This window comes from Streptomyces sp. NPDC048389, assembly GCF_040706335.1.
Classification (GTDB): domain Bacteria; phylum Actinomycetota; class Actinomycetes; order Streptomycetales; family Streptomycetaceae; genus Streptomyces.
Map to the genome: position 1 here is coordinate 55,746 of NZ_JBEZKP010000012.1, position 95,307 is coordinate 151,052.

General features: G+C 71.1%; 96 protein-coding genes and 7 pseudogenes (1 of these 103 cut by a window edge). 63 read left to right on the top strand and 40 right to left on the bottom strand.

The window, feature by feature from the left end:
• Positions 1-576: the 3' portion of a putative protein N(5)-glutamine methyltransferase gene (locus AB0903_RS11800; RefSeq protein WP_366701558.1), read on the top strand. Its footprint begins 222 nt before the window's first position; only the last 576 of its 798 coding nucleotides appear in the window; the start codon falls outside the window, past its left edge; it ends in the stop codon at positions 574-576.
• A gap of 168 nt (positions 577-744) precedes the next feature.
• Here the strand turns inward: AB0903_RS11800 and AB0903_RS11805 are convergent, their stop codons facing one another.
• Together AB0903_RS11805 and AB0903_RS11810 are read right to left on the bottom strand one after the other, a co-directional pair.
• The gene (locus tag AB0903_RS11805; protein WP_366701560.1) at positions 745-978 is read right to left on the bottom strand and encodes a chaplin; all 234 of its coding nucleotides are present in this window, start codon (positions 976-978) and stop codon (positions 745-747) included.
• A 334-nt stretch (positions 979-1,312) separates the two neighbouring features.
• Positions 1,313-1,723: a rodlin gene (locus AB0903_RS11810; protein ID WP_366701562.1), complete on the bottom strand. Its 411-nt coding sequence runs from the start codon at positions 1,721-1,723 to the stop codon at positions 1,313-1,315.
• 166 nt (positions 1,724-1,889) lie between these two features.
• Between AB0903_RS11810 and AB0903_RS11815 the strand changes: the two genes are divergently transcribed.
• Positions 1,890-2,522 (top strand): vitamin K epoxide reductase family protein, encoded by a 633-nt coding sequence (locus AB0903_RS11815; RefSeq protein WP_366701564.1) that lies wholly within the window; start codon positions 1,890-1,892, stop codon positions 2,520-2,522.
• Positions 2,523-2,606: 84 nt separating this feature from the next.
• Here the strand turns inward: AB0903_RS11815 and AB0903_RS11820 are convergent, their stop codons facing one another.
• Positions 2,607-3,017 carry a rodlin gene (locus AB0903_RS11820; RefSeq protein ID WP_366701566.1) on the bottom strand — a complete coding sequence of 137 codons (411 nt, stop codon included), beginning with the start codon at positions 3,015-3,017 and terminating at the stop codon, positions 2,607-2,609.
• Between the two features lie 202 nt (positions 3,018-3,219).
• Positions 3,220-3,516, bottom strand: coding sequence for a hypothetical protein (locus AB0903_RS11825; RefSeq protein ID WP_366701568.1), 297 nt, complete (start codon positions 3,514-3,516; stop codon positions 3,220-3,222).
• A 351-nt stretch (positions 3,517-3,867) separates the two neighbouring features.
• Here AB0903_RS11825 and AB0903_RS11830 point away from each other — a divergent pair, with 351 nt between their 5' ends.
• Genes AB0903_RS11830 through AB0903_RS11870 form a run of 9 tightly spaced genes read left to right on the top strand, consistent with a single transcriptional unit; the run spans position 3,868 to position 14,749 of the window.
• On the top strand, positions 3,868-4,986 hold the full coding sequence (locus tag AB0903_RS11830; protein WP_366701570.1) for a DUF3344 domain-containing protein: 1,119 nt from the start codon (positions 3,868-3,870) through the stop codon (positions 4,984-4,986).
• A gap of 48 nt (positions 4,987-5,034) precedes the next feature.
• A complete protein-coding gene (locus tag AB0903_RS11835) occupies positions 5,035-6,216 on the top strand; it encodes a glycosyltransferase family 4 protein (protein ID WP_366701572.1) in 1,182 nt (393 codons plus the stop codon).
• Positions 6,213-7,688: an exopolysaccharide biosynthesis polyprenyl glycosylphosphotransferase gene (locus AB0903_RS11840; protein ID WP_366701574.1), complete on the top strand. Its 1,476-nt coding sequence runs from the start codon at positions 6,213-6,215 to the stop codon at positions 7,686-7,688. The genes AB0903_RS11835 and AB0903_RS11840 overlap by 4 nt, the downstream gene beginning before the upstream one ends.
• 2 nt (positions 7,689-7,690) lie before the next feature.
• Positions 7,691-9,022, top strand: coding sequence for an O-antigen ligase family protein (locus AB0903_RS11845; RefSeq protein ID WP_366701576.1), 1,332 nt, complete (start codon positions 7,691-7,693; stop codon positions 9,020-9,022).
• Positions 9,019-11,019 (top strand): lipid II flippase MurJ, encoded by a 2,001-nt coding sequence (locus tag AB0903_RS11850; RefSeq protein WP_366701578.1) that lies wholly within the window; start codon positions 9,019-9,021, stop codon positions 11,017-11,019. Before AB0903_RS11845 ends, AB0903_RS11850 begins: the two co-directional genes overlap by 4 nt.
• Positions 11,009-11,791, top strand: coding sequence for a polysaccharide deacetylase family protein (locus AB0903_RS11855; RefSeq protein ID WP_366701580.1), 783 nt, complete (start codon positions 11,009-11,011; stop codon positions 11,789-11,791). Before AB0903_RS11850 ends, AB0903_RS11855 begins: the two co-directional genes overlap by 11 nt.
• Positions 11,788-12,930 carry a glycosyltransferase gene (locus tag AB0903_RS11860; protein ID WP_366701582.1) on the top strand — a complete coding sequence of 381 codons (1,143 nt, stop codon included), beginning with the start codon at positions 11,788-11,790 and terminating at the stop codon, positions 12,928-12,930. Before AB0903_RS11855 ends, AB0903_RS11860 begins: the two co-directional genes overlap by 4 nt.
• Positions 12,927-13,598: a lipopolysaccharide biosynthesis protein gene (locus tag AB0903_RS11865; RefSeq protein ID WP_366701584.1), complete on the top strand. Its 672-nt coding sequence runs from the start codon at positions 12,927-12,929 to the stop codon at positions 13,596-13,598. The genes AB0903_RS11860 and AB0903_RS11865 overlap by 4 nt, the downstream gene beginning before the upstream one ends.
• Positions 13,595-14,749, top strand: coding sequence for a GNAT family N-acetyltransferase (locus AB0903_RS11870; RefSeq protein WP_366701586.1), 1,155 nt, complete (start codon positions 13,595-13,597; stop codon positions 14,747-14,749). The genes AB0903_RS11865 and AB0903_RS11870 overlap by 4 nt, the downstream gene beginning before the upstream one ends.
• A 50-nt stretch (positions 14,750-14,799) precedes the next feature.
• On the opposite strand, the gene AB0903_RS11875 is transcribed toward AB0903_RS11870, so the two are convergent.
• A complete protein-coding gene (locus AB0903_RS11875) occupies positions 14,800-16,083 on the bottom strand; it encodes a glycosyl hydrolase (RefSeq protein ID WP_366701588.1) in 1,284 nt (427 codons plus the stop codon).
• Positions 16,084-16,220: 137 nt separating this feature from the next.
• On the opposite strand from AB0903_RS11875, the gene AB0903_RS11880 reads away from it, so the two are divergent.
• Positions 16,221-17,525 (top strand): ATP-grasp domain-containing protein, encoded by a 1,305-nt coding sequence (locus AB0903_RS11880; protein ID WP_366701590.1) that lies wholly within the window; start codon positions 16,221-16,223, stop codon positions 17,523-17,525.
• Complete coding sequence (locus AB0903_RS11885) at positions 17,507-18,706, top strand: NAD(P)-binding domain-containing protein (protein WP_366701592.1); 1,200 nt, start codon at positions 17,507-17,509, stop codon at positions 18,704-18,706. Before AB0903_RS11880 ends, AB0903_RS11885 begins: the two co-directional genes overlap by 19 nt.
• 13 nt (positions 18,707-18,719) lie before the next feature.
• Here the strand turns inward: AB0903_RS11885 and AB0903_RS11890 are convergent, their stop codons facing one another.
• On the bottom strand, positions 18,720-18,986 hold the full coding sequence (locus AB0903_RS11890; protein WP_366701594.1) for a hypothetical protein: 267 nt from the start codon (positions 18,984-18,986) through the stop codon (positions 18,720-18,722).
• A 197-nt stretch (positions 18,987-19,183) separates the two neighbouring features.
• Here AB0903_RS11890 and AB0903_RS11895 point away from each other — a divergent pair, with 197 nt between their 5' ends.
• Both AB0903_RS11895 and AB0903_RS11900 read left to right on the top strand, forming a co-directional pair.
• Positions 19,184-19,699: a DUF4352 domain-containing protein gene (locus AB0903_RS11895; protein ID WP_366701596.1), complete on the top strand. Its 516-nt coding sequence runs from the start codon at positions 19,184-19,186 to the stop codon at positions 19,697-19,699.
• A 112-nt stretch (positions 19,700-19,811) separates the two neighbouring features.
• Entirely contained in the window at positions 19,812-20,312 is a 501-nt protein-coding gene (locus AB0903_RS11900) for a DUF5949 family protein (RefSeq protein WP_366701598.1), read from the top strand.
• A 4-nt stretch (positions 20,313-20,316) separates the two neighbouring features.
• On the opposite strand, the gene AB0903_RS11905 is transcribed toward AB0903_RS11900, so the two are convergent.
• Positions 20,317-21,594, bottom strand: coding sequence for a cytochrome P450 (locus AB0903_RS11905; RefSeq protein ID WP_366701600.1), 1,278 nt, complete (start codon positions 21,592-21,594; stop codon positions 20,317-20,319).
• A gap of 194 nt (positions 21,595-21,788) precedes the next feature.
• Here AB0903_RS11905 and AB0903_RS11910 point away from each other — a divergent pair, with 194 nt between their 5' ends.
• Genes AB0903_RS11910 through AB0903_RS11920 form a run of 3 tightly spaced genes read left to right on the top strand, consistent with a single transcriptional unit; the run spans position 21,789 to position 23,797 of the window.
• Positions 21,789-22,340: a hypothetical protein gene (locus AB0903_RS11910; RefSeq protein ID WP_366701602.1), complete on the top strand. Its 552-nt coding sequence runs from the start codon at positions 21,789-21,791 to the stop codon at positions 22,338-22,340.
• Entirely contained in the window at positions 22,337-22,918 is a 582-nt protein-coding gene (locus AB0903_RS11915; protein ID WP_366701604.1) for a tyrosinase family oxidase copper chaperone, read from the top strand. The genes AB0903_RS11910 and AB0903_RS11915 overlap by 4 nt, the downstream gene beginning before the upstream one ends.
• Before the next feature lie 18 nt (positions 22,919-22,936).
• Positions 22,937-23,797, top strand: coding sequence for a tyrosinase family protein (locus AB0903_RS11920; RefSeq protein ID WP_366701606.1), 861 nt, complete (start codon positions 22,937-22,939; stop codon positions 23,795-23,797).
• Positions 23,798-23,963: 166 nt separating this feature from the next.
• On the opposite strand, the gene AB0903_RS11925 is transcribed toward AB0903_RS11920, so the two are convergent.
• The gene (locus AB0903_RS11925) at positions 23,964-24,224 is read right to left on the bottom strand and encodes a chaplin (protein WP_366701608.1); all 261 of its coding nucleotides are present in this window, start codon (positions 24,222-24,224) and stop codon (positions 23,964-23,966) included.
• 257 nt (positions 24,225-24,481) lie between these two features.
• Here AB0903_RS11925 and AB0903_RS11930 point away from each other — a divergent pair, with 257 nt between their 5' ends.
• Positions 24,482-25,111: an alpha-ketoglutarate-dependent dioxygenase AlkB gene (locus AB0903_RS11930; protein WP_366701610.1), complete on the top strand. Its 630-nt coding sequence runs from the start codon at positions 24,482-24,484 to the stop codon at positions 25,109-25,111.
• Positions 25,112-25,117: 6 nt separating this feature from the next.
• On the opposite strand, the gene AB0903_RS11935 is transcribed toward AB0903_RS11930, so the two are convergent.
• Together AB0903_RS11935 and AB0903_RS11940 are read right to left on the bottom strand one after the other, a co-directional pair.
• Positions 25,118-26,953 carry a D-aminoacylase gene (locus tag AB0903_RS11935; RefSeq protein WP_366701612.1) on the bottom strand — a complete coding sequence of 612 codons (1,836 nt, stop codon included), beginning with the start codon at positions 26,951-26,953 and terminating at the stop codon, positions 25,118-25,120.
• Positions 26,954-26,980: 27 nt separating this feature from the next.
• Positions 26,981-28,255, bottom strand: coding sequence for an amino acid deaminase (locus AB0903_RS11940; protein WP_366701614.1), 1,275 nt, complete (start codon positions 28,253-28,255; stop codon positions 26,981-26,983).
• 127 nt (positions 28,256-28,382) lie between these two features.
• On the opposite strand from AB0903_RS11940, the gene AB0903_RS11945 reads away from it, so the two are divergent.
• Genes AB0903_RS11945 through AB0903_RS11955 form a run of 3 tightly spaced genes read left to right on the top strand, consistent with a single transcriptional unit; the run spans position 28,383 to position 30,633 of the window.
• Positions 28,383-29,471 carry a sugar kinase gene (locus AB0903_RS11945; protein WP_366701616.1) on the top strand — a complete coding sequence of 363 codons (1,089 nt, stop codon included), beginning with the start codon at positions 28,383-28,385 and terminating at the stop codon, positions 29,469-29,471.
• Positions 29,468-30,232 (top strand): IclR family transcriptional regulator, encoded by a 765-nt coding sequence (locus AB0903_RS11950; RefSeq protein WP_366701618.1) that lies wholly within the window; start codon positions 29,468-29,470, stop codon positions 30,230-30,232. Before AB0903_RS11945 ends, AB0903_RS11950 begins: the two co-directional genes overlap by 4 nt.
• Positions 30,229-30,633 (top strand): RidA family protein, encoded by a 405-nt coding sequence (locus tag AB0903_RS11955; protein ID WP_366701620.1) that lies wholly within the window; start codon positions 30,229-30,231, stop codon positions 30,631-30,633. The genes AB0903_RS11950 and AB0903_RS11955 overlap by 4 nt, the downstream gene beginning before the upstream one ends.
• Before the next feature lie 106 nt (positions 30,634-30,739).
• Here AB0903_RS11955 and AB0903_RS11960 read toward each other — a convergent pair whose 3' ends face one another.
• Positions 30,740-32,083, bottom strand: coding sequence for a M14 family metallopeptidase (locus AB0903_RS11960; RefSeq protein WP_366701622.1), 1,344 nt, complete (start codon positions 32,081-32,083; stop codon positions 30,740-30,742).
• Between the two features lie 233 nt (positions 32,084-32,316).
• On the opposite strand from AB0903_RS11960, the gene AB0903_RS11965 reads away from it, so the two are divergent.
• The gene (locus tag AB0903_RS11965) at positions 32,317-33,624 is read left to right on the top strand and encodes an Nramp family divalent metal transporter (protein ID WP_366701624.1); all 1,308 of its coding nucleotides are present in this window, start codon (positions 32,317-32,319) and stop codon (positions 33,622-33,624) included.
• A gap of 90 nt (positions 33,625-33,714) precedes the next feature.
• Here the strand turns inward: AB0903_RS11965 and AB0903_RS11970 are convergent, their stop codons facing one another.
• Complete coding sequence (locus AB0903_RS11970) at positions 33,715-35,421, bottom strand: glycoside hydrolase family 18 protein (RefSeq protein ID WP_366701626.1); 1,707 nt, start codon at positions 35,419-35,421, stop codon at positions 33,715-33,717.
• A 257-nt stretch (positions 35,422-35,678) separates the two neighbouring features.
• On the opposite strand from AB0903_RS11970, the gene AB0903_RS11975 reads away from it, so the two are divergent.
• The 12 genes and pseudogenes from AB0903_RS11975 to AB0903_RS12030 all read left to right on the top strand — a co-directional run bounded on the left by AB0903_RS11975 (position 35,679) and on the right by AB0903_RS12030 (position 45,509).
• Complete coding sequence (locus AB0903_RS11975; RefSeq protein WP_366701628.1) at positions 35,679-36,539, top strand: hypothetical protein; 861 nt, start codon at positions 35,679-35,681, stop codon at positions 36,537-36,539.
• 329 nt (positions 36,540-36,868) lie between these two features.
• On the top strand, positions 36,869-37,582 hold the full coding sequence (gene cpaB, locus AB0903_RS11980; protein WP_366701630.1) for a Flp pilus assembly protein CpaB: 714 nt from the start codon (positions 36,869-36,871) through the stop codon (positions 37,580-37,582).
• Between the two features lie 7 nt (positions 37,583-37,589).
• On the top strand, positions 37,590-38,828 hold the full coding sequence (locus AB0903_RS11985) for an AAA family ATPase (RefSeq protein ID WP_366701632.1): 1,239 nt from the start codon (positions 37,590-37,592) through the stop codon (positions 38,826-38,828).
• Entirely contained in the window at positions 38,825-39,202 is a 378-nt protein-coding gene (locus tag AB0903_RS11990) for a pilus assembly protein (protein WP_366701634.1), read from the top strand. Before AB0903_RS11985 ends, AB0903_RS11990 begins: the two co-directional genes overlap by 4 nt.
• A 239-nt stretch (positions 39,203-39,441) precedes the next feature.
• Complete coding sequence (locus AB0903_RS11995; RefSeq protein WP_366701636.1) at positions 39,442-39,798, top strand: TadE/TadG family type IV pilus assembly protein; 357 nt, start codon at positions 39,442-39,444, stop codon at positions 39,796-39,798.
• A pseudogene (locus tag AB0903_RS12000) lies at positions 39,795-41,123 on the top strand (CpaF family protein); the annotation flags it as partial. The gene AB0903_RS11995 and the pseudogene AB0903_RS12000, both read left to right, overlap by 4 nt.
• Before the next feature lie 269 nt (positions 41,124-41,392).
• Positions 41,393-42,331 (top strand): type II secretion system F family protein, encoded by a 939-nt coding sequence (locus tag AB0903_RS12005; protein ID WP_366701637.1) that lies wholly within the window; start codon positions 41,393-41,395, stop codon positions 42,329-42,331.
• A gap of 30 nt (positions 42,332-42,361) precedes the next feature.
• The gene (locus AB0903_RS12010) at positions 42,362-43,252 is read left to right on the top strand and encodes a DUF5936 domain-containing protein (protein WP_366701638.1); all 891 of its coding nucleotides are present in this window, start codon (positions 42,362-42,364) and stop codon (positions 43,250-43,252) included.
• Positions 43,253-43,425: 173 nt separating this feature from the next.
• A complete protein-coding gene (locus AB0903_RS12015) occupies positions 43,426-43,647 on the top strand; it encodes a hypothetical protein (RefSeq protein WP_366701743.1) in 222 nt (73 codons plus the stop codon).
• Entirely contained in the window at positions 43,644-44,285 is a 642-nt protein-coding gene (locus AB0903_RS12020; RefSeq protein WP_366701745.1) for a pilus assembly protein TadG-related protein, read from the top strand. The genes AB0903_RS12015 and AB0903_RS12020 overlap by 4 nt, the downstream gene beginning before the upstream one ends.
• 16 nt (positions 44,286-44,301) lie before the next feature.
• A complete protein-coding gene (locus tag AB0903_RS12025; RefSeq protein WP_366701640.1) occupies positions 44,302-44,898 on the top strand; it encodes a hypothetical protein in 597 nt (198 codons plus the stop codon).
• Positions 44,895-45,509, top strand: coding sequence for an OmpA family protein (locus tag AB0903_RS12030; protein ID WP_366701642.1), 615 nt, complete (start codon positions 44,895-44,897; stop codon positions 45,507-45,509). The genes AB0903_RS12025 and AB0903_RS12030 overlap by 4 nt, the downstream gene beginning before the upstream one ends.
• Positions 45,510-46,208: 699 nt before the next feature.
• Here the strand turns inward: AB0903_RS12030 and AB0903_RS12035 are convergent.
• Both AB0903_RS12035 and AB0903_RS12040 read right to left on the bottom strand, forming a co-directional pair.
• On the bottom strand, positions 46,209-46,934 hold the full coding sequence (locus AB0903_RS12035; RefSeq protein ID WP_366701644.1) for a hypothetical protein: 726 nt from the start codon (positions 46,932-46,934) through the stop codon (positions 46,209-46,211).
• A 63-nt stretch (positions 46,935-46,997) separates the two neighbouring features.
• Positions 46,998-47,396, bottom strand: a complete 399-nt coding sequence (locus AB0903_RS12040; protein ID WP_366701645.1) for a DUF192 domain-containing protein — start codon at positions 47,394-47,396, stop codon at positions 46,998-47,000.
• Between the two features lie 39 nt (positions 47,397-47,435).
• Here AB0903_RS12040 and AB0903_RS12045 point away from each other — a divergent pair, with 39 nt between their 5' ends.
• Complete coding sequence (locus tag AB0903_RS12045; RefSeq protein WP_366701647.1) at positions 47,436-48,149, top strand: A24 family peptidase; 714 nt, start codon at positions 47,436-47,438, stop codon at positions 48,147-48,149.
• Between the two features lie 18 nt (positions 48,150-48,167).
• Here AB0903_RS12045 and AB0903_RS12050 read toward each other — a convergent pair whose 3' ends face one another.
• Entirely contained in the window at positions 48,168-49,352 is a 1,185-nt protein-coding gene (locus tag AB0903_RS12050) for a winged helix DNA-binding domain-containing protein (protein ID WP_366701649.1), read from the bottom strand.
• A gap of 484 nt (positions 49,353-49,836) precedes the next feature.
• Positions 49,837-50,874, bottom strand: coding sequence for an L-glyceraldehyde 3-phosphate reductase (gene mgrA, locus AB0903_RS12055; RefSeq protein WP_366701651.1), 1,038 nt, complete (start codon positions 50,872-50,874; stop codon positions 49,837-49,839).
• A 108-nt stretch (positions 50,875-50,982) separates the two neighbouring features.
• Here mgrA and AB0903_RS12060 point away from each other — a divergent pair, with 108 nt between their 5' ends.
• From AB0903_RS12060 to AB0903_RS12080, 5 genes are all read left to right on the top strand, one after another.
• On the top strand, positions 50,983-51,744 hold the full coding sequence (locus AB0903_RS12060; protein ID WP_366701653.1) for an isoprenyl transferase: 762 nt from the start codon (positions 50,983-50,985) through the stop codon (positions 51,742-51,744).
• Between the two features lie 693 nt (positions 51,745-52,437).
• A complete protein-coding gene (locus tag AB0903_RS12065; protein ID WP_366701655.1) occupies positions 52,438-53,760 on the top strand; it encodes a PhoH family protein in 1,323 nt (440 codons plus the stop codon).
• Positions 53,761-54,178: 418 nt separating this feature from the next.
• A complete protein-coding gene (locus tag AB0903_RS12070; protein WP_366701657.1) occupies positions 54,179-54,871 on the top strand; it encodes a transglycosylase SLT domain-containing protein in 693 nt (230 codons plus the stop codon).
• A 161-nt stretch (positions 54,872-55,032) separates the two neighbouring features.
• Complete coding sequence (locus tag AB0903_RS12075) at positions 55,033-56,394, top strand: AI-2E family transporter (RefSeq protein ID WP_366701659.1); 1,362 nt, start codon at positions 55,033-55,035, stop codon at positions 56,392-56,394.
• A complete protein-coding gene (locus AB0903_RS12080; RefSeq protein ID WP_366701661.1) occupies positions 56,391-57,203 on the top strand; it encodes a hypothetical protein in 813 nt (270 codons plus the stop codon). The genes AB0903_RS12075 and AB0903_RS12080 overlap by 4 nt, the downstream gene beginning before the upstream one ends.
• A gap of 118 nt (positions 57,204-57,321) precedes the next feature.
• Here the strand turns inward: AB0903_RS12080 and AB0903_RS12085 are convergent, their stop codons facing one another.
• Both AB0903_RS12085 and AB0903_RS12090 read right to left on the bottom strand, forming a co-directional pair.
• Positions 57,322-57,855: an alkyl hydroperoxide reductase gene (locus tag AB0903_RS12085; protein ID WP_366701663.1), complete on the bottom strand. Its 534-nt coding sequence runs from the start codon at positions 57,853-57,855 to the stop codon at positions 57,322-57,324.
• A gap of 6 nt (positions 57,856-57,861) precedes the next feature.
• Positions 57,862-58,416, bottom strand: a complete 555-nt coding sequence (locus AB0903_RS12090; RefSeq protein WP_366701665.1) for a peroxiredoxin — start codon at positions 58,414-58,416, stop codon at positions 57,862-57,864.
• A 132-nt stretch (positions 58,417-58,548) separates the two neighbouring features.
• Between AB0903_RS12090 and AB0903_RS12095 the strand changes: the two genes are divergently transcribed.
• The 3 genes and pseudogenes from AB0903_RS12095 to AB0903_RS12105 all read left to right on the top strand — a co-directional run.
• Positions 58,549-59,496: a LysR substrate-binding domain-containing protein gene (locus tag AB0903_RS12095; RefSeq protein WP_366701667.1), complete on the top strand. Its 948-nt coding sequence runs from the start codon at positions 58,549-58,551 to the stop codon at positions 59,494-59,496.
• Positions 59,497-59,823: 327 nt separating this feature from the next.
• Complete coding sequence (locus AB0903_RS12100) at positions 59,824-60,348, top strand: PadR family transcriptional regulator (protein WP_366701669.1); 525 nt, start codon at positions 59,824-59,826, stop codon at positions 60,346-60,348.
• Positions 60,345-60,485, top strand: a pseudogene (locus AB0903_RS12105) (ABC transporter ATP-binding protein); the annotation flags it as partial. The gene AB0903_RS12100 and the pseudogene AB0903_RS12105, both read left to right, overlap by 4 nt.
• 595 nt (positions 60,486-61,080) lie before the next feature.
• On the opposite strand, the gene AB0903_RS12110 reads toward AB0903_RS12105, so the two are convergent.
• Both AB0903_RS12110 and AB0903_RS12115 read right to left on the bottom strand, forming a co-directional pair.
• A complete protein-coding gene (locus AB0903_RS12110; protein WP_366701671.1) occupies positions 61,081-61,326 on the bottom strand; it encodes a hypothetical protein in 246 nt (81 codons plus the stop codon).
• Positions 61,323-62,273, bottom strand: coding sequence for an SPFH domain-containing protein (locus tag AB0903_RS12115; protein ID WP_366701673.1), 951 nt, complete (start codon positions 62,271-62,273; stop codon positions 61,323-61,325). Before AB0903_RS12115 ends, AB0903_RS12110 begins: the two co-directional genes overlap by 4 nt.
• 262 nt (positions 62,274-62,535) lie before the next feature.
• Here AB0903_RS12115 and AB0903_RS12120 point away from each other — a divergent pair, with 262 nt between their 5' ends.
• Positions 62,536-64,776 carry a transglycosylase domain-containing protein gene (locus tag AB0903_RS12120; protein WP_366701675.1) on the top strand — a complete coding sequence of 747 codons (2,241 nt, stop codon included), beginning with the start codon at positions 62,536-62,538 and terminating at the stop codon, positions 64,774-64,776.
• A 121-nt stretch (positions 64,777-64,897) separates the two neighbouring features.
• Here the strand turns inward: AB0903_RS12120 and AB0903_RS12125 are convergent, their stop codons facing one another.
• The 3 genes from AB0903_RS12125 to AB0903_RS12135 form a co-directional block, all read right to left on the bottom strand.
• Positions 64,898-66,802: a SpoIIE family protein phosphatase gene (locus AB0903_RS12125; protein WP_366701677.1), complete on the bottom strand. Its 1,905-nt coding sequence runs from the start codon at positions 66,800-66,802 to the stop codon at positions 64,898-64,900.
• Between the two features lie 348 nt (positions 66,803-67,150).
• Positions 67,151-67,879: a DUF402 domain-containing protein gene (locus AB0903_RS12130; RefSeq protein WP_366701679.1), complete on the bottom strand. Its 729-nt coding sequence runs from the start codon at positions 67,877-67,879 to the stop codon at positions 67,151-67,153.
• 81 nt (positions 67,880-67,960) lie between these two features.
• Complete coding sequence (locus AB0903_RS12135) at positions 67,961-69,355, bottom strand: class II fumarate hydratase (protein ID WP_366701681.1); 1,395 nt, start codon at positions 69,353-69,355, stop codon at positions 67,961-67,963.
• A gap of 106 nt (positions 69,356-69,461) precedes the next feature.
• Between AB0903_RS12135 and AB0903_RS12140 the strand changes: the two genes are divergently transcribed.
• Positions 69,462-70,991 carry a ricin-type beta-trefoil lectin domain protein gene (locus AB0903_RS12140; RefSeq protein ID WP_366701683.1) on the top strand — a complete coding sequence of 510 codons (1,530 nt, stop codon included), beginning with the start codon at positions 69,462-69,464 and terminating at the stop codon, positions 70,989-70,991.
• Positions 70,992-71,019: 28 nt separating this feature from the next.
• On the opposite strand, the gene AB0903_RS12145 is transcribed toward AB0903_RS12140, so the two are convergent.
• Positions 71,020-71,283, bottom strand: coding sequence for a winged helix-turn-helix domain-containing protein (locus tag AB0903_RS12145; RefSeq protein ID WP_366701685.1), 264 nt, complete (start codon positions 71,281-71,283; stop codon positions 71,020-71,022).
• Positions 71,284-71,446: 163 nt separating this feature from the next.
• Here AB0903_RS12145 and AB0903_RS12150 point away from each other — a divergent pair, with 163 nt between their 5' ends.
• Both AB0903_RS12150 and AB0903_RS12155 read left to right on the top strand, forming a co-directional pair.
• The gene (locus AB0903_RS12150; protein WP_366701687.1) at positions 71,447-71,788 is read left to right on the top strand and encodes a hypothetical protein; all 342 of its coding nucleotides are present in this window, start codon (positions 71,447-71,449) and stop codon (positions 71,786-71,788) included.
• Positions 71,789-71,796: 8 nt separating this feature from the next.
• Positions 71,797-72,024 carry a hypothetical protein gene (locus AB0903_RS12155; RefSeq protein ID WP_366701689.1) on the top strand — a complete coding sequence of 76 codons (228 nt, stop codon included), beginning with the start codon at positions 71,797-71,799 and terminating at the stop codon, positions 72,022-72,024.
• Positions 72,025-72,245: 221 nt separating this feature from the next.
• Here the strand turns inward: AB0903_RS12155 and AB0903_RS12160 are convergent, their stop codons facing one another.
• Positions 72,246-73,922, bottom strand: a complete 1,677-nt coding sequence (locus tag AB0903_RS12160) for a fumarate hydratase (protein ID WP_366701691.1) — start codon at positions 73,920-73,922, stop codon at positions 72,246-72,248.
• Positions 73,923-74,103: 181 nt separating this feature from the next.
• On the opposite strand from AB0903_RS12160, the gene AB0903_RS12165 reads away from it, so the two are divergent.
• Together AB0903_RS12165 and AB0903_RS12170 are read left to right on the top strand one after the other, a co-directional pair.
• Positions 74,104-74,787 (top strand): DUF1707 domain-containing protein, encoded by a 684-nt coding sequence (locus tag AB0903_RS12165; RefSeq protein ID WP_366701693.1) that lies wholly within the window; start codon positions 74,104-74,106, stop codon positions 74,785-74,787.
• Between the two features lie 177 nt (positions 74,788-74,964).
• Positions 74,965-75,324 carry a WhiB family transcriptional regulator gene (locus tag AB0903_RS12170; protein WP_366701695.1) on the top strand — a complete coding sequence of 120 codons (360 nt, stop codon included), beginning with the start codon at positions 74,965-74,967 and terminating at the stop codon, positions 75,322-75,324.
• Between the two features lie 163 nt (positions 75,325-75,487).
• Here AB0903_RS12170 and glpX read toward each other — a convergent pair whose 3' ends face one another.
• Complete coding sequence (gene glpX, locus AB0903_RS12175) at positions 75,488-76,519, bottom strand: class II fructose-bisphosphatase (protein WP_366701697.1); 1,032 nt, start codon at positions 76,517-76,519, stop codon at positions 75,488-75,490.
• A gap of 135 nt (positions 76,520-76,654) precedes the next feature.
• Between glpX and AB0903_RS12180 the strand changes: the two genes are divergently transcribed.
• The gene (locus tag AB0903_RS12180) at positions 76,655-77,230 is read left to right on the top strand and encodes a DUF4245 domain-containing protein (RefSeq protein WP_366701747.1); all 576 of its coding nucleotides are present in this window, start codon (positions 76,655-76,657) and stop codon (positions 77,228-77,230) included.
• A gap of 382 nt (positions 77,231-77,612) precedes the next feature.
• Here AB0903_RS12180 and AB0903_RS12185 read toward each other — a convergent pair whose 3' ends face one another.
• The 4 genes and pseudogenes from AB0903_RS12185 to AB0903_RS12200 form a co-directional block, all read right to left on the bottom strand.
• Positions 77,613-78,203, bottom strand: a complete 591-nt coding sequence (locus tag AB0903_RS12185; protein ID WP_366701699.1) for a malonic semialdehyde reductase — start codon at positions 78,201-78,203, stop codon at positions 77,613-77,615.
• A gap of 135 nt (positions 78,204-78,338) precedes the next feature.
• Positions 78,339-78,587 carry an exodeoxyribonuclease VII small subunit gene (locus AB0903_RS12190; RefSeq protein ID WP_366701701.1) on the bottom strand — a complete coding sequence of 83 codons (249 nt, stop codon included), beginning with the start codon at positions 78,585-78,587 and terminating at the stop codon, positions 78,339-78,341.
• Between the two features lie 57 nt (positions 78,588-78,644).
• Positions 78,645-79,853, bottom strand: coding sequence for an exodeoxyribonuclease VII large subunit (gene xseA / locus AB0903_RS12195; protein ID WP_366701703.1), 1,209 nt, complete (start codon positions 79,851-79,853; stop codon positions 78,645-78,647).
• Positions 79,854-80,057: 204 nt separating this feature from the next.
• Positions 80,058-80,966: pseudogene (locus AB0903_RS12200) on the bottom strand (hypothetical protein).
• Between the two features lie 176 nt (positions 80,967-81,142).
• Between AB0903_RS12200 and AB0903_RS12205 the strand changes: the two are divergent.
• Both AB0903_RS12205 and ppgK read left to right on the top strand, forming a co-directional pair.
• A complete protein-coding gene (locus tag AB0903_RS12205) occupies positions 81,143-82,138 on the top strand; it encodes a 4-hydroxy-3-methylbut-2-enyl diphosphate reductase (protein ID WP_366701705.1) in 996 nt (331 codons plus the stop codon).
• 30 nt (positions 82,139-82,168) lie between these two features.
• A complete protein-coding gene (gene ppgK / locus AB0903_RS12210; RefSeq protein WP_366701707.1) occupies positions 82,169-82,909 on the top strand; it encodes a polyphosphate--glucose phosphotransferase in 741 nt (246 codons plus the stop codon).
• 295 nt (positions 82,910-83,204) lie between these two features.
• Here ppgK and AB0903_RS12215 read toward each other — a convergent pair whose 3' ends face one another.
• Entirely contained in the window at positions 83,205-83,765 is a 561-nt protein-coding gene (locus tag AB0903_RS12215; RefSeq protein ID WP_366701709.1) for a DUF6542 domain-containing protein, read from the bottom strand.
• Between the two features lie 206 nt (positions 83,766-83,971).
• Here AB0903_RS12215 and ychF point away from each other — a divergent pair, with 206 nt between their 5' ends.
• On the top strand, positions 83,972-85,060 hold the full coding sequence (ychF, locus tag AB0903_RS12220) for a redox-regulated ATPase YchF (RefSeq protein ID WP_366701711.1): 1,089 nt from the start codon (positions 83,972-83,974) through the stop codon (positions 85,058-85,060).
• A 133-nt stretch (positions 85,061-85,193) separates the two neighbouring features.
• Here the strand turns inward: ychF and AB0903_RS12225 are convergent, their stop codons facing one another.
• The gene (locus tag AB0903_RS12225) at positions 85,194-85,586 is read right to left on the bottom strand and encodes a DNA-binding protein (RefSeq protein WP_366701713.1); all 393 of its coding nucleotides are present in this window, start codon (positions 85,584-85,586) and stop codon (positions 85,194-85,196) included.
• Positions 85,586-85,837: a hypothetical protein gene (locus AB0903_RS12230; protein WP_366701715.1), complete on the bottom strand. Its 252-nt coding sequence runs from the start codon at positions 85,835-85,837 to the stop codon at positions 85,586-85,588. Before AB0903_RS12230 ends, AB0903_RS12225 begins: the two co-directional genes overlap by 1 nt.
• A gap of 577 nt (positions 85,838-86,414) precedes the next feature.
• On the opposite strand from AB0903_RS12230, the pseudogene AB0903_RS12235 reads away from it, so the two are divergent.
• The 5 genes and pseudogenes from AB0903_RS12235 to AB0903_RS12255 form a co-directional block, all read left to right on the top strand.
• Positions 86,415-86,528 (top strand): annotated as a pseudogene (locus tag AB0903_RS12235) (VapC toxin family PIN domain ribonuclease); the annotation flags it as partial.
• 130 nt (positions 86,529-86,658) lie between these two features.
• Entirely contained in the window at positions 86,659-86,943 is a 285-nt protein-coding gene (locus AB0903_RS12240) for a type II toxin-antitoxin system prevent-host-death family antitoxin (RefSeq protein ID WP_366701717.1), read from the top strand.
• A complete protein-coding gene (locus tag AB0903_RS12245) occupies positions 86,940-87,194 on the top strand; it encodes a Txe/YoeB family addiction module toxin (RefSeq protein WP_366701719.1) in 255 nt (84 codons plus the stop codon). Before AB0903_RS12240 ends, AB0903_RS12245 begins: the two co-directional genes overlap by 4 nt.
• Positions 87,195-87,462: 268 nt before the next feature.
• Positions 87,463-87,612 (top strand): hypothetical protein, encoded by a 150-nt coding sequence (locus tag AB0903_RS12250; RefSeq protein WP_366701749.1) that lies wholly within the window; start codon positions 87,463-87,465, stop codon positions 87,610-87,612.
• Positions 87,594-87,941 (top strand): annotated as a pseudogene (locus AB0903_RS12255) (DNA-binding protein); the annotation flags it as partial. The gene AB0903_RS12250 and the pseudogene AB0903_RS12255, both read left to right, overlap by 19 nt.
• 168 nt (positions 87,942-88,109) lie before the next feature.
• Here AB0903_RS12255 and AB0903_RS12260 read toward each other — a convergent pair.
• From AB0903_RS12260 to AB0903_RS12290, 7 genes and pseudogenes are all read right to left on the bottom strand, one after another.
• Positions 88,110-88,393, bottom strand: a pseudogene (locus AB0903_RS12260) (NAD(P)H-binding protein); the annotation flags it as partial.
• A gap of 62 nt (positions 88,394-88,455) precedes the next feature.
• Positions 88,456-88,929: a hypothetical protein gene (locus tag AB0903_RS12265; RefSeq protein ID WP_366701721.1), complete on the bottom strand. Its 474-nt coding sequence runs from the start codon at positions 88,927-88,929 to the stop codon at positions 88,456-88,458.
• Positions 88,930-88,957: 28 nt separating this feature from the next.
• Positions 88,958-89,194, bottom strand: a complete 237-nt coding sequence (locus tag AB0903_RS12270) for a hypothetical protein (protein WP_366701723.1) — start codon at positions 89,192-89,194, stop codon at positions 88,958-88,960.
• The gene (locus AB0903_RS12275; RefSeq protein ID WP_366701725.1) at positions 89,175-90,707 is read right to left on the bottom strand and encodes a hypothetical protein; all 1,533 of its coding nucleotides are present in this window, start codon (positions 90,705-90,707) and stop codon (positions 89,175-89,177) included. Before AB0903_RS12275 ends, AB0903_RS12270 begins: the two co-directional genes overlap by 20 nt.
• Positions 90,704-91,420, bottom strand: coding sequence for an ABC transporter ATP-binding protein (locus AB0903_RS12280; protein WP_366701727.1), 717 nt, complete (start codon positions 91,418-91,420; stop codon positions 90,704-90,706). The genes AB0903_RS12275 and AB0903_RS12280 overlap by 4 nt, the downstream gene beginning before the upstream one ends.
• A 108-nt stretch (positions 91,421-91,528) precedes the next feature.
• Complete coding sequence (locus AB0903_RS12285; protein WP_366701729.1) at positions 91,529-91,861, bottom strand: hypothetical protein; 333 nt, start codon at positions 91,859-91,861, stop codon at positions 91,529-91,531.
• 58 nt (positions 91,862-91,919) lie between these two features.
• Entirely contained in the window at positions 91,920-92,150 is a 231-nt protein-coding gene (locus AB0903_RS12290; protein ID WP_366701731.1) for a LuxR C-terminal-related transcriptional regulator, read from the bottom strand.
• Positions 92,151-92,585: 435 nt separating this feature from the next.
• On the opposite strand from AB0903_RS12290, the gene AB0903_RS12295 reads away from it, so the two are divergent.
• The 4 genes and pseudogenes from AB0903_RS12295 to AB0903_RS12310 all read left to right on the top strand — a co-directional run.
• On the top strand, positions 92,586-92,888 hold the full coding sequence (locus AB0903_RS12295; RefSeq protein ID WP_366701733.1) for a hypothetical protein: 303 nt from the start codon (positions 92,586-92,588) through the stop codon (positions 92,886-92,888).
• 111 nt (positions 92,889-92,999) lie between these two features.
• Positions 93,000-93,542, top strand: a complete 543-nt coding sequence (locus AB0903_RS12300) for a hypothetical protein (RefSeq protein WP_366701735.1) — start codon at positions 93,000-93,002, stop codon at positions 93,540-93,542.
• A gap of 84 nt (positions 93,543-93,626) precedes the next feature.
• Positions 93,627-94,871, top strand: a complete 1,245-nt coding sequence (gene nhaA / locus AB0903_RS12305; RefSeq protein ID WP_366701737.1) for a Na+/H+ antiporter NhaA — start codon at positions 93,627-93,629, stop codon at positions 94,869-94,871.
• Positions 94,872-95,070: 199 nt separating this feature from the next.
• Positions 95,071-95,184: pseudogene (locus AB0903_RS12310) on the top strand (transposase); the annotation flags it as partial.
• Between the last annotated feature and the right edge of the window lie 123 nt (positions 95,185-95,307).

Genomic DNA, 95,307 nt, shown 5'->3' on the forward strand with positions numbered 1-95,307 from the left:
GTCTTCGTACCCCGCCGCCGCAGCGAGTTCCTCGTCGACCGGGCCCTGGCGCTCGCCCCGCCCCGCCCCGTCGTCGTCGACCTGTGCTGCGGTTCAGGAGCGCTGGGCGCGGCGGTGCTCCACACCCTCGGGGCCGGTGAACTGCACGCCGCCGACATCGAGCCGGCCGCCGTGCGCTGCGCCCGCCGCAACGTCGAGCCGGTCGGCGGGCGGGTCTACGAGGGGGACCTCTACGCGCCGCTGCCCGGCCGGCTGGCCGGCCGCGTCGACGTGCTCATCGCCAACGCCCCGTACGTACCGAGCGGCGAGATCGGGCTGCTGCCCCCCGAGGCCCGCGACCACGAGCCGCTGGTGGCCCTGGACGGCGGTGCGGACGGGCTCGACATCCAGCGGCGGGTGACCGCGCAGGCCCGGCGTTGGCTCGCGCCCGGCGGTGCGCTGCTCATCGAGACGAGCGGGCGGCAGGCGCCGCGGACCGAGGCCGCGTTCACCGGCCACGGCCTCGGTGCCCGGGTGGCCGTCTGCGAGGAGCGGGACGCGACCGTCGTGATCGGGACGAGGCCGGACGACGGCTGAACAGCGGGGCCGCGTGATCCCGTTGAGCCGCGATCCCCGCGCGTCCTGTGCCGCGATCCCCGCGCGTCCTGTGCCGCGAATCCCGCGCGTCGCCGTCTGCGCGGCGCACGCACGCATGGAAGGGCCCCGGGAGCGAGCGAGTCGCTCTCCGGGGCCCTTCCGGACCGATCAGGCGTTGACGCAGGCGTTGCCCGCCGCCGGGTTGAGCAGACCGATGACGTTGATGGAGTTGCCACAGACGTTGACCGGGACGTGGACCGGGACCTGGATGACGTTCCCGGACAGGACGCCCGGGGAGCCGACGGCGGCACCGTTGGCACCCGCGTCGGCCATGGCAGGCGCGGCGCTGCCCAGGGCCATGACGATGCCTGCCGCAACGGCTGCGGCCTTCATGTGCTTCATTTCGATCCTTTCAGCAGTGGCGCCATGCGCAGACACGACCTTCGCGCTACGCCGCCGGACGATTTCCGGGCATGCCCCTCTGCGGAACGAGTGACGAGATGATTCCCGCCGGGAACCCGTTCGGAGACGGGCAGTTCGAAAAGTCACTCGTATGCCTCACGAGTCATTCTTCGAACCGTGGTGCGGATTGCGTGGAAGAATTCCATTGTCTGACTGCCGATTTGCATTTCCGCGCCGACATGCCGCCGCGCACGCGCCGACACGCCCCGCGCACGACGCCGCCCCCGGGCGCGGGATGCGCTCGGGGGCGGGGCCGGGGAGGGCGCGACGACGGCTAGTCGATGGCGGAGCCGTTGCCCGACAGGACCGGGATGTCGCTGAGGATGTGCGACAGCGGCTCGTCACCCTTGGCCTGGGTGGAGTTCTCGACGCACTGCTGGTTCTGCGGGGCCGACAGGATCGGGATGTCCTGGACGCCGATGTTCAGGAGGCCGACGACGCTCTGGACGTTGGCCTTGGCCGGGAGGCCGATGCAGGGCTTGTTCAGCGAGCCCTGGATGAGGCTCATCTGCGGGCTCATGTCGCCGTAGGTGGCGGAGTTGCCGTACTCCTGCGAGGCGAAGTTGCCGCTCGCGGAGTTGGTGCCGCCGTCGTTGCCGAGAGCCAGAGCCTGGGGGGCCATCATCGCACCCGCGCCCGCCATCGATGCGGTGACCATGGCCGTCGTCAGAATCTTCTTGATCACTTACTTGTCCCTTTTCGCTATGAACGCTCGAACGCGGAGCAGCCTGATCAACTGCGCAGGCCCAGTTTGGTTCCGGTCGTTCACCCGAATGCCGTAACGGGTGGCCGGCTGGTGCACAATTGGCGACCCTGTAAGCCAATCGATCGGTGAATTCAATATGACAATTATGGCGACCGGGTCGGTGTCCGCCGAGGAGAAGGGCCGGCGACAGGCCGTCAGGGAGGGGGTCGGCGGCAGCCGGTCCCTCGCATGGCTGCTCGTGGTCACGGGTGCGGCGGGACTGCTGTCGGCGTGGGTGATCACCCTCGACAAGATCAAGCTGGCGGAGGATCCGGGATTCAAACCTGGCTGCAGCCTCAACCCCGTGGTGTCGTGCGGCAGCGTCATGGAGAGCGCCCAGGCGGCGGCCTTCGGCTTCCCCAACCCGATGCTCGGCCTGGCGACGTACCCGGTGGTGATCGGCATCGGCACGGCTCTGCTGTCCGGCGCCCGCTTCGGACGGGCGTACTGGCTCGGCCTGAACGCCGGCTGTCTCTTCGGCGTGGGCTTCTGCACCTGGCTGCAGTACCAGTCGCTGTACGAGATCAACGCGCTGTGCCTGTGGTGCTCGCTGGCCTGGGTCGCCACGATCTTCATGTTCTGGTACGTGACCTCGCACAACGTCCGCCAGGGTCTGCTGCCCGCCCCGGCCTGGCTGCGCGGCTTCCTCGACGAGTTCACCTGGGTGCCGCCCGTGCTGCACACCGGTGTGATCGGCATGCTGATCCTGACCCGCTGGTGGGACTTCTGGACGGCGTGACCCGGCCGGAGGGTGAGACCCGGAGGGCGAAACGGAGGACCCCGGCGGCCGATGGCCGCCGGGGTCCTTGACGTGCGGGCGCGACTAGTCGATCGCCGAGCCGTTGCCCGACAGGATCGGGATGTCGTTGAGGATGTGCGACAGCGGCTCGTCGCCCTTGGCCTGGGTGGAGTTCTCGACGCACTGCTGGTTCTGCGGGGCCGACAGGACCGGGATGTCCTGGACGCCGATGTTGACGAGGCCGACGATGCTCTGGACGTTGCCCTTGATCGGCAGGCCGATGCAGGGCTTGTTGAGCGAGCCCTGGACCAGGCTCATCTGCGGGCTCATGTCGCCGTGCGTGGCGGAGTTGCCGTAGCTCTGCGTGGCGCCGTTGCCGCTCAGCGAGTTGGTGCCGCCGTCGTTGCCGAGGGCCATAGCCTGCGGCGCCATGGCCGCGCCGGCGGCCGCCACGGAGAGCGCCAGCGCTGCCGTGGCCGTAACCTTCTTCAGCATTTTCTGTCCTTCTGTTGCATGGATGCCCGCCGTTGGAGCTCCCTGGACAACCGCCCGCCTCGGGGTTTGGTTCTCCCGGTTCACTCCAACGGCCCTGTCCCGGAAGCACCGGTTGCCGTGGCCGGGGGACGGCATGCGGGGCGGCCCCGCCGCAGGTCGCCGACGGGGCTGCCCCGGTCTGCCGCCGCTGCCGTCCGGCCGGTCAGCCGCCCAGCGAGAGGCCGCCCAGCATCGGCGTCAGCGAACCGGCCGTCTTCAGCACCTTCTCCGGTGCGTTGCCCCGCAGGTTGTTCAGCTCGACCGCGCTGCCCGCCACCTCGTTCACCGCGGAGCCCGCCTCGGCCGAATCCATCTGCGGGAGCGAAGACGCCACTTCGGCGATGCCGGCGGTGAGGCTCATGGGCGGCATGTTCGCCGAGTCGGCGGCGAAGGCGGGAGAAGTCGCCCCCAGCGCCGCCACGGAGCCCGCAACGATCGCAGCAGCCTTCGAGTACTTCATCTTTTCGAATCCCTTTCCCCGGCGGTGTTCTCCGCCGTCGACAGGAGTAACGAGCCGTCGTCGTCGGGGAAACCCCGGATCCCCGCCTTTCTCCGTCAGGCCGGGCGACGCCAAGCCGGGCCGCCGGTGGGCTCTCAACGAGCGAGCGGCGAAAGGGTTTTGCTGAATCACTCGATGGATTGTTCCCGTTCTCTTCGCTCTTACTGTCGCGCCAGCGTGAAAGGGTCGTATGCAAGGCAAATGAGATGGCCTCCAGATGGCTCCATGTGCGCGTCCTGCGTGATTTCCAGCTAGCTTTCTGACAAAGTGCACTCCTGTTTTGTCGACTTGATCGCAAATGGAGAGCCACCCATGCCGAAGTCGCCGGGCTTCGCTGCGCGAGGCGTCCTGGCAGCACTGCTCTGCACGGCGTTTTCGGCAGCTTCTCTCATGGCCGCGGCGGCCCCGGCCCCCACGCCCCCGGAAGCACCTCGGATCCCGTTCACCGAGCGCTATCACGCGGTGCACCACGGCGGAATCGTCCGGGCCGCGAACTCCGCCGTCACCTGCCGTACGCCGGAGACCTCCACCGCCACTCCCTGTTCCGCGGTCCGGCGGGGCGCACAAGGCGTCAACGGCGACTACGACATGTTCTACGTCGACCTCGACGACGACCCCAACACCTACAACTCGAGCCGAGCGCTGCTCGCCCTCCCCGCCGACTCCCGCGTGCGCTACGCCCGCCTGTACTGGGGCGGCAACCTCCGGGTCGGGGAGCAGAAACCCCCGAAGGACAACGGCCGCATCCTGGTCGCGGAACCGGGCGGCGAGTACAAGGAGGTGGTGGCGGACACCCGGATCGCGCACCGCGACACGGACGGCAGCGACGCCTACCAGGCATCCGCCGACCTCACACCCCTGGTGCGCCGCAGCGGCTCCGGATACTGGACCGTCGCCCAGATCAACGTGGCGAGGGGCCACTCCGAAGCAGGCGCCTGGGGCGGCTGGACACTGGTCGTCGCGTACGAGAAGGACGACGAACCGCTGCGCGAACTCTCCATCAGAGACGGCTTCGAGACCCTCGGTCCCGGCCGTCCGGACCACTCGCTGACACTCACCGGCCTGCGGATCCGGCCGGGCGCCTCCGGGTACGCCGGGCTCGTCGCCTACAACGGCGACCGCGCCGCACACGGCGACGGCGCCGCACACGGCGACTCGGCCGGTGTACGGGCCGGCGGCGGAAAACCCCTCGCACTCACCGACTCCGCCAATCCGGCGGACGACGTGATGAATTCGACCATCACCGACCTCGGCACGACAGTGAGCGGACGGCGGCCCGCCCACGTCAACACCCTCGGCTACGACTCCGACCTGTTCGACATCGGCCCCGCACTGGCGGGCGGAGCCGATTCCCTGACCTTCCGGTTCGGCGCCGGGAAACGCGGTCATTTCCTCGGGGTCCTCTTTCTCCAGGCCGACGCGCGCCGCTGATCGCCGATTTACGCATCTACAGTCCACCGCGCTCGAAGAAGGCCGCACGTGCTGCAAAGAAACCGGACTGAGAAGAGCCGACTCACGGTGTTCCACCTGGTTCAGCCGGTGGACGGCGGAGTCGCACGAGTCGTCACCGACCTTGTCACGCAACAGGTCCGGGCGGGCATCCGCCCCGTCGTCGCGTGCCCCCCGCAGGGCCGGCTGCCGGGCCTTGCGGCACAGGCCGGTGCCGTCGTGCACCCCTGGCCGGCCGACCGGGCGCCAGGGCCGCGGCTCGCCGCGGAGGTACGTACCGCGGCCCGGCTGATCCGCGACAGCGGACCGCACGTCGTGCACGCGCACAGCGCCAAGGCCGGTCTCGCCGGACGGCTCGCGGTACGCGGCCGGGTGCCGACGGTCTTCCAGCCGCACGCCTGGTCGTTCGACGCCGTAAAGGGCAGCACCGCCGAACTGGCCCTGACCTGGGAGCGGTACGGCACCCGCTGGAGCACCCGCACCCTGTGCGTCAGCGAGAGCGAGCGCCGCGCCGGGGAGGCGGCCGGCATCCGGGCCCACTGGTCGGTGATCCGCAACGGCATCGACCTCGCCCACTTCACCGCCCCCACCGGCGGCGGCCGGGCCGCGGCCCGCTCGTCGCTGCCCGAGCCGTTCCGCGTACCGGCGGACACGCCCCTCGCCGTCTGCGTCGGCAGGCTCTGCCGGCAGAAGGGCCAGGACGTGCTCCTGCGGGCCTGGCCCGCCGTGACGGCAGCGGTCCCCGGCGCCCGGCTGGTGCTGGTCGGCGACGGGCCGGACGGGACGGAGCTGCGGCGCGGCGCACCGCCGGGCGTGCTCTTCGCCGGCGACCGCGCGGACACCCGGCCGTGGCTGCACGCCGCGGACGCGGCCGTGCTCCCGTCGCGCTGGGAAGGCATGGCGCTCGCCCCGCTCGAGGCGATGGCCTGCGGGCTGCCCGTCGTGGTCAGCGACGTCAGCGGTGCCAGGGAGAGCCTGCCGCCCGGCCAGGAGCCTTACGCGCTGGTCCCGCCGGAGGACCCGCACGCGCTCGCCGCTGCGCTCGTCCGGCTGCTCACGCGGCCGGAGCTCCGCCGCGACCTGGGCCGCCGGGCCGAGGAACACATCCGGGCCACATCCGACGTGCGCGGCACCGCGGCGGCCGTTCTCGGCCTCTACCAGGAACTGCTCAGCACGTACCGACCCATGACGAGGAAGCGCACCGAACGATGACGACGGACAGTGCTCCTGCGCCCCGCACCGCCCAGGCGACGGTCACCCGCCGCTCTGCTCCCTCGATCCACCCGCCCCGCCGGGTGTCCGGCCGTCGCCCCGCGGCGGGCGCGCACCGCGCCGCCGCACGGCGCGAGCGTGCCACCGTACTGTTCGCGGCCGACGCCCTCGCCGCGGTCGGCACCGTCCTCGCCGCACCCGCCGTGCTGTGGTCACAGGCCCCACCGCCGCTGATCGCCGTAGTGCCGCTCGTGCTGCTCCAGGCCGTTCTGCACACCCGGTGCGGCCTCTACCGGCGCCGGCTGTCGCCCTCCGCCCTCGCCGAACTCCCGACGCTCTACGGGCTCCTGCTGCTCCAGTGGTACGCCGTCGCCGAGGCCCTCGTCGCCCTCGACGGCCGTTACGCGGCAGGCCCGGCAGCCCCGGCCCTCGCGGCCGCGGGGCACGCGCTGCTCGCCTGCGCCGGGCGGGCGGCCGTCCACCGCGGCCGGCGCCTCGCGGCCGCGCGCCGACCGCGTTCGGCGCTGGTCGTGGGCCACGGGCCGCTCGCCCAGCAGGTCACCGCGGCCCTGTACGACCACCCCGAGTACGGGATGCGGCCCGTGGGACAGGTCGACCCGGACCGTCGGGCCGAAACGGTACCGGCTGCGCTGCCCGTGCTCACCGGGACGCACGACGTCAGCCGCGCGGTCATCCAGAACGCCGTGAACCACGCCGTCCTCACCCAGCCGCCCGAGCCCGGCCCGGAGGGCGCAGCGCTGCTCGAACTGTTCGAGCGGCACGGCTGCCGCGTCTGGCTGGTCGACGCCACACCGGCCGCGCGCGCCGCGCGTCGCGGCGGCGACCACCTGTGGGGCTTCTCCGTACGCCACCTCGATGCTGCACGCACCCCGATCGCCCTCGCCGGGAAGCGGGCCATGGACCTCTGCCTCGCCGCCCTCGCCCTCGTCGCCGCCGCGCCTCTTCTGGCGGCCTGCGCGCTCGCCGTCCGGATCTGCGACGGGCCCGGTGTCATCTTCCGGCAGGAACGCGTCGGCCTCGACGGACGGCCGTTCGTCCTGCTGAAGTTCCGCACTGTCAGCCCCGCCGACGAGCATGAGTCCGCGACCCGCTGGAGCGTGGCCATGGACCGGCGGATGAGCATCACCGGCAGCCTGCTGCGCCGCACGTCGCTCGACGAACTTCCGCAGCTGTGGAACGTGCTGCGCGGCGACATGAGCCTCGTCGGTCCGAGACCCGAACGGCCCTACTTCGTCGCCAAGTTCAGCCACGAACACCCCGGCTACCAGGACCGGCACCGGATGCCCGCCGGCATCACCGGGCTGGCCCAGATCCACGGTCTGCGCGGGGACACCTCCATCGAGGAACGCGCCCGCTTCGACAACCACTACATCGAGACCTGGTCGCTGTGGCAGGACGTGTGCATCCTGGCGCGCACCGCCGCCTCACTGTTCAGGCTGGGGGGCAGCTGAGCATGACCGCCGCCACCTGGACCGCCACGCCGGGCCGGCGTGTGCCGACGCTGCGCCTGCTGCGCCTGCTGCCCCTCGTCGCGACCGTGCTGCTGCCGGCCGCGCCGCTGCCTGCGGCGAGCGGCGACACCGGCACCGTCGCCTGGGCGGACATCGCCTCCGCGGTCCTGGTGGTCTGGTGCACCGCGGAGGTACTGCGCCGCGGGTCCCGGCCGTTGACGCCCGCCGCCGCGGTCGTCTTCGGCCTGCCCGTCGTCGGCTTCGCGGTCGCCACGCTCACCGCCGCCGACCCGCAGGGCGCGGTGCCCGGCTTCGTGCGCTACCTCCAGGTCTTCGTCCTGGTGCCGGTCGCCGTCGTGCTGCTCCTGCGCGACGCCCGCGACTTCCGGGTCGTCGCGGGCTGGCTCGTCCTGCTCGCCCTCGCTCAGGGCGCGATCGGCACCTACCAGTACGCCACCGGCACCGGCGCGTCGTACATGGGCGAGGACATCCGCGCCGTCGGGACGTTCGGCCCGACGGACGTCATGGGGATGGCGACCGTCGTCTCGTACGGGCTGCTCGCCGCGCTCGCGCTCGCCCTGCGGACCCCGCCCGACGCGCCCGTCTGGCTGAAGCCGTGCGCGGCCGCCGCGGCGGCCGCGCTCGTCGTGCCGCTGGCCCTCTCGTTCAGCCGCGGCTCGTGGATCGCCACGTCGCTCGCCGCCGTCGCGGTGACGGCCCTGACCGGACTGCGGCGGGCGGTCCGGGTCCTGGCCGCCGTGGCGGCACTCGGTGTCGTGCTCGTCGGCGGTCTCGGTATCGGCTCCGAGATGATCTCCGAGCGGGTCGGCAGCATCACCCGGGTCACCCACGCGCCGGACCGGTCGGTCGGCGACCGGTACGCCATGTGGGCCGCGGCGGCCGGGATGTGGCGCGAGGAGCCGGCCGCGGGGGTCGGCCTCAAGGGCTTCCCCGCGCACCGCGACGGTCACGCGTCGATCGGGCTCTCGTCCGGCAGCGACACGGCGGGTGCGGGCCGGGCGTTCGAGAAGCAGCCGCTGCTGTCCCCGCACAACATGTATCTGCTGGTCCTGGGCGAACAGGGCCTGATCGGCCTGACCGCGTTCGCCGGCAGCCTGGCCGCGCTCCTGGTCCTGGGGGTGCGCCGCCTCGTCCGCGCGGGCGGCGCCGGCGGCGCGGAGCGCGCCGTGGACTGCGGGCTCGTGGCCGTCGGCCTGATGCTCTGGCAGACCGTCGACTTCCTCTACGCGGACATCGGCGGCCCGTCGACCGTGCTGACCGGGGTGGTGATCGGCCTGACGGCGTGGTGGGCGCTCGGCAGGAAGGTCGCGTGACTGGCGCCGGAGGGGGCCGTGCCCGGCACGTGGACCGGGGCCCCGGGTGGATCGCGGCGCTCCGGGCCGGCCTCCACGCGCTGCGCCGCCACGCCGCCATGCCCAAACACCGGGGTCGGCACGCGGCCGTGACGTCCCCCCGCTCGCCGGACGCCCCCGCCCCGGCCGGGCGTGCCACCCCCCGCGCGCGGCACGCCGCCCCGGCGACCGCCCAGGCCGTGCGGCATGCCGCTTCGGCGTACGCCGGTGGTCGGGAGGCGCCCGCGGTGCGTGCCGGAACGTCCCGGTCGGCGGTGGACACCGCAGGTCCCGGTCCGGCCGCCGTGGTCGACGGGCGGCACGCCGACTCTGCGGCGGGCCGCCCCCCGGCCCCCGGCCCCGGTCCGGCCGTCCCGGTCGGGTCCTCCGCGCGGCACGCGGCCCCCGCGCAGGTCGCGCACACACCCCCCCGGCTCGGACGGTTTCTCGTCAGGGCCGCCGCCGTCACTGCGGGGTTGACCGTGGCCGGGGCGGTGCTCGGGCTGGTGCGGGACCAGACGATCGCGCATCTCTTCGGGGCGGGGGTCGAGAGCGACGCGTTCCTCATCGCCTGGACCGTTCCGGAGATGGCCTCCACGCTCCTCATCGAGGACGCGATGGCCCTGCTGCTCGTACCCGCCTTCAGCCTCGCCCTCGCGCGGCGGGCGGCGGGCGGGGAGGAAGGCGCCGGCGATCCCGTATGGGAGCTGATGTCCGCCACCTTCCCACGGCTCTTCGCCGTGCTCACCTGCGTGGCCGGGGCGCTGCTGATCGGCGCGCCGCTCGTCGTGCGGGTCCTCGCGCCCGGGTTCGGCGATCCGCAGCTCGCCGTGGACTGCACCCGGCTGACCGCGCTGACCGTCCTCACCTTCGGCGTCACCGGCTACTTCAGCGCGGGCCTGCGCGCCCACGGCAGCTTCGTCCGCCCGGCGAGCGTCTACGCCGCCTACAACACCGGCATCATCGGCACGACCCTCGCCCTGCACTCCGCGTGGGGCGTGCGCGCCGCCGCCGCCGGTGTCGCCGTCGGCGGGCTGCTCATGGTCGCCGTCCAACTCCCGGCGGTCGCACGCCGCATGACGCTGCTTCCGCTCGTACGCCGACCGCTTTCGAAGCCGCCACTGCTCGGCGCGGCGGTCCTCGCCCCGGTCGTGCTCTTCGCGGTCGGCCGTCAGTCCCAGGTCCTGGTCGAACGCTTCCTCGCCGCCCCGCTCCCCGCCGGAGCGATCTCCCATCTCAACTACGCGCAGAAGGTCGCGCAGATGCCGATGGTGCTGTCGCTGATGGTCTGCACGGTGACGTTCCCCGTCGTCGCCACGGCCATGGCGGAGGGTGACCGGGAGCGCGCCCGCCGCCGGGTCGAGCAGGACCTCGCACTGGCCGGGGCGACGGTGCTGCTCGGCACCGCGATCGTCATCGGCTACGCGCCGCAGATCATCGAAGTGCTGTTCCAGCGTGGCGCGTTCGACGCGCAGGACACCGTGACCACTGCCGCGGTCATGCGTGTGTACGCGGCCGGGCTCCTCGGCCACTGCCTCGTCAGCGCGCTGGGCCGGCCGTTCTTCTCCTCCGGCCGGCCCACCTGGTTCCCCGCGGCCGCCATGGCCGCGGGGCTCGCGGTCACCACCGCGGCCGGCGCGGCCGCCGTCGGCCCGTGGGGAGTGCACGGCATCGCGGCCGCGAACGCCGCCGGTATCAGCACCACCGCGCTGCTCCTGCTGCGCGGCCTCGGGTCCCGGATCGTCGCCATCCAGGTGCGTTCCGTCGTCATCCGCATCGGGCGGCTCGTGGTGGCCGCCGCCGCCGCGACGGCCGCCGGGCTGCTCGCCGGGCCGACGACCGGGGGGCCGGCGCAGAGCCTGGCGGCGGGCTGCCTGCTCGTACCCGCCGTCTTCCTGCTCACCGCCCGCGCCCTGCGTGCCCCCGAAGCCGTCCATCTGCTGGCTCTCGCCCGACGGAGGTTGCGTCATGTCCACTGATACCGCAATGCCACCGGTCGCCGGGGAGTTCACCCTGCCGTGGATCTGGATGTACCACGCCGTGGGCGACCCCTCCGACGATCCGTACGGCATCACCGTCGGGCCCGACCGGCTCGACCTGCACCTCGGCTGGCTGCGCGCGCGGGGGCTGCGGGGCGTCGGCGTGGCCCGCCTGCTGCGGGCCCAGGCCGAGGGCCGGGCCGCCGGGCTGGTGGGCCTGACCTTCGACGACGGCTACGCCGACTTCACCGAAGCCGCCCTCCCGGTCCTGCGCCGGCACGGCTGCTCGGCCACCCTGTTCGTGCTTCCCGGCCAGCTCGGCGGCAGCAACGAGTGGGACCCGAAGGGGCCACGGCGTCCACTGCTCACCGCCCGGCAGATCCGGGCCGCGGCGCACGCCGGCACGGAGATCGCCTCGCACGGCCTGCTCCACCGCGACCTGGTCGGCCGCCCCGACGACGTACTGCACGAGGAGACGGTCCGCAGCCGCGAACTGCTGGGCGAGCTGACGGGCAGTGCCCCCGTCGGGTTCTGCTACCCGTACGGCACCTTCGACCGGCGCGCCGCCGACGCCGTGCGTCGCGCCGGATACGCGTACGCCTGCGCCATCGCCCCCGGTGCGCGGGCCGGCTCGTACGCCCTGCCCCGCACCCACATCAGCCACGCCGACCGGGGCGCGCGGCTGTGGGTGAAGCGGCTGCGGCACCGGGCGCGGCGCCATCCGGCTCTGGCGCCCGTGTCCGCCGTCGGCGTCGGAGGCGATGCCCGATGAAGGTGCTGCACGTCATCACCGGTCTCGGCGTCGGCGGCGCGGAGCAGCAACTGCGCCTGCTGCTGAGGCACCTGCCCGCCCGGTGCGACGTGCTGACGCTGACCGCGCCCGGTCCGGTCGCCGAGGGGCTGCGCGCCGACGGGGTGCCCGTCACCCACCTCGGCATGCGCGGCAACACGGACGTCACCGCTCTGCCGCGCCTGGTCCGCTTCATCCGGCGCGGCCGCTACGACCTGGTCCACACGCACCTCTACCGTGCCTGCGTCTACGGGCGGACCGCCGCGCGACTGGCCGGGGTGCCGGTGGCCGTCGCCACGGAGCACTCGCTGGGCGCCGACGAGATCGAGGGGCGGCCGCTCACCCCGTGGACCCGCGCGCTGTACCTGGCCACGGAACGGCTCGGCGCCGCGACCGTCGCCGTCTCGGACACCGTGGCCGGGCGGCTGCGGGCCTGGGGCGTCCCCGGCCCCCGCATCCACGTCGTGCCGAACGGCATCGAGGCGGCCCGGTTCCGGTTCGACCCGGCCGCCCGCCGGGCCACCCGCGCCCGGCTGGGCGTCCCCGACGGTGCGTTCGTCGTGGGCGGCGTGGGCCGGTTCGTCCCCGGCAAACGCTTCGGCGTCCTCGTCGAGGCGGTCGCCGCGCTGCCCGGTGCCCGGCTGCTGCTCGCCGGCGACGGCCCGGAGCGGGCAGCGCTGTGCGCCCTGGCGAAGCGGCTCGGGGCGGCCGACCGCGTCCGGCTGCTCGGCGAGTGCGACCGGGACGGCGTCGCGGCGCTGCTGTCCGCGCTGGACGTCTTCGTGTCGGCCTCCCGCGACGAGGCGTTCGGGCTCGCCGTCGTGGAGGCGCTCGCGGCCGGGCTGCCCGTACTGCACAGCACCTGCCCCGCCGTCGACGACCTGCCCCCCGACGACGCGCCGGGCGCCACCCGGCTGCACGACGGTGGCGCGCCCGAACTCGCCGCCGCCCTGCGCTCCGCGGCGGCCTCGGGCACGCACCGGCTGCCGCCGCCCCGCGCCGTCGGGCACTACGACATCGCGCGCAGCGGCCGCCTCCTCATGGACGTCTACGCGCACGCCCTCGACACCACCCGGCCGCCGTCCGTCCCCGCCCACCCCACCCGGAGAACACTTCCATGACCGAGTCGCCCGCACAGAAGCCCGCCGCCCCCGGCCGGTTCCGCCTCCTCCTCACCAGGACCAGCCGCCTGCCCGTCTGGTGGCCGCTGCCGCTCTGCGCCCTGCTCGGCACGGTCTGCGGCGTCTCCTACGGGCTGCTCAAGGCGCCCGAGTACGCGGCCACCAGCTACGTCGTCGCCGTGCCCGCCAAGGACTCCGACCCGGCCGCGGCGCTCGGCTTCGCCCAGGCGTACGGCCGGATCGCGACCAGCGACTCGACCCTCTCGTACGCGCGGGTCGCGGCCGGCGTACCGGCACGTGAACTGCGCACCCGGGTCGAGACGGAGACCTCGCCCGACTCGCCCATGATCGCGATCACCGGCACGTCGAGCCGGCCCGCGGAGGCCGCCGACATCGCCAACGCGGTCGCCGACGCCGTCTTCGTGAGCAGCAACCAGGTGTCCAAGGACACGGGTGTCTCACTGACCCTCTTCTCCCAGGCCATCACCCCGGACGAGCCGGTGTCCCTGCCCGCCGCGCTGAGCGCCGCCGTCGGCGGCTGCGCCGGCGGGCTGCTCGGCGGGCTGGTGCTGCTCGTACGGCCGCGCCGCACGAACGACGTCACCCCGGGCGGCGTACCCGCACCCGCGCGGCACCCCGAGCCGGCGGGCGAACGGGAGTTGGTGTGACGTCCACGGAGAGGAGAGGCGTCCGCGTCACGCTCTGCCGCGACCCGGAGCTCTTCGCCGCCCTGGGCCCGGAGTGGAACCGGCTGCACGGCGACTGCGCCACCGCCACCCCGTTCCAGAGCCATGCCTGGCTCCACTCGTGGTGGCGGTCCTACGGGACGCGGGGCCGGCTGCGCGTCGTACTCGTACGCCTCGACGGCCGGCTGATCGCCGCCGCGCCGCTGATGCTGGCGCACGGCCCCATGCCGCTGCTCGTCCCCGTCGGCTGCGGCATCTCCGACTACGGTGACGTCCTGGTCGACGGCGGCCATCCGCGCACGGCGGTCTCCGCGTTGGAACGCGGCCTCGCCAGGGCCGCGCGCCATGCGGTCGTCGACCTGCGCGAGGTACGGCCGGGAGCGGCGGCGGAGCGGCTCTACGAGACCTGGAAGGGAGCCCGCGCCCGCCTCACCGACTCGGTCTGCATGGAGCTGCCGGCCGCGCCGGTCGAGGAGCTCGCCAAGCGGATGGCCCGGGCACGGGCGCAGCGCGTGCGGGCCAAGCTGCGCAAGATCGACGCTTTGAGGATCGAGGCGCACACCGTGCCGGAGCCCGAAGTGGCCGATGCCGTGGCCCATCTGCTGCGGCTGCACGAGCTGCAGTGGCGCGGGCGCGGGGTCAACCCGGAGCACCTCAGACCCCGGTTCGCCGCTCATCTCGTGCGCGCCACCAAGGCGATGGCCCGCCGCGGCGAGGCCGCGTTGACCGTGTACCGGATGGACGGGGAGGTCGTCGCGGCCGCTCTGACCCTGTGCTCCCCTCACCTGGCGGGCGGCTACCTGTACGGGGCCGACCCCGGGTTGAGGGAGCGGAAGGTCGATGTGGTGGCCATGCTGATGCGGCAGGACGCGCGGCGGGCCGCCGACGCAGGCCGCGGTGTGCTGAGCCTGCTGCGCGGGGCGGAGCCGTACAAGAACCACTGGCGCCCGGAAACCGTCACCAACCAGCGGCTGCTGATGTCCCATCCCGCGCTGGAACCGCTGCTGCGGCTCCACGAGGCGCGCGCCCGGCTGCGCGACCGGGCCGCGGAGACCGTACGGGAGCGGCTGCCGGCCGCACGTGAGTGGCGGGACCGGCTGAACGGGCGGCGGGCGGCCGCCGCGAGGCCCTGACGGGCTCCCGGGCGACCGTGCGCCCCGCCGCTTTGGCCCGCTGTCCGCGCTCAGAACCCCGGCAGGCCCGCCGGCCAGGGGAACCGGACGCAGGTCTGCTGGTCGCCGACCCACTGGGTGACCCAGTCGCCGAGATTCATGGGGACGCACCACTCGACGTCGTTCATCAGCACGTCGCCGGGCAGCGGGGACGGGGGAGGCACCGGCGGGTCGGTGCCGGCCGGCGGCTCGGGCTGCGCCGGCGCCGGCTCCGAAGGGCTCGGCTCGATCGGGTCCGGCGCCGTGGGGCCGAGGTCGGTCGGGTCCGGCGCCGTCGGGTCGGGTTGTGCCGGGTCCGGCTTCGCGAACATTTTCGAGCGGAACACTTTCGAGGACTCCGGGTTGTCCTCGCACTGCCACACCCCGTGCGGGCAGTAGTCTGTGATCGTCTGGTAGAGCGGCTGGTGACGGTCGATCCACTCGAGCATGCGGCGCATGTACTCGGGATTGTCACCGTTCCGGAAAAGCCCCCATTCCGGATACGAGATCGCCTTGTCGTGAGCCGCGGCGAACTCGACCTGCGCCCGCAATCCGTACGGAGCATTCACCTGTTCGTCGAACGTCCCGCCCGGAGGCTGGTCGTACGAGTCCATCCCGATGATGTCCACCACGTCGTCGCCGGGATAGCACTCGGTCCAGGGAATGGCGTCCAGACCGCGATTCGGAGCGAAGTCGAATCGGAACTCCTGCCCCGGGACGGAACGCATGGCCGTGACGATACGGTTCCAGTACTCTTTCCACGCCTCGGGGTCCGGCGCGCAACGGTGCGTGTACGTCGTGCCGTTCATCTCCCAGCCGAGGACGATCACCGTGTCGGTGGCGCCGAGATCGACCAGGCGCTGCGCCAGAGTCCTGAAGTGCTTGTCGAAACCGCCCTCGGCGCCGGCGCGCAGCAGCGCCCGGACCGCCGCGTCGGGCAACCGCGCCTCGCTGCGCTCCAGCATCGGGACGTTGAGCACGAACAGCCGGTCGGCCGCCCCGCGCCGCCAGTCGGCCCACGGGCGCAGGAAGTCGACCTGGCCCTCGATGTTGGCCCACCGGTCACCGGGGAGATACGTGTGAGCGACCCTCAGCTCCCGGCCCCCCAGCCAGCGGGAGAGCTCGGCCATGCGCTCGACTCCGGGCGGGCCGTAGTGGAGATACGCACCGACGGCGACTGACGAGTCGCCCGGAGCGTCGGGACTGTCGTTGTCGGCGGGTGCCGCACCCGCCGTTCCGGACATCGCGCCGGCGACAAGGAGACCGGCAGTAACCGACCCGATGCCCGCGCGGATGAAACGATGCCGTGGTGGCATGAATTCCTCCTCTGTACGGCCCGTTCAGGGATGGCTCGACCGTAGGCAGAAAGTCCTACGAATGGTCGGCCTGAGGAGGCGTCAGTGGGCCATTAGCGAATTGATGCGCTCCAGTCAGGACCATCCAGGTGAAAGAAATGACTCGAATGCCGACCACCGGTCCGGACGTACCCGCCGTGGTGCTCCGGCTGGACCGGAACCCGTTTCACCACGGCACGTTGGGCGCCGTCAGATCGCTGGGGCGGGCGGGGGTGGAGGTCCACGCCGTCGTCGAATCGGCCCGCAGTCCGGTGACCCGGTCCCGCTACCTGCACCGGGCCCACGTCCGGCCACCCGGCGACCTCTGCCCCGACGCCTTCGTCGAGTTGCTGCTCGGCGTCTCGGAGCGGATCGGCAGACGCGCCGTACTGATCGCGATGGACGACCTCAGCGCCCTCAGCATCGCCGCCCAAGCACCGCGCCTCGCCTCCCGCTTCGTCTTCCCCGAGCAGGCCGCCGACGCCACGGCCGCCCTCGCCGACAAGGAAGAACTGGTGCGGCTGTGCGCCAGAGCCGGTATCGCGCACCCCGAGACGATCGTGCCCGGCAGCGCCGCAGAGGCGGCCGCGGCGGTACGGCGGCTCGGGCTGCCGCTGATCGCCAAGTGGAGCAGGCCGTGGCTGCTGGACCCGCGGACGGGGCTGCGCAGTACCAGCCTGGTGACCTCACCGGCAGAGGCGGAGCGGCTGTTCCGGCGCAGCGGAGAGGCCGGCAGCCGGTTGCTGCTCCAGCGGCATCTGCCCGACGGGCCGCACTCCGACTGGTTCTTCCACGGCTACTTCTCCCGTGCCTCGCTCTGTCTGCTCGGCGGCACCGGCCGCAAGGAGCTCGCCTGGCCACCGGAGGCCGGGCTGACCGCGAAGGGCCGCTGGCAGCACAACGACGAGGTGCGGGGCGCTGCCCTGAGGCTGGTCGCGCAGTCCGGCTACCGGGGCGTCCTCGACCTGGACTTCCGGCGGGACCCGGCAGGCGGCGCGTACCGCCTCCTCGACGTCAACCCGCGGCCGGGCGCGCAGTTCCGGCTGTTCACCGACGAGTGCGGGCTCGACGTCGTGCGGTCCCTCTACCTGGACCTCACCGGCCGGCCGGTGCCGTCGGCTCCCGGTCGGCCGGGACGGGTCTTCGTCGCGGAGAACTACGCGCTGCTGTCGGCGCTCGCCGGCCCCCGGAGGCCGCCGCAGAGGCGGTCCCGCGCCGCCCGGCGCGGCGTCGAGACCGCCTGGTTCGCGGGCGACGACGTCCTGCCGTTCCTGGCCATGACCGCCGCCTGGCTGCGGCGCGGACTGGTCAAGGGCACCGACCGGGTGCGACCGCTGCCACGGCGGCGGCCCGCGCCTCCACCGGCCGCACCGGAGGCCGACACAGAGGGAGCGAGAACCGCGTCATGTACGACTTGGCAGTGATCGGCGCCGGCCCGTACGGGCTGTCCGTCGCGGCCCATGCCGCAGCGGCCGGGATGAGCCTGCGGGTGTACGGCAGAACCATGGCGTCCTGGCGGGACCACATGCCCGAGGGCATGTACCTGAAGTCGGAGCCGTGGGCCTCCGACCTGTCCGACCCCGCGGCCAAGTACACCCTCGGCGACTACGCGGCCGTCCGCGGGTTCGAGGCGGCGCACGGCCGGCCCCTCCCGATCGGCACCTTCGCCGAGTACGGGATGTGGTTCGCCGAGCACGCGGCTCCGCCCGTCCACGAACAGACCGTCACCCGCGTGAGCCCGGCCGCCGGCTGCTTCCGCGTAGAGACCGCGGAGGGCGACGGCATCGAGGCCCGTGCCGTGGCGCTCGCCGTGGGTGTCATGCCCTTCCGGCGCATCCCCGGGCCGCTCGCGGGACTGCCCCCCGAGCTCTGCTCGCACAGTAGCGGCGACCGGGACCCGGGCGGATTCGGCGACCTGGACGTCACCGTGATCGGCGCCGGCCAGGCCGCCCTGGAGACGGCGACGCTGCTCGCCGAGCACGGGGCGAGACCGCGACTGGTGGCCCGTGCGGACCGGCTCAGGTGGAACACCGTGCCTGTGCCCCAGCAGCGCGGGGGGCTCAGCGCACTGCGCACCCCGCTCAGCGGGCTGGGCAGCGGCTGGACCACCTGGGCGTGGTCGCGGTTGCCCGGCGCGGTCGGCCGGCTCCCGGCGGGCCTGCGTGAACGCCTCACCGACGGCGCCCTCGGACCGGCCGGCGCGTGGTGGCTGCGGGAGCGCTACGAGCAGCGGGTCCCCGAACTGCTCGGCCACAGCCTGCACGGCGCCTCCGTGCGCCCGGACGGCCGGGTCCGGCTGGAGCTGGACACACCCGACGGCGGCACCCGCACCCTCGACACCGGCCATGTCGTCGCGGCGACCGGCTTCACTCCCGACCTGGACCGGCTGCGCCTGCTCGAGCCCGGCGTCAGACAGGCGCTCAGGAGGACCGGCACCAGCCGGGCGCCGGCGCTGACCGCGTGCCTCGAGTCCAGCTGTCCGGGCCTGTTCTTCGCGGGGCTGCTGACCGCCCCGTCGTTCGGCCCCGCCATGCGGTTCGTGTACGGGACGGGGTTCGCCGCCGCGCGGCTCGTCGACGGGGTGCGGCGGCGGCTGCGCCGGTGACGCGCCGGGGACCTCAGACCGAGTGCCGGTCGTAGAGCCAGCCCCGCCGGGGAGACGCGGGCCGTCCGGCCGCGCCCCCGGCGCCCGGTGGGGGAGGCGGGGACGGGAAGAGGCTCAGCCGGGTCCACTCCCCGTCCGGCCGGCCCGGCATGGTCCGGCCCGCGGCCGCCCACTCGCGCGCCAACTGGTCGTAGATGGGGCTGCACCCGGGGGGTGCGGCCGCCGGGTCCGTGCTCGTCTGGACGCGCTGCCACCGGGCGGGCGCGGAGATTCCTGCCATACGATCGCCAACGCGCGCCGGGGACCGGAAGTCACTGCCGGGGAGCGGCGGTGGGGGACGGAAGGAACGGCCTTTCGAGCCGGTCACCCGCGGCGGTGAGATTCACCCGTACGGCATGGGGCGTGCCGCGGCCCGCCGACCGCCGCCGACCCGAAAATACGCATCAACGGGTGCGGAAAAGAGGATCAATGCGACACATGGCGACCGTACTGCTGCCGGCCCTGCTCATGAGCCTCACCGCGTGCCAGGGCACCACGCCCGGCCCGGAGCCGGTGTCCGGTCCGCGCGGCACGGCCCGCGCCCCCGCCGCGCCGGCCGGCTACGGGGACGGCGCCGACATCGGCGGCCCCCGGCTCGGCGAGCATCTGCGGATCACCCTGCACGGCTTCGTCGACCCCGCCGTGGCCGTCGAAGCCACGCCGCGGCCGGCGGCCGGCCACCGGTGGGTCGGCGCCGAGGTCACCCTCGCCAACATCGGGGGCACCGCCCACACCTCCCCGCTGACCGAGGCATGGGTCGTCGACGACGGAGGCGGGCGTCACCCGGCAGTCCGCTCGGGGGAGATCACCACCGGCCTTTCCCTGGCGGCGGAAGGAACGCTCCCGGTCGGCGAACACAGCACCGGCTGGCTGGTCTTCGAGGTGCCGTTCGGTGCCCGTGCCGTACGGCTGCACTGCACGGTCGGCACGGAGGAACGCAGCTGGCGGCTCTGAACCCCCCGCTGCCGGGCCGCCGCGCACCCGCGGCGGCAGTTTGCGGCCCGGTTCCCCCGTCCAGGTGAACGAGGCACGGGGGCAGGCCGGAGCGCCACTAGGGTGCCGAGCCATGACCACAGCGAACACCCCCCAAGCCGCCGCGAACCGGAGCCGGCTGGGCACCCTCTCCCTGCTTGCCTGGACCGGCGACCCCGCACAGGGGCACGACACCCCCTACCTGCTCACCTACTCCCTCGGCGACGGCAGCGAAGGCCCTGAGGCGGGGGAGGAGGCCGCCCTCGCGATGATCGATGAGCTCGGACTCACCGTCGGCGACGAGATGCACGACCACACCCGCGACGGCGCGCACCCCATCCAGCTGCTGGTCGAGGCCGGCCAGGCCGTCGTCAACATGCCCTACCTCAACGCCCAGTGCCCCGCGCCGCCCGAGTGGCTGGCCGCCGTGGAGAAGCGCGGCCATGCGCACTTCATGATCGCCAGCCGCCCGTGGCCCGAGGGCAAGCCGGGCGAGCCCGTCACCGACGAGGCGTTCCAGTCCTTCCTCGGTGACGAGACGACGCTCACCACCTCCGCCCACGTCCTGCTGCCGGTGTCGCAGCTGCGCCGCTGAGTCCTCAGGGGGCCTTGAAGGCGAAGCGCAGTGACCGGACCCGGTTGTCGAAGCTGGAGTCCACCAGGTCCGGCGGGCCCACCGCACGAAGATCCCCGGACCTGCTGAGCAGTTCACGGAACAGGGCCTTCATCTCCTGCCGCGCCAGGTGGGCGCCCAGGCAGTGGTGCGGCCCGCCGCCGCCGTACCCCAGATGCGGGTTGGGGTCACGGGTGATGTCGAAGACGTCCGGGTCCTCGAAGACGGCCTCGTCGCGGTTGGCCGACGCGTAGAACAGCACCACCTTCTCGCCGGGACGGAAGACGTGGCCGCCGAGCTCGCACTCGGTGGCCACGGTGCGGCGGAACTGGATGATCGGCGTCGAGTGGCGGACGATCTCCTCCACCGCCCCGTCCGCGTACGTGTCGAAGTCCGCCTCCAGCAGCGCCCGCTGGTCCGGATGCTCGCTCAGCAGCGTCAGCCCGTGGGCGATCGCGTTGCGCGTCGTCTCGACGCCCGCGACCAGCAGCAGCGAGAAGAACGCCCCCAGCTGCCGGGAGTTCAGCGCCTGCCCGTCCACGTCCGCGCACACCAGGGCCGAGACCAGGTCGCCCCTGGGGCTGCGGCGTCGCTCCCGGGCCAGTCGCGCCATCACCAGCTGCATGTGGGCCAGGGCGCGCAGCCCGCGTCCCGGCATCCGCAGCCGGTGCCGCAGCCCGCGCTCCACGCCCACGTTCTCGGAAGCCGCGTCGATACGGGCGCCGATCTCGGCCCGGTCGTCGTCCGGGACGCCCATCAGGTCGCAGATCACCTCGAACGGCATACGCGAGGCGACCGAGGGGACGAAGTCCTCCGGCCGACGCTCCAGCATCTCGTCCACGATACGCCGGGCGACTTCGCGCACGTTCTCCTCTGCCGCGGCGAGCAGCCTCGGCGTGAACGAACGCGCCACGATCCGGCGCAGGCCGGCGTGTTCCGCACCGTCCATGTTGACCATGGAGTTCCCGAAGACCGCCTTCGCCCAGCCGGCCGGTTCCGGCGTCGTGACGCCCGGCGCGCTGGCGAAGTCACGCGGCCGCCGGCTGGCCTGCGTCACATCGGCGTGCCGGACCAGCGCGTAGAACCCCGGCCGCTGCCCGCACAGCACAGGGGCGTCGCGTCTGCGCAGTTCGGCGAAGGCCGCGAGCCGGGCGGGACGCGGCAGCCGCCAGAACGACGGGTCGGACGGATCTGGGTCGGACGGGTGCGCTGCGGGCCGTGCAGCGGACCGGCCGGGATTTCCCGTGACCACGGCAACCTCCAAGGGTCCAAAGTCACATGGTGGCCCATCGCGCGTCAGCTGCCGTCCCGCCATTGCTGCGGACGGGGGAAATCTGCGCGGATCGGCGCCTTCGGATCTTTGTCCAACAAGCGACGGAAGGCCCGTTCAGTACAAGAGGGGACGTACCCACGATGAAGTCGACCACCCGGCAAGCGCCGGCGGCGGCACTCGCATGCATGGCTTCGGCGGTGGCGGCCGCGCCCGCCGTCGCCGACACCGTGCTGGTCCACGTGCCCCTGGAGAGCCTGGAGACGGCAGTGCCGGTCGAGGCGCCGGAGCTGCGCACCGGTGTGCCGCTGCTGATGCCCGGTGTGCCCGAGGGGCCGCGCCACGTCACGGGGACCCTCCTGCCGGAGGGCATCCTGCCGGCGGTGCCGATCAGCAGCGAACTGCCGCACACGCTGCTCGGACTCCCGGTGGAGAACCCGCTCGGCGAGGGCAACCTCGACGTCGCGCACGCCCTGACCGAGGAGTCGGACATGGAACTGAAGACCCCCGGGGCATCGCTCGGGGCACCGTTGACCGCGCCTTCGGAGGGCGCCTTCGGTCTGCCCGGCCTGGCACTGCCCAGGGCCGGGCTTGACGCACCGGTGCTGCGTGCGGCCCCGGTCTGCTGCTGCGCTGATACCCGAGCGGAGGAGCAACCCTTCGGCGGCGGCCTCGTTGTCAGCACAGGAGCAGCAACGGCAGGTCGCGCGAGGCACCGACGGGAGGGGGCCACGATATGAGCACGCCGGCTGTGAAAGGCGGAAAGGCGGCGGAGGGCGGGTTCGTCCGTCGCCAGGTGTTGCGTGCCCTCTTCACGGTGACCGTGGTCGCGGGCACCGCCGGTGCGCTCGTACCGGTCCTCACCCGACGGGCTCAGGGCGTGCGGGACGCCGCCGGCCCGAACGGGCCGGCGGCGACGCGGCCGTTGGAGCGTTTCGCCGAGATGTACCGGGGGCGGCACATCCAGGGCAGTGCGACCGTGATGGTCCCCGCCGACGGCGGCGACCGGGAAGGCGGGACCACCGCGGACACCGCAGACACCACGGGCACCGCGGGCGGCATCGGCGAGGGCGTTGCCGACGGCACCGCCGGGGACCGGGTCGCGACGGTCCGGCCGGCCGGCGGCGCGCGACTCGTGCCCAGCGTGGAGGTCCGCATCGACGGCCGCCCGCTCCATGTCATGCGACGCGCCGACGGCACGTATCTGAGCCTGGTGAACCACTACGAGTCGTTCCCGACCCTGCGTGACGTGGCCCGTGCCGCCGTCGACGAACTGGGCGACGCCCAACTGTCGCTGACCCCCATGCACAGCGTCTGATCCGGGAGGGCCGTACCCGTGTACACCCGCAAGAACCAGCGGAACCTGACCTCTTCGGAGAAGCGGCGGCTGGTCGGAGCTCTGCTCGGCCTCAAGCGCTCCGGCCGCTACGACGAGTTCGTCAGGATGCACGGCGAGTACTACGTCACCGACGCGGAGGACAGGCCGCGGGCGGCCCATATGACGCCGTCGTTCTTCCCCTGGCACCGCCGGTTCCTGCTGGAGTTCGAACGGGCGCTGCAGAAGATCGACGACGGTGTGTCCGTCCCGTACTGGGACTGGACGACGGACAACTCGCCCACGTCCTCCCTCTGGGCCGACGATCTGATGGGCGGCACCGGCCGCCGCAGCGACCGGCAGGTCATGACCGGGCCCTTCGCCTACGCGGGCGGCCAGTGGCGCATCAACGCCCGTGTCTCCGAGGGCGACTACCTCACCCGCGACCTGGGCCGGCCGCGCGACCCGGTGTCGCTGCCGACGAAGAGCGAAGTGGCGGAGGCGCTGGACGACCCTGCTTACGACGCGCCGCCGTGGGACTCCACGGCGGCCACCGGTCTCCGCAACCGGATGGAGGGCTGGAGCGCCGGGGGCCCGGAACGCTGGCGCCTCCACAACAAGGTCCACCGCTGGGTCGGGGGCCTGATGACGGGCGCCACCTCGCCGGACGACCCGGTCTTCTGGCTCCACCACGCGTACGTGGACCTGCTGTGGACGCGCTGGCAGCAGACGCACCCCGCGTCCGGCTATCTGCCGCGCAAGCGGCTCCCGGAGTCCGATCCGCAGTACGGGCGGGTGTTCGCCGCCGACGATCCGATGCCGCCGTGGGACGTGAAGCCGTCGGCACTGTTCGACCACACCCGCTGGTACCACTACGCCTGACGTAGGCCCCCTGCATCGCCATGCCTGCGCCCTGACGTAGGCCTGCACCGCCAGGCCCGCACCGCGCTGCGCCCCGACGCGCGTGTGCCGGTGTCCGCGTGCCAGGACACGGCCGCGGCCTCCTCCGCACGGGGCGGAGGAGGCCGCAGTCATGTCCGGCGTGGGGTCAGAGGCCGTAGGCGCCTCCGTCGGCGTTGACGCACGTGTTGCCGAACGTCGGGTTGAGCAGGGCGATCACGTTCACGGTGTTGCCGCAGACGTTGACCGGCACGTGCACGGGCACCTGGGCCATGTTGCCGGACAGGACGCCGGGGGAGCCCACAGCGGCACCGTGCGCTCCGGCGTCGGCGGCAGCCAGGCCGGTGCCGCCGGCCAGGATGGCACCCGCGCCGGCGACTACGGCGGCTGCCTTCGCGATACGCGACATCAACTTCTCCTTGCAGAACAGGAGAGCGGCCGCAGGATTGCGGCCAGCACGTACCGTTCAACGCCGGAAGCGATGGGGCGGTAACGGATCAAATGCAAACTTGTCCCGGCAGCCTCTCAGGCACCTGTGGTCCGGCGCTCGCGTCGTAGGACGCGCAGGGCCCCGTTGGTCGTCCGTGAAGGGCGGTCCGATCCGTCTCTGCGGTCACAGTCAGGCTTCATCGATCGTTTGTTCGGTTCCGGCGGTACCGTGAAGACATGGCAGCACATCTCCAGCGATCCCTCTTCGACCAGACCGACGAGATCCGGCTCGGTCCGCTCGACGCCGTCCACCGCACGGTGCTCGGCGACGGGGCCTGGATCGACACGCTGCCCGGCTGGCTCACCGGCGCCGACGCGCTCTTCGACGAGCTCGTCGGCCGGGTGCCGTGGCGGGCCGAGCGCCGGCAGATGTACGAGCGGGTGGTCGACGTGCCACGACTGCTCGCCCACTACGGCGAGGACGACCCCCTCCCGCATCCCGTCCTCCACCAGGGACGCGACGCCCTCTCACGGCACTACGCGCAAGAGCTGGGCGAACCGTTCCGCACCGCCGGGCTCTGCTACTACCGGGACGGCCGGGACAGCGTCGCCTGGCACGGCGACACCATCGGCCGCGGCTCGCGGGAGGACACCATGGTCGCCATCCTGTCCGTCGGCGCCCCGCGCGAGCTGGCGCTCCGGCCGCGGCGGGGCACCGCCGCACCCGTGCGCAAGGCACTCGGCCACGGCGACCTGATCGTGATGGGCGGCACGTGCCAGCGGACCTGGGAGCATGCCGTCCTCAAGACGGCGCGCCCCGTCGGCCCGCGCATCAGTATCCAGTTCCGCCCGCGGGGGGTCCGTTAGGCCCGTTCAGGGGGTGCGGCGTACGGCCCGGCCCGCGAGCACGTCCGTGCGGGTCCCGTCCTCGACGACGAACCGGCCGTCGATCAGCACGTACGGAATGCCGACCGGCGGCGTGCGGGGCTCCTCGAAGGTCGAGCCCGCCGCCACCGTCTCCGGGTCGAAGAGCACCAGATCGGCTCGGTACCCCTCGCGGACCAGCCCGCGGTCGGGCAGCCGCAGCCGGGCAGCGGGCCGCGAGGTCAGATGCGCCACGGTCTCCTCCAGCGACAGGATGCCCAGCTCGCGCGCGTACCTGCCCAGATAGTGGGGGAACGTGCCGTACGCCCGGGGATGCGGCTTGTCGCCCTGGAGGATGCCGTCGCTGCCGCCGGTGTGGACCCGGTGGCGCATGATCTGCCGCACGTTCTCCTCATGGCCGACGTGCTGCAGGATCGTCGAAGCGAGCCGGTCCTCGATCAGCAGCCGCCGTGCCGTCACCCAGGGCGCCTCGCCGCGTTCGTCGGCCGACTGCCGGATCGTCCGGCCCACATGGCCGGCGACGGCGGGGTTGACGACGCCGGAGATCTCGACGCTGTCCCACTCGATCGGGACCCCGTGGCAGCCGTCGGAGCCCACCACCTCGAGGTGGTGCCGGATCCGCTCCGCCGTCCCCTCGTCCCGCAGCCGCGCCAGCACCGCGTCCGGCCCGCCCTCACCCGCCCAGCTCGGGAGCATCGCCGCGAGCGTGGTGCAGCCGGGGGTGTACGGATAGGTGTCCAGACTGATGTCCGCGCCGCCGTCCAGCGCGGCGTCCAGCAGTGCGAGCAGATCGGGCGCCCGGCCCTTGTTCACACCGAAGTTCATGGTGGCGTGCGCGAGATGCAGGGCGCAGCCGGCTTTGCGGGTGAGCTCGACCATCTCCTCGTACGCCTGGAGCGCCCCGGCGCCGTACGAACGGTGGTGAGGGCAGTAGTAACCGCCATACTCCGCGACGACACGGCACAGCCCGGCGAGCTCGGAGTCCTTCGCGTACATGCCCGGGGTGTACGTCAGCCCCGACGACATGCCGACCGCGCCCTGTGCCATGCCCTCGGCCACCAGTCGCTTCATCCGGGCCAGCTCGGTGTCGGTGGGCGGCCGGTCCTGCCAGCCCATCACGTGCATACGGACGGTGCCCTGCGGGATCAGATACGCGGCGTTGACCGCGATGCCCCGGCCGCCGAAATTCCGGTCGAGACGGTCCAGGTACTCGCCGACCGTGCGCCAGTCGAAGTCGATGTCCGACCCGTCGCCGTTCCACCCCGTGATCGCCTCGCGCACGGCGGCGAGCGTCGTGTCGTCGACGGGCGCGTACGACAGTCCGTCCTGCCCGAGCACTTCGAGCGTCACGCCCTGCGCGGCCTTCGCGGTGTGCTCCGGGTCGCGGAGCAGGGCGAGATCGGAGTGGGCGTGCATGTCGATGAAGCCCGGGGAGAGGGCGAGTCCGTGGGCGTCGAGCGTCCGGGCGCCCGACAGGGCCGGCCGGCCGGGGCGGCGTATCTCGGCGACACGGCCGTCCCGGACGCCGACGTCGGCACGGTAGGAGGCGCCGCCGGTGCCGTCGACGACGCGGGCGTCTCGGATGACGAGGTCCATGAGGGCCTTTCGGAGCCGGTGCGGGTGCGTTGTGTCGCGGGCGGTGCCTGCGGCGGGCTGTTTCCCATCCCGCCCCGCCCCATCCCGCCCCGCCCCTCCCCGGGCCGGGGCTCGCCCGGACCCGTACCGCGCCGGGCGCGGTGTCCTCGGTCTCCTCCTACGGCCTGGCGGCCGTGGGAGGTACCCCCGGGCCGGGCTGCACAGCAGCCTCGCCGGCGTGTGAGTCACGGGGGTCCGGGCTCGGAGCCCGGCAGGTCAGAAGAACGTGCGGACGAAGTCGGCCACCGTGCCGTCCGACTCCACCACCGGGATCAGCTGCCACTTGTCGAACGACGTGCACGGATGCGACAGCCCCATCCCCACCCAGTCGCCCACCTCCAACTCCGTGTCCGGCGCCGTGCGGAGCCAGCCGTGCTGGTCGGAGAGGGCGGTCACCGTGATGCCGGCGGCCGGGCGTGTGACGCCCGTGCGGGCGGAGCGGACGACCTGCGCCTCGGGGAGATCGAGATCGTACGCGGCGTCCCGCTTGCCCGCGTTGACGAACGCCTGCTCGGCGGTGGGACGTGAGACGACCTGGGCCCACAGCCGGAAGGCCGGCTGGAGCGTGCCCTCCTGCGGGACCCGGTTGAAGGGCGAGAGGTGTTGGTAGTGGCCGTCGTCGTGCGACACGTACGCGCCGGAGCGGAGCAGCTTCAGGACCGGGGCGGAGAGTTCCGGGATGTCCTCGAAGACCTCCGCGACGGCGTCGAACCACGCGCTGCCGCCCGCGCTGACCACGATCTCGTCCGCCGCGCCGAAGCGCCCGGCCTTGTCGAAGTCCGCTGCCAGTGCGACGAGCCGGCGCAGCCAGTCGCGCACCCGGTCGCCGTCGGCCTGCGGTACCTCGCCCTCGTAGCCCGCGACGCCGACCAGGCGCAGCGTCGTCGACGCGGCGACCGCGTCGGCGACGGCGGCGCAGTCGGCCTCCGTGCGGGCCCCTGTGCGGGCACCGTCACCCGCGCCCAGCTCGACGACGACGTCCAGCGGGCGGGACACGCCGCGCAGGGCCTCTTCCATCAGCTCGACACCGCGGACGGAGTCGACGTAGCAGATGAGCCGGAACCGCGGGTCTGCGTCGAGTTCTCCGGCGATCCAGCGCAGGGCGGCCGCGTCGACGACCTCGTTGGCGAGGAAGATCCGCCGGATCCCGTACGCGCGGTAGACGCGGACCTGGTGGGGGACGGCCGCGGTGATGCCCCAGGCGCCGTGCTCCAGCTGGCGCACGAAGAGCTGCGGCGACATCGACGTCTTGCCGTGCGGGGCGAACGCGAGGCCGTGGCGCTGCGAGTAGGTCTCGAGCAGGGCCAGGTTGTGCTCGACGGACTCGGCCGACAGCGCCAGGACGGGGGTGGTGAATCCGCCGGTGAAGAGATTGCGCCGGGAGGCCGCGAGTTCGCCGACGGTGAGGCCGGTTGCGTCGGGCGGGAGCGCCTTGAAGCGGTGGTCCACCGGTTCGTCGGCGAGCCGTGAGACGGCGTTGTCGGCTGCCATGGAAGCCCTCCTCTATGGCGTTGCAGTACGCGCAACATCCATTGCGTATTTCGCTCGCTGCTGTCTAACATCCGAGCCGAGCAGGGTCAATGGGCCCGGCGACCGATCAGCGAGGGGCCACGCGATCATGACCGCGAGCGTGCACGGACCGGTGGACGTCGTCTGCCTCGGCGAGTCCATGGTCGCGTTCCTGCCCACCCGCGCGGGCCGCCTCGCCGATGTGCCGTCGTACCTGCGCGGCATCGGCGGCGCGGAGTCCAATGTGGCCTGTGCGCTCGCGGCCGCGGGCCATCGCACCCGCTGGGTGGGCCGGGTCGGCGCGGACGGCTTCGGCCGGCACCTGGTGGAGGCCATCGGCGCGTACGGGGTCGACACGTCGGCCGTGGCACGTGACCCGCACCGTCCGACGGGGGTCTACTTCCGTACGGCGACCGACCGGGCGACGGACGCGCACGAGGTCGTCTACTACCGCGCCGGTTCCGCGGCGTCGGCGATGTCCCTTGCGACCGTGCCGTACGACGCCCTGTGGTCGGGCCGGGTGCTGCACCTCTCCGGCATCACGGCCGCGCTGTCGCCGGACTGCCTCGCCCTGCTGCACGACCTCACGGCCCGGCGGGAGAACCGCCCCCTGGTCTCGTTCGACGTGAACCACCGCCCCGCGCTGTGGCGTGATTCCGAAAGGGCCCGGGTCCTGCTGGACCTGGCGCGCGGCGCGGACGTCGTGTTCGTCGGGGAGGACGAGGCGGAGGAGGCATGGGGCCTGCGGGGCCCGGACGCGGTCCGGGCGGCGCTGCCGGACCCGGCGGTACTGGTCGTGAAGCAGGGCGCGGCGGGCGCGGTGGCGTTCACCCGCGGCGCTCCCCCCTCCCCGCGCGGCGGACACGCACCCGCGACCAGCTCCGGCACCGGCACCCCCGACACCGTCGTCCACGCCCCCGCCCCCCGTGTCGCCGTCACCGCCCCCGTCGGCGCCGGTGACGCCTTCGCCGCCGGGTTCCTCGCCGCGACGCTGCGCGGTCTGGACGGGCGAAAGCGGCTGCGGCACGGGCATCTGTGGGCCGCCGCCGCGCTCACCGTCCCCGGGGACCTGGCACCGCCGCCGCGTGCCGCGCACGCCGACCGGCTCGTCGCACTGGACGACGACGCCTGGGGGAGACTGCACCTCGGCCCCGGGTGGACGGCGGACGGGGACGACCAGGAGGTACGTACGCCATGAGCCAGACCGTCGACCGCGCGCTGAGCATCCTTCCGCTGCTCGCGGAGGGGCCGGCCGACCTCGGGAAGGTCGCCGACCGTCTCGGTGTCCACAAGTCCACCGCGCTGCGGCTGCTGCGCACCCTGCACGAGCACGGCCTCGTCCACCGCCAGCAGGACCAGCGCTACCGCCTCGGCGCCCGGCTGTTCGCGCTGGCGCAGGAGGCCGTCGAGAACCTCGACGTGCGCGAGATCGCCCACCCCCATCTCGTCTCCCTCAACGAGCAGATCGGGCACACCGTCCATCTCGCCGTGTACGAGGAGAACGAGGTGCTCTACATCGACAAGGTCGAGAGCCGCTACCCGGTGCGGATGTACTCCCGTATCGGCAAGCCCGTCGCGATCACCGTCGCGGCCGTGGCGAAGCTGCTGCTCGCCGATCTGCCGGAGGCCGAGCGGCGCGCACTCGCCGAGAGGCTCGACTTCCCCATGTACACGCCCCGTTCGATCCCGAACGCCGCCGCGTTCCTCAAGGAACTGGCGTCCGTGCGCGAACAGGGCTGGGCCACCGACCTGGGTGGCCACGAGGAGTCCATCAACTGCGTCGGGGCCCCGATCCGCGGTGCGGACGGCCGCGTCGTCGCCGCCATGTCGGTGTCCGCACCGAACGTCGTCGTCACGGCCGACGAGCTTCTCGCCCTCCTCCCGCTGGTGCGCCGCACCGCCGACGCCATCACCCGGGAGTACTCAGGACAGACCCCCCGACAGGAAGCACGCGCATGACCGAGAAGACCGCCCTCACCCCGAGCACCCACTCCGCGCCGCCCGCCAGGTTCTCCCACGGTGTCCGCAAGGGCAGCATCCTCCAGGTCGCCGGACAGGTCGGGTTCCTGCCCGCCGTGGCGGGCCGGGCGCCCACCCCGGCCGGACCGACCCTGCGCGAGCAGACCCTCCAGACCTTCGCCAACGTCCAGGCGATCCTCGAGGAGGGCGGCGCGAGCTGGGACGACGTGGTGATGATCCGCGTCTACCTCACGGACACCGACCACTTCGCCGAGATGAACGAGATCTACGACGAGTACTTCGCCGGTCTGACGGTGGAGCCCGCCGCCCGTACGACCGTCTACGTCGGCCTCCCGGCCGGCCTGCTCATCGAGATCGACGCCCTGGCGGTCCTGGACTGATCCCGCTGCGCCGGCAGTCGCCCGCTCCCGGAGAAGACCGTGCGGCGGTTCCCTCGCGAGGGGACCGCCGCACGACCCTTTCGAGAGCGGGCGGGCCGGGGCCGGGTCAGGAGCAGTACTGCTGTTCCTTGCCGATGGACCGGTACATGCAGTCGGAGTTCTCCAGCAGTTGCAGCACCGCGTCGCGGTTGCGGGCGGTCTCGCGCTCGATCACCTCGTCGGGCGGGTAGAAACCGCCGCCGCCCCAGCCCGACGGGTACATCTCGAAGGTGTAGCCGAAGATCCGCTGGTCCCCCCACAGCCAGTCGTCGATCGAGCCGTCGGTGATGTACAGGTCGCTCGCCTGCTCGGCCGTGTATCCGTTGCTCGCGGCCATCTTCCGCCCGACGGCGGCGAAGGCGTCCCGGTCGTCCTGGGTCATACCGGGCGCGGTGTCCGAGTAGGTCCAGCCGTACGGCCAGAGCACCAGCTCGCTGTAGGTGTGGAAGTCGATGCCCGTGGCGATCTGCTGCTTCCCGCCGACGACGCGGCTGCGGACGAAGTCGGCGACGACCTTCACCTCGGGCGCGGACTCGGCGACGCGGCCGCGGTACGTGTCGGAGCTCGGGGAGCCTGAGGAGCCGCCGCAGCAGCCCCACTTGTAGTCCCAGTTGCGGTTCATGTCGGTGCCGACGTACGAGGAGCCGGAGTTGGGCTGCCGGTTCTTGCGCCAGCTGCGGTAGCGGCCGGTGGCGATGTCGTACTCGCCGCCGTCCGGGTTGAGGTCCGGGATGATCCAGATCTCGCGGCCGTCGACGGCGTCGGTGATCCGCCGGTCGCTGCCGTAGTCCTCGCCGAACTCGCGCAGCAGGTAGAGCGCCATCTCTACGGTGAGGTGCTCGCGGGCGTGCTGGTGATGGGTGAAGAGGACCTCGGGTTCGTTCTCGTCGGCCGCCACGTTGTCGCTGATCTTGATGGCGACGATGTCGCGGCCCTGGTAGCTCCTGCCGATGACCCGCTTGCTCATGATGCTCGGGTACTGCGCCACCCGCTGGTCGATCTCCGCGGTCATCTCCGCGTAGTTGTGGTAGCGGGAGTCGGCGGACGGGAAGTCGAACGGCTTCACGTCCGCCGCCGCGCCGTGCCGGTGAGGCGGCGCGGGCAGCGCCTCCAGCGTGTGTCCGAGGGCGCGCAGCCGCTTGGCCTGCGCGGTGTCGGCGCTGACGACGACTGTGTGGTCGTCGGCCTCGTCGATCGACACACCGGTGCGGGCGATGGCGGTCCGGTCGGCGACCGTGTCGGGTCCGTGGATCAGATACTGCCTGGTCTGCTGGTTCTCCTCGGCGGTGGCCGGGGCCGGCCGGTCCGCGGGAGGCGACGCGTTGGCGCTGATGGGCGCCGCCACGGCGAGCGCGAGGACGGCCGCGAGGGTGGCGGCCTTCCCGCGGTTCGCCCGTATGCGAAGTCGCATGCTGTCTCCTGGGTGGGGAGTTGTGGGGGTGTGCCAGTAGCGACGTGCGGATGGGGCGTGTTCGCGCTCATCGTCGATCGATGGCATGCACTCGTCAAGTACAAGTTCGGTCAATCGCGCGACGAATGCCCCGGTCCGGTGTGACGGGCGACGGACGCACCCCTTGCGCGATCACCCGCGCACCGCTTTGGTGACACCGGTCACACACGGGACGAGTGGGAAGGCGGCAGGCCATGACAGGCACCACCGAGCACAGCGCGGACGGGGCGCTCTCCGTACCGCGCAAGTCCAGTTGGAAGTACATCGGGCCGGGGATCGTCGTGGCGGCGACCGGGGTAGGCGCCGGAGACCTGGTCGCGACCCTCATCGCGGGCAGCAAGTTCGGGTACACCCTGATGTGGGCGGCGGTCATCGGCTGCATCGTCAAGATCTCGCTCGCCGAGGCGTGCGGACGCTGGCACCTGGCCACCGGGCGCACCCTCTTCGAGGGCTGGCGCTCGCTCGGCAAGTGGACGGGCGTCTACTTCGCGATCTACGTCGTCGTCTGGGGCTTCGTCTACGGCGCGACCGCGATGTCCTCCAGCGCCCTGCCGATCGTGGCGCTCTGGCCCGACGGGCCGGACCTCAAGTTCTGGGCCGTCGTCACCGGACTGATCGGCCTGGTCTTCGTCTGGTTCAACCGGTACGCCGTCTTCGAGAAGGTCATGACCGTGCTCGTCGGCGTGATGTTCGTGGTCGTCGTGTACGTCGCGATCCGCGTCACACCCGACATCGGCGCGTCCTTCGCGGGCCTCGTACCCGTGCTGCCCGACGGATCGCTGCTGTACACGCTGGGCCTCGTGGGCGGCGTCGGCGGCACCATCACCATGGCGGCCTACGGGTACTGGGTGAACGCCAAGGGCTGGACCGACACCGGCTGGATGAAGGTCATGCGCCTCGACAACCGGGTCGCCTACCTCACCACCGGCGTCTTCGTCGTCGCGATGCTGATCGTCGGAGCCGAACTGCTGCACGCGTCGAACCTCGCCCTCACCCGGGGCGACCGGGGCCTGATCGACCTCGGCGCCGTCCTCGAGGACAAGTACGGCGCCACGACCGCCAAGCTGTTCCTGATCGGCTTCCTCGCCACCTCGTTCTCGTCGCTGATCGGCGTGTGGCACGGCGTGAGCCTCATGTTCGCCGACTTCGTCGAGCGGCTCCGGCTCGACCGCAAGGGCGTGCCGGCCGACGAGGGCACGGTCGAAGAGGTGGCAGCCGGCAAGAAGGAGCGCTCGCTGCCCTTCCGCGCGTATCTGCTCTGGCTGACGTTCCCGCCCATGCTGCTGCTCTTCCTGGACCGGCCGTTCGGCCTCGTCATCGCCTACGGCGTGCTGGGAGCGTTCTTCATGCCGTTCCTGGCGCTCACCCTGATCTGGCTGCTCAACTCCTCGCGCACCCCCGCCGAATGGCGCAACGGCGCCCTGAGCAATGTGATGCTCGCGGCGGCGGGGCTGCTCTTCGTCGTGCTGTGTGTGCAGCAGGTGCGCGAACTGCCCTGGTAGCCCGACCGTTACGGCCCCCGGGCCGGGCCTGCACCGGCGGGAGAGCGGCGGCGCGGGCCCGGCCCAGGGGGTCGGGGGAGCTGCGGGGGGCTACGGCAGGTTGTGGACGTGCGGTCCGACCGCGTTCGACCAGGCGTTGCCGGCCGTCGCGTCCCAGTTGGTGGACCAGGTCATGGCGCCCCGCAGGCCCGGGTAGGTCTTCGAGGGCTTGAAGGAGCCGCAGTTCGTGCCGCGGGTCAGGCAGTCCAGGGCGCTGTTCACGATGGTCGGGCTGACATAGCCGCTGCCCGCGCCGCGGGTGGAGGCGGGGACACCGAGGCCGACCTGGGAGGGGTCGAGGCCGCCTTCGAGCTGGATGCAGGCGAGCGCGGTCAGGAAGTCGACCGAGCCCTGCGAGTACACCTTGCCGTCACATCCCAGCATCGAACCGCTGTTGTAGTACTGCATGTTGACCACGGTGAGGATGTCCTTCACGGCCAGCGCCGTCTTGAAGTACTCCGTGCCCGTGTTCTGCATGTCGATGGTCTGCGGCGCCATCGTCAGCACCAGCGAGGAGCCCGCCTTCTGCGACAGCTGACGCAGTGCCTTCGTCAGGTACGTCGAGTTGATGCCGTGCTCCAGGTCGATGTCGACACCGCTGAAGCCGTACTCCCGCATCAGGGCGTAGGTGCTGTCCGCGAACGCCGTGGCGGACGCGTCGCTGTTGATGGTGACATTGCCCTTCTCGCCGCCCACCGAGATGATCACGGACTTGCCGGCGGCCTTCTTCGCGGCGATGTCGGCCTTGAAGTCGGCGACGGAGGCGTACCCGACGGCCGGGTCGAGGTTGAAGACGATCCGGCCCGGGGTGGCCGTCGAGTCGGCGAACGACACGGCGATGATGTCGTAGTGCGACTGCACGTCCCGCAGCTTCTGCACGGTGGCGCCGTTGTCGAAGTTCTGCCAGTAGCCGGTCAGCGCGTGCCGGGGCACCGACGGGTTCGGGTCCGGGTCGCCCCCGCCCTCACTCGTACGGCCCGTGACGGCAGCCGACCTGGCCGACTCGCCCGCCGCGTTCGTGGCGGTGACCTGGAACTGGTAGGCGGTGTCCGCGGTCAGGCCCGTCACCGTCGCCGAGGTGCCGGAGGCCGACTGGACCTTGGCGCCGTCGCGGTACACGTTGTAGCCGGTCGCGCCGGAGACCGCGCCCCAGCTCAGGGCGACGGAGGTGGAGGTCACGGCGCCGACCGAGGGTGCGCCGGGCGCCGCGGGGACCACCGGGTCCGGGTCGGTGCCCCCGCCGCCGTCCGGACCGAAGACGCTGATGTCGTCCGCGTGGTAGGCGGCCTGTCCGTACCAGCCGTGCGTGTAGACGGTCACGGAAGTGGTGCTCGCGCCGGTGGTGAACGAGGTGGCGAGCTTCGTCCAGCCGCTGCCGCCGGGCGTCCAGGTGGACACGTCGGTCGTCCCGGTCCCGCTCGCGCCCAGGTAGACGTAAGCACCCTGAACCCATGCGCTGAGCGAGTACGTCGAGTTCGGCTTCACCGCCACGGTCTGGGAGCACTTGGCGTTGTCCTGGCCGGCCGGCGTGGCCTTCAGGGCGGACGCCCCGCCGTGCACCGGGGAGGAGACCGCGGCGCCACTGCCGCCGGAACAGGTCCAGTTGGCGAGACCCGACTCGAAACCGGCGTTCTTGGCGACATTGACGTCCGCCGCCTGCGCGGTTCCTGCCGTGCCCATGAGCGTGAGCCCGGTACCGACGGCCAGCGCCAGGCCGGCGCCCAGCCATCTCCGTGAGCGTGTCGTCGTGCGGTCCACTTGCGGCCTCCGGTGGGGGGTTGGGGGCGGGATCTCGTACGGTGGCCACCGTTCGGCGTAAAGCTGGTCCAGACCAATCGGGTTGTCAAGGCCTCGGGCAGCGATTGGTGTCCCTTTCGGTGTTCTCTGCCTGCGCCCTCGTCGCTAGAGTGCTCATGCAGAAACACGGAGTAGCGGACACGGAGCAGCAGGAGCACGGAGCATAGGGACCTGCGGCCGCCGGAAACCCCGGTGTCCGGAGCCGAACGGGGAACAGCGTGCCGACCGCAATAGCAGTCACCAGCACCGACCTGGTGCTACCGCCCACCGATCACCAGACACCCACCGCAGCCCTGCTCCACGCCCCGGACGACCAGCCGCTCGACGCCGCGGTCACCGACATGGGCGTGCTGCTCGAACAGCACGGCTACGTCGTCGCCCTCTACCCGGCCTCGCTCCCCGCCGCCCACGAACGCCGGCTGCACACGATCCGCGCCGTGCTCGAGAGCGACCGCATCGCTCTCCTCAAACTCGATCTGCCGCCGCTCGGGGTCGCCGTACTGGCCCGCCAGCTTCGGCAGCTGTCGATCTGCGACTTCAGCGCCGGGATCGTGGCCTCCGCCGCGCGGCTGCTCTCCCATTACGTCCACGCCGGGGCCGTGCTCGGGTCCGTCGCCCGGCTCGACCGGATACCCGTGAGCCTGAAGACCCACGCCAAGTCCTGGATGCCGGGCACCCAGTTCGGCGTCCTCGCCCACCCCAGGCCGCAGCTGATCCGCGCCGGCAACGGCGAACTCGCCGGCCCCGAGTACGCCACCCAGCTCGTCCTCGCCCGGGGCCGGCTGCAGTCCGAGTGGGTGACCGGCACCCTCGCACCCGCCTGGCACGTCCAGCACATCCATGAGGCGCCGCTGCCCGCCGACTCCGCCCGCTGGTGGGGCACCGCCCGGCTGGTCGAGTTCGCCGCCTTCCTGCCGGACGTCTCCGTCCTGTACCAACTGGTCTCTTCCGTCCGGCGAGAGGTGTGCACATGGTGCGGCATTGAACTGATCGGTGACCGCTGCGGCTTCTGCTCCGGGCCTCTCACCGCCCCCTCCGGCCGCACGGGCACGCCCAGAGCCCTGACCGCCGGCCCCTGACGCCAGGCCCGCCCTCAGCCGCACCCGTCTCCTCCCGCTCGCCTGCCCTCAGCCGTCCGACCCTCGGCCGTCCGACTCTTGCCCGTCCGGCTCTTGCCTGTCCGACCCTGCCCCGTCCCGTCTCCCGTCCTTGTCTTCTGCCCGCCCCGCCCCGACCGGTCCGCCCGCACCTGCCCGCCCCGCCCCGACCGGTCCGCCCGCACCTGCCCGCCCCGACCCTGTCCGCCCCGACCCTGTCCGCCCGCACCCGCCCCGCTCTGTTCGCCTCTCAGCTCATCCGTCCGCCCCACTCGTCCCAGCCCACGCCATCGAACGAGGTCGCCCCACCCATGAATTCACGGCAGCGCCGCGGCGTACTCCTGATTCTGCTCTCGGTCGTCTGCGGTATCGCCGCGTTCGCCGGCGTGCTCACCGTGATCGCCGACGTGAACTCCAAGGTCGGACCGGAGACCACCGCGTACCGCGTCAAGGCCGACATCGCCCCGTACACGCCGCTCGACGCCGCCCAGTTCGAGAAGGTCTCCATACCCGAACGCTGGCTGTCCGACAGCGCGGTCACCGACCTCGGCGTACTGCGCGGCAAGATCGCCGTCACCCGGCTCCGCAGCGGATCGCTCCTCCAGAGCGACATGATCGTGCAGAAGCCGCAGTTGGAGAGCGGCCAGCAGGAGATCGCCATCATGATCGACGCGGCGACCGGAGTGGCCGGAAAGATCCGCCCCGGCAACCTGGTCAACATCTTCGCCACCTTCGCCGCGCAGAACGACGCCGGCACCGACCAGTCCCGGCTCATCGTCGTGGGCGCCAAGGTCATCGACGTCGGCGAACTCACCGCCCTCGAACGCAGGAGCGGCGACCGGGCGAACGGCTCCCGGGAGGCCGTCCCCATCACCTTCGCCCTGGACACCGCCGACGCCCAGCGCGTCGCCTACGCCGAGTCCTTCGCCGAACACGTACGCCTCGCCCTGCTGCCCGACGGGAGCACCACCACCCTGCGGCCCGGCGACGGCAGCTACGACCTCTCAGAAGACAAGAACAAGTGAGGGCCGGATGACGACGCGTATCCTCCCCGCCGTCGGAGACCCCGACGCCGCCCGGTCCATCAGCAGCCTGCTCGGCCGGCTCCCCGACGCGGAACCGGCCGCCCCGGTCGCGGACTCGACCTCGCTCGTCGACACGCTGGCAGCGCTCGCCGCCGAGTCGCTCGACGAACTGCCCGAGGTCGTCCTCGTCCACGAACGCATCGGCCCGCTGCCCGCGCTCGAACTGATCAGGGACGTCGCCCTGCGCTTCCCGGCCGTCGGCGTCGTACTCGTCACCGCCGACACCAGCCCCGGCCTGTACTCGGCGGCGATGGACTCCGGCGCCCGCGGCCTCGTCTCGCTGCCCCTGACGTACGACGAACTGGCGCAGCGCGTCCAGGGCGCGGCCGGTTGGGCCGCAGGTGTACGCCGCCACCTCGGCCGCGGACCGGAATCCGGCTTCGGGGGTCCGGGCGGCACCGTCGTCACCGTCAGCGGCGCCAAGGGCGGCGTCGGCACGACGGTCACCGCGATCCAGCTCGCCCTGGCGTCGGCGGCCTCCGGCCGCTCCACCGCCCTCGTCGACCTCGACCTCCAGGGCGGCGACGTCGCCTCCTACCTGGACGTCCGGTTCCGGCGCTGCATCGTGGACCTCGCCGCCATCCAGGACATCGGCGCACGCGTGCTGGCCGACGCGGTCTTCAACCACGAGACGGGCGTCGCCCTGCTCCTCGCCCCGGCCGAGGGCGAACGGGCGGAGGACGTCAGCGACCGGCTCGTACGGCAGACCCTCGGCGCGCTGAAGCAGCGGTACGAGACCGTCGTCGTCGACTGCGGCACGCATGTGACCACCGCCAACGCCGCCGCGATCGAAACGGCCGACACGACGCTGCTGCTCACCACCCCGGACGTGGTGACCGTGCGGGCCACCAAGCGGATGGTGAGACTCTGGGACCGGCTCCAGATCCGCAAGGCCGAGGAGACCGTCACGGTCGTCAACCGCCATACGCGCGGCAGCGAGATCCAGCCCCCGCTCGTCTCGAAGATCACCGCGACCCGGGTGGCCCGGTCGGCGATCCCCGCGAACTTCCGCGAACTCCAGGGCGCCGTCGACGCCGGCCGGATGCAGGACCTGGACGCCAAGTCCGCCGTCAAACAGGCCATGTGGGCCCTCGCGGGCGAACTGGGGCTCGTGAAGGACGCCCAGGCGGACACCGGGCACAGCGGCCTCTTCGGCGGCGGGCGACGGCACGGGCGCGCGAAATGACCCGCCGGGCGTACGGGGACCGGGGCCAGTCGGTCATCGAGTTCACCGGGATGGTGCCGATCATCCTGGTGACCCTGGCGGTGCTGTGGCAGTCCGCACTCGTCGGCTACACCTTCGTCCTGGCCGGGAACGCGGCCGACAAGGCGGTGGCCGCGGGAGCAAGGGCCGACGGCGGCGGCGCGGCGGCGTGCGCGCGGGCTGCCCGGGAGGACGTCACGGGAGGCTGGTCGGTGGATGTGACCTGCGGAGAGAACGGGGACCTCTATACGGCCGAGGTCGCCCTCGACGTGCCTCTGCTCCTCCCCGGCGTCAACCTCCCCCTCACGGTCACGGGCCGGGCGGGCGCGGCGACCGAGCGGAGGGCCGCGCCATGAGGCGGCCCGGGGTGCGGGGCGGCGGGGCGCCGGTGCGGTGGAGTGGTGGCGGGGAGGCGTCCGTGCGAGGCGTGGTGCGGTGGGGTGCGGTGCGGGGCGGCGGGGAGGCGTCCGCGCGCGGCGGAGCGGTGCGGGGCGGCGGCGCTCCGTCGGGGCGTGGTGTGCGGCGGGACGCTGTGCGAGGCGGTGCGGTGTGCGGTGGTCCGGCGTCGTCGGGGTGTGGTTCGCGGTGGCGTGCGGTGCGCGGTGACCGCGGGCAGAGCGCGATCGAGTACGGCGGCTGGCTGTTCCTGCTCCTCTTCGTCATGATGGTCGCCGTCCAGGTCGGCCTCGCCGTGTACGCGGCCCAGCAGGCCGGAACGGCCGCCCGCGCGGCGGCGCGCGTGGCGTCCCAGCCGGACGGTACGACCACCGGGAAGAGCGCCGGACAACAGGCACTCAGCTCCTGGCTGGACGCCCGCGTGGTGACCCGTGAGGGCGGCGACGCCGTCACCGCCGACGTCACCGTCGTCATCCCGCAGGTCGTGCCCGGCGTCAGCTTCGGCACCGTCACCAAGAGCGCCACGATGCCCCTCGACGAGGAGTCGACACGATGAGCCTGCGCGCCCGTATCCAGCGCATGGACGACGCGACCGGTCCGGCGAACGGCCAGAGCGAGGAGAGCCGACTCGTCGGCGTCTACCGCGCCAAGCTCCTCGAGGAGATCGACCTCGCCGAGATGTCGACCCTCGCCGCCGCCGAACGGCGTGAACGGCTGGAGCGCGTACTCGGGCACATCATCAGCCGCGAGGGCCCGGTCCTGTCCGGCGGCGAGCGCTCGCACCTCGTCCGCCGCGTCGTCGACGAGGCGCTCGGCCTCGGCATCCTCGAACCGCTCCTCGAGGACGCGTCCATCAGCGAGATCATGGTGAACGGCCCCGAACAGGTCTTCGTCGAGCGCGGCGGCCGGCTCGAGCAGCTGCCGCTGCGGTTCTCCTCCACCGATCAGCTGATGCAGACCATCGAGCGCATCGTCTCCACCGTCAACCGCCGGGTCGACGAGGCGAACCCGATGGTCGACGCCCGGCTGCCCACCGGCGAGCGCGTCAACGTCATCATCCCGCCGCTCTCCCTGACCGGCCCCGTCCTCACGATCCGCCGCTTCCCCCGTGCCTACACGCTCCAGGAGATGATCGGCCTCGGCTCGCTCGACGAGCACATCCTGATGCTGCTCGCGGGACTCGTACGCGCCAAGTTCAACGTGATCGTGTCCGGCGCCACCGGCACCGGGAAGACCACCCTTCTCAACGCCCTCTCCGGACTCATCCCGGACGGCGAACGCATCGTCACCATCGAGGACTCGGCCGAGCTGCGGCTCCAGCAGACCCATGTGGTCACCCTCGAGTCCCGCCCGGCCAACGTCGAGGGCAAGGGCCGCATCACCATCCGCGACCTCGTACGCAACTCCCTGCGCATGCGTCCCGACCGCATCATCGTCGGCGAGGTCCGCGGCGGCGAGACCCTCGACATGCTCCAGGCCATGTCGACCGGCCACGACGGCTCCCTCGCCACTGTCCACGCCAACAGCGCGGAGGACGCGCTGATGCGGCTCCAGACGCTGAGTTCCATGAGCGAGGTCGAGCTGCCGTTCGTGGCCATCCACGACCAGATCAACAGCGCCGTCGACATCATCGTCCAGCTCACCCGGCACGCCGACGGGGCACGCAAGATCACCGAGATCGCCGTCGTCGATTCGTACGGCCGTGAGGACTACCGCTTCGTGACCGTCTGCCGCTTCGACGCCGAGCCGCCGGCGGGCGACGGGCGCGTGCACGGCCGCTTCCGGTACTTCCCGCTGCCGCGGCGGGTCGCGGAACGCCTCTACATGGCGGGCGAGGCGATCCCGCCGGCCTTCGGGGTCGGGGACACGCCGCTCGAACTGACGACCCGGGTACCGCCGGGCCTGAGCCCGGTACCGGACCCGCGCGTGGGACCGGGCGCCGAGCCGGGGCCGGTCTCATCGGAGGGCGGCACTGGGCCGGGGCCGGAGTGGGGGCCGGCGGCACCGCAGGGCGGCACTGGGCCGGGGCCGGGTCCTGTGCCCCCGGGCGCGCCCAGGGCGGGCCGAGGCGGGGGCCAAGCCCCGCACGGGGGCCCGGTGCCGCCGGGCGCACCCTGGGCGGGCCGGTCACCGGAAGGCAACCAGCCGCGATGAACCTTCCGCTCCTCACGCTCGGCGTCACACTGCTCGGCTGCGTACTCGCCGTCCTCGGCGTGCGCACCTGGTCGGCCGGGCAGGCACAGCACCAGGCGCTCGTGGACCGCATGTCACAGACCGGCCCGCCCGCGATCGGAGGCGGCCGCCGGCGCCGCTTCGCACGGCTCGACCGCAGGCTGCGCCGTACCCGCCCCGGCCGGCGCATCGAACGGTCCCTCGCCGCCACCGGCCTCGACCTGACCACCGGCGAGTACGCCGTCTACGCCACCGCAGCGCTGCTCGCCCTGTACTTCGTCGTCGGGTCGGTCTTCGCGCCCTTCTTCGGCCTGCTCGCCGTACTGATCGGCCTCTGGGGGGCGCAAGGCTTCCTCAACTGGCAACGCGCCAAACGCACCGAGGCGTTCATCAACCAGCTGCCCGAACTCACCCGCGTACTCGCCAACGCCACCCAGGCCGGGCTCGCCCTGCGCACCGCCATCGGCATGGCGGTGGAGGAGCTCGACGACCCCGCCCGCGAGGAACTGCGCCGCGTCGCCGACCAGCTCGCCCTCGGCCGCTCCCTCGACGACGCCCTCGGCGACCTCGTCGCACGCCTCCCCTCGCGCGAACTGACCGTGCTCGTCTCCACCCTCATCCTCTCCAACCGGGCGGGCGGCACCATCGTCACCTCACTGCGCAACCTCACCGAGACCCTGGAGGAGCGCAAGGAGACCCGGCGCGAGGTCACCACCCTGCTGTCCCAGATCAAGGTGACGGCGGTGGCCGTGCCCGTGCTCGGCCTGGGCTTCCTCCTCGTCATCAACGGCATGAGGGACGGCGCACTCGACGACATGACCGGCGCGCTCGGCGGCCGGCTCGCCGTGCTCGCCGCCGCCGGGCTGTACGCACTCGGCTTCGTCCTCATCAACCGACTCACCCGCGTCCGCATCTGACGCCCGACCTGAACCTGGAGGGAGGCACACATGCTCGGACTCGCCCTGGCCGCCGTACTCGGTCTGGCCGTCCTCGGCGTCTTCCACGGCATCCGCATGTACCGGGCGGAGGCCAAGCTCCCCGGCGACCTCGCCGTGGCCCTCGAGATCGGCGCCACCCGCACCAGCTACCCGGGCATGGCCATCGACCGCCTCGGCATGCGATGGGCCCCGTCCGTGCTGCGGCTCATGGGGCCCCGCCAGGTCGACCGCGTCCGCCGCAGACTCGACATGGCCGGCAACCCCGGCGGCCTGACGGTGGACCGCTACGCGGCCCGGCGCGCCGTGTACGGCTTCCTCGGCACGCTCGTCGCCTTCGGGATGCTGATGAACGGCCACGCCGTCTTCGCGGTTCTCTTCCTCCTCTACGGCCTGTTCTGGACGGAAGTCCTGATCCGCGCCGCCATCGCCCGCCGCCGCGACGACATCGAACGCACCCTGCCGGACTTCCTCGACGTGCTCGCCGTCGTCGTCTCCGCCGGCCTCGGCTTCCGCCAGGCCCTGGAACGCGTCGCCGAGAAGTACGACGGCCCGTGGTCCGACGAACTGCGCATCACCCTGCGCCAGATGGACATGGGCATGGGCCGCCGCGAGGCGTTCGAACATCTGCGGCTCCGCAACGAGTCGGACCAGGTCTCGATGTTCGTCTCCGCACTCCAGCAGGGCGAGGAACTGGGCGCACCCATCGTCGACACCCTGATCCAGATCGCCAACGACATGCGCCGCACCGACGCCCAGAACGCCCGCCGCAAGGCCGCGAAAGCGGTCCCGAAGGCGACGCTGATCGTCACGAGTTTCATGCTCCCCGGGACGATGATCCTGATCGTGGCCGGGTTCTACTACGCGGCGGACGTCGACTTCGGCGCCGTCTTCGGGGGGTGACGGGGTGTTGACTTGGGGATGATTGGCCCAAGTGTCTTCGCTCACGCAAGCGAATGTGGGAGATTTCCTCCGGGGCACCGGTGTAGCCGGGAGACTCCATGGAGTGATCGGCGGCGAGGGAGGCCGGACCGGCATGAACGTACGGTCCGTCAAAGGGGAACGAGGGGTAAGCCATGAAGGACTTCGGCCTGCGCGGGGTCACGGCTGCTGCGACGGGACTCCGCAGACACCTGCGTGGGGATCGAGGGCAGGGGTCGATCGAGTACGTGGGGATCACGATCCTGGTGGTGGCGATCGTGGTGCTGCTGCTCAATACGAACATGGGCAGCGAGATCGCGAATACGTTCACTCAGAAAATCAACTCCGTCCTCAACGGCGGGGGCGGCGGAGGCTGAGCCACTCGCCTGCCGGAGACAGCGGTCAGGTAACACCGCTCTACATGGCTGCCGTGGTCGGTCTGCTCTTCCTCGTCCTCGTGTACCTCGCCTTCGGGCAGGCCGATGTGACCCGCAACGGCACGCAGACGGCGGCGGACGCAGCAGCTCTGGCAGCGGCCAAGCAGTCGAGGGACGAACTGAACCTCGTGGACGTTCTCGACGACCTGGAAGCGGTCTTCGACGGCCGGACGCCGGTCGACACTCCGGACGGCTGCGGGCGGGCCGTGGATTTCGCGGCAAGGAACGACGCGGTGGCCGGCTATCACGACTGCCTGCCGCTGAGCGACGGCCGCTGGGGCTTCACCGTCAACGTGAGGTCCCGGGAATCGATGGGCGACAGCGTCATCGAGGGAACGGGGAGCAAGCATGCCACGGCGACTGCCACCGCCGTGATCGAACCACGCTGCACGTTCACACCCGAGGAGAGCGAAGCGCCGGAGCCGGACGAGGGAGCCGAGGACGACAACGAGAAGCCCTCGCCCGGCAAGCTGCTTTGTGACTCCGAGTACTGGGTCATCGACCCTGACAACATGGAACTACTGCCGCACATGGCAGACCTCTTCACCGTCCGACTGGCCGAGGACCGTGCCCGATGAGCGCTAAGGAACAGGAATGATGACCATGCGGCACATGATGCGCCGGGCAGGTGTGGCAGCCGTGCTGTCGTCCACCCTGATCCTCGTTGTGTCGGCGTGCGGGGGTGGCGGCGAGAAGAAGGACTCGAGCAGTCCCTCCTCAACACCTGCCGGATCCACGGCCGATGACAAGGCGGTCGGCTCTGCCGAGGAGAGCGCACCCAGTTCACCGAACGAGCCCATTGCCATGGTCAAGGGAGACGGTGGGGTGGAGATGTCCGTGCTCTCGGCAAGAAGGGACGAAGGCGGATTCCTCACGGTGGACGGGGAGATCAAGAACACCGGATCCGAAGGATTCACCGCTCCCGTCCAGTGGAGCGGCACGGAGCAGTCCGTGGCCGCCACCGGCCGCTCGTTCGCCGGGATGACCCTCGTGGACTCCAAGGGCAAGAAGCGGTATTACGTGCTGCGCGACACCGACAACCGGCCGCTCACCACCTACGCCTACAGCAGCTTCATCAAGGCGGGCGACTCCCTCCCCTTCTTCGCCCAGTTCCCCGCGCCGCCGGCCGGCACCACCCAGGTCGCCCTTCAGTTCCCCGGCTTCCCCAGCACCTCGATCGAGCTGTCATGACGCCCTCCGCGACCCGACGGACCGCCACTGCCGCCGTTCTCGCAGGCGTGCTCTCCCTCGGCCTCCTCGGCACCGGTGACGCGTTCGCCGACGACGGCCCGTACGCGGCGCCGCCCGCCGAGGCACCGGTCAAGATCGACGCCAGGGACTCGGACCTCAAGCTCCCGGAGGGTGCGACGCTCGCCGAGCCGAAGGTCATCGACATCAAGTCCGTCGTCGAGGACATCAGCGGCGAGGAGCGCCGCGAGGAGACCAACTCGGACATCAAGTTCGCGCTTCAGGCCGAGGTGCTGTTCGGCAAGAACAGCGCGAAACTCTCGGGCGAGGCCGCGTCCCGTATCGCTGCCATCGCCGCCGAGATCAAGACGCAGAGCGCCAAGAAGATCCGCGTCTTCGGTTTCACCGACGACCTCGGCACCGAGGCGCACGGCGACAAGCTGTCCAAGGAGCGCGCGGACGCGGTGCACAGCGTGCTCTCGCAGCAGCTGAGCGGCGCGGGCATCACGTACGAGATCCGCGGCTACGGCGAGGACTACCCGATCGCCAGCAACGCCACGGAGGAGGGCCGCCGCAAGAACCGACGCGTGGAGGTGTCGTTCCCCCGGGAGTGACAAGCCCGTTACGACTGCTACAGCAGGTGGTCCGCCTTGCGCACTCCTGGAGATCGTTTGCGATGGATCGGATGTACTCGCGCGAGCAGTCCGGGCCGAGCGCTGTCGAAGCTGTCAGCGGTTACGGATACCCTGACGCCCGATGTGGGCAGCATGGATGTCCGTAACCGCCCACAACCTGAACAAAGCCGCCCCCGACTCCGACCACGCACCACCTGAACCGGCGCCCGCCTGGCCGCCCGCCCGCCCGGGGAGCAGAGCGGACACCGCCGACAACAACCACACGTGACTCGGCGGGGCCGGCGCCGCAGCCGGTGCGCCTGACCTCAAGAGCGGTTCGGCAGGCCAGAAGGCAGTTGTCCGTGCGTCGGTCGAGACCATCGGGCCCGCCCTGAACAGGGCAGGCGTCCACGCCAAGGACATGTTCGGAGGAGCCCTGGTGCTCGCGGAATCTCTGTCGCGTCGCGGGCGTGGCAGCCCCACGCGTCCCGGGCGTACGGCCCGGACGGTGAGGACGCGAAAGTCGGCGTCCGGGCAGGCCACGTCGATGGTTCGGAGGCGGCGACGCCGGCTGGGTCCGGGGCCTGAGCGACCACGGGAAACGGCACTGTCGAGGACCTGAGCGGCCCTCGGCGAGCGCTCGCTCGCCCTGGGTCTCTGTCAGCGAGACCCAGGGCGCTCGGCGCGGTAGCCGCAGTGTCAGCCCGCGCCGATCGCCGTGCGGAACTCGGCCATCGTCATCGTCTTGTCCTCCGCAGGCATGGAGATGGTCATCTCCATGCCGAAGTCGGTGTACGTCGTCGTGCTCGTCCTGCCGTCCCGAGACGCTTCCTGCTTGAGCAGGTGGTCGGGGGCCTCGGCGCTGATGAAGTAGGTGTCGTTCGCCGGTCCCGACGCCACCTCGATGGCCACGGCCTTCCTGCCGTCGACCGTCGTGTCCTTGGCCGGTGCGTATTCGCCCGTGGGGGAGAGGGCGAAGAAGGCGGCGCAGTCCCCGCCGGTCTCACTGGACACGTAGACGTCGAAGAGCCGCTCCGGAACGGTGATCTGCTGGCCCTTCTGCGCCAGCATGGCGGCGAACAAGGGCGCGCTGGTGTAGCTCGTGCCGTCCTTGCAGTACATCTCGCCGCCGTCTGGCTGCGGCGCGCCGCTGACCTCCATGCGGAAGCCCTGCTCCGGGTCCCATGAGGTCTTCTGCGTTGCGCCTTCGAAGGCGGTCGTCGTGCCCGTGGAGCTGAACGAGGTCTCCCGCATGGTCTTGTTGACCGCCTCGATGCGGGCCGCGGCCGATGCCTGAGTGCCGCCGGCCCCGCGGTCCGTGTCGGAACCGTTGCCGGCCCCGTCTCCGCAGCCGACCGCGGCACCGGCGAGTATCACGGCGAAGGCCAGGGGGCGGAGGACGGACGTGGATCGTCGGACGAGCACGGGTTTCCTTTCGGCGGAACAACAGAAGGCAATCGGGACGATCTTCGCATGGACCCGTACGGCTCACTTCGGGGTGCGCGGGCCCCGGGACGGAGAGGCGTCGGTGCCGGAGGGGACCGTCAGTTCGGCGCCCCGGCGAACGCCCCACGCCGCCATCCTCCCCGCCTCCGCCTCCAGCACCAGCCGTGCCCGCAGGCGTGGGATCCCGAGGCGCCCCGGGCGCATGGTCCTGACGGTGAGGACGCGCAACTGCCCGTCCAGGTAGGCCACGTCGATCGGGAAGCGCATGCCGATCGTGTGGACGCTGTTGCACGGGGCGAGGAGCATCGCACCTTTGATGCCGTCCCGGCCGAGGAGGCCCCGGCGGCGGGTCCGGTAGGTGGCGGCGATCTCCACGGGGGCGACGGGGCGGCCGTCGACCGTCAACGTCCCGGTGCCGTCGCGCCATTGCTGCCGTCTCATGGCGTTCACGCTACGCCTGGTCGGCCTAGGGTCAGGGGGGTGGACGCAGTGTTGGTGGTCGTCGCCGCCCTGTGGGGCGCCGGGACCGGGTGGTTGTGCCCCCGCGTGGTGTACCGGCTGTCCGTGCAGCCGGGGGAGGCGTGGCGCGTGGCCTGCCCGGCCGGGCATCCGTACGGCGGGTGGGTGGGTGGGGCCTGCTGCCCCGCACCGCTGCCGGGGCGGTTCGTCGCGCCGGTCGTCACCGCGCTCGTCTGCGCGGCCCTCGCCGCGGCGGCCGGTACGCGGCCGGAGCTGGCGGTCTGGATGGTGCTGGCACCCTTCGCGGTACTGCTCGCGTTCGTGGACGTGCAGGTGCGTCGGCTGCCGGACCGGCTGACGCTGCCTCTGGCGGCCGGGGCGGTGATCCTGCTCGGCGTCACCACCCTCGCGGCGGGCGCGGCGGGATCGTGGACGACCGCACTGCTCGGCGGGCCGGCGCTCGGAGCCGCGTACTTCGTGCTGTTCCTGATCAACCCCGGCGGCATGGGCTTCGGGGACGTGAAGCTCGCGCTGTCGCTGGGCGTCGTCCTCGGCTGGTACGGCTGGGCCGTGCTGTTCGCGGGGGCCTTCGCCGGCTTCCTGCTCGGAGCGGTGTACGGGCTCGGGCTGATCGCCCTGCGCCGCGCCGGGCGCAGGAGCACGATCCCCTTCGGGCCGTTCATGCTGGCGGGTGCCTGGCTGGGCCTGCTGCTCGGGGCACTCGGCGTGCGGTGACGGCGGGCCCCTGGCCCGTCAGGCGTGCGGGCCCACCGTCACCCGGTCCACGGTGAGCTCGGCACGGCCCTCGAGCACTTCGGCGACCCGTTCCGCCTGGGCGTCCAGCGCTGTCCGGGTCCGGGCCGTTCGAAGGGCGGTGCCGATCGGTTCGACCGTCACCACGATGCGGTTGCCGGAGCGGCGCTGGTGCCAGACGCCGGCCACGGTCCCGTTCACCAGCATCACCGGGTAGTTTCCCGCCTGGCCGCCTCCCAGTGCCCGGCCGAAGGCCGCGCCCGGGAAGAGCCGCTCGCGGGGCTGGCAGGCGATGACGTACGCGTCGAAGTAGGGGAGAAGGCGTACGCCGAGCGGCGGGGCGGTGTCGGGGAAGGCGGTGTCGCCGGTGACGACCCACGCCCGCTCGTCTTCGAGGGTGACCTGCTCGATGCGCCCCTCGGCCGCCAGGCCGTCGAACACGTCGCCCGCCCACCGCTTCGGCGCAGCCAGCCACCGGGCGAAGTGAGCTGGCGTGGCCGGGCCGTATGCGTGCAGGTAGTGCTGTACCAGCGCCTCCATGGCGGCCTGTCCGTCCATCGGTGTGACGCCGGGTCCGGTGTACGTGACCTTGCGGCCGCGGTTCGGTCCGAAGGCGAGGGCCCCGCGGTGGGCGGCCGTGTGGGCGGCCTGCCGCCAGCGCGGCCACTTGTCCTGGAACGCCTCCATGACACGGTCGCCGGCCCACGGACCCGTACGGTCGACGATCGCGTCCGTCAGTTCGTCGACCGTGAGCGGCTCGCCCGCCAGCGCGTCGCGGACCGCCGCGACGACCTCGTCCGTCTGGCCGGGAGTCATCCGTACGCCGTCCGGCCACGGGTTCGGTCCGGCCGGGATCGCGGACAGCGCGCCCGTCCACATCGGAAGGTCCGCCGTGGGCAGCAGGTGGACGGTGCCGCGGGGGCCGTACGTCTTCGTCAGCGTCCGGTCCGTCCACAGCGCGCGGCGTACGTCCGCCCGGGTCGCACCGGAAGGCAGCCGCAGGGCGATCGACAGTTCCGCGGCGGAGAGCACCTGTGCGTGTGCGCCGAGCATCGCGCCGGCGATTCGGGCGGGGCGGTCGGCTGCCGGGTCCTCCGGGTTCTCCGAGTTCTCCGGGTCCGACAGACCCTGGCGGGCCAGTCGCCGGGCGTTCGCCTGGGGCCAGGTCACGTGGGTGGTCGTCATGGGGAGACCGTAGAAGCGATATAGGTCAGAAACCGTCCGCCATGGCCCAATGGGCCACATCGATCGGGCACTTGACGGAGGGTCACTGCGTTCGTCAACGCGGCGCCTCGTCGCCGGGGTCCCCCGTCGGAGGTATGGCTCCGGGATATCGGGCCGGTGTCGCACCGCCTCTGCGCCATCTCCGCACCGCCTCCTCGCTGTCGTGCGCACCGCTCAGCCGACCACTTGGCGAATTCGGTGCGGACTTCCGGCATGGCGTGGCACTCGACACCACTTACGAAGGGTTATGGTGGAAACCCCCCCTCGGGCCGGTCCGTATCCCCCCCCACGGACCGGCCCGTTTTCATGTCCCGCCGGCCTCGCCCGGTGAAAGGGCCCCGGCCGCCTCACCCGGGACACGGGCCCCCGGCCTCGCCCCATGAACGGCCCCGGCCACCTCGCCCCGGGACTGGGGCACCGGGCCACCTCGCCCCGGGGGAAGAGGTCAGTTGCGGCCGGCCCAGATGTTGGTGCCCTGCGTGTCCACGGCGAAGGTGTCGATCTCGGCCAGCTCCGCGTCGGTGAGCGGCGCGCCGGCCAGGGCTGCGACGTTCTCCTCCAGCTGCTGCACGCTCGACGCGCCGATCAGGGCGGACGTCATCCGCGGGTCGCGCAGCACCCAGGAGATCGCCAGCTGGGCCAGCGACTGGCCGCGGCGCGTGGCGATGTCGTTCAGCCCGTGCAGCCGGCGCAGGACCTCGTCGGAGAGCAGGTTCGGGTCGAGCGACTTGCCCTGGGTGGCGCGCGAGCCCTCCGGGATGCCCTTCAGGTACTTGTCCGTGAGCAGGCCCTGTGCGAGCGGTACGAAGGAGATGCAGCCCATGCCGGCGTTCTCCAGCGTGTCGAGAAGGCCGTCGTTCTCGATCCAGCGGTTGATCATCGAGTAGGAGGGCTGGTGGATGAGGGCGGGGACGCCCATCTCCTTCAGGAGCCGGGCAGCCTGCTCGGTCTGCTCCGCGTTGTAGGAGGACACGCCGACGTACAGCGCCTTGCCCTGCTGGACGGCGGAGGCGAGCGCTCCCATCGTCTCCTCGAGCGGGGTGTGGGGGTCGAAGCGGTGCGAGTAGAAGATGTCGACGTAGTCGAGCCCCATCCGCTTCAGCGACGCGTCCAGCGAGGAAAGCAGGTACTTCCGCGAGCCCCACTCGCCGTACGGGCCGGGGTGCATCAGATAGCCGGCCTTCGTGGAGACGATCAGCTCGTCCCGGTACGCGGCGAAGTCCTGCGCGAAGATCTTGCCGAAGTTCAACTCGGCGGATCCGGGCGGCGGTCCGTAGTTGTTCGCAAGGTCGAAGTGGGTCACACCCAGATCGAAGGCGCGGCGCAGGATCGCCCGCTGCGAGACGAGGCTCCGGTCGTCGCCGAAGTTGTGCCAGAGGCCGAGCGAGAGGGCCGGCAGCTTGAGGCCGGAGCGGCCGGAGCGGCGGTACTCCATGGCCTCGTAGCGGTCGGCGGCAGCCAGATAGTAAGGGGTATCAGTCACGCCTCTCTCCTTATCACGGACTTGTGACACACCGGGTTGGGCCGCCGTGACCGGGCCGCAGTAATGTTGCGGCTTCGGGGGACCGCCGCACGGAGGGGTGTAAGAACTGTGAACCTGCGCGACCTGGTGTACGGGCTCTACGCACGCCGGGTGGAGGGCCGCCTCGACCATGCCCAGGTGCCCAAGCACATCGGTGTGATCCTCGACGGCAACCGCCGCTGGGCCAAGGCATCGGGTGGCACGGCCGCACAGGGACACCAGGCCGGTGCCGACAAGATCTCCGAGCTGCTGGGCTGGTGCGCGGAGACGGATGTCGAGGTCGTCACTCTCTGGCTCCTCTCCACTGACAACTTCGACCGCCCGGCGGAGGAGCTCACCCCGCTCCTCGGCATCATCGAGAACACCGTGCGCAATCTGGCGTCCGACGGGCGCTGGCGGGTGCACCACGTGGGCACGCTCGACCTGCTGCCCGCCCACACGCAGACCGTACTGAAGGAAGCCGAGCAGGCCACGGCGGACGTGCCCGGAATACTCGTCAACGTCGCCGTCGGCTACGGCGGCCGTCAGGAGATCGCCGACGCGGTGCGGTCGCTGCTGCTGGAGCACGCGGAGAAGGGCACGAGCTTCGAGGAGCTCGCGGAGACCATCGACGTCGAGCACATCTCGGAGCACCTGTACACGCGGGGGCAGCCCGACCCGGACCTGGTGATCCGTACGAGCGGGGAGCAGCGGCTGTCGGGGTTCATGCTCTGGCAGAGCGCGCACTCCGAGTACTACTTCTGCGAGGTCTTCTGGCCGGCGTTCCGGAAGGTGGACTTCCTGCGGGCGCTGCGGGATTACGCGGCGAGGCATCGGCGCTACGGCGCCTGACCGCGGCGCGCCGCCCGTGGCGGTGTTCCCGCCCCTTCCCGCCCCACCCCGCCCCTTCCCGAACCGGTGCGAGCCCCGGCCCCCGTACGCGCTCCGCGCGCCCCCGAGCCCGCACCCCCGGCCCCGTACGCGCTCCGCGCGCCCCCGGACCCCGAGCCCCGGCCCCACGGACGGGCGGAACGAGTGGGACGGCCCCCGGTCGCGGGCCCGGCCTGTCCGCGACACGCGGGCGTGTGCCGGCTTCGCCCGGGGCTCCGTCCGCGCTCCGCCGGGCGTTCCGTGCTCTGCCCGGAGCCTGCCGCATCCGGGGTGCTTCGGGCTCCGCCCCGGCCCGGTGCCGCGCTTCGCGCCCTCACACGAACGGCCCCCGCTCCGTCGCCCCCACCCCCCCCGTCACCTCCTGTTCATCGAGGCGACCGGCCACCCCTGGCATGGCGGTACTTGTTCGAGGGCATACCCCAAGCAGGTCGACGTCCGATCCACGAACGTCGTATCTCAGTGAGCGGCCGACACCGCTCACCCGGGAGGCCCTTTGCACACGAAGGACTGCACCAGCGGTGCGGACCACGCGGAGGGCCGGCGCTCGGCCCGCGCATCGTGGCCTGAGCCCGGCCCGTCGCCCGCTTCGGCGGGTGGACCCATGGCCCGCGACGCCGTCGCACCCCGACCTCGTCCGAGGGGGTACGTCCTTCCGTGGTGAACAGCACAAAGCGCCGTATGAACGACAGGCGCACCTATGTTCTCGACACCAGCGTCCTGCTGGCGGATCCGAACGCCATGAGCCGCTTCGACGAGCACGAGGTCGTGCTCCCCGTCGTCGTGGTCACCGAGCTGGAGGCCAAGAGGCACCATCCGGAGCTCGGCTACTTCGCCCGCCAGGCGCTGCGCCTGCTGGACGACTTCCGCGTCCGGTTCGGCCGTCTCGACGCGCCGCTGCCGATCGGCGACCTCGGTGGCACGCTCCGCGTCGAGCTCAACCACTCGGATCCCGGCGTGCTGCCGGCCGGCTTCAGGCTGGGGGACAACGACTCACGGATTCTGGCGGTCGCGCGCAATCTGCAGGCCGAGGGGTACGACGTGACGGTCGTGTCCAAGGACCTGCCGCTGCGTATCAAGGCGTCCTCGGTCGGCCTGCTCGCAGAGGAGTATCGCGCGGAGCTCGCCATCACCGACACCGGCTGGACCGGTATGTCCGAACTGCCCTTGTCTGCCGAGCAGGTCGACCTGCTGTACGGGGAGGAGGCGCTGTACGTGCCGGAGGCGGCCGAGCTTCCCGTGCACACCGGTCTGGTGCTTCAGTCGGAGCGCGGCAAGGCACTGGGCCGTGTCACCGCGGAGGGCAACGTCCGTCTGGTGCGTGGCGACCGTGAGGTGTTCGGCATCCACGGCCGCAGCGCCGAGCAGCGCATCGCGCTCGATCTGCTCCTGGACCAGGAGGTCGGCATCGTCTCGCTGGGCGGCCGGGCGGGTACCGGAAAGTCGGCGCTGGCGCTGTGCGCGGGCCTGGAGGCGGTCCTCGAGCGCAGGCAGCATCAGAAGGTGATGGTCTTCCGGCCGCTGTACGCGGTGGGCGGGCAGGATCTCGGCTATCTGCCGGGCACCGAGGCCGAGAAGATGAGCCCGTGGGCGCAGGCGGTCTTCGACACGCTGTCCGCGGTGGCGGGCCGTGAGGTCATCGAGGAGGTCCTGAACCGCGGCATGCTGGAGGTCCTGCCGCTCACCCACATCCGGGGCCGCTCCCTGCACGACGCGTTCGTCATCGTCGACGAGGCCCAGTCGCTGGAACGGAACGTGCTGCTCACGGTGCTGTCCCGGGTCGGGGCGAATTCCCGGGTCGTCCTCACCCATGACGTCGCACAGCGGGACAATCTGCGCGTCGGCCGGTACGACGGAGTGGTCGCCGTCGTCGAGAAGCTGAAGGGGCATCCGCTCTTCGCGCATGTCACCCTCACGCGCTCCGAGCGTTCCCAGATCGCCGCACTGGTGACCGAAATGCTGGAGGACGGGCACATTTGATGCGACAGGACCAGTGAGCCTATCCGGCAAATGGGGCAAGCCGGTTGGCGCCGCCCGGCAAAGCGCACGAGCCTAGCCGGGCGGCGTCGTGCTGTCCGCCGTTTCCCCCGAAACTCCTGGTGTGAACGCGGTGTGAGCTTTCACACGCAACGAAGAATTGCCTTGCGGCGTCGGCTTCCGGCAGAGTCTTGCTTCCGTCAGGCCCCGCATGCGACACATCCGCACCACAACCGGTGCACAGCACCACACAACTCAAGACTTGTCCGTCGTATGCCGCCCGCGAGTACAACGCGGCAGCTCCCTCGTGGAGTTGCCCGCCGGGTCCGCGCCTCCCGTGACCCAAGCAGTGGGAGGCCAGCGCCAGGGGCACGATTGCGCTCGCGAGGTCACCTAAGCGGGCATGCTGGAAGGAAACCGTGTGAGCCGGATCTCGGTCCGGGGATTCGCAGTCGCCTCGGCGACTGCGGTCACCACCGTCGGCGCCGTCGTCGGCGTCGCGTCGGGCAGCACTCAGCCCTCGGGTGACAGCCTCGAGGCGACCGCTGCCGACACGACGCTCCTCGCGGACATTCCCATGGGCGAGCAGGCCCAGATCCAGGTGTCGTCCCTGGCGCTGCAGGCCGACGCCCAGGCAGCCGCCGCGGACGCGGCCGCGCAGAAGGCCGCCGAGGAGTCGGCGCGTCTTCAGGCCGCGAAGACCGCGGAGGCCAAGAAGGCGGCCGCCGAGGAGCGCGCGGAGAAGGCGCGCGAGGAGGCGGAGGCGCGGGCCAACCGCAACGCCGTCCGTGACGTGTCCAGCTTCTCGGCCCAGGCGTCCTACACGGTCGCCGAGGTGCAGGCGATGGCGCGGCAGATGATCCCCGCCGACCAGTTCCAGTGCTTCAGCAACATCGTGCAGCGCGAGTCCACCTGGAACTACCGTGCGCAGAACCCCTCTTCGGGCGCGTACGGCCTGGTCCAGGCCCTGCCCGGCTCCAAGATGTCGTCGGCCGGCGCCGACTGGCAGACCAACCCGGCCACTCAGATCAAGTGGGGCCTGAACTACATGGACAGCCGCTACGGCAGCCCGTGCGGCGCCTGGTCGTTCTGGCAGGCGAACCACTGGTACTAGTCGGGTGCCGGTCCGCCGGCACTCAACTTTCCGGAGCCCCTCACCGTCCTACGGTGAGGGGCTCCGTGCGTGTACGGTCGGGATCCGATGATCCCGGGTGGGTGCCGCGCCGCCCCGCGCCCCCGGCGCAGGGGGAGAGTCGTGGGGGAAGAGGAAGCAACATGTCGAAGGTTCCAGGATGGTTCGGCCGCGTCGGCGCCGAGCTGACCCGGATGGGCGAGCGCCTGGAAGAGCGCCGCTCGGAGGCCGCGTCGGACCTGGAAGACGCGTCGGACACCAAGGGTGAGCCGCCCGGCGCCGTAGCGCCCCGGGAGAGTGTTCCGCCGCCGCCTTCGTACGCCCCCGCCGTGGCGGCAAAGCCCGACCCGGCAGCCGTGGTCCCTTGGGGCATGCGGGTCGCGGCGGAGGCCGGCTGGCGGCTGCTCGTCCTGGCGGGCACCCTCTGGGTGCTGATGAGGGTCATCAGCGCCGTGCAGCTGGTGGTTCTGGCGTTCGCGGCGGCCCTGCTGGTCACCGCGATGCTCCAGCCGACCGTGGCCCGGCTGCGCAGGCGCGGCCTGCCGCGGGGACTCGCCACCGCCGTGACGGCGGCCCTCGGCTTCGTCATCATGGGGCTGGTCGGCTGGTTCGTCGTCTGGCAGGTCCTGGACAACCTCGACAACCTCTCCGACCGGGTCAGGGACGGGATCGACGAGTTCAAACGCTGGCTGCTCGACAGCCCGTTCCATGTGACAGAGAGTCAGATCAACGACATCGCGGAGAACCTCAGCGACACGATCGGCACCAACACGGAGGAGATCACCTCCGCCGGTCTGCAGGGCGTGACCGTGATGGTCGAGGTGCTCACCGGGATACTGCTGGCGATGTTCTCCACGCTGTTCCTGCTGTACGACGGCAAGCGGGTGTGGCAGTGGGTGCTCAAGCTCGTCCCGGCTCAGGCCCGGCCGGGCGTCGCGGGCGCCGGCCCGCGCGCCTGGCGGACCCTGACGGCGTACGTGCGGGGCACGGTGATAGTCGCGCTCATCGACGCGATCTTCATCGGCCTCGGGCTCTACTTCCTCGACGTGCCGCTGGCCGTGCCGCTGGCCGTGTTCATCTTCCTCTTCGCCTTCATCCCGCTCGTCGGCGCCGTGGTCTCCGGCGCGCTCGCGGTCGTCGTCGCCCTGGTCGCCCAGGGCGTGTTCACCGCGCTGATGGTGGTGATCGTGGTCCTGGCCGTACAGCAGATCGAGGGCCATGTGCTGCAGCCGTTCATCCTGGGCCGTGCGGTGCGGGTGCACCCGCTCGCCGTGGTCCTCGCCGTCGCCTCCGGTGGCCTGGTCGCCGGCATCGGCGGTGCGGTGGTCGCGGTGCCGCTGGTGGCCGTGACCAACACGGTGGTCGGCTATCTCAACGTGTACGGAAGGGAGCAGGCGCTGGGTCACTCGCCACCGCCGCACGGCTCGACATCACTCGACGCAGCTGCAGCGCCCGCGTCGCCGGACGCGCCCGAGCAGCCCGAGGCGAGGGAGGAGCAGCAGTGATCTCAGAACCGGAGATGGTGCCCGAGGGGCATTTCGGCGCCGCCGAGCTGCCCGAGCAGCGGCCGTCGTCCGACGACGTGGTGGCGGACGGCGACGGCACCGCCGCCCCGCGCCCGTCGCGCCCCGGCTGGCTGTGGGCCCTCGGCGGCGCGCTCGTCGCATCGGCGGTGTGGGCGGCGGGACTGTACGCGTACGGATTCGGTGACCCGGGCCTCGGTGGCTACCGGACGAGCAAGGACCTCTGCGCCGACGCCGAGTTGAAGGGCCTGACGGCGGTGCTGGGCGAGCGCGTGGGCGGGGACTCAGGAGGATGGGGGAGCGAGCACGAGAGCCTCCACGAATCCTGGTGCTACACCGACCTGAGGCCGCCCGGTCACGTGGTGGAGACGGACGAAGACGGCAGCGAGCTGACCTCTTTTCCTCACGCCTCCTTGAGCTACACGCTGCACATGAAGACCGATCCCGGGCCCGAGTTCGAGGGCTGGGTCGTCGCCCGCAGCGCTACCGGTGACGACGAGCCCGTCCCTCTGCGGCGGGTCGACGGCCTGGGGGAGCGGGCCTTCATCGTCGACGAGGAGGTCGGCGGCACGTCCACGCTGCATGTGCTGGACGGCCAGGCGGTGCTCACCTTGAGCGTCAGCAGCGACTGGGACGCCGAGACCGGAGGGCCGCTGACCGATGTGTCCGAGCTCGAGCCGATCATGGTCGAGGACATGACGGCACTGATGGCGAAGCTGAAGAGCGGAGAAGCCGGAGAAGGCGAAGAAGGCGGAGAAGCCGGAGAAGGTGGGGAAGCGCAGGAGAGCTGACGGGGTATGCGGGGCCGACGAGCCTACGGGCCGACGTACTCCTCGCACCGCGACCGGAAGGGGCCCGCCGATCCGTTCCGGGATCGGCGGGCCCCTTCCGGTCGCCCTGTGCGGGGTACTACTCCGCCATGACGGCCTCGGCGTCCAGCGTGGTGCCCACGGCCTGGATCACCGCGGCGATCTTCACGGCTTCCTGGATCGTCTCGCGGTCCACACCGGCCTTGCGCAGCACCTGCTCGTGCGAGTCGAGGCACTGGCCGCAGCCGTTGATGGCGGAGACGGCGAGCGACCACAGCTCGAAGTCGACCTTCTCCACGCCCGGGTTGCCGATGACGTTCATCCGCAGACCGGCGCGCAGCGTCCCGTACTCCGGGTCCGACAGCAGGTGCCGGGTCCGGTAGAAGACGTTGTTCATCGCCATGACCGCGGCGGCGGACTTGGCGGCGGTGTACGCCTCCGGCTTGAGGTTGGCCTTCGCCTCAGGCTCCAGCTCACGCAGCACCCGCGGCGAACGCGAGGCGATCGCGCAGGCCAGTACGGTGCCCCACAGCTGCTGCTGCGGAAGGTCGCTGTTGCCGATGACCGAGCCCAGGTTCAGCTTCAGGTCCTTGGCGTAGTCCGGTACGGCTGCCTTGAGTTCGTCGAGAGCCATCTCGGATCACTCGCCCGACAGCAGCGCGACGGGGTCCAGGGTGTTCTCGCCCTTGGTCCAGTTGCACGGGCACAGCTCGTCGGTCTGCAGGGCGTCCAGCACCCGCAGGACCTCCTTGGGGTTACGGCCGACGGAGCCGGCGGTCACCATGGTGAACTGGATCTCGTTGTTCGGGTCGACGATGAAGACGGCGCGCTGCGCGAAGCCGTCCTCGCCCTCGATGCCGAGGTCCCGCATCAGCTCGTGCTTCGAGTCGGCCATCATCGGGAAGGGCAGGTCACGCAGGTCGGCGTGGTCCTTGCGCCAGGCGTGGTGGACGAACTCGGAGTCGCCGGAGAAGCCGAGGACCTGGGCGTCGCGGTCGGCGAACTCGTCGTTCAGCTTGCCGAACGCGGCGATCTCGGTCGGGCAGACGAAGGTGAAGTCCTTGGGCCACGCGAACACGACCTTCCACTTGCCCTCGTAGGACTTGTGGGTGATCTGCTCGAACTCCTTGCCGCTCTCCAGCGAGACGCAGGCAGTCAGCTCGAACGTGGGGAACTGGTCACCGACAGTGAGCACGCGCTCTCCTTGCAAAACAGGATTTCCTTTTTGGGGTCATCCGGTGGGGTTGGACGGATCTTGATGGTGGCACACGGCGCATTGATCGCGGAAATAGCTAGACTCGGTCATCGCGATCGGAGGTACCTATCAGTGGCCGCGATAAACAGGGTCAAACAGCCGAGCCTCGCACAGTTGCGCGCCTTCGCCGCTGTGGCCGAGCATCTGCACTTCCGGGACGCGGCCGCCGCGATCGGTATGAGTCAGCCCGCGCTCTCCGGTGCGGTCTCGGCGCTCGAGGAGGCGCTGGGTGTCCAGCTCCTCGAGCGTACGACCCGCAGGGTGCTCCTCTCGCCGGCGGGTGAACGGCTGGCGGTACGGGCCAAGGCCGTCCTCGACGCGGTCGGTCTGCTGATGGAGGAGGCGGAGGCGGTACGGGCCCCGTTCACGGGCGTACTCCGGCTCGGGGTGATCCCGACGGTCGCGCCGTACCTGCTGCCGACGGTGCTGAGGCTGGTGCACGAGCGGTATCCGGAGCTGGACCTCCAGGTCCACGAGGAGCAGACCTCATCCTTGCTGGAGGGGCTGTCCGCGGGGCGGCTCGACCTGCTGCTGCTCGCGGTGCCGCTGGGTGTGCCGGGCGTCACCGAGTTGCCGCTCTTCGACGAGGACTTCGTCCTCGTCACACCCGAGGACCACTGGCTCGGCGGCCGTCACGACATCCCGCGCGAGGCGCTGCGCGAACTGCATCTACTGCTGCTCGACGAGGGGCACTGCCTGCGGGACCAGGCGCTCGACATCTGCCGGGAGGCGGGCCGTACGGAAGGCGGCCCCGTGACGACGACGGCCGCCGGTCTGGCGACGCTGGTCCAGCTGGTCGCGGGTGGCCTCGGCGTCACGCTCCTCCCGCGTACCGCGGTCGACGTGGAGACGGGCCGTGCGGGCAGCCTCCACACCGGCTGGTTCGCCGACCCGGCCCCGTCGCGCCGCATCGCCCTCGCGATGCGGTCGGGGTCGGCGCGGGGTGGTGAGTTCGAGCAGCTCGCGGATGCGCTGCGCGAGGAGATGCGGAGGCTGCCGGTTCGCGTGGCGGAGGCGTGAGGGCAGGGTGCGGGGGTGGGGCGCGGACGCGTTTCGCGCCGGGGCGCGTGCTGTGGCCGTATGGCGCCTGCTGCGGGCTGTCCCCTGCCCCGCCCCTTCCCGAACCGGGGCTCCGCCCCCGGACTCTCGCGCCTCGAACGCCGCGGGGCTGACACGGTCGGCCCGTCCGGCGATTGAGGACACCGTGCGGAAGCGCGGTACGGGTCCGGGCGCAGCCCGGTTACGGGTAGGGGCGGGCAGGGGAGAGGCTCCGCGAGCAGCGGTCTCGACGGAAACCGCGGAAACCGCTATACGTGGCATGTATACACCGCATGTACAGTGCGGGCCATGTCCATCGGTCACACCCTCCTCGGCCTCCTCGAATCAGGCCCCCGCCACGGCTACGACCTCAAGCGCGCCTTCGACGAGAGATTCGGACAGGACCGGCCGCTCCACTACGGGCAGGTCTACTCGACCATGTCCCGCCTCCTCAAGAACGGTCTCGTCGAGGTCGAAGGGGTCGAGGCCGGCGCCGGGCCGGAGCGGAAGCGGTACGCCATCACGGAGGCCGGGATCACCGATGTCTCGCAGTGGCTCGCGCACCCCGAGAAGCCGGAGCCGTACCTGCAGTCGACGCTCTACACCAAGGTCGTCCTCGCGCTGCTCACCGGCCGCCGTGCCGCCGACATGCTCGACACGCAGCGCGCGGAGCATCTGCGGCTGATGCGGGTCCTCACCGACCGCAAGCGCCGCGGTGACCTCGCCGACCAGCTCATCTGCGACCACGCCCTGTTCCATCTCGAAGCCGACCTGCGCTGGCTGGAACTGACCGCCGCCCGGCTCGACCGGCTCGCCGCCGAGGTGCTCGCGTGATCCCCTCCGGCTCCCTGTTCGTCACCGAGGATCTGCGCAAGTCCTTCGGTGCGACCGCCGCGCTCGACGGGACGTCGTTCTCCGTCCACCCCGGCGAGGTCGTCGCCGTCACGGGGCCGTCCGGGTCCGGCCCCACTCCGGGTCTGTGTACCCAATTCTCTCACGGAGGCGTAACCCTGCGTAACCGGCGCAGGTGGGGGGGGTAGACGCCCAGGTCGGGCCACACAGCACAAAACCCCCCAACTGCCCACGGAGCGAGGCAGTTGAGGGGTGCAGGGGGGCAGCGATGGTGAGCCGGCGGAAGCGCCTGGAAGTTGTGTACCGGGCAGGCGCACATATCCGGCGCACGGTACGATTGAGAGCGAGACAGCCGAACACGCCACGATCCGTAAGCCTGACGGCAAATACGTTCTCATCCCTCAACAGGGCATTGCTGTAAGGCGCCTGCCGTAGAACGCAATAAGGCCCCGATACCGTCCCGCAAATGCGAGATGGTACCGGGGCCTTGTGCATGCCTGTCACAGCGCCGCGCTTCGCGCGGTGGCCTCAAACGCCGGCCGGGCTGGATTTCGCTCCGTGAAGTCAGCCTCGCTGGGGGCACTCCCCCTACGCCTGGCGGCGTGGGAGGTACTCCCACCCACGGCCGCCAGGCCGTAGGGGGGAGATTGAGGCGCAGGGGCCCAGGGGCACTGCCCCCGGTTACGGGAAGGGGCGGGTAGGGGGAACAGGCCCCTACGGTGGCGCGCCCCCCGGCGGCTCCGGCGGCTCCGCCGCCCCCCGCGGCCGCCCCCGCCCCGGGATCGGCCGCACGCCCCCCGGCAGCCGTCCCGCGTCCGCCAGGGCCCGCCGCAGCAGGAACTCGATCTGCGCGTTCGCGCTGCGCAGTTCGTCCCCGGCCCATCTGGCCAGCGCCTCGTACACCGCCGGGTCCAGCCGCAGCAGTACCTGCTTGCGCTCGGAGGGGGGTGGCGGTGTCACTGGTAGAGGGATCCCGTGTTGAGAACCGGCTGTGCCGCGCGGTCGCCGCACAGCACCACCATCAGGTTGGACACCATCGCGGCCTTGCGCTCCGGGTCCAGCTCGACGATGTCCTGCTCGGCGATCCGGCTGAGGGCCGCCTCGACCATGCCCACCGCGCCGTCGACGATCTGGCGCCGCGCGGCCACGACCGCGCCCGCCTGCTGTCGCTGCAGCATCGCGGAGGCGATCTCGGGCGCGTACGCGAGGTGGGTGAAGCGGGACTCGATGATGTGGACGCCGGCCGCCTCGACCCGCGCGTGGAGTTCGACGGCGAGCTTCTCGGTGATCTCCTCCGCGTTGCCCCGCAGCGACAGGCCCTCCTCGTCGTGGGCGTCGTAGGGGTACTCGATGGCGATGTGCCGGACCGCGGCCTCCGTCTGTGTGGAGACGAACTCGAGGAAGTCGTCCACCTCGAACATCGCCTGGGCGGTGTCCTCGACCTTCCACACGACCACCGCGGCCAGCTCGATGGGGTTGCCGTACGCGTCGTTGACCTTCAGTACGGCCGTCTCGTGGTTGCGCACCCGGGTCGAGATCTTGGCCCGCGAGGTGAGCGGGTTGACCCAGCGGAGGCCGTCCGTGCGGATGGTGCCCCGGTAGCGGCCGAAGAGCTGGACGACGCGGGCCTCGCCGGGCGCGACCATGTTCAGGCCGCACATGGCGAGGAACGCGGCGATGCCGACCAGGATGCCGCCGGTGATCAGTACGGCCTTGGTGCCGGCGGAGTCGAACGCCGTCGCGGTGATGACCAGCACCGCCCCGGCGGCCAGTCCGAGGAGGCCGAGGAGCAGGGCGAGGCCGCCGCCGATGCTGTGTGCGGCGAACTCCCGGACCTGGGGCCGTGGCATCTCCGGTGTGTCGGCCGTTCGGCCCTTCTCGTGGTCGATGGTGCTGGTGGCAGACATGGGCATCCCCGTTCCGGTCGTCCTGCGAGCGCTTCCGCGACTCTAGCAAAGTGATAACACTTTATCGTACTTCGCAACCCTGGGGGCCCCTCGTGAGTCGGTTCCCTTGAGGCAGGGTGCTGATTCTCACGTCCGTAAAAGGGGGGATCGGTGCCTCTTTGTCTGTCCGCCCGGTGTTAGCTTGCTGAGCTGATTCCGGGCGGTTTCCGGCACCGATGCCGACGGACAGACACCACAGCCGAGAGAGCGGAGCGACGAAGCGATGGGTCGAGCGGACGCGCGACAGGCCCGGCAGCGCGGTGCGCGCCGGGCGACGAGAGCCGGCGGGCCCACGGGCATACGCCGCTTCTTCACGTTCCGGAAGATCCTCGGCACGTTCTTCGGCCTGTGCCTGCTGGCCATGGGTGCGTTCTTCGTGGCCTACATGATCGTCCCGATCCCCGAGGCCAACGCAGAGGCCAAGCTGCAGAGCAACATCTACAAGTACAGCGACGGCAAGATCCTCGCCCGGACCGGTGAGGTCAACCGCGAGATCGTCGGCCTGGAGAAGATCCCCAAGGACGTCCAGTACGCCTTCATCGCGGCCGAGAACAAGACCTTCTTCGAGGACTCCGGCGTCGACGTCAAGGGCACGCTGCGCGGTCTGAAGAACACCGTCACCGGTCAGGGCAAGCAGGGTGGTTCGACCATCACCCAGCAGTACGTGAAGAACTACTACCTGACCCAGGACCGCACCGTCACCCGCAAGCTCAAGGAGCTGGTGATCTCGCTCAAGGTGGACCGGAACAAGGAGAAGAGCGAGATCCTCGCCGGCTACCTCAACACCAGCTACTTCGGCCGCGGCGCGTACGGCATCCAGGCCGCCGCACAGGCGTACTACGGCGTCGACGCCGAGAAGCTGAACGTCTCCCAGGGCGCCTATCTCGCGGCTCTCGTCCAGGCCCCCAGCAGCTACGACTGGGCCGTCGCCTCCGACGAGACCAAGGAGGCGGTGACCAATCGCTGGAACTACGTGCTGAACAACATGGTCGAGGAGAGCTGGCTCGACAAGGGCACCCGCGACGCCATGAAGTTCCCCGTCCCCAAGGCGCCCAAGGCCCCGGCGGGTCTCAGCGGCCAGGCCGGCTACATCGTGGACGCGGCCGCGAAGGAGCTGGCGCGCCAGGGCGTCGAGAAGGCCGACCTCGACGCCGGCGGCTGGACGATCACCCTCAACATCGACTCCAAGCGCCAGAAGGAGCTGGAGAAGGCGGTCCACGAGCAGCTGGAGAGCAAGCTCGACCGCGAGGGCAGCAAGGTCGACGCCACCGTGCAGGCCGGTGCCACGTCCGTCGACCCCAAGACCGGGAAGGTCGTGGCCCTGTACGGCGGGGTGAGCGCCACCGAGCACTGGCTGTCGAACGCCACCCGCCGCGACTACCAGCCCGCCTCCACCTTCAAGCCGGTCGTGTTCGCCTCCGCGCTGGAGAACGGGTCCGAGACCCAGGACGGTGTCCCGATCGGCCTCAACACGGTCTACGACGGCACCAGCAAGCGCCCGGTCGAGGGCATCGACGGCCACTACGCGCCGCAGAACGACCTCAACAGGAGCTACGGGGACGTCACCGTCCAGACATCCCTCAACAGGTCCATCAACTCCTCGTTCGCGCAGATGGCTGTCGACGTCGGCCTGGAGAACGTGAAGGAGACGGCGCTCGACCTGGGCGTCCCGGACGAGAACTTCCCGGTGCGGCCGTCGGTGGCGCTGGGCACCATGGGCGCGTCCACCTGGGACATGGCGGGCGTCTACGCCACCCTCGACAACCACGGCAAGAAGGTCACGCCGACGATCGTCGCCAAGGCCGAGCACAAGGACCGCAAGGTCGAGCTCCAGGACCCGATCGGTGACCAGGTGATCAGCCGTGAGGCGGCCGACACGGTCACCGCCGGTCTGACCGGCGTGGTGAAGAACGGCTCCGGCGTCAACGCGAAGTCGAGCGCCTACGAGGCCGCCGGCAAGACCGGCACCTCGGAGAACAACAAGTCCGCCTGGTTCGCCGGTTACACCCCCGAACTCGCCACGGTGGTCGCCCTGTTCGGCGAGGCACCCCCGGACCAGGGCGGCCGCCAAGTCTCCCTCACGGGCACGGCCGAGGCCGGCCGCGCCAACGGCGGTGGCTTCCCCGCCATGATCTGGTCCGACTACACGACGGGCGCCCTGAACGGCGGCTCCGACGCCGAGTTCGACCTCGACGTGGCGGAGATCGCGGTCCCCGACCCGACGCCGACCCCGACGGAGACGGAGTCCGAGGACCCCACCCCGACCCCGACAAAGACGGAATCCGAGGACCCGACCCCGACCCCGACGGACACCGAGACGGTGGACCCGACCCCGACGGACGAGACACCCGTCACCCCGACCTTCACGCCGCCGACGGGGACCTTCACTCCACCGGTCGAGACGGGCGACGGCGACGGCGAGGCGAACCGGGACGAGGAGCGCCGCCCGCTGCTGACACCCTGAGCGGCCCCAGGAGCACACACGGCGGCGCCCGCACCCGGGACCCGGGTGCGGGCGCCGCCGTTGACGTCCCCGGTGCCCCCGCGCGGGCCCGGTGGGCGGGCCCGTACGCGCGGGCCCCGGTCTACGCGCGGGTGGGGATCTCGAACCAGACGACCTTGCCGGTGGACAGCCGTGTCGCGCCCCACCGCCTGGCGAGTCGGTTGACCAGGAACAGGCCCCGCCCGCCCTCGTCCGTGTCGCGCGCCCGGCGCTGTCTGGGCAGTTGGGGCGAGTCGTCGCCCACCTCGCAGCGCAGTACGTCGGTGCGCAGCAGCCGCAGCGTCACCGGCCGCTCCGCGTACCGCACGGCGTTGGTGACGACCTCGCTGACCAGCAGTTCGACCGAGTCGGACAGCTCCTCCAGCCCCCAGCGGGCCAGTGCCCGCCGGGCGAGGCGGCGGGCGCGGCCCGGTGCGGCGTCCTCCGGTTCCAGGAACCAGTAGGCGACGTCGCTCGGCGCGATGCCGTCGAAGCGGGCCGCGAGGAGGGCGATGTCGTCGTCGCGGTCGCCGGGACCCAGCATGTCGAGCACGTCGTCGCAGAGGGCCTCCAGCGGCGGCGAGTGGTCGGGGCCGGTGAGCTGCGCGGTGTCGGCGAGCCGTTCCCGTAGCTGCTCGATGCCCGTCCACACGTCGCGCAGCCGCGACTCGACCAGCCCGTCCGTGTAGAGCAGCAGCGTCGCTCCGGCCGGGGCGTCGAGCTCGACGGCCTCGAAGTCGACGCCGCCGACGCCGATGGGCGCGCCGGGCGGTACCCGCAGCACCTCGGCCCGCCCGCCCAGGTGCAGCAGGATGGGCGGTGGGTGTCCGGCGTTGGCGATGGTGATCCGGTGCGAGACCGGGTCGTAGACCGCGTAGAGGCAGGTGGCCATGCGGTCCGTGCCGAGCCGCTGGGCCTGCTCGTCCAGGTGGTGCAGGACCTCCTGCGGCGGCAGGTCGAGGCCGGCCAGGGTCTGGGCCGTGGTCCGCAGCTGGCCCATGATCGCGGCGGAGGTCATGGAGTGACCCATGACGTCCCCGACGACGAGCGCGACCCGGCTGCCGGGCAGCGGGATCGCGTCGTACCAGTCGCCGCCGACGCGGGCCGTCTCCGCCGCAGGGAGGTAGCGGGAGGCGAGCCGTACGCCGGTCGGCTGCGGCAGGGAGTCGGGCAGCATGGTGCGCTGCAGCTCGTCGGCGATGTACGCCTCGCGGCCGTAGAGCACCGCCTTGTCGATACCGAGCGCCGTGTGCGTGGCCAGCTGGGCCGCGACCAGGAGGTCGTTGGGCTCGAACGCGGGCCGGTCGGGGCGGCGCAGGAACACCGCGGCGCCGATGACCCGCCGACGGCCCCGCAGCGGCGCGAGTATCGCGCGGTGGCCGCTCGGCACGGAACGTCCGTCGCCGAGCAGCTCGGGCAGGGCGGCGCGCGCCGCCGCGGAGTCACCGAAGACCGGCCGCACCCCGCGCAGCACCTCGGAGAGCGCCCCTCCGGAGTGCACTTCGCACAGCTCGGCGGCCGGGACGGTGTCGCTCCCCGCGTCCAGCAGTGGCAGGGCACCGGCGACGGCCTGGTCCCCGTCGTCGGCGTTCAAACGCAGGCGGTCGGTACGGCGCAGGCGCAGCACGAAGGGGGAGACGGGCCGCTCGTCGCCCACCGGCAGCGGGTCCCGCAGGTAGACCAGGATCGCGTCGGAGAACGTCGGCACGGTGGCCCGGCACAGGCCGAGGACGATCTCGTCGAGGTCGATGCCCCGGGCGATCCGCCGCGTGGCCGCCCCCACGAACCGCAGGCGGTCGCCCTCGCGTCTCGCGGTCCCCGCGATGTCCTGGGCCTGCAACTGCGCCGGGTGCACCTGGGCCTGGGCCTGCGGCTGTGGCTGCGGCTTCGGCGGCGGGCCTGCGGGCGCGGGGGAGGCCCCGGCCGCCTGCGCCCGCGGCCGGGTGCGTTCCTGGGACCGGGCAGCCAGGGGCTGTCGGCCTTCGTGGGAGGTGGGATGCTCCGTCACGCGTGGGATTCCGTCCATCCGGGCCGGGGGTGCGATGCAATCGCCTCGTGGGGCGGTATACCCGCTCTGGGGGTGACGTCGACAGGGTGGCGGGCCTCCGGCACAGCTCAACCCCCTGTTGTGACTGACTCGTGTCCCGTCCGAGACGCTGCGCGACCGGACGCTGCGGGACTGCTCGGTGACTTTGCGGTCGGGCCCTGTGCTCCTGCCCCTGTGCTCCTGCTCCCTCGTACGGCGCAGCCTTGCGGACGACGATCCTACGTTTGACCCCAGGGGGCGCATCAAGAGTCTCACGAGGTCGTATGCGCCGGAGCGCGTTCCCGTCGGGAACCGGCCACAGCGCTCGGATCAGGCCGCCTGCTGTGCCGGTCGGCGGTCCCAGTCGGCCGGCAGGGCAGGCACCCGCCAGGCCGGGTCCGGGCGCCAGAGCTCCCAGCCGTCGCAGAACGGCGCCCCCCAGGAGCGGATCACCTCGACCGCCGCCCGCCCCGCCTCCCGCACGCCCCGAGCGGTACACGCGTCCATCAGGCCGACCCGCTGGGCCTGGTCGAACTCGTCCTCGTCCCGCCACAGCCAACTGCGGTCCGGGTAGACGGAGATGTCGAGGTAGTGGTCCTCCGAGTCGACGCCGCCCGACCATCGGGTGCGCGGCTCCTCGAGGTTGACGTACCAGCTGCGGAACTGCCAGCCGTGCTCCCAGAAGAGCCACACGGACCAGGGCAGGCCGGGTTGCGCCAGCTTCAGGACACCGTTGCCGCTCCAGCGGGTCCGGGCGGTGGTGCGCGGCGCGGTGTAGCGGGTGGCCAGCGGCTCCTCATGCACCGGGGTGCCGTCGGCGAGCAGCGGCTTCACGCACTCGGTGCCGGGGGCCATCCATACGGCGAGCAGCTCGTCCGTGTCCTGGACGACCGTCACGGGCCGGCAGATGTGGAACGCGCGCCCTGCCGCCCCCGGCGCATGGCCGCGGTAGCGCCAGAGGATGTGGTCCCCGGGCTCCCAGCGTGAGCCGTGCTGCGCGTCCGTCGTGCGCTGGTCCGTCCCGCCCGTGTCGTGTGCCGGGCCTCCCGTGCCTGTCATGAGCAGATCTTAGGAGTACGCAACGGACCGCGCAGCGACCCGTGTCACCCAACGTGTCGCGGCCGTGACACGCGGCCGGTCTCACGGATGGGTCATGCGCAGCACGTCGAGCGCCTCGTCCAACTGCTCCAGGGTCAGCTCCCCGCGTTCCACATAGCCGGACTCGAGCACCACCTCGCGGATCGTCCGGCGCTCGGCGAGCGACCTCTTGGCGACCTTCGCGGCCTCCTCGTAGCCGATGTACTTGTTGAGCGGGGTGACGATCGAGGGGGAGGACTCGGCGTACTCGCGGGCCCGTTCGACGTCGGCGGTGATGCCGTCGACGGTGCGGTCCGCCAGCAGCCGGGCGGCGCCCGCCAGCAGTTTGACCGATTCCAGCAGGTTCTTGGCCATCACCGGCAGCATGACGTTGAGTTCGAAGTTCCCGGCCGCGCCGGCCGCCGCGACGGTGGCGTCGTTGCCGGTGACCTGCGCGGCGACCATCAGCACCGCCTCGGGAACCACCGGGTTCACCTTGCCGGGCATGATCGACGAGCCGGGCTGGAGGTCGGGCAGGGCGATCTCGGCGAGGCCGGTGCGCGGGCCGGAGGCCATCCAGCGCAGATCGTTGCAGATCTTGGTGAGTGAGACCGCCACCGTACGGAGCTGGCCGGAGGTCTCCACCAGGCCGTCCCGGGCGCCCTGGGCCTCGAAGTGGTCACGGGCCTCCGTCAGCGGCAGCCCGGTGGCGCGGGCCACCTCGGCGATGACGGCGGCGGCGAAGCCGGGTGGCGTGTTGATGCCCGTGCCCACGGCCGTACCGCCCAGAGGTAGTTCGGCGAGGCGCGGCAGCGAGGCCGTCAACCGCTCGATCCCGTAACGGATCTGCGCCGCGTAGCCGCCGAACTCCTGGCCCAGGGTGACGGGCGTGGCGTCCATCAGGTGCGTACGGCCCGCCTTGACGACCACCGCGAACTCGGTGGCCTTGCGCTCCAGTGAGGCGGCCAGGTGGTCCAGCGCGGGGATCAGGTCGCGGGTGACGGCCTCGGTCGCCGCGATGTGGATGGAGGAGGGGAAGACGTCGTTGGACGACTGGGACGCGTTGACATGGTCGTTGGGGTGTACGTCGCGGCCGAGCCGTTCGGTGGCGAGCGTCGCGATGACCTCGTTGGTGTTCATGTTGGAGGAGGTCCCGGAGCCGGTCTGGAAGACGTCCACCGGGAAGTGCTCGTCCCAGCGCCCCTCCGCGACCTCGGCGGCGGCGTCGGCGATCGCGCGGGCGATGTCCGCGTCCAGTACGCCGAGTTCGGCGTTGACCCGGGCGGCCGCGGCCTTGATGCGGGCGAGCGCCTCGATGTGCGCACGCTCCAGACGCTGCCCGGAGACGGGGAAGTTCTCCATCGCCCGCTGGGTCTGCGCCCGCCACTTGGCGTGGGCGGGGACCCGCACCTCACCCATGGAGTCGTACTCGGTCCGGTAGCCGTCGTCGTCGCTCATGTTCTTCAACCTCCTGGAAAAGTTGAGCACTTGTCTTGTTCGGCGTATTCCCATGACGCGTACCAGTCAGTAAAAACCGTGGGTAACCCCACTCGCAGGAGGCGCGATGAAGCGCACCAGGTACAGATTCCGCCGGGCCGTCACGGTCGGTGCCGTGGCCGCCGCCACGGCACTGGGAACCTTGACGGCCACAGCCCCCGCCGGAGCGGCAGAGGCCGACGACACGCGGTCGGTGTCCTCCGTACCGCTCACAGCGGAGCTGGAGGCGATCCGGGCCGCGGAGGCGACCGCACTCTACGGGAGCCCTGAGGAACGACCGCTCGACCAGCGCAAGACCGGCCTGATCTCGCTGGGCGACAGCGAGATCTCCGGCGAGGGCACCGGCACCTACGAGGAGCCCACCGACGGGCCCGGCAACTGGTGCCACCGCTCGCCCGACGCGGCCGTCCACCGCACCGGTATCCCCGCGGACGTCACGTACAACGTGTCCTGCTCCGGCGCGTCCACCGCCAACATCCGCATCGGCGGCAGCAAGCAGTACGCCGACGAGCTCGTGCAGAGCGACAACCTGGCCATCAAGGCCCGCAACACCCGCATCAAGATGGTCCTGCTCGTCGCCGGCGCCAACGACGACCTCCAGTTCGGTCCCGTCATGACCGACTGCGTCACCCGCTACATCCTGATCCAGGGACCCTGCGAGCCCAAGTACGCCCCCGGCTGGCAGGCCCGCGTCGACGGCCTCGTCCCCAAGGTCGAGCAGACCGTGCGAGACCTGCGCACCGTGATGCGCGACGCCGGCTACCGGGACGGCGACTACAAGATGGTCGTCATGGGCTACCCCAGCCCCATCGGCCCCGACTTCCGCGACAACCCGGACTTCCCCGGCAAGCTGATCTGCGGCGGGATGGGCTACGACTCCGACACCGTATGGGGCCGCAACAGCGCCGTCCCCGCCTTCGAACGCGGCATGCGCGAGGCCGCGCGCACCGCGGGGGCCGTGTACCTGGACAACTCCCGCCTCTTCCACGGCCACGAGGTCTGCCACCAGGACCCCTGGGCGCGCGGGCTCTACATCGACCTCGGCCACTTCCCGCCGGACTCCAACTCCGTCCGGCAGTCCTTCCACCCCAACATCCGCGGCCACGCGGCCTTCGCCTCGTGCCTGACCCAGCTCTACAACTCCTCCGCCCGCGAGGCGAGCTGCGCGGACGTCAACTCCACGGGCAAGCCCGTACTGGTCCCGTACGCCTGGGACGACGCCTACAAGCCGCTGCGCAACGAGGCGACCGGCGACTGCCTGGACGTCGAAGGCGCCACGAGCGCGAACGGTACCGCCGTGCTCGGCTGGGACTGCCACGACGGCCGCAACCAGGGCTGGTGGTACGACTCCGCTCGTGGCACCTTCCACACGGAGCTGTCCCAGGACCGGTGCCTGGACGCGCCCGGCGGCAACTACCGGTCGGGCACGGCCCTGATCGTCTGGGACTGCCACGGCGGCCCCAACCAGAAGTTCGTCCGCGACGGGTCCACGATCCGCCCGGCGTCCGCGACCGGGGTCTGCCTGACCCACGGCGCGGCGAACGAGCCCGTCCGGCTCCGCACCTGTGACGGCTCGGCCGGCCAGCGCTTCGCCTGACCGGGGTGTTCCGGCACCGCGTGCGAGGCTATGCCTCGGGCGCGGTGCCGTTCTTCCCGGCGTCGGGGGTGACGAACGAGCCCTTGCCGGGAACGGTGAAGATCAGGCCGCGCTCTCGGAGTTCGCGCATGGCGCGACGTGCGGTCAGTACGGCGATGCCGTACTCCTCGGCGAGGCGAGCAGGGGTGGGGATCATGCGGTCCGGCGCGTATTCGCCGGTGGCAATCTTCGCTGCGATCACGTCTGCCAGCTGCATGTACAGCGGGCGTCCCGACTCCGGATCAAGGCTCATGACCCAACACTAGATAGTCATACAAAGACACGTTCGGGTTGCTCTAGCTGTATCTTGATGCATCACTATGCATCACGCTCTTAGGGTTGCGGGACACGAAGACCCCGGCGAGGTGGCTAGACCTCCCGGGGCATGGCCACCAACTTCCCTAGGAGTTGATGACGTGCGGAACCCTATCGCGCACGCGCTGCACCGGGTCCTGATCCCTGTCCTTCTCCGCCTTCTGACGCTGACGCTTCCCGCGACCGGCAGGCACCGCGAGACGCCGACGGTGGAGAGCCGCCGTCCGGCGCCCCGCCCCACCCGTGTCCCGGTCCAGCGGTCGCCCTACGCCCGCGAGCAGGCCACCCTCCTCGACGGCGCCCGCTCGCCCCTCACCCGCCCCTACCTCGCGGCCCACTCCTGCCCGGCCGCGCAGCGCAGGCGGCGGCGGGCGTTGTGGCTGGCCACGGTCGGGGTGGACATCGACCACCGGAACATCCACGCCGTCGGCGGTGCCCGGTGAGCCGGGGCGTGACGGGCCGCTGCGGGGCGCGGCGCTCCGTGTACGCGATCGCGGCCGTGGTCCGGCCGGTGTGCGCCGGGTCGGTCTGCGTCCTGGCGTCGGGGCACGACGGCCCGCATCACGACCGGGCGGGCGACGCCTGGTGGGTGACGCCGGAGATCGCCGACGCGGTGAGCGTGTCCCTGCTCGCCCACGCGCTGGCAAGCGTGCTCGGCCGGCCGGGGGAGGAGACGTGACCGCCGAGGCGGCATCCGAGTCCGCGTTCCGGTCGCCGCGCTGCATCGTGGGCCGCCACGACCGCTGCCGCGATCACGTCCCGCAAGACAGCGGCGTACCCGGGGTGCGCCACCTGGTGTGCGACTGCCCGTGCCACGTCCCGGCTCCGGTCAGGTCCGAGAGGGGCCGCTGACCCTGCGTCGAAAAGGAGCCCCGGCACCGGCCGGGGCTCCTTCGAGGGCTACGCCAGGCCCGGGCCGCGCACCGGGATCGACGTGAACGTCGGGGCGGGCGCCGGGTCCTGGAAGAAGTCGTCGCCCTTGTCGTCCACGACGATGAACGCCGGGAAGTCCTCGACCTCGATCTTCCAGACCGCCTCCATGCCGAGTTCCTCGTACTCGACGACCTCGACCTTCTTGATGCAGTCCTGCGCCAGCCGGGCCGCCGGGCCGCCGATCGAGCCGAGGTAGAAGCCGCCGTGCGTGCCGCACGCGTCGGTGACCTGCTGCGAGCGGTTGCCCTTGGCCAGCATGATCTTGGAGCCGCCGGCGGCCTGGAACTGCTCGACGTAGGAGTCCATCCGGCCGGCCGTCGTGGGGCCGAAGGAGCCGGACGCGTAACCCTCCGGCGTCTTGGCGGGGCCCGCGTAGTAGACCGGGTGGTCCTTCAGGTACTGCGGCATCTCCTCGCCCGCGTCCAGGCGTTCCTTGATCTTGGCGTGCGCGATGTCGCGGGCGACGACCAGCGGGCCGGTCAGCGAGAGCCGGGTCTTCACGGGGTACTTGGACAGCTCGGCGAGCATCTCGTCCATCGGCCGGTTGAGGTCGATCTTGACGACGTTTCCGTCCTCGGCGAGCTGCTCGTCCGTGGTGTCCGGAAGGAAGCGCGCCGGGTCGGTCTCCAGCTGCTCCAGGAAGACGCCCTCGGCCGTGATCTTCGCGACGGCCTGCCGGTCGGCGGAGCAGGAGACGGCGATCGCGACGGGCAGCGAGGCGCCGTGGCGCGGCAGGCGCACCACGCGCACGTCGTGGCAGAAGTACTTGCCGCCGAACTGCGCGCCGATACCGATCTTCTGCGTCAGCTCGAAGACCTTCTTCTCCAGTTCCTCGTCGCGGAAGCCGTGGCCGAGCTCGGAGCCCTCGGACGGCAGCTCGTCCAGGTAGTGCGCGGACGCGTACTTCGCGGTCTTCAGCGCGAACTCGGCGCTCGTGCCGCCGACGACGATCGCCAGGTGGTACGGCGGGCAGGCGGCCGTGCCGAGCGAGCGGATCTTCTCCTCCAGGAACTTCATCATGCTCGCCTCGTTGAGCACGGCCTTCGTCTCCTGGTAGAGGAAGGACTTGTTGGCGCTGCCGCCGCCCTTGGCCATGAAGAGGAACTTGTAGGCGCCGCCGTCGGTCGCGTACAGCTCGATCTGTGCCGGGAGGTTGGAGCCGGTGTTCTTCTCCTCCCACATGGTGACCGGGGCCATCTGCGAGTACCGCAGGTTCAGCTCGGTGTACGCGTCGTAGATGCCGCGCGAAAGGGCTTCCTCGTCGCCGCCCTCGGTGAGCACGTTCTGGCCGCGCTTGCCCATGACGATCGCGGTGCCGGTGTCCTGGCACATCGGGAGTACGCCGGCGGCGGCGATGTTCGCGTTCTTCAGCAGGTCGAGGGCGACGAACTTGTCGTTGGAGGACGCCTCCGGGTCGTCGATGATCTTCCGCAGCTGCGCCAGGTGCGCGGGCCGCAGGAAGTGCTGGATGTCGCGGATCGCCTCGGCGGCCAGCTTGCGCAGGGCCTCCGGCTCGACCTTGAGGAACGTACGGCCGTCGGCCTCGAAGGTGGACACTCCTTCGGCGGTCACCAGGCGGTACGGCGTGGTGTCCTCTCCCAGGGGGAGCAGGTCGGAGTACGCAAACTCTGGCATTACGGCCATTCCTCACTCGACAGACGGCGGCGCCGCCTCCATTGGCGGCGCGCCCTCCAGCGTAGAACGACCGGAGAGTCCCGATCCTGTGAGGTAAGGCTCACTTGGAACGGATGTGGAGGCGGCGTGCGGTCGGAGCGGCGGCGTGTGCCCCTAGTCGCGATCTATCGCGTTTCGCTAGTGTGGTGCCGTGGACCTCGAGAAGCAGCCCCAAACGCCGGCCGCTCCCCAGACGCCGGCTGCCCCGACGGCCCAGGCCGGTGCCATCCGCGCCTCCGACGCCGACCGCGACCGGATCGCGGACATCCTCCGGGAGGCCCTGGCAGAGGGCAGGCTGGACGCCGAGGAGCACTCCGAGCGCATCGACGCGGTCTACCGCGCCAAGACCCTCGGTGAACTGGAACCGATCGTGCGCGACCTGCCCGCCGCCGGCCGGCGGCCCGAGGGCTCCGCCGCGCGCGCGTACGACGAGACCGGTGATCCCGGCGGCCCGGCGGAGAAACTCGTCGCCGTCTTCTCCAGCTCGACCCGCAAGGGCCGTTGGCGCGTGGGCCGCAGGACGAACGCGTTCTCGCTCTTCGGCAGTATCGAGATCGACCTCACCGAAGCGCTCTACGGGCAGCGGCTCTCCGTGATCAACGCGACCTCGATCTTCGGCAACGTCGAGGTGCGGGTCCCCGAGAACATCACCCTGCGCGGCAGCGGGACCGGCGTCTTCGGAAACTTCGAAGTCGTGACGCTGGAGGCCGCCGATCCCGAGGCGCCGGTGGTCGTCGTCAACGGCTACACGGTTTTCGGCAATGTCGAGGCGAAGCCCAAGCGCGGCCGACGCATCTCGGACCTCCACGACCGGATGCGCAAGCACTCCCGCTGACGAGCCGGCGGGCGAGGGGGGCCACGGCCTGCCCGAGGGGCGCATTCCGGCCGCACGCGCCGATCCGTAATTCCGTGCGTCGGAACTCAGTGCCACTCAGTGCATAGGCGTGCACACAGCGGGTAGGGACTGGTGCATCGTCTCTCGCTCGCGAATCCCCGTCGTCAGGAGTAGACCGTGCTGCAACTGCCGCATCAGTCCCTGCAGGTGGCCGCCGTGCCGCGCCAGCGCAATCCTGCCCCGCTCAGGGAGGACCAGGCGGGTCCCTGGCACGCGGAGGCGGTGTGCCGCCGTGACGAGGCGGGCCTGTTCTTCGCCCCGTCCAAGGAGCCAACTGCCGAGCGGCTGGCGCGGGAAGAGGCGGCGAAGCGGGTCTGCGCCCGTTGCCCGGTGATGGTGGAGTGCCGCGAGCACGCACTGCTCCAGCCCGAGCCGTACGGCGTGTGGGGCGGCCTCACCGCTGCGGAGCGCCGTGTGGTGCTGGCTCGCCGCAGGCGTCGCGACGTGGAGCTGAAGAAGCCGGCGTCCGCCGCCTGACCGTTCCGGCCGTACGGCTCGACCGAGGCACGTACGGGTGCGACCGAGGCCCGATCGAGCCCGCTGCGTACGGACCCGACGGATCCCGACCGTACGGAAAGGGGCGCCCCCGCACAAGGGCGCCCCTTCCGTCTGCCTGCCGGGGGCCGGCCCCCGTGACCGCCTACTGCGCGCGGTCGAAGTCGATCTGGCTGTACGCGCGGAGCTTGGACAGCCGGTGCGTCGAGTCGATCTGACGGATGGTGCCGGACTTGGAGCGCATCACCAGGGACTGCGTCGTCGCCGTCTCCGCCCGGTAGCGGACGCCGCGCAGCAGCTCGCCGTCCGTGATACCGGTGGCGACGAAGAAGACGTTGTCGCCCGAGACCAGGTCGTTGGTGCTCAGGACGCGGTCCAGGTCGTGGCCTGCGTCGATGGCGCGCTGCCGCTCCTCGTCGTCCTTCGGCCACAGCTTGCCCTGGATCACGCCGCCGAGGCACTTGATCGCGCAGGCCGAGATGATGCCCTCCGGCGTGCCGCCGATACCCAGCAGCAGGTCGACGCCGGTGCCTTCCTTGACGGCCATGATCGAACCGGCGACGTCGCCGTCCGAGATGAACCTGATCCGTGCGCCGGTCTCGCGGATCTCCTTGACGATCCCCTCGTGGCGCGGGCGGTCGAGGATGACGACCGTGACGTCGTCGGGGGACGAGTGCTTCGCCTTGGCGACGCGCCGGATGTTGACCGAGACGGGAGCGTTGATGTCGACGTAGTCGGCGGCCTCCGGGCCGGTGACGAGCTTGTCCATGTAGAAGACGGCGGACGGATCGAACATGGTGCCGCGGTCGGCGGCGGCCAGCACGGCGATGGCGTTGGGCATGCCCTTGGCGGTCAGGGTCGTGCCGTCGATCGGGTCGACGGCGATGTCGCACTCGGCGCCGGTCCCGTCACCGATCCGCTCGCCGTTGTACAGCATCGGGGCCTCGTCCTTCTCGCCCTCGCCGATGACGACGACGCCGTTCATCGAGACGGTGGAGACGAGGGTCCGCATGGCCTTGACCGCGGCGCCGTCGGCGCCGTTCTTCTCACCACGCCCGACCCAGCGGCCGGCGGCCATGGCGGCGGCCTCGGTGACCCGCACGAGCTCCAGGGCGAGGTTGCGGTCGGGGGCCTCGGGGGAGACCTCGAGCGGGGACGGCAGATGATTCTCGGTCATCGGAGCGCACCTTTCTGTACGACGACGGCCGTAAGTAAAGAGGGTGGGGCGACTCTATCGGTACGTCGACAAATTGAGCAGTGGGGGCCACGTTTGAGCACATCTGCCGGATGCGAACATGGGGGCGTGGCAGGTATGCGAGGCAAGCAGACGATCCGTGGGATGTTCCAGTCCATGGCGGTGATCGGAGTGGTCGTGGCGGGCATCTACATGCTCGTTCCGCACGACGAGAACCTGGACCCGATCAAGACCGTCGACTACCGCGTCGAGCTGGTCACCGCGCAGCGGGCAGCACCGTACCCGGTGGCGGCGCCCGAGGGACTGGGCGGGAATTGGCGGGCGACGTCGGTCACGTTCGACCGGGAGAAGGCACACGCCTGGCATCTCGGCTTCCTCGACCCCGACAACGAGTACGTCGCGGTCGAGCAGTCCACGGCGCGGGCCGCGGAGAAGTACGTCCGCGAGGTCACGCGCGACGCCGCGAAGACGGACCGGACGCGCCAGGTGGCCGGCGAGACCTGGCAGTACTGGGAGGGCCCCAAGTACGACGCCCTCGTGCTGACGGCCGACGGGGCGACGACGGTCGTGATGGGCACGGCGAAGCAGGAGCGGCTGGCGGAGATGGCCGCGGCGCTCACGTCCGAGGGGCCGGACGGCGCGGACGGGGGAACGTCGGCCGCGCCGTCGGCGAAGCCCTCCGCCGGTTCCTGACCGGGCCCCAGGCGTACGGGAAAGGCCGCCGGCTGCGCTACGGGGTCGGTCGGGTCCCCGCCGGGCGCCAGGCGTACGGGAAGGGCCCCTCCGGGGGTCCGGCTTCCCCCGCTGCCACTCCCGGGCCCCACGCGTACGGGAAAGGCCGCCGCATCCCAGGCGTACGGCGAAAGGCCGTCGCGCTCTGATGGATGGGTGCGGCGGCCTTTCGCACGTACGCCACGCGGTGCCCTGCGCGGCGTTTACGCGGGGTACGCGCGGTGCCCTGCGCGGCGTTTGCGCGATGCCCCTGCGTGGCGCTTACGCGGTGCGTGCGCGGTGCACCGCGTGGGGTACGCGCGGTGCACCGCGTGGCCTCTGCGCCCGCTCGGGGCGCGTCGGCTCAGACGGTGGTGACGACGTCCTCGTACGACAGGCGCGGGGAGCGCTGGAACCATGCGTCCTCACCCGGCTTGCCGATGTTGACGACCATCAGCGGCGTGTGGTCGTCGTCCAGGAACTCCTTCTGGAGGCCGGCGAAGTCGAGTCCGGTCATCGGGCCGGCGGCGAGGCCGGCGGCCCGGACGCCGATGATGAAGTACGCGGCCTGCAGGGCGGCGTTCAGTGCGGCGGCCTGCTCACGGGCCGGACGCTCGCTGAAGAACAGGTCCTTGGCCTGCGGGAAGTGCGGCAGCAGGGCCGGGAGCTCCTCGTGGAACTCGTTGTCGGCGGCCAGGATGGCGACCAGCGGGGCCGCGGCGGTCTTGGCCTGGTTGCCCTCGGCCATGTGCGAGACGAGACGCTCGCGGGCCTCGGAGGAGCGGACCAGTACGACACGCAGCGGGGTCTGGTTGAACGCGGTCGGGCCGTACTTGACCAGGTCGTAGATCGCCTGGACCTGCTCGTCGGTCACCGGCTCGTCGGCGAACGTGTTGGCGGTGCGGGCCTCACGGAAGAGGAGGTCCTGGGCGGCGGGGTCAAGAACGAGGGACATCGGGGGCGCGCCTTCCGCGTCGGGTGAGAATGCCTTACGGGCGCTTCCAACCGAACCCCAGTGCATTAAATTTCAACTACTTGGGGATTGTGGCACGGCTCACACCATCGCCCCGAAGGGCCGCCATGGCCCCGGCTACTCGCCGCCCGCTCCCGCCGCCCCGTCCGTGCCCGTCTCCTCGGGCTTCGCGAGAGCCGCGTCAAGGCGCGCCCGGGCGCCCTCCAGCCAGTGGCGGCACACCTTCGCCAGCTCCTCGCCGCGCTCCCACAGCGCCAGCGACTCCTCGAGCGTCGTGCCGCCCGCCTCCAGTCGGCGCACGACCTCGATCAGCTCGTCCCGCGCCTGCTCGTATCCGAGCGCGGCCTCTTCCGTCTTGGCAGCCATGCCATCCACCTTATGTATGAGATACGACAACGGAACCGCTGTGACCGCCCGGAAACGTCACTCTGCGACCCGCACCGGGAACTCGCCCTCCGCGACGCGCGCCCGCAGCGCGTCTCCGGCGCTCACCTCGCCCGGCGAGCGCACCACCGCGCCGTCGACGCGCTGCAGCACCGCGTACCCACGCTCCATCGTCGCCGCCGGCGACAGCGAGACGACCCGGGCCCGGGTGTGTGCCAGCTCCGAGTCGGCGCGGTCCAGCAGATGCCCCAGCACCCGCCTGCTGCGCGCGACCAGCGCGTCCACCTCGGCCTCGCGCTCGTCGACCATCCGCTGCGGACGCTCCATGCACGGCCGGGCCAACGCGTGCGCGAGACCGCGCTCCTCCCGGTCCAGCAGACCCTGCACGGTGCGCAGCGCCCGGTCCCGCAGCTGCCGCACCCGGTCCAGCTCCTCGCCGACGTCGGGCACGACCTTCTTCGCCGCGTCCGTCGGCGTGGAGGCCCGCAGATCGGCGACCAGGTCCAGCAGCGGGGAGTCGGGCTCGTGACCGATCGCGGAGACGACCGGGGTCGTGCACGCGGCCACCGCGCGGATGAGCTGCTCGTCGGAGAACGGCAGCAGGTCCTCCACGCTGCCGCCGCCGCGCGCCACGATGATCACGTCCACGTCGTCCAGCGCGTCCAGCTCCTTGACGGCCTGGACCACCTGCGTCACGGCGTGCACGCCCTGCACGGCGGCGTTGCGCACCTCGAAGCGCACCTGCGGCCACCGGCGGCGCGCGTTCTCCAGCACGTCCCGCTCGGCCGCCGACGCCCGTCCGCAGACCAGGCCGACCCGGTGCGGCAGGAACGGCAGCGCCTTCTTCCGCTCCGGTGCGAAGAGCCCCTCCGCGCCGAGGGAACGCTTCAACTGCTCGAGCCGAGCGAGCAGTTCACCGATGCCCACCGGCTTCATCTCGACCGCCCGCAGCGACAGCTGGCCCCGGGGCGCGTACCACTCGGGTTTGGCGAGCACGACGACGCGGGCGCCCTCGGCCACCACGTCGGCGACGGCGTCGAAGACCTGCCGGAAGCAGGTGACGCTCACGGAGATGTCGTACGACGGATCGCGCAGCGTCAGGAAGACGACACCGGCGCCCGGCCGCCGCGACAGCTGGGTGATCTGCCCCTCCACCCACACCGCGCCGAGCCGGTCGATCCACCCGCCGATGAGCCGTGACACCTCGCCGACCGGCAGAGGCGATTCCGCGGACGTGTTGAGAGCCATGGCCCGAGCGTAACGGCCCCCTACGACAACCCCCGGTCCGCGCCGTGAGGCGCCGCCCTGCCGGTGCGGGGGCAGCCCCCGTCGGCTGCCCGCCCCCGAGGGGCTGCGCGACCCCGGCCCGCCGGCTGTCCGGCCGTGCCCCGGGGTGGCTGCGCACCGTCGAAGGGCTGCTTGCCCGGCTCCCCGGCCCCGCCCCCGGGGCGGCTACGCGGCCCCGCTTGCCGGCCCGCCCCGGCGCCCCCGCTGCACCGACAGCACGGCCAGTCCGACCCCCAGCCACACCACGCCCACCACCTGCGCCGAGCCGGCCGCCTCCGCGATCACCGCGATCAGCACGCACGCGCCCAGGACCGGCACCACCAGGTGGCGCAGCCAGTCCGGCGTGCCGCCCCCTCGGCGCACGACGAACCAGCCGACCACACTCGCGTGCAACAGCACGAAGGCCGTGAGCGCGCCGATGTCGACCACCGGCACCAGGTGGTCCAGGCCGTCGTCCCGCCGGGCCGCCCACACCGCCGCCCACACCGCCGCCCACACCGCCGTCACCATCGTCACCGCCGCCGCCAGCAGCAGCGCGAGCCGCGGCACACCCGAAGTCCGTCCGCGCCAGTACCCGCGGCAGCCGCCCCTCGCGCGCCATCGCGAACAGCAGCCGCCCGGCCGCCGCCTGCCCGGCCAGCGCCGCGAACGCCGCACCGATCGCCTTGCTGACCGCCACCAGGTCGTGCGGCCAGGTCCCGACGGACGCGTCGACGGCGTCGTAGAACGCGGAACCCTACCGGGCCGGTTCCGCCGCCAGCTGCGCCGACGACAGCGGCTCCAGCAGCGCCACCAGATACGTCTGCGCCACGAACAGCAGACCGGTCGGTGCGAGGCAGAACAGCACCGCCCGCGCCACCTTCCGCGAACCCCCCGTCACCTCCTCCGCGAACGACGTGATCGCGTCGAAGCCGAGGTAGGACAGGACCGCCACCGACTGGCGACGACGTAGACGAGGGCGACCGCACCGCCCGACCTGGCGTCCAGCGTCCCGAACACGCCGACCGGGGCCATCGGCGCGATGAACAACAGCCCGTAGACGACCAGGTCGCGGAAGCCCAGCGTGCGCCGCAGCCCGTCGTGGTCGGCAACCTCACCGGTACCGGTCCCGGCCCCGGGCGCGGACCTGCCCCGGGCGCGGCGGCTCGCCTCATCACGTGCTCCCTCGCTCACCTGCCGGTCACGTGACGCGCAGTCTGCGGGCCGTGGCTGATCAATCACGTCTGCGACGCGGCCTTACGATGGGGGGCATGACTGCTACGCCTCCTGCCCGACGCGTCCTCCTCGCCGCTCCCCGCGGCTACTGCGCAGGTGTGGACCGTGCCGTGATCGCCGTCGAGAAGGCCCTCGAGCAGTACGGGTCGCCGATCTACGTCCGCCACGAGATCGTCCACAACAAGTACGTCGTGCAGACCCTGGAGAAGAAGGGTGCGATCTTCGTCGACGAGACGGCGGAGGTCCCGGAGGGGTCGATCGTCATGTTCTCCGCGCACGGCGTCGCGCCGACCGTGCACGAGGAGGCGGCACAGCGCAGGCTCGCGACGATCGACGCGACCTGCCCGCTGGTGACCAAGGTCCACAAAGAGGCCGTGCGGTTCGCCCAGGAGGACTACGACATCCTCCTGATCGGTCACGAGGGCCACGAAGAGGTCATCGGCACCTCCGGCGAGGCCCCCGAGCACATCACCCTGGTCGACGGCCCGGACGACGTGGCCGACGTGGAGGTCCGCAACCCCGACAAGGTCGTCTGGCTCTCCCAGACCACGCTCTCCGTCGACGAGACGATGGAGACCGTCGACGCGCTCAAGACGAAGTTCCCCGGCCTCGTCTCGCCGCCCAGCGACGACATCTGCTATGCCACGCAGAACCGCCAGATCGCCGTCAAGCAGATGGGCGCGGAGGCCGACCTGGTCATCGTGGTCGGCTCCAAGAACTCGTCGAACTCGGTCCGCCTCGTCGAGGTCGCCCTCGGCGCCGGCGCCAAGGACGCCCACCTGGTCGACTTCGCGGACGAGATCGACGAGGCGTGGCTCGAGGGCGTCTCCACCGTCGGCGTCACCTCGGGCGCGTCCGTACCGGAGGTGCTGGTCGAGGGCGTACTGGAGTGGCTGTCGCAGCGCGGCTTCGAGGACGTGGAGATCGTGAAGGCGGCCGAGGAGTCGATCACCTTCTCGCTGCCGAAGGAACTCCGCCGGGACCTTCGCGCGGAGGCGGCCGAGCTGTCGGCTCGGCCGTCCGGGCAGTGACGCTCAGCTCCTCCCTCTAACGTTGTGTCCATGAACGTCTTCGGAGTGGACATCGGCGGATCCGGGATCAAGGGCGCTCCCGTGGATCTGGATCGCGGAGATCTGGCGCAGGAGCGCCACAAGGTCCTGACACCGCACCCGTCGACCCCGGACGCCGTGGCCGACGGCGTCGCGGAGGTGGTGGGCAACTTCGGCTGGACCGGCCCGGTCGGCATCACCTTCCCCGGCGTCGTCACCGGCGGCATCACCCGCACCGCGGCCAACGTGGACAAGGGCTGGGTCGACAAGGACGCCGCCTCGCTGCTCGGGGAACGCCTCGGCGGGCTGCCCGTCACGATCCTGAACGACGCGGACGCGGCGGGCGTGGCCGAGATGACGTTCGGCGCCGGCCGCGGCCGCAAGGGCACCGTCATCCTGCTCACCTTCGGCACGGGCATCGGCAGCGCCCTCTTCGTCGACGGCCGCCTGGTGCCCAACACCGAGCTGGGCCACCTCGAACTGAACGGCCACGACGCGGAGAAGAAGGCGTCGACCAAGGCCAAGGAGGACGCCGACCTCACCTGGCCGCACTGGGCGCGGCGGGTACAGAAGTACCTGGAGCATGTGGAGATGCTGTTCTCGCCGGAGCTGTTCATCATCGGCGGCGGGGTGAGCCGCAAGTCGGAGAGGTTCCTGCCCCTGATCGAGGGCGTCCGGGCGGAGATCGTCCCGGCGGAGCTCCAGAACAACGCGGGCATCGTCGGAGCGGCGATGGCGGCGGCGAGCCGGTAGGGCGCGGCCGGGGGGACGGCGGTCGGGCGCCGGATCGTGCGGTCACTGCGCCGACGGTCACCGGCGCGCGCACGGTGCCGACCGCACCGGGGGCCGGCAGCGCGGAGCCGGGGGCGTAGGCAGTCCGCCGCGCAGGGGGCCGGCCGCGCCGGGTCACCCGTGCCGGCAGTCAGCCGCGTCGGCTGCGTCCTCCGCTGGGAGCCGACTGCGCCGGGGGCCACCCGCGCCGGTGGCCGACTGCGCGGGGGGCCGGCCGCGTCGGGGGCCGAGTGCGCTGGCTCACCCGTGCCGGGAGTCAGCCGCGCCGGCCTGCGCCGCCGCCCGTACGGCCCCGGCGCTGCCGCCGACCCATGGTCCGCAGCTTCCGTACGCAGGTGATGATCCCGGCGACCAGCGTCCCGCCGTACAGCCACCCCGCGTGCACGGCGAGCGCCGTCACCACGGCCATCGTCTGACCGCCGAACCCGCCGCTGCCCCCGGAGATCGGCACGATCCCGACGGTGAACGCGATCGGCACGATGATCGGCGCCATGACCAGGTCGGCCTCACGTACCCACAGCGCCGTGAGGGCGCTGACGGGCAGGAACAGGACCCCGTAGACGATCGCGGAGCCGTCGAGCAGCAACTGGTCGAGGCTGCCCAGGGCCAGCATGGTGGCGGCCCCGAACAATCCCGCGCCGAGCCCGGTGAGCCGGGGGTTCGGCAGCCGGCGCAGCGCCAGCACCAGCGGGGGGACGGGCCGAGGCGGGCGGGTGGGCACCGGGTACACGGTGGCGTCGGCGAGCGTGCCGGGTGCCGGAAGAGGGGCCTGCGGCTGCTGCCGGGGCCGGGGGCGACCTGTCCTGTGCTGCTCCACCCGCACAACGTAGGTCGAGAGGAGGGACGAAACCGGCACTAGACACGCCCTTTGGACGACCTTGGCGCTGCGTTCGACTCCGGCGGGCGTCGCAGGGCTCGACAGGCCGCCCGTAAACTGGGGGATCGGCCCCACCCCTCCCGGGCTGCGCGGGCCTCCCGCCAGTCCTTGATCCTCCACACTCTCCACGTCAGGAAGTCGCCAACGTGTCGCTCACGATCGGAATCGTCGGTCTGCCGAATGTCGGCAAGTCGACCCTGTTCAACGCCCTGACCAAGAACGACGTGCTGGCGGCCAACTACCCGTTCGCCACCATCGAGCCGAACGTGGGCGTCGTCGGGGTCCCCGACCCCCGCCTCGCCGTCCTCGCCAAGATCTTCGACTCGCAGCGCATCCTCCCCGCCACGGTCGACTTCGTCGACATCGCGGGCATCGTGCGCGGCGCGAGCGAAGGTGAGGGCCTCGGCAACAAGTTCCTGGCGAACATCCGGGAGTCGGACGCGATCTGCCAGGTCATCCGCGCCTTCAAGGACGAGAACGTCGTACACGTCGACGGCAAGGTCTCGCCCAAGGACGACATCGAGACGATCAACACCGAGCTGATCCTCGCGGACCTGCAGACCATCGAGAAGGTCCTGCCGCGCCTGCAGAAGGAATCGCGCATCAAGAAGGACGTGGCCCCGAAGGTCGCGGCCGTGGAGGCGGCGCAGGAGATCCTCGAGAAGGGCGACACGCTCTTCACCCACGGCATCGTCCAGGGCTCCGAGAAGGCCGAGCTCCTGCACGACCTGCACCTGCTCACGACGAAGCCGTTCCTGTACGTCTTCAACGTCGACGAGGACGAGCTGACGGACGACGCCTTCAAGGACGAGCAGCGCGCGCTGGTCGCCCCCGCGGAGGCGATCTTCCTGAACGCCAAGCTGGAGGCCGACCTCGCCGAACTCGACGAGGAGGACGCCCTGGAACTCCTCCAGTCCGTCGGCGCCGAGGAGCCCGGCCTCGCCACCCTCGCGCACGTCGGCTTCGCCACCCTCGGCCTCCAGACCTACCTCACGGCAGGCCCCAAGGAGACCCGCGCCTGGACCATCAAGAAGGGCGCGACGGCCCCCGAGGCGGCCGGCGTGATCCACACCGACTTCCAGAAGGGCTTCATCAAGGCCGAGGTCATCTCCTTCGCCGACCTGGTCGAAACCGGCTCGGTAGCCGAGGCCCGCGCGAAGGGCAAGGCCCGCATGGAGGGCAAGGACTACGTGATGCAGGACGGCGACGTGGTGGAGTTCCGCTTCAACGTCTGACGAACAGTCAAGAAATGTGCCCGGCCCGCTGGTTGGTGGGCCGGGCACGGGCGCCTGTCCGCGTGGACTCCTCGTCCCGCGAAGCGCTGAGGCGTTGGCGACGGGTCTGCTCGGTACGACCGTGGCCGGCGTGTCAGACCTTGACGACCTCTACGGAAGGGCCGCACAGGAGCGTCAGGTCCTCGGGGTCGGAAGTGAGGACAGTGACCGGCTGGGGCGCGTTGCGGGCGATGACGGCGAAGGCGGCGTCGATGGCGTACTTGTGGCCGTGGAGATGATGGGCGCGAAGGAGGGCGGCGGCCTCGTCGGTGACCTCCTTGGTGACGTCGTGAACGTCGACGCGGGAGAGGACCCACTTGATGCGGGCGGGGTGGATCCGCTCGTAATCGGCCTCAAGGGTGGTCATGGCGCTGGTGGCCACGCGGATGCCCTCCTCCGATGCCGCCTGCACCAGAGCTACGACGGTGCGGTCCTTGCGGTAGAGCTTGGACAGTCCTTCGCTGTCGAGCAGCAGGGTGCCGGGCATCAGGCGGCGGCCCCGCCGGCCTGCCGCTGGTCATGGCGCAGCAGCGCGCGGGCAGCCTCGACCTCTTCACGGGTGAGTTCGTCGTTGTCCGTCTCGAAGTCGGCGACGATCTCCCGGAGCTTGTCCATGGCGACTCTCTGCTCAAGGGCTTCGGCGACGTAGGCGGAGAAGCCGCCTGGGCCGACGTGGGCGCGCACGGCCTCGGCGAGGTCTTCGGGCAGGCTGATCGAATACTTCCTGCTACTGCTCATGGTGCCGATCCTACCAGTGGTAAGAACTCTCTGTCGGGGTGCCTTCGAAGGGGATGCGCGGTCCCGGCGGAGGACGCAGCTCGATGTGTCTTGGGCGGTTGTCCGACGTGGACGATCCACACGGTGAGCGCCCGATTGGTGCACAGGCATATCTCACGCGGTGGGCGTCGGGACTCAGGGATGAAGGTCCGTGCGGTCGATCGATGTGACGGCGACGAAGATGTTGTCGCCGACGGGGGCTTCGGTGGCAGGGACCACGTGCGGGCCTCTTCTGCCATGTGCTCCCAGGGCGCGGTCCAGTCGAGTTCCCAGCCCAGGCCGGTGCCGGAGATGCCGTACGTGCGGTCGGCGTCCACCCGTCAGAACTGGGAGTAGAGGATCACCTGAGCGTGGTCGGCCATGTCGTCTGAGCAGGTGCAGAATGCATCCCGCCTCTGGCACGAACACCTCCATGCGCCTTTCCCTCCAGTCTGCGAGGTGCCGAGTTCGGGGGCACAGACATGGTGCTACTCGATGCGCAGACCGGGCCGCGGCATCCGGACGGTTCGCTCAAGCGTGAAGGCGGGGCCTCGGCGGCGTGAAGGGGCGCTACCTCATCGACAAGTCTGCGCTGGCCCGGCGGGGCAAGCCGGAGGTGCGGGCGCGGCTGGACGCGCTGGATCGCGACGGACTCCTCGCGGTATGCGCCCCGGGGGTCGGCCCCTTGCCGTCTCCCGCGCTGGGGTGGTGCCGGGATTCCTGATCTGTCGTCAGGCGTCCGCTCTGCCCGGGAGTGGCGATAGTGGTACGTTATTCGGTACCACTATCGGAAGGGGTAGGTCATGTCCATAACTGCGAGCGAAGCCCGCAAGGCGCTCTTTCCGCTGATCAAGAAGGTCAACGACAATCACGAGGCCATCGAGATCGTCTCCAAGCATGGCAACGCGGTGCTCGTCTCGGCCGAGGACTATGCGGCGCTACGTGAAGGCTCGTACCTCCTGCGCTCTCCGGTGAACGCTCGGCGCTTGCTCAAGGCGTACGAGAACGCCCTGGCCAACATCAACGTGTCCGAGCGAGAGCTGGTCGACCCCGACTCACCGGATGCGGCACGTGAGGGTGCCGCGTGAGGCTCGTCTTCGAGGATCAGGGCTGGGAGGACTACACGTCCTGGCTCAAGAACGACCGGAAGATGCTTGCTCGGATCAACAAGCTCATCGAGGACGTGAAGCGTGACCCCTTCACGGGGATCGGAAAGCCCGAGCCGCTGAAGTACCACTTGCCCGGAGCATGGTCGCGACGGATCGACGACGAGCACCGCCTCGTCTACCTGGTCACGGACAGGGAAAACGTCATTCTCGCGGCTCGTTATCACTACTGACATCCGGGACGTCTTCTTGCGGGCGTGGCCCGTGCGGTGCACGCTGGCGACGGAAGGCGCTGCTAGGGCCACAGCCAGGGGTTATGTCGCCCATGGCTTGTCGCGGTCGGGCGTCGAGTCTTGAGCGGGCTCGGGTACCCGGCGGAAAGTCAATCCGCCGGGTACCGAGTCGATGTTGAGGTCCGAGTCGACACTCCGTCGGCGTCGGCCAGGGCCTCGACGTGCTGGAGCAGCCGGGATGGAGCCCCCGTGCGGGGACCGTGCCGGGATGACGTCCGAGAAAGCCGTATCTCCGCAGGTGGGACTGGCGGACTACGGGAGCCGCGAGGGGCCGGTTTCCGAGCAGGCTCGTCAGCGGGCGCGGCAGGTCTTCGACGAGGTGTTCGCCGAGGAGGGTGAGTGGCCCGCCGCAAGCTGAGTCATGAGGGGACGTTGGTCCTCGACAGTGAAGGGCTCTCGAAGCTGCTGGCCGGCGACGAGCAGGTGGTGGCTCTGGCCGCTGAGGCGCGCTCGCGCGGCATGGAGGTCGTGATCAGCGCGCTCACCATTGTCGAGGCCGTCGACGCCCGCACGAACACGTCCCGCCTGAGCGGGGTGTTCTCCGGGCTGCGCGTGGTCCCGGTGGGCGACGAGGAGGCGAGGGCAGCCTCGAGGCTGCTGATGGAGGCCGGTTTGCACGGGCGCAAGTACGCGATCGATGCGACGGTCGCCGAGGCCGCGCTGCGCCAGCACCGCCCGGTGGTCCTTTCTGCCTTACGGCTGGGGCGGGGCCGCACCGGACTCCGCCCCGGCGCTCATCTGCACCCCCGACGATCGCCATGCGGCGCCGAGCAGCTCGAACGGATGATGGAGGAGCTGCGACCGGGACGAGACGCTCAATCCGTACCGGTCTCGCCCTTGAGGAATCAGGACCCGTCAGTCCGTGATGACGGCGTCGCGGTGGATCCACTCCGGCCTGTGAGCCGCCTTGTACAGGAAGTCGGCGACATCCGCAGGCTGATTGTCGGGTTGCCCTTCATCGCGAGACGCTCGCCGACGAGGTAGGTGCCCTTGGCGGGGTCCTTGGTCAGCAAGGTCGGGTAGACCAGCGTCCAGTCGAGGCCGCTGGAGCGAATCGCCTTCTCCGCGATCTCCTTGTTCGCGTAGATGCCCCGGAGGAACGTGCGGTACATGGACTTCTGCGTGGTGCTCGCCGACTTGGTGAATTCAGCCTGGGGAACATCCCTCATCGTCCTGCTCGGAACACTCGTAGGCGCCGCCTTCAACCCCTGTCCTTGGTCGGCGGTCTCCGTGTAGCGCAGTAGCCGTGCCAAAGGGCCCGGCCATCACCGAAGAACGGCATCAGAAACACGATGTGCGCGAGGTACCACCAGGCCAGGGACCGGTCGAGACCGGGTAGCCACAGAAGTGCGCCCACTGCGACGCAGGCAGAGGGCCCGGCCAGGGCCACCATGGCTGTCTGGCGTGCGGTCATGGTCCCTTCCGGGATCACCGATGTGCGCCACGCTGTCCGCTCGATCGTGATGTGAGTGACCGTACGTATCCGTTTGAGGACGAGGGCGTGTGCCGACTCGTGCAGGGCGAACGGGGCCACGAGGCCCAGGGTGGCTGGTTTGACCAGCAGCACCCACGCCATCTCGGCTGGTACCGGGTCACCGGAGCGCGCCATCCAGACCAGAGCCGCAGCCAGGAGGACACCGGCGAACGCCAGCAGTGGCCACACCTGGGCGGCCACCGTCCAGCCAACGGTGCGGATTTTCAGGTCAGTTGCCGGGCATCTCGCTGAGGAGCTGGTCACGGCGCTGCTTCAACTCCCGGTAGATGATCTGAACTATCGTCAGGATGGCGGTGAGTACGAGGAACAGGAGGACGATCGGGACTGGATTGTCGATGCCGAGGGTGATGCCCGTTGCCCCGTTGTCCTTCTCCACCGTCTCGAAGACCATCGAACCGAAGAACGCCTTCCGTTCGCCGAACTCGTCACTGCCCGTTGAGAACATGAGGGCGAGCAGGGTAGCCGCTACCGTGACCAGAGTGAGCAGCGCGGCCCCTATGGCGGCCTTCACGACCGACCGTGCCTTGAGCATTCCTTCTCCTCGACTCGCTTGTGTGGATTCCTTGTACCGCGTACCGGACGAACGCGACGGCCGCTCCGGCAAGGCAAGCCGTCACCGCCCAGGGCGGGAGACTGAGCAGGCCCAGCCCGATCACTGACAGGCCCAGAATGATGACGACCACGGACAGCCCCAGGAACACGGAGAACGGATTGTCCTTCTCAGCCGGGAACACGATGCTGATACATGTGGTCATGATTGCCCCGCCCAGGCAGGATGCCAGCGCCACTGCGCTGGAGAGAAGCCGGTCCGGGTAGATCGCTGTCGTGATCGCGAGAGCGGGCACGGCGAACACCGAGAGCAAGACCAGCTGCGCCCTGATAAGCCGTACGTAGACCCCCCAGGCCGACGCCCGAGCGCCGGGCAGCATCCGCAACGGCTGGGTGGCGGTGAACTGATAGAGGCCACCGAAGGACAGGGCGGCGAGGCCCCACATGGGGTTCATCGAGGGTTTGGCCAGCAGCAGGTAGACGAACACGGCGACCGCCATCGCGGCGGCGGCGACGGTCTGCGCGCTGCGCAGCAGACACCAGTCATAGGGCCCCAGAACGCCCCGCAGCCGCACGCTTCCGGGGAGTTTCAGATAGCGGGACTGGCGTAGGTGCTGGTTCGGGGCGAGCGCGAAGGCCAGGCCCATGAGCACGGCCGAGACTGCCGCCACGGCGGCGAGGGTCAGCCAGGGCCCGTGCTCGTTCCACGCCCAGGACACCGACGTGGCCCAGGTGTACTCAGTCCGTTTGCTCAGATACGCGCCGGAGATGTCCTGGATCATCGGTGTCATCTGCGCGGAGTAGGAGGCCAGCGCCGCGAACAGGACGAGCACGTTGAGGATGCCCGCCATCCGGCTGAGCCCTATCAGCATCCACATCCGGGTCAGGAGCTGGTAGAGAACAGACAGCACCAGGTAGGTCAGGGCGACCGGCAGGATGACCGATGCCGTGATGTATCCGGTCGCGGACGGGCCGAGGAGGATCAGCGCGCTGACGGAGAGGGAGACCAGGCCGGCGGCGGCCACGACGGCGGTCATCGCCGCTTCGTACATGAGGAACGCCGTCGAGCGTTCCCGGTTGGTGACCGGTAGTTGATAGCTGAGCTGGAGCATCCCTTCGGCGTTGATGAACAACACCTTCACCAGCAGGAACGCGATCTGCACCCACAGCAGGAGAGACACCGTCGAGGTGTCGAACAGCAGTCGCCACACGGCCGCCTCGTCGGCCAGGGGACGCAGGAAGAAGTAGGCGGCAGTGCACATGACGCCCAGGAGCAGCACGGCCGCCACCATGACGAACACTCTGACCGGGGTGGACTTCAGGACTCCTGCCCGCAGTACCCGGCGGCGGAAGAAGACGAGGAGCATCCGGGCCAGGACGGCGGATTGCTTCAGCCGTACCGCCGTCATCGCTGGGACGTTTCGAGATAGTCGAACACCATGGCGGCCAGCGATCCGTTTTCTTCGACCAGATCCTTCGTCGGCTCGTCGTACACCACATGGCCCAGGTCGAGGAAGAGGGTCCTGTCGGCCAGGCGCTCCAGTACGGCGAAGTCATGTGTGCACAGAAGGATCGAGCGGCCCGCGTCACGGACCCGCCGGAACTCTCTCTCGGCGAGGTGCAGCGCTTCGAGGTCGATGCCGTTGAGGGTCTCGTCGATGATGGTCAGCGGCCGGCGCATCACGAGCGCGGACACCAGCTGCGTCTTCTTCCGCATGCCGTGCGAGTAGTCCTCGATGAGATGGTCGTAGCGGCCCTCCATGGAGAACTTACGGAACAGGCCGATGACCTCATCGTGGTCGACATCGAGGTCGAACAGTTCGCCCATCATGGAGATGTACTCGCGGGCGGTGAGGAACTCGGGCAGGTAGTCGTTGCTGGACAGATACATGCCCAGTTGCTTCGCCTCGGGCCGGGCGTGCTCATGGCCGCCGATACGAATGGACCCGGACTGAAGGCGTACGAGGTCGAAGATGTTTCTGATCAGTGTGGACTTGCCGGAGCCGTTGGGGCCGACGAGGCCGACGATCGCGCCTTCCTCGACCGTGAAGGACACATCCAGGAGAACGTTGACAATGCCGTCATAGGAGTAGCTGACGTCGTTGACATTCAGGAGAGACACTATCGCGTTGATCCTTTACCGAGTCCGTCACAACCAGGGCGGTGCCCAGGAAGCCCGGTACTACCGGGGGAGCTTCCTGGGCACCTGGCGAACACAGCCGTCAGGCGGCTACACGCATTCGGCGCTGACCTTCAGACCGAAGTTCTTGAAGGACCAGTTGCCGCTGAACCTCTTGTTCTGCTTCACCACACACCAGACGACCAGTCCGGCGAAGATGGTGGCGCCCAGGGCGAGGATGACAGCGGTGAAGATCAGGAACCAGGCGTCGTAGCGGACGAGTCCCTTGTCGACCTTCGTCCTGATCGACGCGATGGCACGTGCGGGCGCCGTGGTCGCAGCCACGTACGCGCCGATCGACGCGTTCGTGTAGGCGCTGACGGCCTTCGCCTGTACCGATTCGTCGGCGGCTATGGTTTCCCGTACCAGAGTTGACGCAGACACAGTTGTTCTCCCCTGTGGTTGATGTTGCGCCAAAGGTGTCATGTACCTGGCAAGAGGGCTAGTGTCCTGAAGGGCACCCCGCGGAGCACTTCCTGAGAATCGCGATGACGGCCGCCTCCGTCCGCGACGTGATCTCCAGCTTGATGAAGACGCTGGTGACGTGCTTCTTCACGGTTCGTTCCGTGATGCAGAGACGGTCGGCTATCACCGTGTTCGGCTGGCAGTCACCCAGCGCGGCGAGGACCTCGCGCTCGCGCTCCGTCAGAAGGGACAGGTCTACGTCACGCACCCAGGGTGGCATGTCGAACCCTCCGCGGCAGGCGTGAGTCTCTTCGTGATCATTACTTCTGTCTGATGGCAGTCTCATTCCGATTCCCCGTGGCGATGGTCATCCGCCCGTTCGTTCGACTGCACATGACCCGGGCGGTTTGGTCGGAACCGCTGGCTAGTCGCAGCGGCCACTGTAGGCACGGCGTGAACAGCGGGACAAGGGAACGACGTTGGGCTGCCGCCAATGCGACTCCGGAGGTTCAGCCCGGCGGAATCATGGACGGGCCGCATGCCTGTGAGTCAATCGCGTGGAGTTCCCGTGAAGCGGAATGACTGAGAGCCGTGTTGGGCGTGCGGCGACGTCCACCGTGACATTGGCACCGGACCGGTCCTGAACCCGTTCCCGATGGACCGAGCACGTCGCGGCCGGTAGGCCCACGCCCACCACAACCCGATGGACCCGCCCCGCAACGAGCGCACCGGGCTCTACCGGCCGAGAGCGCCCAAGCGGGTGCCCCGCAGCTTCCCCGACGAGGAGTGCAACGAGATCTTCGCCCGGCTCCCGCCGCACCGCGACCGGTCCCTGGTCGCCTTCTGCATCTCCACGGGCGCGCGTGCCGGCGAACTGCTCAGCCACCTGGCAGGCCGGTGCCGCCTGGCGGCCGGTGATCAAGCAATGGCTTCACGAGCGCGGCCTGAGGGCAGACTGGCGCATGCCAGTGGTGGGCCGGGCCCTGACGACGCTGATCAGTGCTGAGCTGCTGCGGCTTTCGGCGGGTTGGCCGGCCGCCGGGGCCAGTCGCCAAGGAGTGCTGGTCCGCTCCATGGCACACAGTCCCAGACGGATTCGAGCGCCTGCGAGAGCTGGGTGGACTTGCAGACCATCTCCACGATCACCGGCAGTCATAGTGATACATGGGTCCCCGGTGGTCGTGACCCGATCACTGACCGACGCCTGCGGGACTTCTTCGCCTCGACGGCGCTCGCCAACGGCATTCCCATCCATGAGGTCTCCCGCCGCCTTGGACATCGGTCCATCAAGGTCACCGCCGACATCTACGGACACCTCGTGCGGGCCTGGAGCCGATGCCGGGAGATCCTGCAGAGCGCCATGCGGCCGGTGCCCCAGGATCTGTCGGCGCAAGGCCATGTTGCCTGCGTCTTCGCTGCTCACGCCGGACCTGGCTGGTGGTACGGCCGGCCGAAAATGTTCTTGTTAGGCTGGCGTAAGAACCGCAGGCAGAGGGGAGGGACACGTTCGATGTGTGACCGTCCCGCGTCGATGTCTCTGGGAGGCTCGTCTGCTCGCTCCTGTTTTCTGGAACCGCTGGAGCGGCGGCCGATCGGTACGAACGGCTACGTCAGCACGTGGGGCGCGATCATGAGCGTCTGTCCACCGATGGATCGCTGAGCCCACCGCGTTCTCGCGGGGGTATATCACCGGCCGTCAGCCGGTGCACTGCCATGCGCCCCCTTCGTTGGAGACGTCTCTTTCATGTCTGTTGCCTCACGGATCACTACTGCCCTGCGCTCGGACGCGGTCGGCGGCTCGCTCTTGATCAGTGCCGCTGTCCTGGCGTTGGTCTGGGCGAACTCGCCCCTCGCAGACTCCTACGAGTCGCTGCGCTCCTTCACCTTCGGGCCCGCCGCTCTGCACCTGGACCTCTCCGTCGAGGCGTGGGCCGCGGACGGGTTGCTGGCGGTGTTCTTCTTCATCGTCGGCAACGAGCTGAAGCAGGAACTCGTCCACGGCGAGCTGCGCGACCCGCGCCGCGCTGCCCTCCCGATCGCCGCCGCCCTCGGCGGTGTTGTGGTTCCCGCCCTGATCTTCCTTGCGATCACTGCCACCTCTGGCGGGGAGGCGGCCGGCGGCTGGGGCATCCCGATGGCCACCGACATCGCCTTCGCTCTCGCCGTCCTGGCTGTGGTCGGCCGACACCTGCCCGTCCCGCTGCGCACCTTCCTCCTGACCCTGGCCACTGTCGACGACATGGTCGCCGTCCTGGTCATCGCCGTCGCCTACACCAGCGGCCTCGACCTGGCCGCACTCGCGCTCGCCGCCTTGGGCCTGGCGGCGTTCGGCTACCTGCAGAACGGCTCCGGTCGTGCCGTCACCCGCCTGCGTGCGCGGGTTCCGGGCTGGTCGTTGTTCGCCCCGCTCGCCGTGGTGATCTGGGCACTGATGCACGCCTCCGGTGTCCACGCCACCATCGCCGGCGTCGCGATGGGCCTTCTCATGCACACCCGAGCCCGCGACGGCGAGACGTTCTCGCCCTCCCACCGGGCGGAGGAGATGCTGCGCCCGTTCTCCGCCGGGATCGCGCTGCCGGTCTTCGCCCTCATGGCAGCCGGGGTCTCCCTGTCCGGCGCGGGAGGTTTCTGGACGTCCACCATCACCTGGGGCGTCCTCGCCGGACTTCTCGTGGGCAAGTTCCTTGGGATCTTCGGCGTCTCCTGGCTCACCAGCCGCTTCACCAGCGCCCACCTCAACCCCGGGATCGCGTGGGCCGACGTCGCGGGCATCGGCGTCCTCGGTGCGATCGGCTTCACCGTCTCCCTGCTGATCGCCGAACTCTCCTACAGTACGGACGCGCACCTCACCGACGCGAAGGGGGCCATCCTGCTCGCCTCCGTCCTCGCCGCGCTGTTGGCCGCTGTGATTCTCGGGCGCCGTAGTCGCCACCACCACCGCCTCACCCGGCACCAGGACGATCCGGGGGTGGCGCAGACGCGGATCTGACCGCTTCGCATCGGTGGCTGCGGGCAGACCATTCCGTCGTTCAAGGACCTGCCCGTCTACACCGCCGCGACCAAGGAAGCCGCGCGCTCGAGCGGTTCGCGGAGTTCGTCGACGCGTGGGGCAAGAAGTATCCGGCGATCGTCCGGCTACGGGAGAACGGGTGGGCGGAGTCACGCCGTTCCTCCGGTCAGACTCCGAGATCCGCCGCATCGTCTGCACCACGAACGCCGTCGAGTCCGTGAACGCCAGGATCCGGCGGGCAGTCGAGGCCCGCGGCCACTTCCCGAACGAGACCGCTGCCCTGAGGCGTCTCCATGGCCATCACGCCGCCAAAACGCCACTGAGCGGTGTGCATCGTGAAGTTGCAGGTCACGGGTCTGGTGTGCGGGCGTCCTTCCGTGCTCGCGCTGGTCGGCGGGCGGTGTCCACGATGAAG

What these genes read in the sequence shown, in the direction of transcription:
- AB0903_RS11805 (WP_366701560.1), bottom strand. Translation starts at nt 978, where the DNA reads ATGAAGCACATGAAGGCCGCAGCCGTTGCGGCAGGCATCGTCATGGCC.
- AB0903_RS11815 (WP_366701564.1), top strand. Translation starts at nt 1,890, where the DNA reads ATGGCGACCGGGTCGGTGTCCGCCGAGGAGAAGGGCCGGCGACAGGCC.
- AB0903_RS11820 (WP_366701566.1), bottom strand. Translation starts at nt 3,017, where the DNA reads ATGCTGAAGAAGGTTACGGCCACGGCAGCGCTGGCGCTCTCCGTGGCG.
- AB0903_RS11825 (WP_366701568.1), bottom strand. Translation starts at nt 3,516, where the DNA reads ATGAAGTACTCGAAGGCTGCTGCGATCGTTGCGGGCTCCGTGGCGGCG.
- AB0903_RS11830 (WP_366701570.1), top strand. Translation starts at nt 3,868, where the DNA reads ATGCCGAAGTCGCCGGGCTTCGCTGCGCGAGGCGTCCTGGCAGCACTG.
- AB0903_RS11840 (WP_366701574.1), top strand. Translation starts at nt 6,213, where the DNA reads ATGACGACGGACAGTGCTCCTGCGCCCCGCACCGCCCAGGCGACGGTC.
- AB0903_RS11845 (WP_366701576.1), top strand. Translation starts at nt 7,691, where the DNA reads ATGACCGCCGCCACCTGGACCGCCACGCCGGGCCGGCGTGTGCCGACG.
- AB0903_RS11855 (WP_366701580.1), top strand. Translation starts at nt 11,009, where the DNA reads ATGTCCACTGATACCGCAATGCCACCGGTCGCCGGGGAGTTCACCCTG.
- AB0903_RS11860 (WP_366701582.1), top strand. Translation starts at nt 11,788, where the DNA reads ATGAAGGTGCTGCACGTCATCACCGGTCTCGGCGTCGGCGGCGCGGAG.
- AB0903_RS11865 (WP_366701584.1), top strand. Translation starts at nt 12,927, where the DNA reads ATGACCGAGTCGCCCGCACAGAAGCCCGCCGCCCCCGGCCGGTTCCGC.
- AB0903_RS11875 (WP_366701588.1), bottom strand. Translation starts at nt 16,083, where the DNA reads ATGCCACCACGGCATCGTTTCATCCGCGCGGGCATCGGGTCGGTTACT.
- AB0903_RS11880 (WP_366701590.1), top strand. Translation starts at nt 16,221, where the DNA reads ATGACTCGAATGCCGACCACCGGTCCGGACGTACCCGCCGTGGTGCTC.
- AB0903_RS11885 (WP_366701592.1), top strand. Translation starts at nt 17,507, where the DNA reads ATGTACGACTTGGCAGTGATCGGCGCCGGCCCGTACGGGCTGTCCGTC.
- AB0903_RS11890 (WP_366701594.1), bottom strand. Translation starts at nt 18,986, where the DNA reads ATGGCAGGAATCTCCGCGCCCGCCCGGTGGCAGCGCGTCCAGACGAGC.
- AB0903_RS11895 (WP_366701596.1), top strand. Translation starts at nt 19,184, where the DNA reads ATGGCGACCGTACTGCTGCCGGCCCTGCTCATGAGCCTCACCGCGTGC.
- AB0903_RS11900 (WP_366701598.1), top strand. Translation starts at nt 19,812, where the DNA reads ATGACCACAGCGAACACCCCCCAAGCCGCCGCGAACCGGAGCCGGCTG.
- AB0903_RS11910 (WP_366701602.1), top strand. Translation starts at nt 21,789, where the DNA reads ATGGCTTCGGCGGTGGCGGCCGCGCCCGCCGTCGCCGACACCGTGCTG.
- AB0903_RS11915 (WP_366701604.1), top strand. Translation starts at nt 22,337, where the DNA reads ATGAGCACGCCGGCTGTGAAAGGCGGAAAGGCGGCGGAGGGCGGGTTC.
- AB0903_RS11925 (WP_366701608.1), bottom strand. Translation starts at nt 24,224, where the DNA reads ATGTCGCGTATCGCGAAGGCAGCCGCCGTAGTCGCCGGCGCGGGTGCC.
- AB0903_RS11930 (WP_366701610.1), top strand. Translation starts at nt 24,482, where the DNA reads ATGGCAGCACATCTCCAGCGATCCCTCTTCGACCAGACCGACGAGATC.
- AB0903_RS11940 (WP_366701614.1), bottom strand. Translation starts at nt 28,255, where the DNA reads ATGGCAGCCGACAACGCCGTCTCACGGCTCGCCGACGAACCGGTGGAC.
- AB0903_RS11945 (WP_366701616.1), top strand. Translation starts at nt 28,383, where the DNA reads ATGACCGCGAGCGTGCACGGACCGGTGGACGTCGTCTGCCTCGGCGAG.
- AB0903_RS11950 (WP_366701618.1), top strand. Translation starts at nt 29,468, where the DNA reads ATGAGCCAGACCGTCGACCGCGCGCTGAGCATCCTTCCGCTGCTCGCG.
- AB0903_RS11955 (WP_366701620.1), top strand. Translation starts at nt 30,229, where the DNA reads ATGACCGAGAAGACCGCCCTCACCCCGAGCACCCACTCCGCGCCGCCC.
- AB0903_RS11960 (WP_366701622.1), bottom strand. Translation starts at nt 32,083, where the DNA reads ATGCGACTTCGCATACGGGCGAACCGCGGGAAGGCCGCCACCCTCGCG.
- AB0903_RS11965 (WP_366701624.1), top strand. Translation starts at nt 32,317, where the DNA reads ATGACAGGCACCACCGAGCACAGCGCGGACGGGGCGCTCTCCGTACCG.
- cpaB (WP_366701630.1), top strand. Translation starts at nt 36,869, where the DNA reads ATGAATTCACGGCAGCGCCGCGGCGTACTCCTGATTCTGCTCTCGGTC.
- AB0903_RS11985 (WP_366701632.1), top strand. Translation starts at nt 37,590, where the DNA reads ATGACGACGCGTATCCTCCCCGCCGTCGGAGACCCCGACGCCGCCCGG.
- AB0903_RS11990 (WP_366701634.1), top strand. Translation starts at nt 38,825, where the DNA reads ATGACCCGCCGGGCGTACGGGGACCGGGGCCAGTCGGTCATCGAGTTC.
- AB0903_RS12005 (WP_366701637.1), top strand. Translation starts at nt 41,393, where the DNA reads ATGAACCTTCCGCTCCTCACGCTCGGCGTCACACTGCTCGGCTGCGTA.
- AB0903_RS12010 (WP_366701638.1), top strand. Translation starts at nt 42,362, where the DNA reads ATGCTCGGACTCGCCCTGGCCGCCGTACTCGGTCTGGCCGTCCTCGGC.
- AB0903_RS12015 (WP_366701743.1), top strand. Translation starts at nt 43,426, where the DNA reads ATGAAGGACTTCGGCCTGCGCGGGGTCACGGCTGCTGCGACGGGACTC.
- AB0903_RS12025 (WP_366701640.1), top strand. Translation starts at nt 44,302, where the DNA reads ATGATGACCATGCGGCACATGATGCGCCGGGCAGGTGTGGCAGCCGTG.
- AB0903_RS12030 (WP_366701642.1), top strand. Translation starts at nt 44,895, where the DNA reads ATGACGCCCTCCGCGACCCGACGGACCGCCACTGCCGCCGTTCTCGCA.
- AB0903_RS12040 (WP_366701645.1), bottom strand. Translation starts at nt 47,396, where the DNA reads ATGAGACGGCAGCAATGGCGCGACGGCACCGGGACGTTGACGGTCGAC.
- AB0903_RS12050 (WP_366701649.1), bottom strand. Translation starts at nt 49,352, where the DNA reads ATGACGACCACCCACGTGACCTGGCCCCAGGCGAACGCCCGGCGACTG.
- AB0903_RS12075 (WP_366701659.1), top strand. Translation starts at nt 55,033, where the DNA reads ATGTCGAAGGTTCCAGGATGGTTCGGCCGCGTCGGCGCCGAGCTGACC.
- AB0903_RS12085 (WP_366701663.1), bottom strand. Translation starts at nt 57,855, where the DNA reads ATGGCTCTCGACGAACTCAAGGCAGCCGTACCGGACTACGCCAAGGAC.
- AB0903_RS12100 (WP_366701669.1), top strand. Translation starts at nt 59,824, where the DNA reads ATGTCCATCGGTCACACCCTCCTCGGCCTCCTCGAATCAGGCCCCCGC.
- AB0903_RS12115 (WP_366701673.1), bottom strand. Translation starts at nt 62,273, where the DNA reads ATGTCTGCCACCAGCACCATCGACCACGAGAAGGGCCGAACGGCCGAC.
- AB0903_RS12120 (WP_366701675.1), top strand. Translation starts at nt 62,536, where the DNA reads ATGGGTCGAGCGGACGCGCGACAGGCCCGGCAGCGCGGTGCGCGCCGG.
- AB0903_RS12130 (WP_366701679.1), bottom strand. Translation starts at nt 67,879, where the DNA reads ATGACAGGCACGGGAGGCCCGGCACACGACACGGGCGGGACGGACCAG.
- AB0903_RS12135 (WP_366701681.1), bottom strand. Translation starts at nt 69,355, where the DNA reads ATGAGCGACGACGACGGCTACCGGACCGAGTACGACTCCATGGGTGAG.
- AB0903_RS12140 (WP_366701683.1), top strand. Translation starts at nt 69,462, where the DNA reads ATGAAGCGCACCAGGTACAGATTCCGCCGGGCCGTCACGGTCGGTGCC.
- AB0903_RS12145 (WP_366701685.1), bottom strand. Translation starts at nt 71,283, where the DNA reads ATGAGCCTTGATCCGGAGTCGGGACGCCCGCTGTACATGCAGCTGGCA.
- AB0903_RS12160 (WP_366701691.1), bottom strand. Translation starts at nt 73,922, where the DNA reads ATGGCCGTAATGCCAGAGTTTGCGTACTCCGACCTGCTCCCCCTGGGA.
- glpX (WP_366701697.1), bottom strand. Translation starts at nt 76,519, where the DNA reads ATGACCGAGAATCATCTGCCGTCCCCGCTCGAGGTCTCCCCCGAGGCC.
- AB0903_RS12180 (WP_366701747.1), top strand. Translation starts at nt 76,655, where the DNA reads ATGCGAGGCAAGCAGACGATCCGTGGGATGTTCCAGTCCATGGCGGTG.
- AB0903_RS12185 (WP_366701699.1), bottom strand. Translation starts at nt 78,203, where the DNA reads ATGTCCCTCGTTCTTGACCCCGCCGCCCAGGACCTCCTCTTCCGTGAG.
- AB0903_RS12190 (WP_366701701.1), bottom strand. Translation starts at nt 78,587, where the DNA reads ATGGCTGCCAAGACGGAAGAGGCCGCGCTCGGATACGAGCAGGCGCGG.
- xseA (WP_366701703.1), bottom strand. Translation starts at nt 79,853, where the DNA reads ATGGCTCTCAACACGTCCGCGGAATCGCCTCTGCCGGTCGGCGAGGTG.
- AB0903_RS12205 (WP_366701705.1), top strand. Translation starts at nt 81,143, where the DNA reads ATGACTGCTACGCCTCCTGCCCGACGCGTCCTCCTCGCCGCTCCCCGC.
- ppgK (WP_366701707.1), top strand. Translation starts at nt 82,169, where the DNA reads ATGAACGTCTTCGGAGTGGACATCGGCGGATCCGGGATCAAGGGCGCT.
- AB0903_RS12225 (WP_366701713.1), bottom strand. Translation starts at nt 85,586, where the DNA reads ATGCCCGGCACCCTGCTGCTCGACAGCGAAGGACTGTCCAAGCTCTAC.
- AB0903_RS12230 (WP_366701715.1), bottom strand. Translation starts at nt 85,837, where the DNA reads ATGAGCAGTAGCAGGAAGTATTCGATCAGCCTGCCCGAAGACCTCGCC.
- AB0903_RS12240 (WP_366701717.1), top strand. Translation starts at nt 86,659, where the DNA reads ATGTCCATAACTGCGAGCGAAGCCCGCAAGGCGCTCTTTCCGCTGATC.
- AB0903_RS12250 (WP_366701749.1), top strand. Translation starts at nt 87,463, where the DNA reads ATGACGTCCGAGAAAGCCGTATCTCCGCAGGTGGGACTGGCGGACTAC.
- AB0903_RS12270 (WP_366701723.1), bottom strand. Translation starts at nt 89,194, where the DNA reads ATGTTCTCAACGGGCAGTGACGAGTTCGGCGAACGGAAGGCGTTCTTC.
- AB0903_RS12275 (WP_366701725.1), bottom strand. Translation starts at nt 90,707, where the DNA reads ATGACGGCGGTACGGCTGAAGCAATCCGCCGTCCTGGCCCGGATGCTC.
- AB0903_RS12295 (WP_366701733.1), top strand. Translation starts at nt 92,586, where the DNA reads ATGGACCCGCCCCGCAACGAGCGCACCGGGCTCTACCGGCCGAGAGCG.
- nhaA (WP_366701737.1), top strand. Translation starts at nt 93,627, where the DNA reads ATGTCTGTTGCCTCACGGATCACTACTGCCCTGCGCTCGGACGCGGTC.